The organism is Alkaliphilus transvaalensis ATCC 700919 (assembly GCF_000621485.1).
Lineage (GTDB): Bacteria > Bacillota > Clostridia > Peptostreptococcales > Natronincolaceae > Alkaliphilus > Alkaliphilus transvaalensis.
In genome coordinates, this window is record NZ_KK211287.1 from 149,769 (window position 1) to 265,111 (window position 115,343).

The 115,343-nt window shown below is 33.8% G+C and carries 128 protein-coding genes, 2 pseudogenes, 2 riboswitches and 1 other annotated feature (2 of these 133 cut by a window edge); of the genes and pseudogenes, 17 read left to right on the top strand and 113 right to left on the bottom strand.

Annotation, left to right across the window (positions count from 1 at the left end; genetic code table 11):
- Nucleotides 1-686, bottom strand: the 5' portion of a protein-coding gene (locus tag T335_RS0117535) for a sigma 54-interacting transcriptional regulator (protein WP_026478690.1). The gene continues 2,026 nt to the left of window position 1, outside the view; the window shows 686 of its 2,712 coding nt (coding positions 1-686); the start codon lies at nucleotides 684-686; the stop codon falls past the left edge of the window.
- Between the two features lie 456 nt (nucleotides 687-1,142).
- Nucleotides 1,143-1,283 carry a hypothetical protein gene (locus T335_RS22380; protein WP_156943718.1) on the bottom strand — a complete coding sequence of 47 codons (141 nt, stop codon included), beginning with the start codon at nucleotides 1,281-1,283 and terminating at the stop codon, nucleotides 1,143-1,145.
- A 255-nt stretch (nucleotides 1,284-1,538) separates the two neighbouring features.
- Between T335_RS22380 and T335_RS22385 the strand changes: the two genes are divergently transcribed.
- From T335_RS22385 to T335_RS0117555, 3 genes are all read left to right on the top strand, one after another.
- Nucleotides 1,539-1,745, top strand: coding sequence for a hypothetical protein (locus T335_RS22385; RefSeq protein ID WP_156943719.1), 207 nt, complete (start codon nucleotides 1,539-1,541; stop codon nucleotides 1,743-1,745).
- A 29-nt stretch (nucleotides 1,746-1,774) separates the two neighbouring features.
- A complete protein-coding gene (locus tag T335_RS21225) occupies nucleotides 1,775-2,050 on the top strand; it encodes a metal-dependent transcriptional regulator (RefSeq protein ID WP_084281463.1) in 276 nt (91 codons plus the stop codon).
- A 180-nt stretch (nucleotides 2,051-2,230) separates the two neighbouring features.
- Nucleotides 2,231-4,186: an FAD-dependent oxidoreductase gene (locus T335_RS0117555; RefSeq protein WP_026478692.1), complete on the top strand. Its 1,956-nt coding sequence runs from the start codon at nucleotides 2,231-2,233 to the stop codon at nucleotides 4,184-4,186.
- A 43-nt stretch (nucleotides 4,187-4,229) separates the two neighbouring features.
- Here the strand turns inward: T335_RS0117555 and T335_RS0117560 are convergent, their stop codons facing one another.
- The 48 genes and pseudogenes from T335_RS0117560 to T335_RS23040 all read right to left on the bottom strand — a co-directional run bounded on the left by T335_RS0117560 (nucleotide 4,230) and on the right by T335_RS23040 (nucleotide 44,424).
- A complete protein-coding gene (locus T335_RS0117560) occupies nucleotides 4,230-5,015 on the bottom strand; it encodes a MerR family transcriptional regulator (RefSeq protein WP_026478693.1) in 786 nt (261 codons plus the stop codon).
- A gap of 494 nt (nucleotides 5,016-5,509) precedes the next feature.
- A complete protein-coding gene (locus tag T335_RS0117565) occupies nucleotides 5,510-5,950 on the bottom strand; it encodes a DUF3788 domain-containing protein (RefSeq protein ID WP_026478694.1) in 441 nt (146 codons plus the stop codon).
- A gap of 145 nt (nucleotides 5,951-6,095) precedes the next feature.
- Nucleotides 6,096-6,656 (bottom strand): GyrI-like domain-containing protein, encoded by a 561-nt coding sequence (locus T335_RS21230; protein ID WP_084281464.1) that lies wholly within the window; start codon nucleotides 6,654-6,656, stop codon nucleotides 6,096-6,098.
- Between the two features lie 225 nt (nucleotides 6,657-6,881).
- Nucleotides 6,882-7,001: a DUF3788 family protein gene (locus T335_RS22960; RefSeq protein WP_334291177.1), complete on the bottom strand. Its 120-nt coding sequence runs from the start codon at nucleotides 6,999-7,001 to the stop codon at nucleotides 6,882-6,884.
- A 284-nt stretch (nucleotides 7,002-7,285) separates the two neighbouring features.
- Nucleotides 7,286-7,999 carry a MerR family transcriptional regulator gene (locus T335_RS0117575; protein ID WP_026478695.1) on the bottom strand — a complete coding sequence of 238 codons (714 nt, stop codon included), beginning with the start codon at nucleotides 7,997-7,999 and terminating at the stop codon, nucleotides 7,286-7,288.
- A 1-nt stretch (nucleotide 8,000) separates the two neighbouring features.
- Complete coding sequence (locus tag T335_RS0117580; protein WP_026478696.1) at nucleotides 8,001-8,834, bottom strand: Hsp33 family molecular chaperone HslO; 834 nt, start codon at nucleotides 8,832-8,834, stop codon at nucleotides 8,001-8,003.
- A 281-nt stretch (nucleotides 8,835-9,115) separates the two neighbouring features.
- Nucleotides 9,116-9,823, bottom strand: coding sequence for an FAD-dependent oxidoreductase (locus T335_RS0117585; protein WP_026478697.1), 708 nt, complete (start codon nucleotides 9,821-9,823; stop codon nucleotides 9,116-9,118).
- Nucleotides 9,824-9,864: 41 nt separating this feature from the next.
- Entirely contained in the window at nucleotides 9,865-10,290 is a 426-nt protein-coding gene (locus tag T335_RS0117590; protein WP_026478698.1) for a MarR family winged helix-turn-helix transcriptional regulator, read from the bottom strand.
- A 177-nt stretch (nucleotides 10,291-10,467) separates the two neighbouring features.
- Nucleotides 10,468-10,752: a TetR-like C-terminal domain-containing protein gene (locus tag T335_RS21235; protein ID WP_051569393.1), complete on the bottom strand. Its 285-nt coding sequence runs from the start codon at nucleotides 10,750-10,752 to the stop codon at nucleotides 10,468-10,470.
- Between the two features lie 121 nt (nucleotides 10,753-10,873).
- Nucleotides 10,874-11,854, bottom strand: coding sequence for a chymotrypsin family serine protease (locus T335_RS0117605; protein ID WP_026478699.1), 981 nt, complete (start codon nucleotides 11,852-11,854; stop codon nucleotides 10,874-10,876).
- 191 nt (nucleotides 11,855-12,045) lie between these two features.
- Nucleotides 12,046-13,395 (bottom strand): radical SAM/SPASM domain-containing protein, encoded by a 1,350-nt coding sequence (locus tag T335_RS0117610; RefSeq protein ID WP_026478700.1) that lies wholly within the window; start codon nucleotides 13,393-13,395, stop codon nucleotides 12,046-12,048.
- A 676-nt stretch (nucleotides 13,396-14,071) separates the two neighbouring features.
- Nucleotides 14,072-14,767, bottom strand: a complete 696-nt coding sequence (locus T335_RS0117620; RefSeq protein ID WP_156943721.1) for a hypothetical protein — start codon at nucleotides 14,765-14,767, stop codon at nucleotides 14,072-14,074.
- Between the two features lie 208 nt (nucleotides 14,768-14,975).
- Nucleotides 14,976-15,563, bottom strand: a complete 588-nt coding sequence (locus T335_RS0117625) for a helix-turn-helix domain-containing protein (protein ID WP_026478702.1) — start codon at nucleotides 15,561-15,563, stop codon at nucleotides 14,976-14,978.
- 164 nt (nucleotides 15,564-15,727) lie between these two features.
- Nucleotides 15,728-16,072: a GIY-YIG nuclease family protein gene (locus T335_RS0117630; RefSeq protein WP_026478703.1), complete on the bottom strand. Its 345-nt coding sequence runs from the start codon at nucleotides 16,070-16,072 to the stop codon at nucleotides 15,728-15,730.
- Nucleotides 16,073-16,322: 250 nt separating this feature from the next.
- Complete coding sequence (locus T335_RS22880) at nucleotides 16,323-17,153, bottom strand: methyl-accepting chemotaxis protein (protein WP_026478704.1); 831 nt, start codon at nucleotides 17,151-17,153, stop codon at nucleotides 16,323-16,325.
- A gap of 625 nt (nucleotides 17,154-17,778) precedes the next feature.
- Nucleotides 17,779-18,468, bottom strand: a complete 690-nt coding sequence (locus tag T335_RS21805) for a zf-HC2 domain-containing protein (protein ID WP_051569394.1) — start codon at nucleotides 18,466-18,468, stop codon at nucleotides 17,779-17,781.
- The gene (locus T335_RS0117650; protein WP_026478705.1) at nucleotides 18,465-18,935 is read right to left on the bottom strand and encodes an RNA polymerase sigma factor; all 471 of its coding nucleotides are present in this window, start codon (nucleotides 18,933-18,935) and stop codon (nucleotides 18,465-18,467) included. The genes T335_RS21805 and T335_RS0117650 overlap by 4 nt, the downstream gene beginning before the upstream one ends.
- A gap of 455 nt (nucleotides 18,936-19,390) precedes the next feature.
- A complete protein-coding gene (locus T335_RS0117660; protein WP_026478706.1) occupies nucleotides 19,391-19,906 on the bottom strand; it encodes a ClbS/DfsB family four-helix bundle protein in 516 nt (171 codons plus the stop codon).
- Between the two features lie 476 nt (nucleotides 19,907-20,382).
- The gene (locus T335_RS0117665; protein WP_026478707.1) at nucleotides 20,383-20,832 is read right to left on the bottom strand and encodes a DUF5946 family protein; all 450 of its coding nucleotides are present in this window, start codon (nucleotides 20,830-20,832) and stop codon (nucleotides 20,383-20,385) included.
- 6 nt (nucleotides 20,833-20,838) lie between these two features.
- Nucleotides 20,839-21,090 carry a hypothetical protein gene (locus T335_RS0117670; protein WP_026478708.1) on the bottom strand — a complete coding sequence of 84 codons (252 nt, stop codon included), beginning with the start codon at nucleotides 21,088-21,090 and terminating at the stop codon, nucleotides 20,839-20,841.
- A gap of 81 nt (nucleotides 21,091-21,171) precedes the next feature.
- Nucleotides 21,172-21,324, bottom strand: coding sequence for a MerR family transcriptional regulator (locus T335_RS22400; protein WP_156943722.1), 153 nt, complete (start codon nucleotides 21,322-21,324; stop codon nucleotides 21,172-21,174).
- Between the two features lie 160 nt (nucleotides 21,325-21,484).
- Nucleotides 21,485-21,808 (bottom strand): MBL fold metallo-hydrolase, encoded by a 324-nt coding sequence (locus T335_RS0117680; protein ID WP_026478709.1) that lies wholly within the window; start codon nucleotides 21,806-21,808, stop codon nucleotides 21,485-21,487.
- Nucleotides 21,809-21,823: 15 nt separating this feature from the next.
- Nucleotides 21,824-22,267 carry a methyltransferase family protein gene (locus tag T335_RS0117685; RefSeq protein ID WP_026478710.1) on the bottom strand — a complete coding sequence of 148 codons (444 nt, stop codon included), beginning with the start codon at nucleotides 22,265-22,267 and terminating at the stop codon, nucleotides 21,824-21,826.
- Between the two features lie 34 nt (nucleotides 22,268-22,301).
- Complete coding sequence (locus T335_RS0117690) at nucleotides 22,302-23,300, bottom strand: NAD-dependent epimerase/dehydratase family protein (protein ID WP_026478711.1); 999 nt, start codon at nucleotides 23,298-23,300, stop codon at nucleotides 22,302-22,304.
- 116 nt (nucleotides 23,301-23,416) lie between these two features.
- Nucleotides 23,417-24,028, bottom strand: a complete 612-nt coding sequence (locus T335_RS0117695) for a TetR/AcrR family transcriptional regulator (RefSeq protein WP_026478712.1) — start codon at nucleotides 24,026-24,028, stop codon at nucleotides 23,417-23,419.
- Nucleotides 24,029-24,523: 495 nt separating this feature from the next.
- Nucleotides 24,524-24,961: a hypothetical protein gene (locus T335_RS0117700; RefSeq protein ID WP_026478713.1), complete on the bottom strand. Its 438-nt coding sequence runs from the start codon at nucleotides 24,959-24,961 to the stop codon at nucleotides 24,524-24,526.
- A 530-nt stretch (nucleotides 24,962-25,491) separates the two neighbouring features.
- Nucleotides 25,492-26,157, bottom strand: a complete 666-nt coding sequence (locus T335_RS0117705; protein ID WP_026478714.1) for an ABC transporter ATP-binding protein — start codon at nucleotides 26,155-26,157, stop codon at nucleotides 25,492-25,494.
- 10 nt (nucleotides 26,158-26,167) lie between these two features.
- Nucleotides 26,168-27,580: an ABC transporter permease gene (locus tag T335_RS0117710; protein WP_026478715.1), complete on the bottom strand. Its 1,413-nt coding sequence runs from the start codon at nucleotides 27,578-27,580 to the stop codon at nucleotides 26,168-26,170.
- Between the two features lie 188 nt (nucleotides 27,581-27,768).
- Nucleotides 27,769-28,656, bottom strand: coding sequence for a 4Fe-4S binding protein (locus T335_RS0117715; RefSeq protein ID WP_034328857.1), 888 nt, complete (start codon nucleotides 28,654-28,656; stop codon nucleotides 27,769-27,771).
- Between the two features lie 4 nt (nucleotides 28,657-28,660).
- Nucleotides 28,661-28,807 carry a CD1871A family CXXC motif-containing protein gene (locus T335_RS22540; protein ID WP_169735942.1) on the bottom strand — a complete coding sequence of 49 codons (147 nt, stop codon included), beginning with the start codon at nucleotides 28,805-28,807 and terminating at the stop codon, nucleotides 28,661-28,663.
- Nucleotides 28,804-29,898 (bottom strand): TlpA family protein disulfide reductase, encoded by a 1,095-nt coding sequence (locus tag T335_RS21810; protein WP_051569395.1) that lies wholly within the window; start codon nucleotides 29,896-29,898, stop codon nucleotides 28,804-28,806. The genes T335_RS22540 and T335_RS21810 overlap by 4 nt, the downstream gene beginning before the upstream one ends.
- 263 nt (nucleotides 29,899-30,161) lie before the next feature.
- Nucleotides 30,162-31,310, bottom strand: coding sequence for a sensor histidine kinase (locus tag T335_RS21250; protein WP_051569396.1), 1,149 nt, complete (start codon nucleotides 31,308-31,310; stop codon nucleotides 30,162-30,164).
- On the bottom strand, nucleotides 31,307-31,984 hold the full coding sequence (locus T335_RS0117735; RefSeq protein ID WP_026478717.1) for a response regulator transcription factor: 678 nt from the start codon (nucleotides 31,982-31,984) through the stop codon (nucleotides 31,307-31,309). Before T335_RS0117735 ends, T335_RS21250 begins: the two co-directional genes overlap by 4 nt.
- 712 nt (nucleotides 31,985-32,696) lie before the next feature.
- On the bottom strand, nucleotides 32,697-33,602 hold the full coding sequence (locus T335_RS0117740) for a zf-HC2 domain-containing protein (RefSeq protein WP_026478718.1): 906 nt from the start codon (nucleotides 33,600-33,602) through the stop codon (nucleotides 32,697-32,699).
- Nucleotides 33,602-34,084: an RNA polymerase sigma factor gene (locus T335_RS0117745; protein WP_026478719.1), complete on the bottom strand. Its 483-nt coding sequence runs from the start codon at nucleotides 34,082-34,084 to the stop codon at nucleotides 33,602-33,604. The genes T335_RS0117740 and T335_RS0117745 overlap by 1 nt, the downstream gene beginning before the upstream one ends.
- Before the next feature lie 181 nt (nucleotides 34,085-34,265).
- Nucleotides 34,266-35,342 carry a TolB family protein gene (locus T335_RS0117750; RefSeq protein WP_026478720.1) on the bottom strand — a complete coding sequence of 359 codons (1,077 nt, stop codon included), beginning with the start codon at nucleotides 35,340-35,342 and terminating at the stop codon, nucleotides 34,266-34,268.
- 42 nt (nucleotides 35,343-35,384) lie between these two features.
- Nucleotides 35,385-35,525: pseudogene (locus T335_RS22405) on the bottom strand (ATP-binding protein); the annotation flags it as partial.
- A gap of 126 nt (nucleotides 35,526-35,651) precedes the next feature.
- Entirely contained in the window at nucleotides 35,652-35,915 is a 264-nt protein-coding gene (locus T335_RS0117760) for a hypothetical protein (protein ID WP_026478721.1), read from the bottom strand.
- Between the two features lie 177 nt (nucleotides 35,916-36,092).
- Entirely contained in the window at nucleotides 36,093-36,989 is an 897-nt protein-coding gene (locus tag T335_RS22090) for a sensor histidine kinase (protein ID WP_084281469.1), read from the bottom strand.
- 7 nt (nucleotides 36,990-36,996) lie between these two features.
- Complete coding sequence (locus tag T335_RS0117770) at nucleotides 36,997-37,746, bottom strand: ABC transporter permease (protein WP_026478723.1); 750 nt, start codon at nucleotides 37,744-37,746, stop codon at nucleotides 36,997-36,999.
- Nucleotides 37,739-38,650, bottom strand: a complete 912-nt coding sequence (locus T335_RS0117775; RefSeq protein WP_026478724.1) for an ATP-binding cassette domain-containing protein — start codon at nucleotides 38,648-38,650, stop codon at nucleotides 37,739-37,741. The genes T335_RS0117770 and T335_RS0117775 overlap by 8 nt, the downstream gene beginning before the upstream one ends.
- Entirely contained in the window at nucleotides 38,650-38,859 is a 210-nt protein-coding gene (locus T335_RS0117780; protein WP_026478725.1) for a hypothetical protein, read from the bottom strand. The genes T335_RS0117775 and T335_RS0117780 overlap by 1 nt, the downstream gene beginning before the upstream one ends.
- A gap of 92 nt (nucleotides 38,860-38,951) precedes the next feature.
- Complete coding sequence (locus T335_RS0117785) at nucleotides 38,952-39,725, bottom strand: response regulator transcription factor (protein ID WP_084281471.1); 774 nt, start codon at nucleotides 39,723-39,725, stop codon at nucleotides 38,952-38,954.
- A 314-nt stretch (nucleotides 39,726-40,039) separates the two neighbouring features.
- Nucleotides 40,040-40,462 carry a TetR family transcriptional regulator gene (locus T335_RS22885; RefSeq protein WP_051569398.1) on the bottom strand — a complete coding sequence of 141 codons (423 nt, stop codon included), beginning with the start codon at nucleotides 40,460-40,462 and terminating at the stop codon, nucleotides 40,040-40,042.
- Between the two features lie 469 nt (nucleotides 40,463-40,931).
- Nucleotides 40,932-41,426 carry an HD domain-containing protein gene (locus T335_RS0117795; protein WP_026478727.1) on the bottom strand — a complete coding sequence of 165 codons (495 nt, stop codon included), beginning with the start codon at nucleotides 41,424-41,426 and terminating at the stop codon, nucleotides 40,932-40,934.
- Nucleotides 41,427-41,438: 12 nt separating this feature from the next.
- Entirely contained in the window at nucleotides 41,439-42,074 is a 636-nt protein-coding gene (locus tag T335_RS0117800) for a Vat family streptogramin A O-acetyltransferase (protein ID WP_026478728.1), read from the bottom strand.
- 86 nt (nucleotides 42,075-42,160) lie between these two features.
- Nucleotides 42,161-43,045 carry a Vgb family protein gene (locus T335_RS0117805; RefSeq protein ID WP_026478729.1) on the bottom strand — a complete coding sequence of 295 codons (885 nt, stop codon included), beginning with the start codon at nucleotides 43,043-43,045 and terminating at the stop codon, nucleotides 42,161-42,163.
- A 1,085-nt stretch (nucleotides 43,046-44,130) separates the two neighbouring features.
- Nucleotides 44,131-44,424 (bottom strand): ABC transporter permease, encoded by a 294-nt coding sequence (locus tag T335_RS23040; protein ID WP_084281475.1) that lies wholly within the window; start codon nucleotides 44,422-44,424, stop codon nucleotides 44,131-44,133.
- Here T335_RS23040 and T335_RS21815 point away from each other — a divergent pair.
- On the top strand, nucleotides 44,415-44,915 hold the full coding sequence (locus tag T335_RS21815) for a TetR/AcrR family transcriptional regulator (RefSeq protein ID WP_026478730.1): 501 nt from the start codon (nucleotides 44,415-44,417) through the stop codon (nucleotides 44,913-44,915). The genes T335_RS23040 and T335_RS21815 overlap by 10 nt on opposite strands.
- Nucleotides 44,916-45,506: 591 nt before the next feature.
- On the opposite strand, the gene T335_RS0117815 is transcribed toward T335_RS21815, so the two are convergent.
- The 7 genes from T335_RS0117815 to pssA form a co-directional block, all read right to left on the bottom strand.
- Nucleotides 45,507-46,505, bottom strand: a complete 999-nt coding sequence (locus T335_RS0117815) for a BtrH N-terminal domain-containing protein (RefSeq protein WP_026478731.1) — start codon at nucleotides 46,503-46,505, stop codon at nucleotides 45,507-45,509.
- Nucleotides 46,495-47,037, bottom strand: coding sequence for a PadR family transcriptional regulator (locus tag T335_RS0117820; protein WP_026478732.1), 543 nt, complete (start codon nucleotides 47,035-47,037; stop codon nucleotides 46,495-46,497). Before T335_RS0117820 ends, T335_RS0117815 begins: the two co-directional genes overlap by 11 nt.
- Before the next feature lie 423 nt (nucleotides 47,038-47,460).
- Complete coding sequence (gene rlmD, locus T335_RS0117825) at nucleotides 47,461-48,816, bottom strand: 23S rRNA (uracil(1939)-C(5))-methyltransferase RlmD (protein ID WP_026478733.1); 1,356 nt, start codon at nucleotides 48,814-48,816, stop codon at nucleotides 47,461-47,463.
- Nucleotides 48,817-48,848: 32 nt separating this feature from the next.
- On the bottom strand, nucleotides 48,849-49,577 hold the full coding sequence (locus tag T335_RS0117830) for a pseudouridine synthase (RefSeq protein ID WP_026478734.1): 729 nt from the start codon (nucleotides 49,575-49,577) through the stop codon (nucleotides 48,849-48,851).
- A 16-nt stretch (nucleotides 49,578-49,593) separates the two neighbouring features.
- Entirely contained in the window at nucleotides 49,594-49,920 is a 327-nt protein-coding gene (locus T335_RS0117835; protein ID WP_026478735.1) for a DUF1904 domain-containing protein, read from the bottom strand.
- 34 nt (nucleotides 49,921-49,954) lie between these two features.
- Nucleotides 49,955-50,506, bottom strand: a complete 552-nt coding sequence (locus tag T335_RS0117840) for a DUF6648 family protein (protein WP_026478736.1) — start codon at nucleotides 50,504-50,506, stop codon at nucleotides 49,955-49,957.
- A 126-nt stretch (nucleotides 50,507-50,632) separates the two neighbouring features.
- Complete coding sequence (gene pssA / locus T335_RS0117845; RefSeq protein WP_026478737.1) at nucleotides 50,633-51,148, bottom strand: CDP-diacylglycerol--serine O-phosphatidyltransferase; 516 nt, start codon at nucleotides 51,146-51,148, stop codon at nucleotides 50,633-50,635.
- 361 nt (nucleotides 51,149-51,509) lie between these two features.
- Between pssA and fba the strand changes: the two genes are divergently transcribed.
- Nucleotides 51,510-52,439, top strand: a complete 930-nt coding sequence (fba, locus tag T335_RS0117850; RefSeq protein ID WP_026478738.1) for a class II fructose-1,6-bisphosphate aldolase — start codon at nucleotides 51,510-51,512, stop codon at nucleotides 52,437-52,439.
- 195 nt (nucleotides 52,440-52,634) lie between these two features.
- Nucleotides 52,635-53,750 (top strand): MFS transporter, encoded by a 1,116-nt coding sequence (locus tag T335_RS0117855; protein WP_026478739.1) that lies wholly within the window; start codon nucleotides 52,635-52,637, stop codon nucleotides 53,748-53,750.
- A gap of 164 nt (nucleotides 53,751-53,914) precedes the next feature.
- Here the strand turns inward: T335_RS0117855 and T335_RS0117860 are convergent, their stop codons facing one another.
- From T335_RS0117860 to gap, 4 genes are all read right to left on the bottom strand, one after another.
- The gene (locus T335_RS0117860) at nucleotides 53,915-55,069 is read right to left on the bottom strand and encodes a class I SAM-dependent methyltransferase (RefSeq protein ID WP_026478740.1); all 1,155 of its coding nucleotides are present in this window, start codon (nucleotides 55,067-55,069) and stop codon (nucleotides 53,915-53,917) included.
- A gap of 120 nt (nucleotides 55,070-55,189) precedes the next feature.
- Nucleotides 55,190-55,879: a metallophosphoesterase gene (locus T335_RS0117865; RefSeq protein ID WP_026478741.1), complete on the bottom strand. Its 690-nt coding sequence runs from the start codon at nucleotides 55,877-55,879 to the stop codon at nucleotides 55,190-55,192.
- Between the two features lie 49 nt (nucleotides 55,880-55,928).
- Nucleotides 55,929-56,732: a GTP pyrophosphokinase gene (locus T335_RS0117870; RefSeq protein WP_026478742.1), complete on the bottom strand. Its 804-nt coding sequence runs from the start codon at nucleotides 56,730-56,732 to the stop codon at nucleotides 55,929-55,931.
- A 276-nt stretch (nucleotides 56,733-57,008) separates the two neighbouring features.
- Nucleotides 57,009-58,016 carry a type I glyceraldehyde-3-phosphate dehydrogenase gene (gap, locus tag T335_RS0117875; protein ID WP_026478743.1) on the bottom strand — a complete coding sequence of 336 codons (1,008 nt, stop codon included), beginning with the start codon at nucleotides 58,014-58,016 and terminating at the stop codon, nucleotides 57,009-57,011.
- Nucleotides 58,017-58,426: 410 nt separating this feature from the next.
- On the opposite strand from gap, the pseudogene T335_RS22100 reads away from it, so the two are divergent.
- A pseudogene (locus T335_RS22100) lies at nucleotides 58,427-58,603 on the top strand (SelT/SelW/SelH family protein); the annotation flags it as partial.
- 105 nt (nucleotides 58,604-58,708) lie between these two features.
- Here the strand turns inward: T335_RS22100 and T335_RS0117880 are convergent.
- From T335_RS0117880 to T335_RS0117925, 10 genes are all read right to left on the bottom strand, one after another.
- Nucleotides 58,709-59,653 (bottom strand): TIGR01212 family radical SAM protein, encoded by a 945-nt coding sequence (locus tag T335_RS0117880; protein WP_207640694.1) that lies wholly within the window; start codon nucleotides 59,651-59,653, stop codon nucleotides 58,709-58,711.
- On the bottom strand, nucleotides 59,631-60,923 hold the full coding sequence (locus tag T335_RS21265; protein ID WP_051569399.1) for an MFS transporter: 1,293 nt from the start codon (nucleotides 60,921-60,923) through the stop codon (nucleotides 59,631-59,633). The genes T335_RS0117880 and T335_RS21265 overlap by 23 nt, the downstream gene beginning before the upstream one ends.
- Before the next feature lie 85 nt (nucleotides 60,924-61,008).
- On the bottom strand, nucleotides 61,009-61,398 hold the full coding sequence (locus T335_RS0117890; RefSeq protein WP_026478745.1) for a universal stress protein: 390 nt from the start codon (nucleotides 61,396-61,398) through the stop codon (nucleotides 61,009-61,011).
- A gap of 144 nt (nucleotides 61,399-61,542) precedes the next feature.
- Nucleotides 61,543-63,168 carry a glycosyl hydrolase family 18 protein gene (locus T335_RS0117895; protein WP_026478746.1) on the bottom strand — a complete coding sequence of 542 codons (1,626 nt, stop codon included), beginning with the start codon at nucleotides 63,166-63,168 and terminating at the stop codon, nucleotides 61,543-61,545.
- 193 nt (nucleotides 63,169-63,361) lie between these two features.
- Nucleotides 63,362-64,153 carry a LysM peptidoglycan-binding domain-containing protein gene (locus T335_RS22105; RefSeq protein ID WP_207640695.1) on the bottom strand — a complete coding sequence of 264 codons (792 nt, stop codon included), beginning with the start codon at nucleotides 64,151-64,153 and terminating at the stop codon, nucleotides 63,362-63,364.
- A gap of 242 nt (nucleotides 64,154-64,395) precedes the next feature.
- Entirely contained in the window at nucleotides 64,396-65,634 is a 1,239-nt protein-coding gene (locus tag T335_RS0117905) for an NAD(P)-dependent oxidoreductase (protein ID WP_026478747.1), read from the bottom strand.
- Nucleotides 65,635-65,934: 300 nt separating this feature from the next.
- Complete coding sequence (locus tag T335_RS0117910; RefSeq protein WP_026478748.1) at nucleotides 65,935-66,171, bottom strand: carboxymuconolactone decarboxylase family protein; 237 nt, start codon at nucleotides 66,169-66,171, stop codon at nucleotides 65,935-65,937.
- A gap of 51 nt (nucleotides 66,172-66,222) precedes the next feature.
- A complete protein-coding gene (locus T335_RS0117915) occupies nucleotides 66,223-66,465 on the bottom strand; it encodes a carboxymuconolactone decarboxylase family protein (RefSeq protein ID WP_026478749.1) in 243 nt (80 codons plus the stop codon).
- Between the two features lie 267 nt (nucleotides 66,466-66,732).
- Complete coding sequence (locus tag T335_RS0117920; protein WP_034328862.1) at nucleotides 66,733-66,918, bottom strand: DUF378 domain-containing protein; 186 nt, start codon at nucleotides 66,916-66,918, stop codon at nucleotides 66,733-66,735.
- An 80-nt stretch (nucleotides 66,919-66,998) separates the two neighbouring features.
- Nucleotides 66,999-67,940, bottom strand: coding sequence for a phosphoglycerate dehydrogenase (locus tag T335_RS0117925; protein ID WP_026478751.1), 942 nt, complete (start codon nucleotides 67,938-67,940; stop codon nucleotides 66,999-67,001).
- A gap of 229 nt (nucleotides 67,941-68,169) precedes the next feature.
- On the opposite strand from T335_RS0117925, the gene T335_RS0117930 reads away from it, so the two are divergent.
- Nucleotides 68,170-68,649 carry an HD domain-containing protein gene (locus T335_RS0117930; RefSeq protein WP_026478752.1) on the top strand — a complete coding sequence of 160 codons (480 nt, stop codon included), beginning with the start codon at nucleotides 68,170-68,172 and terminating at the stop codon, nucleotides 68,647-68,649.
- A gap of 115 nt (nucleotides 68,650-68,764) precedes the next feature.
- Here T335_RS0117930 and T335_RS0117935 read toward each other — a convergent pair whose 3' ends face one another.
- From T335_RS0117935 to T335_RS0117945, 3 genes are all read right to left on the bottom strand, one after another.
- The gene (locus T335_RS0117935) at nucleotides 68,765-70,378 is read right to left on the bottom strand and encodes a peptide chain release factor 3 (protein WP_026478753.1); all 1,614 of its coding nucleotides are present in this window, start codon (nucleotides 70,376-70,378) and stop codon (nucleotides 68,765-68,767) included.
- A gap of 240 nt (nucleotides 70,379-70,618) precedes the next feature.
- The gene (locus T335_RS0117940) at nucleotides 70,619-70,999 is read right to left on the bottom strand and encodes a hypothetical protein (protein WP_026478754.1); all 381 of its coding nucleotides are present in this window, start codon (nucleotides 70,997-70,999) and stop codon (nucleotides 70,619-70,621) included.
- Between the two features lie 165 nt (nucleotides 71,000-71,164).
- On the bottom strand, nucleotides 71,165-73,177 hold the full coding sequence (locus T335_RS0117945) for an alpha/beta hydrolase family protein (protein WP_026478755.1): 2,013 nt from the start codon (nucleotides 73,175-73,177) through the stop codon (nucleotides 71,165-71,167).
- Nucleotides 73,178-73,693: 516 nt separating this feature from the next.
- Here T335_RS0117945 and T335_RS0117950 point away from each other — a divergent pair.
- Nucleotides 73,694-73,891: a CsbD family protein gene (locus T335_RS0117950; protein ID WP_026478756.1), complete on the top strand. Its 198-nt coding sequence runs from the start codon at nucleotides 73,694-73,696 to the stop codon at nucleotides 73,889-73,891.
- A gap of 86 nt (nucleotides 73,892-73,977) precedes the next feature.
- Here T335_RS0117950 and T335_RS0117955 read toward each other — a convergent pair whose 3' ends face one another.
- From T335_RS0117955 to T335_RS0118060, 21 genes are all read right to left on the bottom strand, one after another.
- Nucleotides 73,978-74,439, bottom strand: a complete 462-nt coding sequence (locus tag T335_RS0117955) for a pyridoxamine 5'-phosphate oxidase family protein (RefSeq protein WP_034328864.1) — start codon at nucleotides 74,437-74,439, stop codon at nucleotides 73,978-73,980.
- A gap of 34 nt (nucleotides 74,440-74,473) precedes the next feature.
- Nucleotides 74,474-75,112, bottom strand: coding sequence for a hypothetical protein (locus T335_RS0117960; RefSeq protein WP_026478758.1), 639 nt, complete (start codon nucleotides 75,110-75,112; stop codon nucleotides 74,474-74,476).
- A gap of 73 nt (nucleotides 75,113-75,185) precedes the next feature.
- Entirely contained in the window at nucleotides 75,186-76,430 is a 1,245-nt protein-coding gene (locus T335_RS0117965) for an ABC transporter permease (RefSeq protein ID WP_026478759.1), read from the bottom strand.
- Nucleotides 76,427-77,161 (bottom strand): ABC transporter ATP-binding protein, encoded by a 735-nt coding sequence (locus T335_RS0117970; protein ID WP_026478760.1) that lies wholly within the window; start codon nucleotides 77,159-77,161, stop codon nucleotides 76,427-76,429. The genes T335_RS0117965 and T335_RS0117970 overlap by 4 nt, the downstream gene beginning before the upstream one ends.
- 324 nt (nucleotides 77,162-77,485) lie before the next feature.
- On the bottom strand, nucleotides 77,486-78,331 hold the full coding sequence (locus T335_RS0117975; protein WP_026478761.1) for a PhzF family phenazine biosynthesis protein: 846 nt from the start codon (nucleotides 78,329-78,331) through the stop codon (nucleotides 77,486-77,488).
- A gap of 120 nt (nucleotides 78,332-78,451) precedes the next feature.
- The gene (locus T335_RS0117980; protein ID WP_026478762.1) at nucleotides 78,452-78,979 is read right to left on the bottom strand and encodes a hypothetical protein; all 528 of its coding nucleotides are present in this window, start codon (nucleotides 78,977-78,979) and stop codon (nucleotides 78,452-78,454) included.
- Between the two features lie 219 nt (nucleotides 78,980-79,198).
- Nucleotides 79,199-79,879 carry a YjjG family noncanonical pyrimidine nucleotidase gene (locus T335_RS0117985; RefSeq protein ID WP_026478763.1) on the bottom strand — a complete coding sequence of 227 codons (681 nt, stop codon included), beginning with the start codon at nucleotides 79,877-79,879 and terminating at the stop codon, nucleotides 79,199-79,201.
- 2 nt (nucleotides 79,880-79,881) lie between these two features.
- Nucleotides 79,882-80,328, bottom strand: a complete 447-nt coding sequence (locus T335_RS0117990; RefSeq protein ID WP_026478764.1) for a VOC family protein — start codon at nucleotides 80,326-80,328, stop codon at nucleotides 79,882-79,884.
- Nucleotides 80,329-80,475: 147 nt separating this feature from the next.
- Nucleotides 80,476-81,072 (bottom strand): thiamine phosphate synthase, encoded by a 597-nt coding sequence (locus tag T335_RS0117995; protein ID WP_026478765.1) that lies wholly within the window; start codon nucleotides 81,070-81,072, stop codon nucleotides 80,476-80,478.
- Nucleotides 81,065-82,378 carry a phosphomethylpyrimidine synthase ThiC gene (gene thiC, locus T335_RS0118000; RefSeq protein ID WP_026478766.1) on the bottom strand — a complete coding sequence of 438 codons (1,314 nt, stop codon included), beginning with the start codon at nucleotides 82,376-82,378 and terminating at the stop codon, nucleotides 81,065-81,067. The genes T335_RS0117995 and thiC overlap by 8 nt, the downstream gene beginning before the upstream one ends.
- Before the next feature lie 112 nt (nucleotides 82,379-82,490).
- Complete coding sequence (gene thiE / locus T335_RS22940) at nucleotides 82,491-83,516, bottom strand: thiamine phosphate synthase (RefSeq protein WP_026478767.1); 1,026 nt, start codon at nucleotides 83,514-83,516, stop codon at nucleotides 82,491-82,493.
- A gap of 39 nt (nucleotides 83,517-83,555) precedes the next feature.
- Complete coding sequence (gene thiH, locus T335_RS0118010; RefSeq protein WP_026478768.1) at nucleotides 83,556-84,659, bottom strand: 2-iminoacetate synthase ThiH; 1,104 nt, start codon at nucleotides 84,657-84,659, stop codon at nucleotides 83,556-83,558.
- Nucleotides 84,659-85,435, bottom strand: a complete 777-nt coding sequence (locus T335_RS0118015) for a thiazole synthase (protein WP_026478769.1) — start codon at nucleotides 85,433-85,435, stop codon at nucleotides 84,659-84,661. The genes thiH and T335_RS0118015 overlap by 1 nt, the downstream gene beginning before the upstream one ends.
- Nucleotides 85,436-85,580: 145 nt before the next feature.
- A complete protein-coding gene (gene thiS / locus T335_RS0118025) occupies nucleotides 85,581-85,772 on the bottom strand; it encodes a sulfur carrier protein ThiS (RefSeq protein ID WP_026478770.1) in 192 nt (63 codons plus the stop codon).
- A gap of 167 nt (nucleotides 85,773-85,939) precedes the next feature.
- Nucleotides 85,940-86,040: riboswitch (TPP riboswitch) on the bottom strand.
- A 98-nt stretch (nucleotides 86,041-86,138) separates the two neighbouring features.
- Nucleotides 86,139-86,717 carry a hypothetical protein gene (locus tag T335_RS0118030; RefSeq protein ID WP_026478771.1) on the bottom strand — a complete coding sequence of 193 codons (579 nt, stop codon included), beginning with the start codon at nucleotides 86,715-86,717 and terminating at the stop codon, nucleotides 86,139-86,141.
- A 31-nt stretch (nucleotides 86,718-86,748) separates the two neighbouring features.
- A complete protein-coding gene (locus T335_RS0118035) occupies nucleotides 86,749-87,864 on the bottom strand; it encodes a glycosyltransferase family 4 protein (RefSeq protein WP_026478772.1) in 1,116 nt (371 codons plus the stop codon).
- A 119-nt stretch (nucleotides 87,865-87,983) separates the two neighbouring features.
- The gene (locus T335_RS0118040; protein WP_026478773.1) at nucleotides 87,984-88,445 is read right to left on the bottom strand and encodes a hypothetical protein; all 462 of its coding nucleotides are present in this window, start codon (nucleotides 88,443-88,445) and stop codon (nucleotides 87,984-87,986) included.
- A 75-nt stretch (nucleotides 88,446-88,520) separates the two neighbouring features.
- Complete coding sequence (locus T335_RS0118045) at nucleotides 88,521-89,228, bottom strand: glycosyltransferase (RefSeq protein ID WP_026478774.1); 708 nt, start codon at nucleotides 89,226-89,228, stop codon at nucleotides 88,521-88,523.
- A 19-nt stretch (nucleotides 89,229-89,247) separates the two neighbouring features.
- Nucleotides 89,248-90,345: a glycosyltransferase family 4 protein gene (locus T335_RS0118050; RefSeq protein WP_026478775.1), complete on the bottom strand. Its 1,098-nt coding sequence runs from the start codon at nucleotides 90,343-90,345 to the stop codon at nucleotides 89,248-89,250.
- 14 nt (nucleotides 90,346-90,359) lie between these two features.
- The gene (locus tag T335_RS21275) at nucleotides 90,360-90,968 is read right to left on the bottom strand and encodes a hypothetical protein (protein ID WP_051569400.1); all 609 of its coding nucleotides are present in this window, start codon (nucleotides 90,966-90,968) and stop codon (nucleotides 90,360-90,362) included.
- A 199-nt stretch (nucleotides 90,969-91,167) separates the two neighbouring features.
- On the bottom strand, nucleotides 91,168-92,007 hold the full coding sequence (locus tag T335_RS0118060) for a CvfB family protein (protein WP_026478776.1): 840 nt from the start codon (nucleotides 92,005-92,007) through the stop codon (nucleotides 91,168-91,170).
- 147 nt (nucleotides 92,008-92,154) lie between these two features.
- On the opposite strand from T335_RS0118060, the gene T335_RS0118065 reads away from it, so the two are divergent.
- Nucleotides 92,155-92,787 carry a YgjV family protein gene (locus T335_RS0118065; RefSeq protein ID WP_026478777.1) on the top strand — a complete coding sequence of 211 codons (633 nt, stop codon included), beginning with the start codon at nucleotides 92,155-92,157 and terminating at the stop codon, nucleotides 92,785-92,787.
- Between the two features lie 68 nt (nucleotides 92,788-92,855).
- Here the strand turns inward: T335_RS0118065 and T335_RS22410 are convergent, their stop codons facing one another.
- The 3 genes from T335_RS22410 to T335_RS0118080 all read right to left on the bottom strand — a co-directional run bounded on the left by T335_RS22410 (nucleotide 92,856) and on the right by T335_RS0118080 (nucleotide 93,939).
- On the bottom strand, nucleotides 92,856-93,041 hold the full coding sequence (locus T335_RS22410) for a small, acid-soluble spore protein, alpha/beta type (protein ID WP_034328866.1): 186 nt from the start codon (nucleotides 93,039-93,041) through the stop codon (nucleotides 92,856-92,858).
- A gap of 103 nt (nucleotides 93,042-93,144) precedes the next feature.
- Nucleotides 93,145-93,393 carry a helix-turn-helix domain-containing protein gene (locus T335_RS0118075; RefSeq protein ID WP_026478779.1) on the bottom strand — a complete coding sequence of 83 codons (249 nt, stop codon included), beginning with the start codon at nucleotides 93,391-93,393 and terminating at the stop codon, nucleotides 93,145-93,147.
- A 15-nt stretch (nucleotides 93,394-93,408) separates the two neighbouring features.
- A complete protein-coding gene (locus T335_RS0118080; protein WP_026478780.1) occupies nucleotides 93,409-93,939 on the bottom strand; it encodes a sigma factor-like helix-turn-helix DNA-binding protein in 531 nt (176 codons plus the stop codon).
- Nucleotides 93,940-94,367: 428 nt separating this feature from the next.
- Here T335_RS0118080 and T335_RS0118085 point away from each other — a divergent pair, with 428 nt between their 5' ends.
- From T335_RS0118085 to T335_RS0118105, 5 genes are all read left to right on the top strand, one after another.
- Nucleotides 94,368-94,607 (top strand): BhlA/UviB family holin-like peptide, encoded by a 240-nt coding sequence (locus tag T335_RS0118085; RefSeq protein ID WP_026478781.1) that lies wholly within the window; start codon nucleotides 94,368-94,370, stop codon nucleotides 94,605-94,607.
- An 88-nt stretch (nucleotides 94,608-94,695) separates the two neighbouring features.
- Nucleotides 94,696-94,812, top strand: a riboswitch (molybdenum cofactor riboswitch).
- 115 nt (nucleotides 94,813-94,927) lie between these two features.
- Nucleotides 94,928-95,809, top strand: coding sequence for a substrate-binding domain-containing protein (locus T335_RS0118090; RefSeq protein WP_242837323.1), 882 nt, complete (start codon nucleotides 94,928-94,930; stop codon nucleotides 95,807-95,809).
- Nucleotides 95,810-95,834: 25 nt separating this feature from the next.
- Nucleotides 95,835-96,524, top strand: coding sequence for an ABC transporter permease (locus T335_RS0118095; protein ID WP_156943725.1), 690 nt, complete (start codon nucleotides 95,835-95,837; stop codon nucleotides 96,522-96,524).
- Nucleotides 96,525-96,539: 15 nt separating this feature from the next.
- The gene (locus tag T335_RS0118100) at nucleotides 96,540-97,250 is read left to right on the top strand and encodes an ATP-binding cassette domain-containing protein (RefSeq protein WP_026478784.1); all 711 of its coding nucleotides are present in this window, start codon (nucleotides 96,540-96,542) and stop codon (nucleotides 97,248-97,250) included.
- Between the two features lie 176 nt (nucleotides 97,251-97,426).
- Nucleotides 97,427-97,693, top strand: a binding site (T-box leader).
- A gap of 98 nt (nucleotides 97,694-97,791) precedes the next feature.
- Complete coding sequence (locus tag T335_RS0118105) at nucleotides 97,792-99,507, top strand: carbon starvation CstA family protein (protein WP_026478785.1); 1,716 nt, start codon at nucleotides 97,792-97,794, stop codon at nucleotides 99,505-99,507.
- Nucleotides 99,508-99,576: 69 nt separating this feature from the next.
- Here T335_RS0118105 and T335_RS0118110 read toward each other — a convergent pair whose 3' ends face one another.
- Nucleotides 99,577-100,926 carry a B12-binding domain-containing radical SAM protein gene (locus T335_RS0118110; protein WP_026478786.1) on the bottom strand — a complete coding sequence of 450 codons (1,350 nt, stop codon included), beginning with the start codon at nucleotides 100,924-100,926 and terminating at the stop codon, nucleotides 99,577-99,579.
- Nucleotides 100,927-101,191: 265 nt separating this feature from the next.
- On the opposite strand from T335_RS0118110, the gene T335_RS0118115 reads away from it, so the two are divergent.
- The gene (locus T335_RS0118115; protein WP_026478787.1) at nucleotides 101,192-102,325 is read left to right on the top strand and encodes a hypothetical protein; all 1,134 of its coding nucleotides are present in this window, start codon (nucleotides 101,192-101,194) and stop codon (nucleotides 102,323-102,325) included.
- A 178-nt stretch (nucleotides 102,326-102,503) separates the two neighbouring features.
- Here the strand turns inward: T335_RS0118115 and T335_RS0118120 are convergent, their stop codons facing one another.
- The 9 genes from T335_RS0118120 to T335_RS0118160 all read right to left on the bottom strand — a co-directional run bounded on the left by T335_RS0118120 (nucleotide 102,504) and on the right by T335_RS0118160 (nucleotide 111,738).
- The gene (locus T335_RS0118120) at nucleotides 102,504-103,700 is read right to left on the bottom strand and encodes an oxygen-binding di-iron domain-containing protein (RefSeq protein WP_026478788.1); all 1,197 of its coding nucleotides are present in this window, start codon (nucleotides 103,698-103,700) and stop codon (nucleotides 102,504-102,506) included.
- Nucleotides 103,701-104,016: 316 nt separating this feature from the next.
- Nucleotides 104,017-104,649 (bottom strand): hypothetical protein, encoded by a 633-nt coding sequence (locus T335_RS0118125; protein WP_026478789.1) that lies wholly within the window; start codon nucleotides 104,647-104,649, stop codon nucleotides 104,017-104,019.
- A gap of 76 nt (nucleotides 104,650-104,725) precedes the next feature.
- On the bottom strand, nucleotides 104,726-105,199 hold the full coding sequence (locus tag T335_RS0118130; RefSeq protein WP_026478790.1) for a VOC family protein: 474 nt from the start codon (nucleotides 105,197-105,199) through the stop codon (nucleotides 104,726-104,728).
- A 310-nt stretch (nucleotides 105,200-105,509) separates the two neighbouring features.
- On the bottom strand, nucleotides 105,510-106,121 hold the full coding sequence (locus T335_RS0118135) for a superoxide dismutase (protein WP_026478791.1): 612 nt from the start codon (nucleotides 106,119-106,121) through the stop codon (nucleotides 105,510-105,512).
- Between the two features lie 182 nt (nucleotides 106,122-106,303).
- Nucleotides 106,304-106,483, bottom strand: a complete 180-nt coding sequence (locus T335_RS0118140; protein WP_026478792.1) for a helix-turn-helix domain-containing protein — start codon at nucleotides 106,481-106,483, stop codon at nucleotides 106,304-106,306.
- Nucleotides 106,484-106,567: 84 nt separating this feature from the next.
- Nucleotides 106,568-107,956 (bottom strand): SpoVR family protein, encoded by a 1,389-nt coding sequence (locus T335_RS0118145; protein WP_330371288.1) that lies wholly within the window; start codon nucleotides 107,954-107,956, stop codon nucleotides 106,568-106,570.
- Entirely contained in the window at nucleotides 107,953-109,152 is a 1,200-nt protein-coding gene (gene yhbH, locus T335_RS0118150) for a sporulation protein YhbH (protein ID WP_026478794.1), read from the bottom strand. Before yhbH ends, T335_RS0118145 begins: the two co-directional genes overlap by 4 nt.
- A 13-nt stretch (nucleotides 109,153-109,165) precedes the next feature.
- Complete coding sequence (locus T335_RS0118155; RefSeq protein ID WP_034328867.1) at nucleotides 109,166-111,088, bottom strand: PrkA family serine protein kinase; 1,923 nt, start codon at nucleotides 111,086-111,088, stop codon at nucleotides 109,166-109,168.
- 428 nt (nucleotides 111,089-111,516) lie between these two features.
- Complete coding sequence (locus T335_RS0118160) at nucleotides 111,517-111,738, bottom strand: DUF3006 domain-containing protein (RefSeq protein ID WP_026478796.1); 222 nt, start codon at nucleotides 111,736-111,738, stop codon at nucleotides 111,517-111,519.
- Nucleotides 111,739-111,955: 217 nt separating this feature from the next.
- Between T335_RS0118160 and T335_RS21280 the strand changes: the two genes are divergently transcribed.
- Entirely contained in the window at nucleotides 111,956-112,861 is a 906-nt protein-coding gene (locus T335_RS21280) for a ComEC/Rec2 family competence protein (protein ID WP_051569401.1), read from the top strand.
- A 39-nt stretch (nucleotides 112,862-112,900) separates the two neighbouring features.
- Here the strand turns inward: T335_RS21280 and T335_RS0118170 are convergent, their stop codons facing one another.
- The 5 genes from T335_RS0118170 to T335_RS0118190 form a co-directional block, all read right to left on the bottom strand.
- Nucleotides 112,901-113,209 (bottom strand): AzlD domain-containing protein, encoded by a 309-nt coding sequence (locus T335_RS0118170; protein WP_026478797.1) that lies wholly within the window; start codon nucleotides 113,207-113,209, stop codon nucleotides 112,901-112,903.
- Entirely contained in the window at nucleotides 113,202-113,915 is a 714-nt protein-coding gene (locus tag T335_RS0118175; protein WP_026478798.1) for an AzlC family ABC transporter permease, read from the bottom strand. The genes T335_RS0118170 and T335_RS0118175 overlap by 8 nt, the downstream gene beginning before the upstream one ends.
- A 141-nt stretch (nucleotides 113,916-114,056) precedes the next feature.
- Nucleotides 114,057-114,725: a B3/B4 domain-containing protein gene (locus tag T335_RS0118180; protein WP_026478799.1), complete on the bottom strand. Its 669-nt coding sequence runs from the start codon at nucleotides 114,723-114,725 to the stop codon at nucleotides 114,057-114,059.
- Nucleotides 114,726-114,743: 18 nt separating this feature from the next.
- Nucleotides 114,744-115,280 (bottom strand): nitroreductase family protein, encoded by a 537-nt coding sequence (locus T335_RS0118185; protein WP_026478800.1) that lies wholly within the window; start codon nucleotides 115,278-115,280, stop codon nucleotides 114,744-114,746.
- Between the two features lie 13 nt (nucleotides 115,281-115,293).
- Nucleotides 115,294-115,343: the 3' portion of a hypothetical protein gene (locus T335_RS0118190; RefSeq protein WP_034328869.1), read on the bottom strand. 565 nt of this gene lie beyond the right edge of the window; only the last 50 of its 615 coding nucleotides appear in the window; the start codon falls outside the window, past its right edge; the stop codon is at nucleotides 115,294-115,296.

The window sequence follows — 115,343 nt, forward strand, 5'->3', positions numbered from 1 at the left end:
GATATAGCCTTTTCTGTCTCCCCTAAAGGTCTGAAGGCTCCTGTATCAATATAAGTGAACAGCATTTCTTGCCCTTGGGGTGATAATCTGTGGATTTCATCAAGAAAAAGAATTCCTCCATCTGCCCTTTTTAAAAGACCATCTTTATCTTTGTCTGCTCCTGTATAGGCTCCCTTTTTCACGCCAAAAATTTGTGCCATCACAAGCTGAGGATTATCTGCGTAATCAGCACAATTAAACCTGATAAAAGGTGCTTCTATCTCTATTACTTTTGATTCAATTGCTAATTGATACATCAGCTCTGCAAAGAGGGACTTACCCACACCTGTTTCACCTAATATCAAAGTATGGAGACCTCTAGGCGGGTATAATATTGCAGCCTTTGCCTGCTGAATTGGGACTTGTAGACTTTGTTGTTGAAGGGTAATTTTATTGATACTGCTCTCAAGGGTTTGGGTTAATGGGGTGATATTCTCAATCTTCTGCTGATCATCCTTAGTGTTAAATAGAACTGGTCTTCCTTCAATTTTATTAATCCTACCCTCTACATAAAGGTGATTTAAGTATCTACTTACATTGGCTCGATTAATATTCAATAACTGACTTATTTCGTAGGCAGAGATTCCTCTATTAAACTTTTTCTCCAGCTTTTCTAAAGCTTCATATACTTGATCAATTTTTTTCATATTGACTTTTCCTTTTCAATTATGATTTTTCTACCCAAAACACATAAATTATTGACTTTTCTTTAAGGCATGATCAATCTACATTACCATTATATGCCTTAATTATAGCATAATTATATTTTGAGTCCAATTGAAATCAAGTATCAGGATGAAGGTTAGTATTAGAATGGTCTTGAGGCTTTCTGACCTACTTCTTAGATCGAAAATTAAAACCCCGCTGTTTAGTGTTCAATTAGTAATATAAGTGATGCTAGAAACTTTCATACTCATGGTAGTAACAACTTCATCAATCTTAAGAGGTTATCTGCTAAAAAAATCCCACTAATCATATATCAGAATTAGTGGGATTTTTAAGTTTAAATATTTAATTTTACCTATAAATCTGTACTTACGGCATTTTCACTAGAAAGCATGTGTGCAGCTGCCTTAAAACAAACAAATTTTCATTTCTTGTATTTATAAGTCCCCCTTTATTTGACAAGTGGCATATAAGAATCGCCCATATCCTATCTCCGCTGTATTTTTCATTAATTCTCCATTTAACCAAAGGGCAATATCGGCAAAGTTTCCATCTGCTAATGGCCTATAACCTTCCACTTATTTTCGGTAACCTATCATTGGCCCTTATTATTTGGTGATTTTTGTTGTATTTGCTTTTGTTTAAATAAAAATACTTTTAGCCAAACTGGTTCATTTTTATTTATAATTAATTCATTTATTCTAACATTACTTTGTTTAAGCATAAGCTTTTTCGTTTCTACCTTTGCAACAAAAAATTTCAGTGATCCTATAGAAAACTGTCTATCCCTTGGGTTATCCTTTTTAGGTGGTTCCTTTGTACCACAAGCTCTTTTGATTGATACACTGCAAACTGTGGGAACCTTCAATCCAATATTTGGGTATATCAAGGTCAATGATGCCATAGGAGAAATTACTAATCTTACTCAATCGACACTTCAGCCAATCATCTATGGTATACTCGTTCTGTTGGCCTTTACTATTGCCTTTATTGCCATCGCCTTAGTGGTAACTAGCCAAAACCGATATGCCCAACAGTAAATATGTTATCTCTACATTAAGGTGCACGGGTGTCGGACATTGCCGAGAGATTAGGTGTCTCAAAGGCAAGTACCAATAGTGCTATGTCGTCTCTTTCTGATAAGGGACTTATGGAAACTGAAAAATATAAAGAGGTATTTTTAACCCCGGCTGGACTTAATCTGGCTAAGTTTATTTCAATTAAGCATCAAGTTATTCAAAAGTTCTTTACAGAGGTTTTAAAGATTGAACGCCGTCAGTTATTCAACTCATTTCATAATCACTTTCCTTCCTCTCAAGGAAGAGCATCGGGGTTTTGGATATGAGCTAAAGGATATAGAAAATATCGTGGATTAAGAATATATTATATGACCCGTCAAGCTAAACGCCTACAACAACCCTGACTATTGAAGATAATATTAATGTGAAAAAATAATCAAATTTCCTTGACTTTGTGGCTGCTACAAAGTTTATAGTAGAACTATACTATTAGGAGGTGTTGAAAAATGCGAAATAAACTTTTATTATTTATGTTGGCACTATTGTTAGTTTTTTCACTACTAGGCTGTTCTAAAACAACTGTTTCTCAGGATGCTGGCAATTCATTTGTTGCTGGTACTTATACTGCCGAGGCTGAAGGGATGAATGGCCCAATCAAGATAGAGGTTGTATTAAGTGATACTTCTATTGGGAATATCAAGGTGTTAGAATCTTCCGAAACTGTCAATCTTGGCGATCTCGCAATGGAAAGTTTAACATCGGATATTATTAAAAATCAATCTATTGGTATTGATTCTGTAAGTGGAGCTACCATTACTTCTAAGGCGTTTCTATTAGCTGTGGAAGATGCTTTAGCACAAGCAGGAGGAAATATTGATCTCTTTAAAGTACCTGTAGAAAAAGAAAATGAAGGTAAAATAGTTGAATTAGAAGCAGATGTAGTAGTGATTGGTGCTGGCGGTTCTGGAACAGCAGCCGCTGTTACTGCTGCAGAAAATGGTGCCAAGGTTATCGTTTTAGAAAAAACTGCGATTGCTGGTGGTACCACAGCTATGGGTGGTGGCTTTTTTGCAGCTGATAGTGCTCAAGCAAGATCATTAGGCCATGAACCTCTAGATACAGATTTTATATTTAAAAAATGGATGGATGAAATGGATTGGTTAGCTGATGCTACACTAGTGAAACAGTTTCTTGAACTTTCCCATACAACTGCGGATTGGATGGAAGAACATGGAATAGAATTTCAAAAGACCAAAGCGGCTGTTCAACAATCTCATGCAGAAGGAACCAATGGATATCATAAGTATAATGATCATACAAAAACTTCCTCTCAACTAACCACAATGTTGAATAAAATTGTGGCAGATTATGGCGCATCTGTTTATTACGAAACCCCAGCCAATAGTTTAATAGTAGAAAATAATAAAGTAACTGGTGTTACTGCCAGTGCCAAAGATGGGTCTACATTGCACATATCTGCAGGCTCAGTTATTATCGCTACTGGTGGATTTGTTGGTGATTCCGATATGGTAGCAGAAGCTTTAAATGGTGTTAGTGTAAATGCATCAGGATATAACTCTAACGTTGGGGATGGAATTAATATGGCAGTAGAAGCAGGTGCTGCAAAACGTGGACTATCTGCTATGATAACCCATACCTTTGCTGTAGATGGTGGCAATTCTGTTGAAGGTGATTATGAATTTATGGAATTATATCAAGCAACCAATTCTGTTGCATACATGCCCATAATCCCTTGGTTAAATGCAAGCGGCCTTCGCTTTGCTAATGAAGATATTGTATATGACCGAGCATTATCAGGTAATGCTGTTATGACCCAAGGTAACTATGCATATTTTCTATACAATGAAGAATTATTAAACCTATTAGAAACGAAAGGTGCACGAGCCGCAGGAATGATAGATAAGATTGCTATGGGACCTATGCCAGAAATCACTCCTATGGACTTTGGATGGAGTAAACTTACTGAAATTATAGGAAAAATGGTTAATGCAGGGCATGTTGTAAAAGCAGATACAATTGAAGGGCTGGCTGAAAAGCTCAACATGCATCCAGAGACCTTATCAGAAACTATGAGTAAATATAATGCTGATGCAGCTAATGGTATCGATACCCTTTATGGAAAAAATGGCAGTCATATGTATGCAATGCCTGAAGGTCCTTATTATGCATTTAAAATAACTGTGAACAACTTAGGCACCGTTGGTGGAGTTCGCATTAATTCTAAGTTTGAAGTTGTTATGGATGAGCCAGAAAAGGGATATACTACAGTGATTTCCAACTTATATGCTGCTGGATCTGATGCTGCTGGACTTTATTCAGATCATTATGCACATACTATAGAAGGTGCTGCCCAAGGCTGGGCATATAACTCTGGACGTTTAGCAGGGGCAAGAGCTACTGAAAATGCTTTAAATATTAAGATTAACTTATTAGAAAAATAAAATTAAGAAGGCTGTCGTTTTTCCCCCACGACAGCCTTCTTAATTATTCTATAGGAATATAAATATCAAATAATCGTCTTGGCCTACTATTTTCTATAATTTCATGAAGCATATTTCCATAGGCCCTTCCCTCCATGGTATAGCCTTTCTTATTACAAAGTTCCTCTGCTTCTTTCATAATAATGCTGACCTTTTCTTCTAAATTACTTTCTATCTCAAGTAATTTGTACAAGCATTTTACAGGTGGCATATGTATAAAAGCTTCTGATGGATGCTTTTCATTGGTATAGGAAACATATCCATAACCAAAGCTAAAAGGCGCTTCTTTACAATCAAGATTATAACTAAAGGCAGGCCACAAATCTGGCATACGGTCTAAAACTTTATAGGTATTGTTAAAGACTTCTTCCGACTCTATAAAATATTTTTCTGTTTGATTGTAGTGGTAATAAGAATTGTTAGAAGTAACAATCTCAAATTCATCCTTTGATTCTTTCCATTTCTCGAGCTTTTCTGTTAACATTTCTATGTGTTTTTTCACTCTATTTAAATAATCCTGTTCTGATTCTATAAACGCCACTTGATTTTTAAGCATTGCCATTTGTGTTTCTACGGAATGACCACTAACTAATTTTTCTGCATCCTTCATATTAAATAGTAATGAACGATACATTTTATAGGCAAATATTTTATTAATGTCCTCAGACTTAAAGTATCTATAATTATTTTCATCCCTCATAGAAGAAATTAAACGTTTATTATCAAAATATCTTAGGGTATCTCTGCTTATGTTTAATATACGTTTTACATCATTTACTTTATAATGCACAAGTTCACCCCCTTATTTAAAGTTGATAATAGGTGCTGGGTCACCTCTACTCATAAAGATGTCAGCACATCACATTGTTTTGCTTATCAACTCAACACACTATCTTAATTAATACTTGAATCTACTAATACTTTTTTGCATATTTTCAGCTACTTTTGATATTTTAATACCTTATGGTTTTCATCATACACATATGGTTCAAACCACACTCCAGAGCCCAAAGTTTTTTCATTGGTCATACGTTAATTTTATCATAAAACATAAAGCATCTTGTTATTTAATGTATGAATTGGCGCTTTTTATTGAAGATCATTAATATTAATTCGACAATTTTCATTATTATAATATTCTATTTCTTATAAGTAAACCCTTCTTCTGTAAAGTTTATTTTCACTATAAAACCTAAAATTTTCTTCATTGACGGCAACAGTAAACTAAAGCCTTACTCAAAAAAATAGTAAACTACATGATGAATCTTCGAAATTTATGTTGAGTTACTTTTTCGACCCGACCCTGATTGACATTAAATGCTTTATATCATTTAGGACAGCTTTATCTTTGACTTCTATCATCAACCATCGTCCCAAAGCTGAATAAGCTGTTTTGTCATAGAGTTCTTTTATATAAGTGTTAAACAGGCCTGAATCCATACCTATTTTTACTTCTTCTTCTTCTTTTGGTCCGACAACCACCAAAGCAATAAAATAACCCGCCATTGGATAAAGGGTACAAAGGGACTTGTTGCTTTTCTTGTACTTCACATTCCATCCCGGTTGTGCAGCGCATTCTCTATAGGCGACTTGAGGTTCGACTTGGTATGCTTTTTCAATATAAGCAGTCAATTCATCCCATATTGATCTTATATCACCAAGATACTCTCTTATATCTTCATCAGAAGGAATATGCTCTGCATTAAAGATTTCATTCCACTTCATAACTCCCCTCCATTCTTTTAAACATTAAAGTTCCAATAAACAATATAAATTACCACTATCCACAAGAAGCCATGCAAACATCTATGACCCTCATAATTAGTTCTTTTTCCATAGTTTGATGGTGGAGAAGAACTCCCTTGTCTCATCATAATGGCTCTGTGTCTTTCATCGGAACGGGAATAACCCATATCTCCATATAAGCTGCACCCGGCGTAGTCTTATAATATCTCTCTACTGAAAAAGGCTGTGTCGTCAGTCCTCGTTTTGCCAGCCACGTGCCAAAAAGATAGCTAATGGCTTTACCCAGTGCAGAAGTGGTAAGTTCTTGAAAATTTTCCGCTTCAAAACAGCATACCACATACTCCTCTGCAGGTAGTTCCCATATAGTAAATTCTCCATTGGTAGATGTGTTTGGTTTCATTGCACCACCAGCAAAATAATTAAAAGATCCATCCTCTGTTTCGCCCATCATCGACACACCTATTTCTATACCGCCTGGTTGTAAATTTGGAATATCCTCTTTATGACTATGAAATAAATTCCATAGCTGGCCGGGTACATCAATCCCAGTCGTTTCACCTACTGGAACATGGAATATGGGCACCTGAGCGGAAAAACCAATATAGAATTCAGCTACATCTACTTTCTTGCTCGTGATTTCTAAAACAATACTGTCAGTAATCAATGGTACATCTTCATCAATCATCGTATAATTGAGCACCAGCTCTGGCTTAGAAAATAAAATCGACTGTTTTTTGTATTTGTTCCCATGCGTGCATTATAAGCACCTCCTTAACACTAGAATAACATGAGACTTATTTATCCGCTTGACCGTCAATGCTCTTTTTTCCACATTCCAATACTTTAATGGTAATATTATACATTGTTTCGTTTGATGTTCTATAAATTCTTATATAGTACAGAATAGAAGTCACTGGGACTTGACACTTTTCTTATATTTCACATTCCATCCCGGCAGTGCAGAACATTTACTGTACTCCACTTGGGGTTTGACCTTATATGTATCTTCAATATGTGAAACTAACTTCAATTGAAAGTATAAAATGTCCTATTCTTATAATCTCGGGAGAAAAAGATGTTACTTGGCCTTCTTCTTTAATTATTTGTTTTTGAACTCAACTGGAATTCTTTTTTGTTTTGATCTTATTTTGACAACCTTCTATTAATTCCGTTCTAAACTACTATTTTCAACTTACTACTTCTCTATCAACACAACGGCCTCCACATGGATTTTGATAGAATGATGATAATATTTCGCGTCAATAATGAAGTATCTCCCATCCTCATCGAGTTTAGGAAGTCAAATCCGAAAGTCTAGCTCATTAAAGTCATCAGGTACTCATACAGTTCATCTGTAAGCCCATATCTTAACTGTGTATTTTCCTGAGAAGCATGAAATGCTGTTATGGAATCTTTCATTTGTTCATCATTCCCTATTAACTTTCTAGTAATTTTGCTCCAATACTCCACGCACTCCCTTGCAGCTGTATCCGTCTTCAAGGCCTGATTTTTATAACAGGCTTTCAACTTAGAAATAAATTTAATCCATTCATTAGCCAAATCTGTTTCTGGGTTGAAGCTATCTAATTTACCCTTCAATTTATTCAATTGTTCTTTTGTAAAAAACTTATCTGCAGATGAGTTGATAAATTGAGCCATTTCTCTGAGGTCTTCAGATGACAAGGTAACATTTTCTCTAAGCCGTTGATTAATTTTGAGCAACTTCCTCAAAAGTAGCTGTTTTTGACATATTTCTTCTTGTACATTATTAATGTGAATTTCTACCAATTCTCTAACATCAATGTTTTTGGTTCTAATTAAATCATTTATTTCCTCAAGATTAAAACCCATATCCTTTAAGGCCATTATTCGATATAGTTCTGTAATACTCTGCATATTATATAACCTATGATTTGCTTCAGTAATCTTTACTGGTTGTAGTAAACCAATTTCATCATAATAGTGTAGTGTTCTGATGGTTATCCCTGTTATACTTGCTAGTTCACCAATCTTAATATAATCATTCATTCTATCCATCCTCTTTTATCTTTACTATTGATTTTAAGTCATTTGTATTAAATAAATATTTTTTTCCACATATTCCACATTCCAATTCTTCGCCTTTATTCATCAGAATTGATTGTTTAAGTTCCACCGTATCTATTGACATTAGCATACCAAAAAACATTTCCTTTGAACAGTTGCATTCTGTTTGAATGCTATACTCTTCTATTACAGTTGCATATGAAAAAATTTCATTTGTTAGTCTTGCCCACTCTACTTTACTTATAAATTTTTCATTTTTATTAATATTATCTATCACATTTATTAAATTATTAATATTTGCAAAGGGTAAAGCTTGCACCATACAACCTCGAACTTTTCCGTTGCACACCCATGTCCTAAATATCGTGTCTAACTGCTCACTCTTAGAATAAAAATCTGCCAAGCATGATTCAATAGATTCAGAGTTTAATTCTACAGTTCCAGTAAACATTCCTCCCATCCAACTTCCCCTTGTAACGGAAAGTGTTGCCCCATCACTTATTAAATCTAAAAACTCTCCCTCATACGCCATCAGTCTAGCAGAAAATATACAATGAATATTTCCGCAGCCATCTATTTCACAGTTTATAGAATATCCTTTCAAATTAAATCTCACATTTACACTTAAGCGTTGGTCTTCTGAAGTTAAAAATCCTCTTAGTAAACTACAGCTTGTAAATACCTTCGCATAAAGTTCCTTCGAAAAATCTGTTTTCATCTCCTTTAAGTTACTCTGTTTTAAAGCTTCTGTTGTGTCCACAATAAAAAATCTGACTTCCTTATCATTGGTTAATAGTTTTATTAAGTTATTCTTCATACTATTCCCTCCTTAAAAAAATCATATATCATAACGTAACGTGAGGTTCAAGTATTTTTTTCATTTAGTTTCCCTAAACGTTTGTCTAGGGAACCATAAATCGGCCACATAAAAAAGACTAGATTTCTCTAGCCCCTAATCCCAACCTATTCCTTTTCTATCAACACCACACACTCTACATGGGAGTTCCCCCCCTATCTCCTCCTTTTAAATTTAGACGAGAACTATGAAAAAACTTTTTGGGAAAAGCTGACCCACAGTATTTTCTTATTTTTTAGATTTTAATAGCCAACAAACGTATCTTTTTTTATATTTTTTTGCTTAATTCCTTTACTTTTCAATAAAGCTTCTATAGCATTAATCATGGATTTTGACCCAACAATAAAGTATTCAGCTTCATTATTATACTTAGTTATAAACTTTTCTATTTCTTCATTTAAATTTTCACGTTTAATTAAATAATTAATTTGGATAGAGAATATTTTACTAACTTTGTCTAGTTCCTCTGTATATATAAACTCTTCTCCACTATCAATGTAAAGCAATCGAATATCATTAGAAATTTCTCCAGAGTTTAATAAAAGGTCTTTTATTAAAGCTCTATAAGGAGTTATTCCTATGCCTCCTGCGATAAACAGTAGGGGCCTTTTATTTTTAGGATAAAAGGATCCAATTGGTCCTCTCATAGATATTTTCATCCCTGGCTGAAGATTTAATAAAGCTTGTTTAAATTCACTTGGTTTTTCACTAATTTTCATCGAAATCCTTATGTGACCTTCGGATGGTATTGAAGCTATACTAAAAGCCCTTGTAGGTTTATTAACCTTTGTATGATTTATTGTAAATATCCCATGCTGTCCAGCCTTCCAATTAATTTCTTCTTTCGTTTCAAAGATAAATGTATAAATGTCACCCACTTCACTATACTTTTCTTTAAGAGAAATTTCATGTTTTTTTAATATTGATAGAATATCATTTAATAAGCCCATTCTCTAATCCCTCCCCTATTTAATAGATTTATATAATAACATTATTTTCTCTCTTCACTTAGTATTATATTTGCCTTTTGAATAAGCGCAATCAGTGAATTGAAGTCCTTAGCTCCCATTTTATCTTCTAGTACTGCTATAGTTTTAAAGTATTCCTCATGTGCTGATGCAACTAATTCCTGTCCTTTCTCAGTTATAGAAACAATATAACTTCTTCCATCAGTAGCGGAAGGAACCTTAACCAAATAACCTTTCTTAACCAACTCATTAATCATAGCAGTAACTGAAGGCTTTGCAATTTGAAAAAAATTACTAATCATTAATGGAGTAATAGCTTCATCATGTTTCTGTATATAAATAAGCACCCCCATCTCACTAGAGCTAATGGGTAACCCTTTTTTTACATTCATTTGCAACCTACAAAACATAGCCATTTCATCTGCTGCAATAATAAACTTTTCTTGCATAATATTCCCTCCTATACACTTAGTTAGTTTAACTAACTAAATTGTACTATTTAAAATTTCAATCGTCAACCTTTTTATGCATTTTATGGATAATATTTAGATTTTCATTATTTATATTATATAAGATGACAAAAGCTGACTCAGAATACATTACGCACCCCTAATCAAAAACTCCCCCTAGGGAATTAGACGTTTCATAACACCATTCTCCATCAGATCACTCATTAAAGCAATCAATTCATCTGCAGTTAAGACTTTACTCTGCCTAAACCAGTAACTCATAATGCCAATCATAGCTGAAAGAACATACTCTAAAATAAAATCAACTTCTTTAGGATCTAGATTATGGTTTTCAGAAAATGCCTGTATTAATATAGGCTTTGTTGAATTTTTAAGTTTGCTTACAAAAGCAGGATTACCGTTATTCCCAAGCAAAGCAGAGATTGGAATGAAAACATACACCAAAGGAACTATTGATTTGTAGAAGAGTCTTCCCAGTATACTCCTAGTGATGAGCTTAGTTGGCCCAAAACCCATTCCTAAGAAGGAATTATCTTCAGTTAGACTTGTAATGCAATCAAGGTTAAAATCCTACATTAAATGTCTTTAAGACATATTTAATGGGGTTAAAAAAGCTTTGGTTCTCACTAGCAGCAAAAATCAATCCCACTGCCCTTCCAAAACTGTCTAGTACAAGAGAACCACTGTCACCGGGACGGCTAATCCTTTCGGAGATAATCTGATCATCAAACAAAGCAGTTATAGTTTCGTCGAGACGGGATCTTACTACTACAAAAGCGTGTACCTGCCTTATATAGCCATCAGTAACTCCGGTTGACGCCCCACTTTTAAAAACATGCATTCCTATAACAGCATCAGTTACACCCAGAACTGGACCCAAGCCTAATATTAAATCTGTAACGAGAAAGGGCTTTAATGGAATGGCTAAAGCTGCATCTATCAAGTTTATAGGAACTCCAGGTCCATATTTTTCTGAAGGAATCCATAAAATTGGTGAAAAGGCTGCCAGCCTAGCAATTACTTCATTATCTCTACCGCCATAAAGCCATCCTGGTTGTAAAATAATATCACCAATAGCAGCGCGGGTATCCAACCCATTGGTGTTATTGGCAATCACATGATTGTTGCTTAAAATGGCTATGCCACCAGGAAAAGATCCCTTCACAACAGCTCCAAATGTTCCAGAACTCACTCGGAAGTGACTAATACTTACCCCGGGAGGGGCTGGTCGGACTTTTGATTTACGAATATCGGTTACTTCCATGTCAGTAGACTGATCCTCGATGGCCCTCTTATTTGAGTCTCCCAATATTATTTTACCTATCTCAACCACATCAGTAGGAATACCATCCAGGTATTCAGGAATCATTCCCTGCTGATCAACTTCAGTCCTTGTTAACTTTTTTTCAACGCCCACCACTATAGCCAGTTGCTTAGTATCTTTTTTATTCACAGACTTGTAACCTATCCCTACAGAAACCACGCCTGGAATGCTAATCAATTGAAATTTATATTTTTCCTTAACAGATAATAATGGGTACATAGTTATTAACTCCTTTTGGTTACTCATAGATATGAAGCCATTTGGTGTTAAATATATACTATTCATCTATTATCAGTAAGTGACTAAATTTTTTCAGGGAAAACTCTGAGATTAATGGATAAAGGTATGGCTATATATTTTGAGTTTCAATCCCTTTATCAAGCTTTTCTCAGAGTCAATTTCCCCTTCTTTTATACGGCATTATTCACTGTTTCCTCAACTTTTTTCATAGCTTCTTCCCTTTCTTTATAAAATATGGGAAGCTCATTATGCAAAAGAGTTTTAACAGAATAACACACAGGCTTGAAAAAATCATCACTATCGGCTAATTTTAAAGGACAACCTCCTCCGCAAAGAAGAGAATATGTACAATCCCTGCATTCGGAAATTTTTTCAATATTACGGTTATGTATTGAGTTTTCCTTAAGTTCAATAAAAGGATGATACTTTCCGATAGAAAAGTGCTCCTTGCCAACACATCCCAAACATGGATAAATAACGCCATAGGGGTCAAATACCATACCATCTACATGGGCGTAGCAATAGGAGTACAAAGGATTCACCTTTCTACCATATACTAAGTGGTCCAGTAATGAATTCTTTTTAGTTATAAAATCGTTTATTTTCTCCCTATCCTCGTAGGAATACGTTATGTCCGAATGATATATTTCCGTCAATATATCAATTCGCTCCTTCTGAGAGTCTCCAATTAATGTAGTCAATTCAAAGGATAAATTGTCCTTATATCCTGAAAACCTCTCAAGTAGTTCTTCCCTTAAGTTAATTCCTCCCTCGTAATTACTTTTATCAAGATTCATTCTAATTCGGATATTTATACCACTTTCTAAACACTTCTCTACACCATCTATAATTTTTTTAAAGGTAGGCTTTCCATTAGCTAAGACCCTCCTGCTATTGTGGGTCTCTTCACTACCATCCAAAGTGATCAAAACTTGAGAAATATTTATAGTCAAGAGCAAATCAAGAAATTCTGTCAGATAATACCCATTGGTAAATATTTGATATGTTTTATCGGGGGCTTTATTAAAAAGATATTCCAAAACAGGTCTAGTTTTTGGAAGCAATGGCTCTCCTCCAAAAACACATATTTCCTTCACTCCCTCACCTGCAAGCTTAAGGGCGGCATCAATTTGTTCTGGAGTTATGATCTCTTTTTTTATATAGGCTTCACCCTCAAAGCAATAGGGACATCGGAAGTTGCAGTTATATGTCATCACAAAGGTGATTGCCCTTTGGTCTTTTTGCCTTTGAAGGTGCTGGTTGCGCAATACCTTCAAAATTTCATTCTTTATGCCTACTTCCTCTTCGTGGCTATTTACCAAATATCCTCTAGATTGGAGATTACTTAATAACTCAGCCTCCAAATCATTCTCTGTTACAATCTCTTCACAAGCCTGCCACTTTGATAAGGTTTCGTAAATAGGGGCATCAATTTCATCCATAGTACCTGTTAAAGAGTTTATCAACAGTTTTTTATCATCGTGTATATCTACAAATATCATGTGTTTTATTAATTTCATTCCTCTACCTCCCTAAACCTGATTGTTATCTTAAAGAAGTCTCACCCTTGCCGGCAATGCCTCATATATACTCTAAATACCCAGTAGCTTTGCTAATTTTATGACGCCATATAGTTTCTCAGCAAATTCCATGGCCATACCATAGTAATCAAAATGTTTGACAGAATGGTATCTGTGGAAAAACCCTTCTATCACTAAACATTTTAGGTTGTTGTGATAGAAGGGTTTCATAATTTAGCTTCTTTGGAAACAAATATTAAGTAAGTCATTAAGCTAAACTACTTTAATAAGCTTAGCAAGCACAGCAGTAGTGTGAACCAATAGCTACCATTTGTCCTAAATGTGCTCTTTCTTGATTCTCAGCTAAGTCTTGTAAATTCCAACCAGCTTCAATAATAGGCTTCATTTTCATAGTTTTCACCTCCTTGGTATGGCACAAAGTGCCATCGTAATTCGCTATACCATGGTATATGTGAATTATATAAAAGTAATCATTAAAAGTCAAGATATATATTGAAAATTTAGAATTTTTTTCTATTTTTTACATTTACTTTATATACTGTCGAAATGTTATCTTTTTAAACTGTTTAGAGTTCTAGTTTACCTAAAAAAATAACCTTCCCCACTAATGGGGAAAGCCATCTATTTTCTTTATAACTTGACCACCTTCGGTGAGTCAATCATAAAGTATAAAAAACATGTTCAAAACTGATAGTAATATCAAATGTATACTTAGTTCATTTACTGCTGAATAAGCAATAACAACCACAAGGCTTATAATGTAACCGGGAATAAACAGCATTTTGCATTGTATATTAAGTACTTTCCTATCTTCTAATGGCATAACCTTAAGAAGCCAATAACGTTTTTTCCAAAGATTTTTATCCTTAGTTGTTTCAGCCGGTATAAAGAGTATTGAGACAGTGATAATATTAAATATTGTTGCCACCGTTACTAATAAAGAAACGCCTATCAAGGGACTGTTGGAAAATAAGCCACCATATATAAAAGTAAATATCGTGAACAAATAAAACAAAAGCATAAAAGCTGAACCCATAAGCATTTCATGATTTCTAATTGCCATCTTCCACTCACTTTTTATCCATTCGATTATTTCATTACTATTTCGATCTTTGTAGTTATCAGATGCCACTTCTCTCTTTTTACTAACTTGGGATTCAATAAGCTGGTTTTTTGCCCACCCTTCAAAAAATAGTTTTTTTGATATTATAAATGCAATGGATATGAATAATAAGGATGTTATCAATAAAAATAATATAGCATATGAAGCCCCCTCTCCAATCACTGCAGAGTAAAAAAGTCTTATACCCGCTGTCACCGGAATTATTTCAGAGATCCATGGTTTTTCCAAAAATTCTATTATTTTTTAATATAACTAGTAGGTATATCTATACTTACATTGTTGTAATCTTAGAGTTTCCTATTTTTAACAGGTTGCATATAAAAAGCGCTCATAACCTATTTCCGCTACATTTTTCATTAATTCTCCATTTACCAAAGGGCAATATTAGCAATAACTATCTGTTAATGGCCATTTAGCCTACTGCTTTTTAAAAATATCATAAGTTTTCATATACCACTAAACCATGATTAATACAATAAGCATATAGTTTGCCACCAATAGTTATTGGAAACCTACAAGTAGGACTCTGCTCTGGATACAAACGATTTAGAAATACCCTATCACTTTTTACACAAGCAACAAAAGAAATATAATGTTCTTTAGTCATAGGATGGTCAAAGGTAACATAGTAATCCATGTCCATTTCTTCTACTGTAATTTTTGGTGCGGTAAGTTGATCCATAGGCATGATACGCTCCAATTTTCTTCCACAGCAAAAGATAGAGGCGCTTCCCGTGCTAACCAGAATATTTCCACAGGAAGGACAAACATAAAAGCGAGCTCTGTCAATATTTCCGTTGTCTGGCTTGTTAGGTGTAATTTCACCCTCCATCATTGATTTCATATCAACTCCTAAAATAGCAGATAGTTCTGGCCACAGGGATAGATCAGGGCAGCCTAAGCCACATTCCCACTTGGAAACCGTCTTATTTTGAATACCTAACGCATCTGCAATATTTTTCTGGGTAAGTTTTTTTTCTTTTCGTAGCTTGGCAATCAACTTGCCTATTTTCACACAATCCATATCTTCTACCTCCATTTCTGCTTAGTATAACATACTTACAGAAACCTTGCGTTTATTTGTACCAATATTACTGTAAGCTGCTTCAAATCAACTATATCCAATAGTTATCTCCATTTCTGCCGTCTATACGATCATAATTCTTTGACACCACAACTGTTTTTAATTCATTTCCATATCCTTCCTGCATTGGGATTAGCAACTAAACACTGCGTCTTTAAACTTTCTAGTTCTGCTGTATGATCTTCCTTTGGGTCATCATACTTTAACACTTTGATAACTGATAGTTCAAAGTTTTCTCTACCATATTCATTCCAGAGTTCCTGTAATCGTTTATTGGGATGCCATTTGGCTGCTAATTTTACATTAATACTGTTGAAGTCCGCTTTCGTATCTTTAGAAATCCCTAAAAATACATCACCAGTTTCTTTGCAGCAGTAAGATATTACACCCATTTCGGGCTGTCTGTTTTTATAGGCTTCCAAAAGTTCTTTTTTTCTTTTAATATCCATTGTCATCACCTCGACTTTATTATATACTCATATGTTTAAAAACATAATCCACGCTCTGTAGACCATATATAGCATCCATTATTCAAAAGCATTATTGCAAAAGTATTTTTATGTTATATCTTTGATTAATATGTACATCTATTCTGTCAACTCAGTCCTATTAAGTTTAGGCTCATTTTTCACCTAAAAAAACCCTCGATATGTTTCCATGAAGGTATATCGAGGGCTAAAGTCGAGAGGACAGAAAAAGCTATAGTTTTTTAGATAACTCCAAAAGTTCAAATGAAAGATTTCTTAATTCTTGCCCATTCCTAGCAACTAGCTCTGTCTGAGCAGCTTGTTCTTCGCTAATAGCTGCAAAATTTAATATTATATCATAAATTTTGTTTATATCTACTGATATCTTTTTTAATGTGCTATTAATTTCATCTGATGATTTTTTACTGTTTTGAGCAAGTTTTCTAATCTCATTAGCTACAACTGCAAATCCCTTCCCCTGTTCACCAGCTCTTGCTGATTCGATAGCAGCATTTAATCCCAATAGATTTGTAGTATCTGCTACTGACTTTACATATTCTATAACTTCGTCTAACTTAGCAATTTCTTCACGAATAGCTGTAATTTCACTATTCATAACTTGTGCATCAGAAGCTACTTCCTGCATACTCTCTGCTAACTCCTCTGAAGAGAGCATTAATTCATCTGAAAAATTTTTAAGTCGGTTAGACATACACATTACATTATCTTCATTTTCTCTAGAATTACAAATAGTAAGGGCTCCCACAACATTCCCAGTTGCTTCATTGATTAAAGGGAAACTCTCAATCATCACAGCAACTCCATATTTTTCTTTAGGATATGCAACAATTTGTTTTTTTCTTTGTTTCATTGCTTCTCTTACTGCGCCACCTTCAGGTGGAGCCGTACCTTCCATAATGTTCAATTGAAATCTTGTAGAATTTTTAACTATAACATGTTTTTCTGTATCATCCAATATTACTGTTGCATTAGGAAAAGCTGTAACATAAGCACCAAAGCTATTTCTAATTAAATCAAAAAATTGTGTATCTACTGAAGACATAACAACACTCCTCTTTCTAAACTTAATATCATAAGATAAACTAAATATATTAGACTATACAACATCATAAAGTGGTAAATATCCCTTCTAGTAAAACGCAGAAAGTTTATAATTAGTTATTTTAATTGATTACTTTCAAAATGGTGTAACTACTGAAATAATTAAATTAGTAATGATACATCTAACTGGATAAGTGCTGATGATACAATAAAATATTCTTCATTTATTTTTTTACTATTTAACTTGTAAGTAAGCAATTTTTATGCCAAAAGTTAAAATTTACTATTTGTAACCTTATGTAATAACATTTAATATTTGCTACCATCTTCTTCCCCCTCATCCTTGAGAAGTAAAACAACTTTTTGTGTATAGTTTAAAATTTATCAATATAAATTTAATTGCTTCAAATACTACATTTTAAAATAATATTTTGCTAGTAGGATTTCTAATTTTCTAGAATTTTTTTTTACATATAGCATAAAAAAAAGGGGTATTCTCCCCCTATTTTGTATATCCATTGGTTTATATAACGTTTCTAAAATATTAGAAATCAAACCTCTTGATTTCTAATATTTTAGAACTTTTTTACACATCAATCAATCCCATAGTCCATTTATAATAAAGTCTACTCTTCCCAAATGAGAATAGCATTTTGAGCAACCTTTATAAATTCTTCGTCTGCCATTTTTACAAGATCTCGATAATTATCAACTAAATAATATACTGCTGTTATATCTTCTTTAGATATTATAGGCTCTCCTTGCACACTATAATCAACCATGATAGTATTCCCTATTGAAAATTGATATTCATCTTTCTTGAAAAAATCTGAAAAATACCTAGTTAAAATAGTATCGGTGTAGTACATGTAAACAACAGTTTGATTTATTCCATCTTTTTCTATTGTTTTAGTAAGAGCATATAAAGAATAATAATTATCACCATTAAATTTAATGTCAATTACTCCATCGTATGCTTTATCTACATTTAACAGACCATCTTCATAAGAAATTGGTATTTGATAATTTATAATACCTAAAATTAGAATAATTACTGCTACTATTGAAACGATTGATACCATTACATTTTTTCTAAATAACTTCTTCTTTATTCTTTTTAATGCATCAGATTTTTCTAATTCTGTTGATTTCACGGTATCATCTTGAATAAAATCATCTTTCATACTATCAAGATATCTTTTACAAGTATCACATTCTAGTAGATGTTCCTCTACTATACGACGACTTTCATTGCTACAAACATCATCATAGTAAAGAGGTAGTAAATCTTTAACTACTTCACATGAATTTTTCATTCTAAATCCTCCCTAATTTTAAGTCTTGCACGATGAAATGTGACTCTAGCCCAGCTTTCTGTTTTTCCAAAAAGCTCAGATATTTGTAAAAATGATAGTTCTCCGAATACCCTTAAAGAGAAAACTTCTTTATAAGGTTCGCCTAAATAATGAAGTTTCTTGTGTATTTCCCATGCTACTTCTTTATTTATCAACTTTCTCTCTATATGCTCACTCTCTTTTTCTTCATAAGGATTATCTATAAATTGTTTATTCTTTTGACATAATGAAAAGTAAGTGTTTTTTGCTATTTGACACAACCAAACCCGCATTTTACAGTTACCTTTAAATTTATCTATATTTTTTAAAGCTTTAAAAAACACCTCTTGAGTTATTTCATCAGCCAAATTTCTATCACGACATAATGACAAAGTGTATTTATAGACATCATCAAAATATTGACAGTATATTTCTTCAAATTCAGCCACAACTTCACCTCACTTTCATATATAAGACTCTTGAAACTTAACTTCGTTACAACTTTTTTAAAATTTAATTATACTATTTTGTACGCTTGATGAATTATTCCATACGGAACTTTATCTCCATCCTGCCAGCTACCCTCTTTTAATTACCCCTACTTTTGTCTTACAGTAGGTAAATTAGCACTGACTTCGGGTAATGTTTTAATGTTGACTTTTCCAATTTTCACAAAAGGCAGTGTAACTATCAAAAAAGAAAAAACCGACCTCCAATTATTAGATTTTTAAGTCTAACTTTTGGAGGTCACATCATAAACTTGAAACTACCGCTGTTTTTTATCCTTCCATTTCAACACCTAATTTGATTTCATCCTTTACTTTATCATCAAAAACAGTAACCTTCTTAATAGAATAGTGAGACATTCTTATCCTTCAATTGAATCGACTTTGTATTATTCATTTTACTGACTGTTAAGCTTTTTCCATTTTCTTATTTTTGTTCGGAATGTTTTGAATGGAGCAACAGTATTAATGTGTACCCATTTCCAAATAGGCCATTTTGATGGGGTAGAAGATGCCCATTTTCTAATGTCTTGGGTGAATAACTCATCATTGGAAAAATTATTTATCCAAATAATCATTTGCTCCGTGCAGTTGCTAAATAGCTCCTTTAGCTCAAATAAAGAGTATTCTTCGTACTCTTTATAAAATTTTTCATATAAACCACCAAGCTTGTTCCACTTATAATTATAAGCTGGGGTAATTACTTCTTTTCCTTCCAGTTCATCTTTGTCCCAGCTCATAACTAAGTTCATCCAACCTAATTGGTAGGCTATCATTTGACCTGGTGTACGATCAACACCTTCAATATGCTTATTTTTGTCATTTTCATTAACAGCATCAAATTCGCTGATAAATAGTTTTGCTGTTTTTTCTATTTCTACAATAAGGTCTTCTTTGTTTTTATAAGTAGGCATATTAAACCCTCCAAAACTCATATAATTAATTTTTGTTTCACATTTTCCAACAACCGTCATTAATACATTTTCTAAATTACTCAGCTATATCCGTAAAAGTTAGCCCCATTACATAGTAATAACAAAGTCTTCCTTCGGAAGATTTATAGGATGACTTTAGGTGAAAAAACTAAGCGACTTACACAATTTAATCCATTAAATTGGTTATCTGCTTATCTTAAAACTCATTACGTAAAGTTCTCTTATTTTAATAATAATTAAAGTCGAACTTTCCTATTCGTTAAAAAAACAGTCTTTTCTGTTTCCTAGAACTTAAGAGATTCATAACTCTAACATCTAAAACCTGATGAAACCTTTAATTTTACCAGCTAATTTTTCTTAAGAAGACAAACAGTTTCCCCATGGGCTATCACATTAATCTTATGCTGTAAACAGGTGAGTTTCATCTTTCTATGAAAATGTGATGGGGACGTTGATTAATCCCTGAGATCATTTCTTATTTGTTCTTTCCATTTTTTAATATTTTCGATTGCATTTTCTTCTCCACCTAAATATATATCTTCAATCGTCATAGACCAAAGTCTTAGTTCTCGCTTTCTTTCTTCGTTTGGAATGGGGTTTGTTATTTTACCTATTGATTTTACTATCTCTCGATTTTTCATTCTAACATATGATGTATCCCAATTATTATCATAAGCATCAATAAATAGATTCACTAAATGCTTATATCCTTCTTCTGTATAGTTTGAAGGATGTTGTATCATATAACATGAAACAAGCCAAAAATGCAATTCATATAGTTTGGGATCATTATGTTCCCAAACAAGAGGGAAGCCGAATAGCTCATAACATGAAAATCCGTCTGTCTCTCTGGTTCCACATTCTGTACACCTACCAGATTTCATAACTGTATTATTATCAACCATTTATTATCAACCTTTCATTTGCTCATCATTCTCTATTAACTTTATAGTAATTTTATTCCAATATTCCACCCACTCCTTTGCAGCTGTATCTGTCTTTAAGGTTTGATTTCTATAACAGTCTTTCAGCTTATCAATAAAATTAAGCCATTCATTAGCCAAATCTGTTTCTGGGTTGAAGCTATCTAGTTTACCCTTCAAATTATTCAACTGTTCTTTTGTAAAAAACTTGTCTGCCGATGAATTGATAAAAGGAGCCATCTCTAAAATCTTCACATGACAAAGTAATGTTCTCTTTAAACCGTTGCTTTATTTTGAGCACCTGCTCAAAAATAGCTGTTTTTATAATATTTCTTCTTTTATATTATTAACGTGAATTTCTACCAATTCTCTAACATCAATGTTTTTAGTTCTAATTAAATCAGTTATTTCCTCAAGATTAAACCCCATATCCTTTAAGGCTATTATTCGATATAGTTCTGTAATACTCTGCATATTATATAATCATAATTTGCTTTTGTAATCTTTAGAGTTTTCACCTCTTCCCATTTCAATTTAATGAGTTTGTCAATATAGAGCAAAAAAGCTAATTAAAAATTATCTAAAGATGATATATAAAGATACATATCGCTTCTCCAAAGCCCAGTATCCAAAACTAATTTCTGGATAATAGATATTTCAATATAGCTCCCTCTAAATCCTTTTCATGATCGTCTATATTTTGCTCTGGATGCTCTTTAAAGGTAGCATAATGCATTCCAAGGCTTAGCTTAGATGCTAAAAGTTTATGGACCTTCACTGCATCCTCAGGATTCATATGTTGCTTTTCCATATACCATCTCTTCTCATAGTTTCCTATTGGTAAAATTGTTAATCTAAAGCTATGGATTTCTCCCTTAGGCTCTACAATGCCGTCATCATATCCAGTATCCCCTGTAAAATTATAGTAAAATTTAAAAGCTATTAGTAAATATTCCACTATCACCCCACTAACTTAAATCCATCTTCTAACATTAGCTTTATATTCAAGGTATGTCTCTCCAAATTTTGCCTCAAGTATTCTTTCTTCGAATCTTATATACCATAGGCTTGTGATAGTGAAAAATCCAATAACTACAAAGAAAGGAGAGATGCTACCTAATACTGCTGCAAGACCTAAAAGCATCAGAGAAAAACCTAAATACATTGGGTTTCTAGTAATTTTATATATGCCTTCAGTAACCAGAAAATTAGGCTCACTAAAAGTCATTTCTGTTGTACCTTTCCTCCTAAAAATTTTAGCACCAGAAGCGGTTATCCATCCTCCTAATAAAATCATCCCAACACCATGCAGTTTAAATGAACCCGGTATAAAAACTCTTATTGGAAACAGTAAATCCAGCAATATCATAGAAACTATACAGAAAATAAATAATACTGGCGGTAATAAATTTTTCATAAAAATCCCTCCTATAGGTTAAAGAACTGTTTTTTTATTTAAGGTATTCATTCTCTTCAAACCATCGAACTGTATCAAATATTGTCTCGGTAAGAGGTCTAAAGGTTAATCCTAACTCTTTCTTTGCCCTAATATAAGAGTAACCCTTCTGATTTTTCAATTTGCGAAGTTCATCTCTTCTTGGTATTGGCGAAGGCTTTCCTGTTATTTTCGATCTTATGGACATCAGCCCAGACATAATCATCATCATTTCGAAGCTGGGCTTACGTTTAGGAAAAGGTCTTCCTGATTCCTCAGATAGAATTTGAATTATTTCCTTAACTTCATAGACATTTCCTCCTACTATGTATCTTTCACCATTTTTTCCCTTATTAATAGCGGCTACAATTGCCTTTGCAACGTCTCTAGCATCTACAACCACTGCTTTCACTGGTAAAACTGCAGGCATACTTCCTTTTAGAAAACTTAATACAAACTCCGCCATCCTTGTAAGACTATAATCCCCAGGTCCCATCATGATTGCAGGAAGTATTGTTATAACCCTAGTATCTGGATAATTTTTCTTAAATTTTAAAACAAATTTCTCAGCATCAATTTTACTTTTGAAATATGGGTTATCGGTGCTGTCGTCGTAAGGAGCATTTTCATCGGATACTTCTCCACTAGAAGTATCCAATACACCCGTGGAGCTTACATAGATTATGTTTCTAATTCCCCTTTCATAGGCTTCCTTAAATAATAGCTCGGTTCCTTTAACATTAATTTCGTATAAAAAGTTATCCATATTGCCCTTCTTAAAAAATTCTGTAAAGTAAGCTCCAGCATGGATCAAAGTATCACATTTTTCTAGTTCTGAAGCAAAGCTAGTTATATCTTTCAAATCCCCTTGAACAATCTCCACTCCATCAGATAGTAATTTTTGTGCTTTTTGATAAGATCTTGCTAGAAGTTTTACACTATGATTGTTTTCCAATAGCTCCTTTACAACATTACTGCCTAATAATCCTGTACCACCAGTTAAGAAAATTTTCATTTAATCTCCTCCTTTATCTTGTTTTAACCAAACATTCGGTTAATTATTTTGCAAAAAAAAAACTTTATGTTCTAGAAGTTCAGGTGGAGTAAAACTCCATCTGAACTAATGTTTCTTTATTTATGTGAATTCAAATGTGTCTTTTTAAATGCCTCCATAAAATAATCCATCAGCTTATCTTCATCAATATTAAAATATTTGCACCATTTATCCTTTAAAGTGATAAAAGAAATAATAGGGATTATTCCTGTAAAAAATTCGTAGACAAAGAAACTCTCCAGCTCTTCTTTTGTAAAGTCTTTATTATCTGTAAATTGCATAATACTAGACCCTTCATGGTTAATGATGACTTCCGCACACTTAAAAAGGGCATCAGATGAGTTCCCACTTTTAAGAGCCTCCATAAAAAGAATGGATAGTATCCTTTCCTTACAGCTCAGATAGTCTATTTCAGCTATTATTTTATCCTCAAACTTCAATTGGTTGTCAATTGCATCCTGTTGATTAATCTTGTTAATATGCTCCTCAACTTCTTGGATGATATTTTGAAATAATGATTCGACAATGTCGTTTTTATCTCTAAAATGATAATAAATAGAGCCTTTATTAATACCTGTTTCTTTAGCAATTTTCTCTACACCAGTACCATCAAAGCCATTTTCAGAAAACAGCTTTTCTGCAACCTGTAAAATACGTTCTTTTGTTAACTCCCCATCTGTTTTTGGCATGATATCACTCCTTTATTTTTTACCAAACATTTGGTTAAATAAAATATATATTATTTATAATCTTATGTCAAGGCTTTTTCATCAAAAATCTGTTTTTCCCTGCTACTTCAATTAGTTTAATTACTCTTCCCTAATTAAAGTTATATGCTAAGCATGAAAATACTATAGGAATATACTAACAACAACTAATTAATGTTTCATTTCTTTAAACATTTTCTCAAAATTTCATACTTATTCGTAAAATAGCTTTATTCTGCCAAATTTCTTTCCCCCTCTAAAGAAAAATCCCCCAAATTCTTGGTCTGAGGGGGAACATATATTCATTATAAATTTTTATATAAACCTTCTACTCCACTGATTTCAACCTACTTCTTCTCTATCAACACGACAGCTTCAACATGGCTGGAGAGGACAGAATGAATGTAGTCCACTCTACCATATGTCCCGTACATTTCTCTATTTGTTTCTTAAATGTATTTGTGTTTTCCAATTTCTTCAGCTAGCGTTTATAATATGCTTAAACTTACCACTTTGAGGATACTGCTTTGGTTCCTCCTTAGATAGAGAAATCTGTACATGGTGAATACCGTGGGAGGCAAGGAACTTTCTTAATGCAATGCATGATGATTCAAATGCTTCTTCTTTGTTATGACCGTTTTTCGGATTAATTCTTAATTCCAATTTATTATCCTTATGAGCCACAACTTGGAATCTTTGGATTTCATGGACCTCTTTCAGTACAGCATAGATGGCAAGGGGAGGGATTTTTATTTCTTTTCCATCTTCTACAAATGTGACAATATCATCAACACGTCCCTCGAGGGTTACCCAAGGAGAAGGATTTCCACACTCACAAGGTCCATGATGCATTACCACACGATTGGTAATCTCATAACGAATGAATGGCTGTGTATAATTAAATAAATTCGTCAATAGAATTCACCACACCATATAAAATAAAATCCATATACTCTTTTATCTCTGATTTTATTTCTTCGAATTGTTCAAAAAACTGATCAGGCATCTCTTTATAGGTTTCTAAATATCTGTTAATAATTGCTCTAGTATAGAGGGTAAGAGCAGAAATGACTTTCTCTGTATCTGATTTTATCTGTCAAGTACTTTCAAACTATTATCCACATATCTAGTAAAGTTATACTTCCTATTAAAAATAAGGATTTTCGAGATTAAAAGAATCTGTTGGACGACAGACAGAAACTTTTTATCTAGAAAACCCTCTATTATGAGTGTTTTGAGTATATTTCTCTATCCCTAAAACATCGTATTCACCTTTCGTCTGGGATGTCAACTCTATTATTCACTTAGTATCATTGTCATCCATAGCTCCTATTAGACCATATTTTTCATACCTCTTATAATTTGCATTCTAAACTTATTAATAGATTACCCAAACTTTAAATCTAGATGCTAAAAGCACTAGGTATACTTTTTTTCTACAGTCTTTATTTTACGAACGTCAGGTACCCGTCTTTCATACCCCATACTTCATCCGCAACAGAAGATACCTTCTTGGAATGGGTAACGATTATTACGCATTTATCCTCATTATGGGCCAGTGATGTTAATATAGATAAAATGTTATCTTCCGTATCAGTATCTAAGTTACCAGTGGGTTCATCTGCAATAATAATGTCAGGGTTATGAGATAAAGCTCTTGCTATACCAACTCTCTGTTGTTCGCCCCCGGAAAGCTTTAGGACTTTACGGTCAGCGGTTTCCTTATTAATTCCGACTTTTTCAAGCAGCATATATGCCACTTTTTTCTTATTTTTTTCCTTTGTTTTGCTAATGCACATCGACAACACAATATTTTCAACAGCTGTAACGTTTGTTAAAAGATTATAGCCCTGAAATATAACGCCAATACTTTCAGCTCTGTATTTATCACGGTCAATCTTAGCAAGTGGATTGCCGTCAAAATTTATTGCGCCGTCGGTACAATTATCAAGCCCTGAAATCAGAGACAAGAGGGTAGTCTTTCCTGAACCTGACTTACCCATAATCACATGGAGCTTACCACTTTTAAACTCTGCCGAAACCTTTTTTAATACGTTTTTTGTTGTGCTGCTATATTTATAAGATACATTTTCAATTGTTAATAGACTCATGATGTTCACCTTAGTTCCTTTCTGACAGTATTTTTATCGGTTCATATTTTGTGATATACATTATACCTGCAACACTTGATATACCTGCCAAGACAAGAGAGATAAAAATAATCTGTATAATAGCGTCCCCACTTAAACTTACCTGAAGCTCTGAAAGTGGTTTGGCGTCTGATGAAAATGTTGGAGCGCCAACTCCTGTTCTGCCCGTATTTGCTAAACCGCCATTCGAATTATTGTTTTCAGCAGCAAGTTCAATTTGATTTGAAAGCAAATTGTCCGCCACAGGTTGAGATGCTGCTAAGCCTACGCCTAAACCAAGTATCAAACATAGCACTGTGATAACAAGCATTTCTGTAAGCAGTCCAAAAGCAACCTTACCATTTTTCATACCCATTGCACGAAGGACTCCGATTTCATATTTACGTTCTCGAATCGCAAGAGTTGATAAAAGAATAAGAACCATTGAACCGAGTATCAATACAACAATCAAGAAGGTATTTGTTACCTTGGCAAGTCCTTCAACAGGCCCTACAACTTTTTTATATCCCGCTTCGTCGGTGACAACATTGTAATAATCAGCCAACCCCATTTCCCTAAGTTCTTTTTCATAAGCAGAAAGCAGTGTAGGGTCTTTCAAGAAATATTGCGCTGAAACACGGCCATCAGCAGTAAACATTTCCATATTAATGGCCGTATCAAAACTGGTAAGAATCTCGTTATTTCTATTTTCCATAGAAGATATTACTTCAAGATTTGAGCCAAGCATAGTATTGTCCATATAAATACCTGTAATAGTCAATCTATGAGTCATTGGGTCATTTTTGTAATAACTGTCTACCTCAATGGTATCACCAACAGATAAGTTGTTAAGGTCTGCATACTGTTGGCTGACAATACATTCGTTGAGATTTTTGTACATTTCACCGCTGATAATTCTACGTGTTCCATTTTTGAAGTCGTTGTCTACTTCTAAGTTGTCCATCGCAACTATTTTACCTTTTATTGGAACTATTTCAGGGTTTTTTGTACCATCCGCCCTTGTCGCACCACTTAGAAAATTTGAAATAAAATTATCCATTTCGCTTTCACTGAGGGAAGATAGATTTCTTGGTGAAATATCAATTGTTGCCAAAAGATTTACGCTCTGCAACAATTCAGACTTTCCAAAATCTATTTGCTGTTGTGGTGTTAGTTTTTTGTAGCCCTCAGCCACCTTTTTGCTTTGAAGCATTTCGAAATTTGTTTCAATAGAAACCTCAGCACCAAATCTTGACTTATAATCTGTAATGATAGCAGATGTTGTTGTATTAATAATAATAGACACAGCTGTCGTGAGAATAATGGCAAAAATGATGATGGCCATTAAAATGTTTCTGCCCTTATTTCTGCCGATGTTCTTAACGGCATTTGTAATAATGTACATTGTTTGGTCTCTCCTTTAATCAGTATTTGTTTATTAACATAACATAGTATAGCAAATGTATTGTTAGGTTTTCGTTAGGTATTCATGATTACTTGCTGAAAGGGTCTTGATATTATCTATCTGACAGATCGTGGTTGGGTCATTTATTATTTGAGTGTTTTCTTTATTTCGCCAAGTTCGTACTGTATTTACATTTGACCTTGAAATTCGCTGTCAGGCTTTCTTGATTTTAGGCAAAAACCTGATGTAATTGCACCTTTTTTACACGCTTTTTTACATTCACCGCAACGAATACATTCTGGCGAGTTAATGTTTTTTGTGATTTCTACGTTCATGTTACACTTTCTTTCACAAATCTTACAGCCATTGCATATTTCTTTAGCAACATTCATTTGGTAAAAACTTAACCCGTTAAAAAACGAGTAGATTGCCCCTAATGGACAGATATATTTGCAAAATGGACGATAAGTAAAAACTGAAGTAAGCATGATAAAAATCAACACTCCCATCTTCCAATTAAAGAGAAACCCTAACATGCTCCTTAAACCTTCATTTTTCATTATCAAGGGGATACCACCTTCCAAGGTTCCCGCTGGGCATATCCATTGGCAGAAATATGGCGGTGCAATGCCAAACTGATTGACCAAGAATTTCGGTAGCACAATTACAGCCACCAACAATACGATGTATTTCAACCACCGCATAGGAACGTCAACTTTTGGAGGGATTTTTAATTTGGGTACCTTAATCTTATATAACAAGTCTTGAATAAACCCGAACATACATAGAAAACCGCAAATAAGACGCCCCAGGGTAACTCCAAAGAAAATTATTATTCCGATGACATAGAATGAAAAATTATGCTTATTTCCTCCAATTACTGCTTGCAATGCCCCTATGGGGCAAGAACCTATGGCGCCGGGGCAGGAGTAACAGTTAAGCCCCGGAACGCACACAAGTTTACTTTTTCCTCTCCAAATCTTTCCTGTAAAAAAACCTTTAATATTGGCGTTGGCAATAATTGCAGCTAATGCTTGAATAAAGGGACGGCTCTTTATCAAATTTATAATTTCCATCGAGTCACCCCAATCCAATACACTCAAAGCAAATGTTTATAGCTTTCTTCAGTACAACCGAATGCTCCTCCCGCAAAACGCCAAATGTAATAAATAGTATTGAAGTGATAAATAATCCATATTTGCTATAAAGATTTATACGCTCTATCATTTTCCTGTCCCTCCCTTTTCGTCACCTGCGTCTCCCAATCGTTCTTCGATCATTTTCAAATAATTTTCAGCAGGGTTTCTGCCGGGAACCCCAAGCTCTGGGTCACCTACAATATTTCCGTTTCGATCAAAAAATATGGTTGTAGGGTATCCGGTAACTTCTTTGAGCAGCGATTGCTCTAACTGTTCGTTTGGGTAGAGCGTTTGGAATGTGCAACCTAATTCGTCCATAATTTCCATTGCAAGTTCCGATTCTTCATTGGCATCGGCGCAAATTGTAATCATATTTACATTAGCGGGCAGCATCTCATAAAGCTTTTGTAGATCTGGCATTTCATTTACACAAGGTCCACACCATGTTGTCCAAACATTAACCATAGTAAGGTCATATTCAGCAAGGTTATCTTGTGTAAAATCATCGCCGCTAAGTGTCTTTGTACTGAAACTATTCATGTTTACATCTGAAGACAGCTTTTCTATTTCAGCAGGGAACAGACAGATGCTGTTTTTAAGAGATTCACTTGCAGATAGCAGTTTCTCAATATTGGATTTATCAGCATCTGTCGGTGAACTTTTGGAATAATCATCATTGTATGCGAAATAATATGTATCTTCACCGAATGTGGTAATAGGGTCTACATGTGGAAACAAACTATTAATCCGTTCCAATTCCATCTCAGCATCTTCATCCTTGGCAGGAATCCGCAAAATAGCAAAACATTGAAAAATACCGTTTCTTAGAGCTTCCATTTCTTCTTCCTCACTGGCGTTGGAATTCTCCGTTTCTGAAATCCTCTCAGAAAGATACATAAAAAAAATGGAATACTGTGAACCTACATAACTAAAATTTCCGCTGTCACTTAAGTCCTTCATAGCTTGCGGCAGAGTGAATCCAAAACCTAACTTGTTAAACACTATACCATTGGCGTGATCAAAATTGCTATTGCTGATAGTCTTCATTCCAGAATCACCATATTGCTTGTTGGTAAAAACTGCATCCTTGCTATCCTTACATGAGGTAAGAAAAGTCAGCATTACTAAAGACACAATCATCAGAGCTATGCACTTTTTAAACATTCTTTTTTGTTTCATTTTCTCTTCTCCTTTATCATTTTATTTGTGAGTCTGTACTCAGTATAAAGGAGTGATTGTTAGATTAACGTTAGGGAATAGAATAAGGCACAAAAAAACGGACAACTTCATTCGTTGACCGTCTTATCATTACGTAGAAATGCTGTGAATTATTATAAAAGTTATTTTACAGAATCAAGTATTAAAGAGAAAAGAATTTTTGTTATAAGTTTTTATCGCCATTATAAAATGTCTTGACTCGACTTTTATAAAGCCAATTTTTTTTATTGGGGAAGCTGTATTGAGATTTTTGTACCTTTCACATTTTCACTGGAAACGCTGATTGTTCCGCCATGCCTTTCTATGATGGTTTTTACAATAGATAAGCCTAGTCCTGAGCCAGCAATTTTTCGAGAACGTGAGCCATCTACCCGATAGAAAGCATCAAATATAAAGGGTAAATACTCAGCTGGAATTCCTATCCCGGTATCTTCAACTTCAATTCTAACACACTTATTTGTTTTGCTTCCATGAACTGTAATACTTCCTTTTTCATGATTATATTTATATGAATTTTCCATCAGGTTAAAAAAAGCTCTGTAGAGAAGCGCCGCGTTTCCATAGAATGATATAGCGTCACATTCAATATTATAAGTGATTCTGCGATGTTCATATATCGGAGACAACTCATCAAATATTGTTTCAAACATGGCATCTAAATACACTTCTTCCTTTAATTCATCAGCCTCTTCATTTGGAGAAGCTAGAATTAATAAATCATTTACTACTTGCGTCAGCCTATCAACACTTGCTTCCATCATATGGGCGTTTTCCTTATATTCGTCCAATGTGGTGAATTTGTCTATTTTAAGCACCTGTATCCCCGCTTTCATTGTTGCAAGGGGTGTTTTTAGCTCATGTGCGGCACTTGCCGAGAAGCGTTTTTGCCTGTTAAATGCTTCTTCTAATCGCTCAAGAGCTTGATTGAAACTCTTTGTCAGGCTACTCACTTCGTCATGCGATAAACTTTCAGTTAATCTAAGAGATAAGTCACGTTCATCAATTTCAGACACCTGTTTGCTCAAATTTTTCACAGGCCGCAAGGCTTCCCCAGAAACAAAATATACAAGCCCCGTTCCGATAGTAGTTAGCGCAAGAAAAAACATTATGCTTTTCAAATCAAAATCTCTCTTGGCTGTTCTTAAAGCCGTGCCGCTGTTTTCTATTTTGTTATTGTCTATACCTTGAATCACCATATCAACCGAATTATCATCTGTTTTGGTTATGCTGATTGAATCGTATATTAAAGGCATAAGGGTTTTTTGCGCGTTTAATATGGAAAAGACGGTCAATGCTGAGGAACATATTACCAGCACTATGGCTGTGAGTATTGTAATTCGCCATTGTAAAGTTAATTTCATAAATAACTTCATTCTTGTGCCTCCTCTATGATATAGCCTTGACCGCGGATTGTTTTTATTACTTCTTCATTGCTAAAATTATACAGTTTCTTTTTTAGTGTATGAATATGGTACCGCAAGGTATTTGAAAAAGGATCAAATTCACTATCCCATATATGTTCCACTAACTTTTCGGCGCTGATAATTTTATTCTTGTTCATAATCAGGTATTCAAAAATGTTGTATTCTTTGCGTGTCAAATTCAATACATCGTTATTACAGATTACCTTTTTAGCATTTGTGTCAATTATAAAATTATTCAACATAATTGTTGTCGGAGTCCCTGAAAAGTTTCGGCGTAGTAAATTTCTGATTCTTGCTTCTAATTCTCCAAAATCAAAAGGCTTAATAAGATAATCATTTGCACCTTCATCCAGTCCAAGAATCCTCTCGTTAACTTTCGTTCTTGCAGATAATATTAAAATTTTTTGATCTGAATCTTTTTTACGAATTGTCCTCAATACGTCTAAGCCATCTATTTTCGGGATATTCAAGTCTAAAATGATAATATCGTACTCGTGGATTTCGTAATGATCTAAGGCTTCTTCGCCATCAAATACTGTATCAACGGCATAGCCTACCTTACGCAGTCCCTTCGCTATAATAGCTGAAAGCATTTCTTCATCTTCAACAAGCAATATTTTCATAAGAACACCTCTTCATACTAATCATTTTTTATATTATATCAAAAGCAATGTTAGGTTTTCGTTTGTTTTCTTTTAGTCCAGTACCTGATAGATTTACCTTATCGTACCAGTACCTTTTCTATATTATCCATCAGTGCCTTTGTGAAGTCTTCTTTCTTTTATAGTTTGTATAATGCTGGAAGGATACTATTGCCATGATAATCATTAATATCAAAATTGAAGAAATGTATATTTATTATAACAAGTCATGATCAAAATAAAATAAACCTAGCAAATTGATTAATTCAAATTATTAGGTTACACTAAGTAACATTTAAACTAAGTCTAACCTAATTATATTATTTAACATGTTTTTTAAATTTTGATTTTATAGCCATTATACTTTCTTGATGATCAAACATCGGATGATAGTTTTTATCAATTTTAATAAAGTATCTAAATTGGTTAAAGCTGATTTTTCTTTATTACCAATAACTAATGTGCAACAACCTCAGTAATACTTATTACGGCTTCAACATGGCCCGAGTTGATTGCATTAATGTCTGAAGTTGGTTTTTGCCCCCGACGTATGGGAGAACATATCTACTACTTTTTTGCACTATCGGTAGGAGGAAACATATCCACAGTCAATATCGCCATAAAAACCTATCTGTCCGTACAAATGATATCTTTTATTTGAACCTATTAGTAGAATCTATCTCAAAAGGGCAACTTAGCGCCCTTCATATTTTTTGTTTTTATACTGGCTGATTAAGTCTACCGCCATAAGACAAGCAATGTATATCGGAACCATAACTAACAATATTCCATAAAAATCCCGTGTCGCAGTATATGATGTAGTTGTAAATCCTTTAATTATAAACTGACCTAATAGGTAGGATACCGGTAAAAAGAAGATTTTAATTGTAAAATTTAGCACTTTTTTATTACGATAAAATATAAACATAATTAATCCACAAGTTGTAGCAAATATTTTGGCAATAAGTGCGTAATAAGATAAGAATAGTCTTGGTAATGTAATAATCCCGCCTCCTGGATTTATATCTCTACCATACATCAATATATCTTCACTTCCATCTGTCTGGTAATAATATACAGAAACAACATTTTCACCATTTGGATTTAAAATAGTATTATTTGTATTAGACTTTTTTATATTTCTATTCCATATGCTATTCCATGTAGTAATGTGATAGACATAACCAGTGCTGTCATCTGTCGGATATCTATCAATGTCATATCCATATACGGTATCCTCAAATTGAGCGAGTACCGACCCATTTCCAATCTCATTTATTGTTACACTTCTTTCGCTATATGGAATATACTCTGGAGCGGTTAAGAAAGCAATAGTTATAACAAAAAGGATAATTGAGAGCATCATTGAGAATATTACCGTCTGTATTTTCTTCTTACGTAATGTCGATTTTATCTTTAGTAAAGGAGAGGTATTCCTATCTACTGGCATTTCATTAAAAGTACGCATCTCATTAAGATAATTCTTGCATTCCTGACACTGCTCAATATGTTCTTCAACCATAGTACATGAGTCATCACTAAGCATATTTTCTAAATATAGAGGTAACACATCTTTAATAACATTGCATGTTGCTTTCATTAATAATCCCTCATTTCTTCTCTAATCTTATTTCTAGCTCTATGAAAAGTGACACAAGCCCAATTATCTGTTTTTCCAAACAAATTGCCAATCTGCTTAAAGCTCAGCTCTCCAAAAACTCGTAGAGAAAACACTTCCTTATATGGCTCAGATAAGTTATGGAGAATTTCATGAATTTTCATCGACTCTTCAGATGAAAACACTGATTTTTCTATATCAAAATCATCTTTCTTTTCAGGCACTGAGTCTAGCTCTATCAAATTCTTATGTTTTCTTATGTATGAATAATATGAGTTTTTGGCTATTTGAAATAGCCACACCTTGATATCACAATCTCCTTTAAAGCTTTTAATGTACTTTATCGCTTTTATAAATGTTTCAGATGTCAAATCTTCTGCTATATGTTTATCTTTTGATAGACTATATATGAAGAAATAAACATCCTTAAAATAGTTATTGTAAATCTCCTCAAGTTCTGTCACTTTTTCACCTCCTATCTATAAGACGCACGGGATTTAATAATCTTACAATAAATTTAAAAAAATCTCAAAGTTTAGTAACCTTGAGATTTAAAAATAACCGGATAATGTTTTTATTATGTTGGGGTCAATTAATATTTTAATGTCGGTGGATGATACCAAAGAATTAATGATTTTTATTTTATTAACGAATCTCCAAATAGACGATACTGCTATTATATTTTGTTCCATCCCATTCTGTATAAACCAATTCTTCACCTGAAGGGCTCCAGCTGATACTCATATATTGTATATCCTCCACGATTTGTGTAGCTTTACCGGTTAGCATATCGTAGATATAAAAACCCTCTACAATTTTATTGTTGACATCATCCTTTAGATTGTAGGTTATCATTCTCTGATCTGGAGACCATGAAACTCCACCCAACTCTGCACCCTCAGCAATAATTTTTTTAATTTCTCCACCGTTGTCAGAAAGAGTTAAGATTTTTTTCGCTCCAATATTTTGTAAAACCAGCATTTGATTTCCATCTGGGGAAGGTAATACTCCATAAACATGACTCAAATCAAGGCTTACCTTCTCCTTTGTGGACATATCCAACCTCCATAAGGTTTCATCGGAATTTGTATTATAATAAAAATTATTATTTATTTTTTCAACAATAAATAATGATTCTTCCTTTATTTCATCTACTACAGTAATTTCCCCTGTCAGATTTGCTAAATAGGCACCTCCACTATAGGCTGCACCAACTACACTTTCATTATCCCCCCACTTAGCACTCATGGCCCCTGCTATATTAGTCCCCCTTATACCAAAAGTATCTAGAGTATCCATGTTCATCACATAGTAGGCAGGATCTCCTAAAGTATACTCATAGTATAGTAGGTTCTTCTTATCAGGGGATAGGGTTGCACCTCCTAAATGCACATTATTTGCTTCTTTTAACAATTGATACTCCCTGTTATTAATATTATAGAGATATAAGCTTCTTGGATGAGAATCTGAAAGCTCTAAAAGACTCATTTTGTCCAACGATGTATTTTCCTTTGAAACAATTAATGTATTTTTATTCAACCAGTCTGTCATTGCAACATTATCATACCGGTCAATTTTTACCACCGTTATATCCATCTCACCTGCCCCATTACCTTCGTCATCAACGACACTTATAGTTTTCCCTGTTTCCTTACTACATGCAGTGAGAACTAAAAGTAACCCAATCATTAATATCAATTTTAGAAATTTAATATTTTTCATTTTACTCGCCTCCTGGAACTATATATATTTTTTTTATCTAACTTATCCCTTTTCAAAAGATGATGGAATCACTACCGTAAATATAGTATGCGCTAGATTACTTTCCGCTGTTATCCTTCCATTATGGGCCGTAATAATCTCTTTAGCAATAGCCAGACCCAATCCAGCCCCACCAGTGTTTGTAATACCATACATCTCAGCATCCTCTTCCTAATTGAAAAAGATTTCTGAAGTTCTTATATCAATATAAAATACCCATAAAAAGCAAGTTTAAAAACCCTTTAAGATTTCCATAGGAAACTTATCTACTTAGATAGTTATACACCATAAAAGCGTCCATGATATGAATACATCAAGGTTTATCTCTTCCTGTTCTTCATCTAACGGTAAGGTGTTTCGCTCCTCAATATCTGATAATGGAATCCTAATCTTCTCATGTGACCTGTCCATACCAAATGGTAAAAGGCGACTGATGCTTGTATAAGCTCCAGTCATCAAAAGCCCTATAATAATAATTGAAACACATATTCTAAAGTAATTAATTTTTTTCTTTTTTCTTCTTTTTCTACACATAAAAAATCAACTCCCTTTCATGTTTAATATAACCACAAAAGAAGGAATTGATTTTTAATTTATGCTTATCAAAATCTTAAAATTTTCTTAGGACAGGAAGGCTAATGATAAAATGTTATAAGTAAGCATGAAGAAGGTAAAGAAGCAATGAAAATTACGGAAAATCAATTGAGGAACTCAATAAATAATTGTTATAACCATGTTTCCATGTTCTATTTTTGCATTGATATTAAAGTCCATTTTGTCTATAATTGTTTTAACAATATATAATCCTTGTCCAGTACTATTAGTTCTTGAAAAGTCTGAAGTATAAAATCTTTCAAAGAGTCTATGAACTTCAATATCCTTTTCATTGGATATTGAATTGGTAAACTTTGTTATAATCTGTCCATCTTGTTCAAAATGTTCTATTTTACCCGTTCCCGTACTATATTTAAGAATATTTTCTATTAGATTATTATATATCCTAGACAACCCTTTTGTATCTCCTATAATTTTGGGGGTATGCTGAATATCTACTTGTACTTTTATTTCTTTTCTTTCAAACTCGTGATAAAAAGAAAGTAAGATATTTTTCAATACAGGTTGCACAGATACACTATACTTTCTAAAACCACTATCTTCTATGACTGATAATATATAAAATTCATTTAACATACTTTCTACATACCTTAATCTTTCTTGTATAATTTCTATATTTGACCCTACTTCAATTGAACTATAATTATCCATAATAATCTCCAAATATCCCTGGACGGACGTTAGGGGCGTACGTAAATCATGTGAAAGACTTGAAATTTGTCTTTTTAAATTGACCTCCATTTTTTCAGTATTCACAATTTCTGACCGATATTTTTTAACCAATGAATTTAATGAAAGAATCAATTCATTTGTATACTTTGTATTCGTATGACTACGAATACAAAAGTTATTATTTACGTCTTTTTCTAATAGCGTAAGTTGTATAAGAATTTCTTTTATTTCTAAATTTTGTTTCACATACTTTATGTAATATATGCTTAGAAGCATCAGGAAAAGAAATAGAAGAATACATAATATAATATTTATTAACATTCTTCAATCACACTTCTTTTCTTTTATAAATTAAGAAAGTTGTCGTTAGGATAATTATAATATTTGCAACAATTATACATATAGACAACAGCGGATTATTCTCTTGACGAAAAGCTAGAAAAATTTGTGTTAACGGAAAGATTTCTGCAACCCATTGAAGTACTTTTGAAACAAACCGGAATTGAACAATAATCAACGGTACAATATAAGAAAATAAAAAAAAGATTCCCATTGCAATACCTTTATTGTCAAGAATATAATTCACCCCAACTGCTAGAGCATTCCATGCTAATATCGCCAAAAACAAATGTAAAATAGTGATAATGAACCCATTTGTAGTAATCCAACTGGTGTCAACTTGCGTATTATCTATCTCAAACAAAAACATTGCAATAAAAAGGCTAATAAAGGATAGGATAAAGAGGTAAACTCCACTAATCAAACCTGCTAAAATATAATCGTTAAAAAAAATTGTTTTTCTTTTTATACCCGATGATAATATCTCTTGTTGTAAGGTCACAGACTTAGTTGTAAATGCAACAACTAAAGCTGGAAAAATCATGATTATACCACTTACTAGCACAACAAGAAGTGCATAAAGAAAATGATTTCCTGTAAAAGCAAATGATTGATATGGTGTTATAAACTTCATAAACATTCCAAGTGCAATTAAAGCAACTAAGCATACAGCAAAAAAAATATAGTAAGCTTTTGTATGCAATGCTCTATATATTTCTGATTTAAGATAATTACTCATTTTCTTCCTCCTTAATAAACTCTAAAAAATAATCTTCTAGAGTTACTGATTGCTTTGTAAATGAGTTTAGTTTAATATCATGTTGAATTAATATTTTTTCAAGGATATTTTTTGAAACATCAAACTCTTTAAGCACTATTTTATGATTAGGTTGAATTTCTATATTATTAAAATCCATGTATTTTTCCAAGGAAACAACAGCAGCTTTTGGTTCTTCCACTTGGATTATAATTCGATTACCTGTCATTTCTTGTAGTTGAGTTGCCGTTACTTCTTTTATCAAAGCCCCTTTGTGCATAAAACAGAATTTGGTTCCTATATTAGCTAATTCGGCCAGGATATGACTGCTAATTAATATTGTGATATGTTTTTCTTGATTAATTTTTACTAACAAATTACGTATTTCTACAATCCCTTCAGCATCTATACCATTAGTTGGTTCGTCAAGAATTAACAAGTCTGGAGAACCTAACAAGGCCAATGCTAACCCCAATCTCTGCTTCATTCCTAATGAATAGGAGCCGATTTTTTTATGTCTCTCATCATAAAGATCAACCATTTTTAATGATTCTTCAACCACTCCTTTTTCAAGAATGCCACGTTGAATTCTAAAATATTCTAAGTTTTCTAATCCACTAAGATAAGGATAAAATCCTGGAGTTTCAATAATACTACCGATTCTTAAGCGATTGTATTTCAAATACTCTTGATCCCCAAAAAGGGTAATTGCTCCACTTTGGCAATTGGTTAATCCAATAATTGCTTTCATTAGTGTTGTTTTGCCTGCACCATTTTTTCCAATTAATGCACAAATCTCACCTTTATGGACTGTTAAATTAATATCTTTTAGGACATGACTTTTTTTAAAATATTTATTTAATTGTTTCGTTTTTATAACTTCCATTAGAGACCTCCTAAAAGATTAGATACTATAAACCAAATAGCAAATGTTGCTCCATATAAAACAAAACAGCCAACCATTAATTTTCTTAGATATTGTTTTACCGGTTTTTTCTCATGAAACTGACTAATAATTTGATAAATCCCTAATAATAAAAAGCAGCTTAAAGAAGCCATAGAAATTACCCACACAAATCTTATTAGTGTTGTCATTGTATCACCACTCCTTTTCTATATTTAGTATAGAATAGAAAGTGAAAATAATATTGTTAAAACAATAAAAAAATAATAAAGAAAGTATAAATTTAATTTAGCTTATAGCCAATACCCCAGACATTCTCAATAAAATTAATTCCTGATCTGTCTTCTAATTTTCTTCTTAAATGACTCATGTGTACATTTATGGTGTTATCATCCTTCGTATACTCTTCACTCCAAATTTGCTCGTATAACTCATCTCTACTAAAAAGTTTATTGGGATTTTTCAGAAGTAAGAGTAAAATTTCATATTCCGTTTTTGTTAAGTTGATTAATTGATCCTTGTATTGAACCGTTCTATTTTCTTGATTTAATGTAATTTCTTTATAGGACAAAGTACGACTATCTTGACTCATACTTTCATAGCGAATAGATCTCTGAATAGCTACTTGAATTCGAGCTAAAACTTCTTCTTTATGAAAAGGTTTTGTAATATAGTCATCTACCCCCATACCCAACAGGCGAACCTTATCTTCAACCTCAACTTTTCCTGATATAACAATAATTGGTAAATAAGAATCTCTACGAATGTCTTCTACTATTTTTTCTCCATCTTTACCTGGTAACATAAGATCTAAAAGTACTAATGCAATACTTTCATTATGCTTTAGATGCAGTTCTCCTTCTGTTCCTGAAAAAGCTTGCACGGCTTCGTATCCTTTTGAAGTTAATATATCACGTAACATATTATTTATCTGTGTATTGTCTTCTATAATTAGAATTTTGTTCATCTCTACTTGTATGATATAGCTATAGAATATATCATACGTCCTCCTTATTCTAATAATGTGAAAGTATTTATTTAAAACTTGCTGACACATTCTTTTATAACATTTCTATATCATCAGTATTAGACTTGTTAGCCTCACTGATGACAAAGTATTGTCTATTGATTAGATTTCTGGAATAAAAAATACTCCTCTTATTTTAGACTTTTTATTATTACATCTATAGAAGGGGAGATTATCCAATTTAATTACTACTGACGTTTTTTTATTTTTCTATCATTGGAATATTGTATATATGTTGAACTTTTTTTAAAACTTCATCTTGGTCCATACTTTTAGCGAATTTCATGATTTTTTTATTATTTTTTAAAAACTTTAATATTATTTAAATATTATTATTTTACACCTTATAAATGAAAATCCCCTGCTTCTCTGCCTTGTTCCAACAACAAATGGATTCGTTGCCATATAGGTATGAGTCGTTCTTTGACAGCTTCTGTTCTAGTACTGTGCACCACAATTTCCTGTTGTAAAATAGTTACCAATTCTGGGTCTTCGAAACGAAGGCCGATGATCCTTGTTAAAAGTTTTTTCAACTCCAATACCGGATTGCCAACAAAAACAGAAGCCTCATCCTCCAGAAATAAAAAGTCATTAAAGAGGGATAAAAACAAACCTTCCTTGCTGCCAAAATGATATGTAATAGCTGAAATATTGACACCTGCTTCCCTGACAATATCACGTGTGGAAGTTGCTTTGTAGCTATTTAAGGCAAAGAGTCTCTTGGCCGATTTTTGAATGTTTTTCTTCACATCAAGACTTTGATTCAATTCTTCACCTCTTTCAATCAATCGTTTGATTTAATTGTAATCATTTAATGTTTTTTGTCAAGACATGCTTCTGTAATGGTCAAGCTTTTTTGCATCACTTAGTTCAGATATTTCAACTTATGTTTCGTGCTTCAAAAAATACATTTAATAAACCGAGGTTTAATTGGCTTGCTTAGTGTAAGCATATGTAACCAGCTGTAAAATTCATTCTGCGTAAAAGTCAGACCCCCAGGGGGTAAAAAGCCCCCCCTTACACCCATATCCTTATTTATATTTTATTATTTCCAGAACATACATTCGCCTAATTAAGTAAAAATATTTTGTTTTTTAAAAGAAAGTTAAATGAAAAACTAAATTCTATATTGCAGCAGTAAATTCTATATAACTAGAATTTAAATATGCATACCAATTCCTGTATAATTAAAGAGCAGTTGATTGCCTGCTCATAATGCTAATATATATGAAAAATTTAACCTAAAATAAACCGTTCGCAAGCTATCTTTTTTCCTATAACTGTTTTAAAATTATCATCTATGCATTTTTTTATCTTTTCCTGTTCTTTTTCTATATCCATAATTGTCAAATTTTCAAGTAAATCTGCTTCCCATTGTATTTGGAAATCAAGACCATCAATTTTTGATGGAGTATGATGATTACCTATTATAAAGCATATTCTATCAATACTTTTGTCATAACCTACCTTTTGTAGTATCCCTCGTGCTACTGCTGGTCCTTCTTTTTCTTGATAAGCACCATCTATTGAAGCATACTTTTTTTGTGCTTCAACAGCACCAATATCATGTAGTATAGCTACAATACTGATAAGTTCTTTTTCTTCTGCTCCAATATTTTCACCTTTCATTATCTCTTCTGCATTTTGTAAAACCTTGAAAGTATGGTCAATTCCAAAAGGAATTTCTTTGAAGATTTCTTTCATCTCTTTAATAACCTTCTCTATATACATTGATTGCCCCTCCTATTTTTTCATTAATTCCTCTAATCCTGCTTCAGATGTTAACATTTCAAGATAATTAAATATCTTCTCTTCATCCCAGTTCCACCACTCTAGCTTTAACAAGAATTCAACCTTTTCATCACTAAAACGTTTCTTGATAAATATAGCTGGATTCCCACCATATATTGCATATGGCTCGACATCTTTTACTACCGTTGAGTTAGCAGCAATTATCCCACCATCACCTATTTTAACTCCTGGCATAATGGTTGCATTTTGACCTATCCATACATCATTACCAATCACCGTGTCTCCCTTGAAAGGCAGCTGTTTTATTGTTGGAGTAACCTTTTCCCAACCACCTCCAAAGATATTAAATGGATAGGTTGTTATGCCATCCATCCTATGATTTGCTCCATTCATAATGAATTTTACACCCTCTGCTATTGCGCAAAATTTACCTATGATTAGCTTATCTCCAAGAAATTCATAATGATGCTCTATATTATCATAAAATTTCTCAGGAGACTTTTTATTATCACTATAATAAGTGTATTCTCCAATCTCAACGTTGGGTCTCTTCGGTAAATTACTTATATAACAAACTGTTTTGATGTTTTTATTTGGGTATAGTTTTTTCTTATCTGGTCCTTTCATATAATCTTGCCCCTTTCAAGCTTTTTTTCCAACCCTAAATTCTGTTTCCTATTTTTATTTGAAAAGATTTGAAAAGAATATTGTATCTAATAAATTAACTGAGCTATTTTATTAGATTCCTCAGCAAACCAAATCCCTCCGTCTTGTGCAAGTACAATACCATGGGGTTCTGAATTAGGCGTAGGGATCTTATATTCAGTAATTTGTCCACAAAGTGTGATACGTCCAACTTGATTTGCCCCCCACTCTGTAAACCAAAGATCTCCATCTTTGCCAGGTGTAATTGCATGTGGCTTAGCATTTTCTGTAGGTATTGGATATTCCGTAATTTCTCCTGCTGGTGTAATTCTGCCAATCTTATTTCCGTTAATCTCTACAAACCAGAGGGCACCATCTGACCCTTTTGTAATTCCTACTGGTCCAGAGGCTGGGGTTGGTATAGGGTATTCAGCTATTTTTCCTGAAGTAGAAATCCTTCCTATTTTATTTCCTTGGTTTTCTGTAAACCAAAGAGCTCCATCTGGACCTGCTACAATCATTGAAGGAAAGGATGCTTTGTCAGGCAAATCATATTCGATTATCTTCCCATTAGCATCTATTCTACCTATTTTATTACCTGTAATCTCTGTAAACCAAACTGCCCCATCAGAACCTAAAGCAATCCCAAAGGGACCTGAATTTGAAGTTGGAAGATTATATTCAGTAATTTTACCTTCTATTGTAATCTTGCCTATTTTGTTAGCCTTGTATTCTGTAAACCATAGTTCTTTTCCGACACCAGCTGCTATTATTGAAACTCCTGCATCTAGAGTTGGTATTGCGTACTCAGTTATTACTCCACCCTCTGTAATTTTTCCTATCCTATTCCCTTGATTTTCTGTAAACCATACCTCTTGATCAGGGCCTAAAGTCATTCCATAAGGTCCTGATTTAGCTGATATCAAACTGTATTCTTTAATTTTTACATTCATCATATATTAATCACTCCTTTAAAGTATTTATACAAAAACAAAAAAACTTCCTAGCAAAAGCTTTGGAAGGTTTATAAGTATCACAATATAAATTAGGTTATCACAAAGAAAGGTGTTTCAAACAAAAACAACTAATAATTTCTTTATGAGTATAACTAAAACGACACTATCATAACCCTATCCAAAAACTTTTAGCAGTTTTCGGTAACTCAAGAAGCCATCTTGTATATAAATAAAGATGTTCTAACTTTACCAAAAATACTTTAATTGTTTTATAATGGATAAGATTATTTGATCATTTTAGCTAATCACCTCCGAGTAATTTTAACTAGATTATAGCATTGCAAATATTTCATGTCAATGGCTCACTTTTGAATTGTTTTAACCATTATTTTAACGAACTGTAATCTATATCTATATGTACTTTGTTGAAATCCTAGTATAGATCCTATCCTTATGGAGTTTACATTCCTTCTTGCAAAGGTCCTGCTTTTAAATTACAGATAATTCTTTCGACACCAACTACTAACTTTTCCAGGATACTTATTCTGCGAAATTTCTTCCCCCCTTAAATCATAATTCCTTAAACCAAGTCTGAGGGAACATATAAAATGCTCTAAGTCCGCTCTATCAACACTACTGCTTGGAACATGGATTGAGAGGATAGAATGAATGTCATTAGAACTATCAGTAAAAGGGAATATATCCACGGTATATTTTACAATATCGGTAGGAGGGAACATATCTATTCAAGCATCAATTAATAAAATTCGTTATTAATGGGATATGTGTGAAAATGTACTATCAGCTATTATTTACTCTTATTTAAAAAAAGAAATCTGTCACCATAAACTGCTCGAATAGAATGCACCATAATGGTTGTGTAAGTTAAGGAAAAATTATATATGTTCACTTAAGGTTACTATTTCGTTTCCTCAATTTTAAGCAAAATGCTTTTAGCGATCGCTACCCCAAAAAGAATTTTATAATTTTTAAAGAAAATAGCGGCGGCCTTTCACAGACCGCCGTTAAAATAATCTGCATAGGACAATACCGCACTATAAATGGTCTTCAACAGAGAAGGGTTACGCCACTACTTTTTTATAAACCCGCGTCGACCACCAAAGCACAATAACTGTCAGCGGAATTATCACGCCGAAGGCGATAATAGTTTCCGTGCTGTTAATCAACCCATCAGCTAGAACCCTTGACGCTTCTACTGTATAATATAGCGGATTGACGTGCGCAATGGTTTGAAGCCATTTCGGTCCGAGGGACAAGGGTAGAAGCACACCAGAAAGCAGTGTAAGTGGTAACTGCAAACTTGTAACAATTGCTGCCAGACTGCCAATATCTTGATGGATTGACGATGCGCGCAATAGCGGATAAGCTTGGCATAAAAGCCGCTTCCCTCTATAATCATTTTAAAGATAAACAATCACTCTATGACGCGATTGCCGAAAGGATATGTAACAATACAAAGCCATCATGTGGTTTAGTAGATCCAAAACGGTATCTTATTGAGCAAGCCGAACTATTCAGGCGAGAATTGTTAAAAGTGCAGGATTCTGTGAAGATAATTACAGCCTCTCCACCTCTTACTCCTACTCGCATCGAGCTTGTTAAAAACGATTTATTGTGTTTTATAAACTTAGGCGTAAAAAAAGAAAATTGCATCATTGCCGCACGACTGTTTTATAATTATATTTTATCTTTTGTGTCGGATGAGACTACAATGGTCAGCGAAAGATGGGATGACGCCAACCCTTTTATCACTGTATTTGGAGAGGATTATAAGCCGTTGAGCAATGACGAACAGTTTATGCGGGGTCTTGAAACACTTTTTGCGGGTTATAAAATTTTGGAATAATTTTTTATCCTCAATAGCTGGACAACTATTTAAGTGGATAACCAAAATATATATAATATTATTTGGTTGAAATTAGTATGAAACTATAAAAAAAATCAGCTTACAAATAGTCGTAGGTAAGAATACTCTTCATATCAATTTGTTCATAAATTTGTATAAATAAAATTGCAACCAAGGTATGGTTCCCTCGGTTGGCAATCAACTCAACATCTTATATTTCAACGTCAAGCTCAACTCCTGACTTGAACGCAACAATCACTTTATCATCAAAGACCGTAACCTTCTATGAGTCCGGTGCCTGGCAATAAGTTAATAAGTTATTGACTTTTATGACAATAACTTATGTGGAGTATAAACTGTAAAAAAATCAAACCTCTAGGCATTCATTTTTGCCTAGAGGTCTTTTACTACCTAAAACATCGTATTTATTTTAACCCTAGTTAGCAACGCTATCGACTCAACATGGCCCGAGTTGATGGCCTTGATATCTTAGGCCGATTTTTCACCCGACGTATGTGGAAACATATCAATAGAATTTTCGCTGTTTTATGCAAAATCGAGGTAAGAAGAAACATATCTACTCTCTATTATTTACTTGTGAAAAATAGATGTTTTCTCAAAAAGTATCTTCATTGCTTCTTCTTCCAAAGAAGCAATCTCAAGCAATATTAGGGAAGCTTCTTTAAGATATTGCTCGTTTGAATTTTCTCCAGCTTTACAAATTAAGTTAGACACCTCTGTCCACATATCAGCAATTGTACAAAATTTCTCATTTGGATTTTTAAGATTTAGGTCAGGATATAGGTCATTGCATTCACCTAGGAAATCTCTGTACATATTTCTAAATAAGCCCCCTCCAGTACCAGCCCTCTCCATTAGTGTACCTGCTTGAATAATTAACTCTGGTGTCATACCTGGTCTTTCAAACCAATTTCCAATAACCTTAGCTGTTTTCCTTATTCCTTTGAAAGATATATTTTGAATCGGAGGATTTAAGTATTCATATGCATTATGATTTATCGCCGATATAATTACATCTTTTAAATTTGGTGGATCATTTCTCCTTATTATAGTAAATGATCTGTTTTTGGAAGACATTGGACCCTTTTCACTTCTTGCATCTGCTAAACTCACTAGACTTGTTTTAACATCTGATCCTTGCTGATCAGTATCTATTAAATATGCAAAATCATTATCATACCCATAAATAGTTACATAATGTCCAGCAAAATGTATTTTTTGTGTAAAATATTCAAGATGGTAACAATCCAATTTCAAACCTACTGGAATGTTATTGTCAATTTTTGATTTCACATTATCCCAAGCCTTAGATCTTGATGATGTTTGATACAACTCAATACTTAAATTTAGATTTTTCACTATATTTTCTGTTAAAATATCTGGCTTACATCTTCCTCCTAAGAATGGGAATTCCATTTGCTTGCTATCCCAATAAATGAAACTAAGCCCTTCTCCAACTCCAAATATCAATGGCTCAGAAAGCTCTAGTCCACAGTTTCGTAGCAGATTACCAACCGTCGTTGTTTCACAATGTTTTCCGTAAAAGGGATTAAAATTTTCAATAATCATTTTTTTCCTCCTTTATTTCCTCTAGTAAATCATTTATCCATTCAACCTCAGCCTCAAGCAGTCTAAGAGGATGGGTAAATAATGCCTTTACATGAATGATATTATGTACCATCGATTGTTCTGCATAACTTTTCATGATAGCCTGTCTCCTATTTTCAAGGTTAGCTCGGTATTCAATAAGGCATTCATATACCTCTTCCTTAGTTAAAAAATGTGAAAAAGCTAACCCTATGGAAAACTCACTGTACACACGTTGGGGAGTTTGGAGAACCTTCTTAATGGTTTCTCGTACAGTATCCCGAAAAATATCATTTACAAAATACACTTTTCGGGCTGGAGAACCATACTCCTCTTCATATCTCGAACCAATCCATCCCTTTTTTTCAAGGTTATTTAAAGAATTATATATAGAAGAAAAGCCGATTTTAGTCCAGTTTCTCATCTTGCGTTCTTCAATAACCGCTTCAATTTCATACCCGTAACGATCTTCTTCGTACAACAATCCCAATAGAACCATTTCGATTTGAGTCACTACGCATTCCTCCTAACATACACATGTAGCCGTCTTAAATATTTAACCCAGTCACTATATCCCATAGCCAATCCGTTGAGTCTACTTTGAGTACTGATTTCCACAGAATCATTATTTGTTCCTCCGAAATACTATTCTATGAATAGAATAGCAATAATAAGTACAATTGTCAACGTAAATCTATTTTCATCATTTCTTAATCTCACCACAGCATAAAAATTAACATCTATCTTATCACCTTAACCTTAGTAACAAACAACAAAGTGACATCTAACCTGTCAACTCAACCCTACTTAATTTAGGTCCAATTTGCATAGAAAATACCCTCGATATGTTCTCACAGACACACATCAAGGGCTAAGTCGCGTAGACAGATTTACTTTCATTTTATGAAACTCAGTATTTTCATGACCTTCTCAGGCTTCACTTTTTTGTTATCAAGACAACACACTCCACATGAGGCGTATGAGGAAACATATCCATACACTTGGCCTTCTCAATTTGATAGCCAGCCTTTTTTAACTCTACTAGGTCTACAGCTAAAGACTTAGGATTACAAGAAACATAAACGATCTTCTTAGCGCCAAAACCGATAACATCCTGTAGGGCTTGAGGGTGGATTCCTGCCCTTGGTGGGTCCAAAATAATGATATCAGGGTCTTCCTTTAGTTCCTTAACCTTCAGCCTTACATCCCCCGCTATAAATTTACAGTTATCTAATCCATTTAACTTAGCATTTTCCTTAGCTGCTTCAACGGCATCTTCAATAATCTCAATTCCAATTACCTTATCAGCCCTTTGAGCCACTACTTGACCAATTGTACCAGTTCCACAATATAGATCAAATACCACTTGATCTTTTGCTTCTCCAACAAAATCCCTTACAATTTCATAAAGTCTTTCTGCTGCTACTGTGTTGGTTTGGAAAAAAGAAAAGGCTGAAATCTTAAATTGAAGCCCCAGAAGGTTTTCAATAACATAGTCCCTTCCAAATAAGATATCTGTTTTGTCACTTTGTACTGTATCTGCAAGGTTATCATTAAAGGTATGTAAAAACCCGACTAAGGTTCCTTTAAAGTTTGCCGACTTCAGTTCCTCCACCAAATCACTTATATCTAATTGGTGTTGAGTTGTGGTAACGAGGTTAATTAAAATCTCACCTGTATAAAAGGCTTTTCTAACAACAAGATGTCTCAGGTATCCAACATGTCTCATACTGTGATAAAGGGGTACACCCTTTTCCTTAAAGTATTCTAAAATTGTTTTTAATACCAATCTAAAGTCTTCGTCCATAATCATACATTCATCCACTGTTACAATATCATGATGTCTACCACGTTTATGCATCCCTAGGGCCATTTTGCCGCCCTTTTCTTCATCACCAAAGGAAAACTCCATCTTATTACGATAATTAAAGATATTAGGACTACCTTCGATAGGTAACCATGCTACATTTGAAAGATTTACTTCATCAAATAAAGCCTTCACTTGCTCTTCTTTTTCCTTTAGTTGATCTTCATAGGATAAGGATTGTTGAAAGCAACCACCACAGGCACCAAAATGACGGCAGGTGTCTTCCTTTTCTAAAGGAGATCGCTCCAAAACCTCCATTATTTTACCCTCTGCTTGTTTCTTTTTAATTTTTTTGATATATGCCTTAACTTTTTGTCCTTTAATTCCATGCTTTACCTTTATCCTTATACCATCAACAGTTCCAGAAGCTTTACCTCCAAACTCTGTATGATCTATTGTAAATTCAACAATATCTTTTTTCTTCACTAGTTATTTCACTCCCAAGTCTAAGCTATTTTCTATGAATCTAATTTTGTCAATTCTTCTAATTCTTCTGGGGTCATTTCACGATATTCCCCTAATTCTAAGTCTTCATCTAACTTTAAGCTCCCCATAGCAATTCGCTTTAAGTAGATTACCTTCTTCCCAACAGCTTCAAACATTCGCTTTACCTGATGAAACTTTCCCTCATAAATGGTGAGTTCAATTTCCGATATGGCATCAGATTTTAGTATTGTCAACTCACCTGGCTTTGTTTGATAGCCATCATCAAGGGTAACTCCCCCTTTAAAGGCAATAACATCTTCTTCTGTAACATTCCCCTCTACATGGGCATAGTAGGTTTTTGGCACATGTTTTTTTGGGGCTAATAACCTATGGGCCAGTTGCCCATCATTTGTTAATAGTAGAAAACCTTCTGTATCAATATCTAATCTACCTACAGGGAAAACATCAAAACTTCTATATTCTACATCTAAAAGATCCACCACTGTCTGATGTCTGCTATCTTCTGTGGCAGAGATTACCCCGGCTGGTTTATTCATCAATATATAGACAAACTCCCTATAATTAACTTCTTCTTCTCCCACTTTAATTATAGAAGCTACTGGGTCTATATGTTGACTACTACTTTTAACAACTTTCCCATCTACAGTTATGATGCCTGCCTTACACAACCTTGTAATTTCTTTACGACTTCCATACCCCATATGGGACAATATTTTATCTAATCTTAACGTTTTAGCCATCTATTTCCCTCGATTCCTAAAAATGTATACCATTTTCATAGTAATTTCTTTTTTCAAAGGTAGTAAAGGCAAGATCAAGGGATGTAATTCCAATGGACTGAACATGTTTTGTTATAATTTTTGCCACTTCATCCTGTACTTCTTGTCCACGATCAAACCATGCTACTTCAATAAAGGGATAAGCTGGTTCTATGTTCCCTTCACGAATGGCTATGGACTGTATGTATTCTAGCTCAAAATAGTCCCTTGGACATTTTACTACTTCAACTAGTTCATCAATTAACCCCTTACTTAATTCACAAAGCTTTTCTGGTGAAATCCCTCTTACTTTAACTTGAGGCATTTTAAACTCCTCCTTTTTTTCTAAACTTATTTTATTAGTATTTCTCATTTACATAATTTGCGATTAAAGATTTCCTTACACCCTCCTTAAAAAGTCCTTCCCTTTGAAGTCTTTCTAATAACCACTGACTGGTGGAATGGAGGATTACATCTTTATGATCTAAGAATATAATCTCAAATAACTTCTTTTTTAGATAAGTTGAAGAAACCTGAATATAATAGGCTTCTACTCCATAAAAATCTAGCAATTCAATAGCCTTCATGGTAGAACGATCTTTTTTATAATAAAAATCATCTACCTTTTGTAGATATTCTTTATACTTTTCCATATGCTTACCATATTTTTTAATCTGATTAGACTGTAGATAGTAGTATTTAGCCATTGTGTTGTAGTACTGATAATTAAATATGGCCTTTTCAAAACTGTCTACAATTTTAAATGGCTTAATTTCTAGCCTCTGGATATCATAAAAGCCTTCTTCGATATATTCTTTTTTTGAAAGATCTCCCTTCTGAAATTGTTCTATTAGGCTTTCTCTTGCCTTAAAAAACTTTTGGAAGATATTTTCCCTTGGTACGTATCTCAATTTAAACACCCTTTACTGTTCCAACTTTATCTTTATTATTATACAATGTAGAAGATTTTACTTCAAATAATAAAACAAAAGAAAATAAGGCCCCATTAGGAGCCTCTGTATTATTGGTTTTATTTATTAACGCTTCTTAAGTTTAATTCTTTTACTAATCATAGAGTAGGAAAGGAATAACATCATAATCACAATAAAGTATATGTTGGTGGGATATTTTGTTGAGTATAGTGTCATTAGTGCAACAATTCCACCACTTAATGTAATTGGTATCCCCATATAAACCCCTTCAAACTCAACTATGTTGAATTTTGCCAATCGGTATGCTCCACAAAGAGCAAAAAGAATTATGATAACCATTCCAAAAACACCAACATGTGCCAATTGAAAACTCCAAATTAAAATAGCTGGTGCTACACCAAAAGAAATAAGATCACATAATGAGTCTAGTTCTTTTCCAAATTCGCTTTCAACATCTAATTTTCTAGCTAATTTTCCGTCAAAACGATCCATAAAGGCTGCTAGTAATATTAATGAGGCGGAAAGTGAGTATGCCTCCCCTAGTATACTTATAATTGCTAAGATGCCAAGTGTTAAATTAAAGTAAGTAAACATATTGGGTATGTGTGCTTTTACTTTCATCTTCCATCACCCCTATTCCCCTATAAATTCTTTAATAATATTGATATACTAAATTGTGAGTAGTTTGTGCAATTAAAATTATAATATTTATGGAAACCTTCTCTCTATTATTCTACTTCATTTTTAATAAAATTCATAGTCTTAGTTTGATAAAAGTATAATTATTTCAGGAAATTTTTTAGTTTAAAATGATGATACTTGTTGAAAACTAAACTAGATAGTGGTAAAATCTATATGATATAAATAAATACATAAAGTGTCATACTTAATATTAATTATCAAGGGAGTAGGATATCACAAAACCCCTATTCTAGTATTTTGCTATGTGTCATATATAAAATTAATTTTAGGAGGAATTACAATGCCATTGGTTACCAGTAAAGAAATATTTCAAAAAGCCTATGAAGGTAAATATGCTATTGGAGCTTTTAATGTAAACAATATGGAAATTATTCAAGGGATTGTTGACGCTGCTAAGGAAGAGTCTTCTCCATTAATTCTGCAAGTATCTGCAGGAGCTCGTAAATATGCTAACCCAAATTACCTAAAAAAGCTTGTTGAAGCCGCCATAATTGACTCTAATTTACCAATTGTACTACACCTTGATCATGGCGACAGCTTTGAACTTTGTAAACAATGTATTGATGATGGATTTACTTCTGTTATGATTGATGCGTCCCACCATCCTTTTGAAGAAAACATTGCAATTACTAAAAAAGTTGTTGAGTATGCCCACAGCAAGGGAGTCGTTGTTGAAGCTGAATTAGGAAGATTAGCTGGTATTGAAGACGCCGTTAATGTAAGTGAAAAGGATGCAACTTTTACTAATCCAGAAGAAGCTGCTGAATTTGTTGAAAAAACAGGTGTAGATTCATTAGCTATAGCTATTGGTACTAGCCATGGTGCCTATAAGTTTAAAGGAGAGCCTAACTTAGATTTCGAGAGACTAGAGACTATCACTAAACTATTACCTAATTTCCCATTAGTATTGCACGGTGCTTCAACTGTTATGCCAGATTTCGTTAAGCTTTGTAATGAATATGGCGGAAATATCCCTGGAGCTCAAGGTGTGCCAGAAGAGATGTTAAGAAGAGCTGCTTTGTTAGGGGTTTGTAAAATTAATATTGATACAGACCTAAGACTTGCTATGACAGCTGCCATTAGAAAGTCCCTTGCAGAAGATCCTAAGAACTTTGATCCTAGATCATATCTTGGTGTAGGAAGAAAAGCTATTAAAGAAATGGTACAACATAAAATTGCAAATGTGTTAGGAAGTAGTAATACGTTATAAAGAAGTAGAAATACATTATCATATAGATATCATTTAATGATAAAATATTATAAGCCTCCGAAAATTCGGGGGTTTTTTCTTTGCTTTTTCTTTGCTTTTTCTTTGCATTTTTCTCAATTATCTTCATAAAATAGAATTATTTACGAAAATTAGGCAATCCTTACTAATAAATCCTATGTACTTGGAGGTAATTTTATGAGAACATTGCAGAAAACTTTATTAGTAATCATTCTGGCAATAGGATCAGTTGATTTCTTGTCTCAACTAGCAGATTATCAACATATAAGTTTCTGGCTATATATATTTGCCTTTATTATTGGAAGTATGGTGACTGGTTTTCTAATGCACTATTACTCCCATATCTCTATTATTGCTTTAGCATTGTGTTTAATAGGCGTCATCCAAGGAGGTTATTTACTTAACCCTTCCCCCAAAATTTACTTATACTTTAGGGCTATTCATGGCCTTCTACTTTCAACTATTTTGACTACAGTGGTCAGCTGGCTTTGTAATTTAGTAGAGAAGGAAAACTTTTTAAGTCTTTGTAAGTTTTTTGTTCCTGTACCACTGTTTGCCCTGTTTGTATTACCCCTTCATCAAGCTATTACCCCCATGGCAGCCTTCCACTGGGTATTATTTGTTTTGATGTTTTCCTACTTTTTTATTGGGGTCCTCTGTCTACTTTTAATGGATTATTTATCAGAGTTAAATAAACGGGTATCGACAATTACCTATAACAAAGTTACAGAAATCTTATCAACCCCAACGCTGTATTATTATTATATAGCTGTGCTAGTCTGTGGTTATACTTTTGCAACTCTATCTCTACTAATACTTAAGACAGAGATTTATTCTATTGAATCTTCTCAGTTGAATCTCTTAGGAGTTCTATTAATTAGTTTAACCTTAACTTTTTTAACCAAATTAGGTGGTATTGGTCAACATTTAGGTGATATGAAAAGTATCTTAATGGGGCTACTCCTTATGGCCTTTGGTCTAGGCTTACTACCCCTCATTAAAGAATCTACCCTACTCTTTGTTCCCATGATCTTATGGGGACTCTCACTGGGGATATTATTACCTAGTATCCTTGGGGGACTTTCATTACATGTTACTCCTTCAAAACAAGGTTTTATTATAGGTATATTACATTTTCTGCTATTAATAGGATATTCTGTTGGGGTCGCTATTACTCTTCAGCTCAATAGCCACCTATACTATCCTCATTTTATTAATAGTTTATTAATAATCAGTACTAGCATCTTTTTTATAAGAAAAATCCACCAACAAGCAGAATCTTATAAAATGTAATACAAAGCCCTTTAGAAGGTCCTTCTGTTAAGAAAGTCTTCTAAAGGGCTTTAATATAATTGTGTCATTTTTGATCTTTTCTCTATTAATAATATTACTTTTCTCTATTAATATTACTTTTCTCTATTAATATTACTTTTCTCTATTAATATTACTTTTCTCTATTAATAGATTAACTTTTCAAAGGTAGGGTTAACCTTTAGTACCTTTTTTAATTCTTGGTATTGCTCCATTGCCTGCTTATTACCATAACTTACCTTTTCTGCCCGCAATAGTAGGTTTTTAGGCGTTTCTAAAGGTGAAATATATTCAACAACTGATACCTTATATCCCTTCGCCTCTAATAATAATGCCCTTAACCCATCTGTTAAAACATCAGCCATTCTAGCCTTTAAAATACCGTGCTTTAATATTGGTTGTAGTGGCTCATACTGATATTGGCTTAAAACTTCTTTTTGGCAACAAGGTACAGAAACAATTGCTCGTGCGTTACATCTTACACCTAAGGCCAATGCCATATCTGTAGCAGTGTCGCAGGCATGAAGACTGATCACTAAGTGAATATCTCTGTCTGGAATATAATTTTTAATATCTTCTTTAAAGAAGGACATATTTCGATATTTTAAATTCTCTGCCATCTTCTTTGAAGATTCGATTACTCCCTCTGAGTAGTCTAACCCAATAAAATGACACTTTTTCTTTAAAACTTCCGTTAAATAATAGTTTAGGACAAAGCTTAAATATGACTTTCCACAACCACAATCTAATATATTAATTTCTTCAACATCTTCTAACCCCTTTAATAGGTCCTCGATTAGCTCGACAAAATGATCAATTTGGTTGTACTTACGAATCATATCATTTTTAACTTTACCTTCTTTACTTAAAATACCAATTTCCTTAAGTAAAGGATTTGCTCTGCCTACTTTGATTAAGTAGTCCCTGTTACCAATTTGAGAAGTTGTTACCTTCTCTAGGGGCTCTTTAATCTCTTTGTCCTCATATTTTATTTTTACATTTTTATGATCACCTTCAATAACAATGGTTGTTCCCCGCTCTACATATCTAATTTCCACTGCATCATATTGCTCTGCAATATCACACAGCTGGTCAGTAATTTCTTGAGGTTTTAGTATCTTTGTAACACCATTAAAATTAAAGTTTATCCCTTCATCCTTAGGAGACCCTTTTCCTTTAAACTTTTTCGTCCCAGAGGTACAAGTAATATCAAGGTTTTCAAAAAGTAGATAATTTTCCTTTAACCTTTCTTCTAAGCCTGTTAAGAAAAGCTTTAACTTCATTATGTTTTGTTTTTTCATCTTCTATTCCATTCCTTTGTTTTGTTAATTGAGGAAAGATCGTTTTTAATTTTGCACAAATTTTAATATAAATTCACGTTATGGTCTTATGCCATTTCCTCAATTATGTTTATTTTATTATTATATTAATTTCATTAAGTCAAAATCTAAATAATCGCAGGAAACCAAATGATATTCAACATTATTATGAAGACCAGTTATCCCTGCCTTATAGGAGTCTTCCCCATGTAAGTGACCATATACTACCTTTTCCACTCGAAACTCCTCTAAAATTTCTGTAAAAAGGGAGGGTTCAAAGTGATCATTTGTTGGTGGGTAATGGAGCATAACAATTAATTTGCTATAACCAGCCTTTTGAGCCATATCTAAAGAAGCCCTTAGCCGTTGTCCTTCCCTTAGGTAGAGTTTATTGTCTTGTTCTGTAAATTTAAAGGGATTAGGACAAGTCCAACCTCTCGTACCGCATATGGCATAATCTTCATAGGTATAATAGTTATTTTGCATAAAGTCTAGGTTATCAAATAGCTGGTTTAACTTTTTAATGGATGCCCACCAATAGTCGTGGTTTCCTCTAATGAGGATCTTTCTGCCAGGTAATCGATGAATCCATTCTAAATCAACCATGGCCTCCTCCATTTTCATTGCCCAAGAAATATCTCCAGCAATGAGAACAGTATCTTCTTCTGTAACCTGTTCTAGCCAATTCTTTTGTATTTTTTCATAGTGAAAAAGCCAATGTTCACCGAACACATCCATTGGCTTATCTACACTACCACTCAAATGTAAATCTGCTATTGCATATAACGCCATCTTTCTTTTCTCCTATGTTTCCAATGTTCGAGATCTAGAATACTAATAGCTATTCGTACATTTCATATTTTTCGCTATAGTAGTTTATTTCCTGAGAAAGTTTTTTTAAAGAGCGAATATCCCCTTTATCCCAAAGCTGGTTAAATCGCTCTTGAAATTCTGAGGCTTCTTTAGCTTTCCCTAATAGATACAACACCTGTATATTTCTTAATATGTTGGAAACTGTATTAGATTTAACCTCAAACATTTTTTGTGCCTGTCTAATCTCATGCCTAATTTCAGACATCTCTTGATCTAGTTGAAAAGCTGCATCTGCTGCCTTCTTCAACCGATCATTAATATGTTCAGGTATGTTATGCTTATATTTATATTTTAATGAGTGTTCAATCGTTCCCCAAAAGTTCATAGCTAGAGTTCTAATTTGAATCTCTACTAATATTTTTCTTGGCCCCATTGCCGTTTGGATGGGATATCTAATGACAACATGATAGCTTCTATATCCACTTTCCTTATAGTTGGTTATGTAGTCCTTTTCTGAATGAATTTCTAAGTCGTGTCCATCCCGCTCTCTTATGTAGTCTACAACGGTATAGATATCTTCTACAAACTGACACATAATTCTAATACCTGCAATATCCTCAATTTTATCTTCAAATTCATTCATATCGATTTCTAATTTCTTAGCTTTTTCTAAAATACTCGATATCTTCTTGACTCTCCCTGTTACAAATTCGATGGGTGAATATTCTCCAAGTTTTGTAAGTTCATTTCTAATACTCTTAAATTTAACCTTTAGTTCTTCAACTGCATGTTCGTATGGTATAAGTACTTTTTTCCATTCTATGTACTGCATTCAATCACCCCGCTACCCAATTAAAACTTAGTTTTTACATGTTATTTTACTTCATACATTTTTATTATACCACTAAATCGTCCTACAGGGTAATGGATTATCGTCCTCATTATTAATATCTATTAAATTTCTCCCTTTTATACTAACAAAGGTAGAAAGAACAAATTACTACATCTTTTTTTTATAAAAAAACTGCTGGCAAGGTTATCTTAACAGCAGTTTTTGGGAATTAATTTATATTGTTTTATATTATTTTTATTATTTTTATTATTTTTATTATTTTTTAGCTATGTAATCTGCTAAATCTAAGATACGGTTTGAGTATCCCCACTCATTGTCATACCATGCAACTACTTTAACCATTTTTTCTCCAACCATCATTGTTGATAGTGCATCTACAATTGATGATCTAGAATCTTTCTTAAAGTCAATTGATACTAAAGGCTCTTCAGTGTATCCTAAGATTCCCTTCATTGGACCTTCAGCAGCTTCTTTTAATTTTTGGTTGATTTCTTCTACAGTTGCATCCTTCTTTAATTCTACAACTAAGTCAACTACTGAAACTACAGGAATTGGAACTCTCATAGCCATTCCATTTAACTTTCCTTTAAGGGATGGAATAACCTTAGCAACTGCCTTGGCAGCTCCTGTGGTAGTTGGTATAATTGATTCTGCAGCAGCTCTAGCTCTTCTTAAATCTTTATGAGGTAAATCAAGAATTCTTTGGTCGTTTGTATAGGCATGAACTGTTGTCATTAAACCAGTTTCAATTCCAAAGTTGTCTTCTAATACTTTCGCTACAGGTGCTAAACAATTTGTTGTACAAGAAGCATTTGATAAAATGTGGTGTTCTGCTGGGTTATATTCTCCTTCATTAACCCCCATAACAACTGTTAGGTCTTCTCCAGACTTAGCTGGAGCAGAGATAATTACCTTCTTAGCTCCTCCTACAAGATGTTTAGATGCATCTTCCTTAGTTAAGAATACACCCGTTGATTCAATTACAACTTCTACTCCCATTTCCCCCCAAGGAATTTGAGCTGGGTCTCTGTGGGCTGTAAATTGAATTGTTTTGTCTCCGATGATTAGGGCATCCTTTGTTCCCTTTACTTCTTGTGTCATTGTTCCATAAAGAGAATCATATTTGAAAATGTGAGCGTGATTTTCAGGACCACTTGTACTATTAATTGCAACGATTTCTATCCCTAAATCCCTTTCAAGAGATGCCTTTAGTACGGCCTTACCAATTCTTCCAAAACCATTAATACCTACCTTAGTTTTCATTAGTATCCTCCTCTGTATTTATATTCAAATTTTATTATATAACACAAATTAAACTTATAAAATAGTTATTTTAAAATTTAAAAAATATTTTTTAATCTTTTTTAATGTTTTTTTATCTTTTTTTATTATTAAAATTTAATGAACTATGGCAACCCCATCTTTATTCTCTCCTACAGCCTAGTATTTATCCATGTTTATCGAATACATTCGATTTGTTTTTTAGAAATACTAATTTATTTCCCCTTACTTTAATACCCTTAATTTCCTTAGATGAAACTTATATTTCTTCCTTTTAAAGACCCTTAATATGGGTATAATAGATATAAAATATTTGAATTTTTATAAAACAGGAGGGAAAATTTATGAAAACGATTACAATAAAATACTGCACAAGCTGAGGTTATTTACCAAAGGCCTTGGACTTGGCTGAAAACATCCTCAAAACCTTTAAAAATGAGGTTGCTAACCTAATGCTTATTCCATCTACCGGTGGTGTCTTTGAGGTAACTTCCAATAACAAGTTACTTTTCTCTAAAAAGGATGCAGGTCGTTTCCCATCCTTTAATGAGTTAGAAGAACACCTTTAAATAAAGTAATTCACGTTTTAAGGAGATAGATCTAACTAAGATCATTATCATTAGTTGTCTATCTCCTTCTTACTGGGAAAAATCTATAAATTCATTTATATCCTTTTATTTAAAGGCTTTTCCATGTAAATAGTGATATTTTTTCCCTTGAAATGTTCCTCGTTCCCACATCTTTTCATGAATCTCGTCTCTAATTTTCCACCAGCTCATATTCCAATTAACAAAGAGGGCATTTTCCTCTGGTGCTCTTCCGATTAACCTTTGTACCACCATTTTAGGGTCTAAATATTCTAAAAAGGTAATTACCCGTTCTTGATATTCCTCTACAGGTATTAACTGAAATTCTTTATTTTGATACATTTTACCCATAGCGGTGTCCTCCATTAGATATAAGGCATGGAGCTTTACCTGGTCTACTTGAAGGGCTGATAGAATTTTGGCATTTTCTATAACATCATCTTGATTATCGTAGGGTAGATTTAAAATTAAATGGGTGCATACTTCAAACCCATATTTCTTAATCTCTAAAACTGCGCTAATAAATTCTGCTAAAGTATGGCCTCTGTTGATTTTCTTTAATGAATGATAGTTGACGGTTTGTAGCCCCAACTCTATACTTATTTCTACATTAAACTCTTTTTTAATTTGATCTAGTACCGTTAAATGTTCTTTGGAGATACAGTCGGGTCTAGTAGAAATACATAGTTCCACAATGTCTTCAATGATAGATTCCCGTAAATATGCCTCAAACTCCTCCACCCTTAGGTAGGTATTGCTATAATTTTGAAAATAGGCAATAAATTTATTTGCTTTATATCTTCTCCTGATATATTCCATATTCTTTTCTAACTGTTCTTTTGGTGAAATTTCATTTGATAGGGTTTCAAAGCCAGTACCCACCTCACCACAAAAGGTACAGCCCCCTCGCCCCACCTTTCCATCACGATTAGGACAAGTAACGGGTAGGTTAACAGGTAGCTTATAAACCTTTTCATTATATTTTTCCTTTAGGTATTCTGAATATGCCCTATAGGGCAACTTGTTCTCCATTTAAATCATTCCTTCTAGTGGTTTTTCCCTTCATGGCTAAGGTAGCTAAAAAGCTAACCAGAGCCATTACAGCCATAATGATAAATACCATTTGATATTGATTTGCAGAATAAACTGAAGCTCCATCTACCGTAGTCCCTTGCCATCCTAAATCTAAGATTACGCCCATTCCTAGACTTAATAATGAACCGCCAACAAATTCACCGACATTAATAATGGCAGCCGCACTACCTGCAAAGTTCTCATCATTTACCTCTTTAACATTGGTAAAGGCTAGTATGTGACAGATGGTACTGAATCCAATTAATAAAAATATAAAGGGAATCTGGTGTAAAGGGGGTTGTCCTCCCATAAAGGCCATATATCCCCAAATTGACAGATAAATAATCGTTGCAAAGCTTAGAATTCGTTTAATTTCTCCCCTCAGATAATCAGAAACCTTCCCTACGATTGGTGCACCTATAATAAAGCCTATTGATACAAAGGATAAATACCCCGCAGCTTGGGTTTTACTGATGTGATATACATGCATTAAATAGGGCATACCCCATAGTCCAATTATCGCAGTTGTTGACCCCACCATAAAGAACATAATAGCAAAGGGCGGCCAAGTATAGGGGTTAGTAATAACTTCCTTTAATCCCTTCCAAATATTTTTATTCCCCTTAGGTTTAATCAAGACATCATAGCCCAATTCACTAGGATGGTCCCTAACGATAAACCAAATGGCAATTGATATGATTACAGAAGTGATTCCCATTAGAAGAAAACTATTTCTCCATCCTATATTTAACACAACATAGGCTAAGGGGACGGTAGCTAAAAAAGCGCCAAAATTCCCAAAGAAGGATGTATATCCACTTAGTGTAGAATATTTTTCTGGTTTAAACCATATACTTTGGACCTTTAAAATGGAAATGATAATAACCGATGTACCGATCCCCACCAAAAACCTTGCAATATAAGCTACTAAGAGGCTATTGGCAAGGCCAAACATAATGCTACCTATTCCTGTAAGTAGTGTACCCCAACTACATATTTTTCTTACCCCAATGGTATCAACCATAATCCCTACAGGTATCTGCATTAATGCATAGGCATAAAAGTTCATGGAGGTTAGGTTACCTAAGGTCTTACCTGTTAAACTTAAATCTCTAATGAGGTCATCTGCTACCACACCCATTGCCAGTCGATGAAAAAATACTGCCACAAAGGCAAGCACCAAGATTCCCCATATACTCCATTTCCTACGATGATAACTTTTGTCCATTCAGATCCTCCTACCTTTTACTTATACTTTTTTCATAAAGATAGAGACTTCTATTTAGAAAATAGAAATCTCTTTATCCATCATCTTATTCTGTTGGTATCACAGTAATGGTTATATTCTCCTTTAGTTTCTTGCTTAAACGTAATGTCATACTATTTTCTGGAAGTACCTCTTGAGATTCTCCCATCACAATTCTTTCTATATCGGCCTTTTTACAGTAATTAACAATGGTCTTTTCTACGTTTGATGATCTTAATACCGTCATTTCAGCATCAACTGACTTTGAAATATCAAATAAATATTCTAACGCTTCTCCTTCGTGGGAATTTCCGAGAATGTTAAAACCCTCTGGAGCAACGTGTACAACAATTAATTCTCCCCCAAACTTTTCCCTTAACTCTACTCCAATTTTAATTAATCTTTCACATGTTTTTTGCTGTGTTACACATACCATTGTATTCCCTTTTGTTTGCATTTTTAGGTGCCCCCTTCTATTCGCCTATACTTCTACCAAGTCCAAGCATGTAATTTGTGCTAAAAAAATTACTCCATTAATTCCATTATACTATACTTTTAATAGTATACTCAATTTACATATACTACTTCTATAGCTATTTTATTACTGTAATATCTCTATAATCTCTGCTGGTATCTCCCCAATACGCCAAACCGATACACCTTTAATACCATAGAATTTTCCTAGCCTCAACTTAGCTTCAATACTGGCTTTGTTTTCAAATCGTATCCAGTTCTCATGTCTATTTTCTACATCTAAATAATAGAATTGGGGTGTCATCGTTCTATAGTCAAATTCATAAATGCCTTGTCGCTCTGAGATAGAACGGTATATAGCGCTAAAGGCTGGAGTGTAGAAAGTTCTATTTCCGTCTTCTGTTCTTCTTATTTGCGTTCCCCCTGCCATTTGTAACCCCAAAATTATCTTGTTGGCTTCAACACCTTCGTCTAATAAGTCTTTTAAAGCTTCATGAACTTTATTGAAGGGAGCTTGATCTGTTAAGGAACTAGTTGTTCTAGAATCGTGGTAATCATGGGCCATAAGAATAATCTCATCTGCTATTTCGCCGATACCCTTAAAGTCATAGCCATCATAGTAACCGATTACATTTCTTGGTTGAACTGCCACTGCCAGTGATAAGTTATAGGGTCTGAGGGCTATTTTTAGATTTCTTAAAAAATCTGTATAAGCATCTCGATATCCCCCATCTCCATTACGGATATTCTCTAAGTCCATAACAATACCGCTAAACTCATATTCCAACAGACTTATTATGATTGATTCTATTAGCTTCTTCTGATTATCCTGATCATCCAGAAGTGAATAAATTAGTTGAGTCCTTGTATCTGTTAGCATCAATTTCCTATCAACTTGGTTTCCTTCAACAAACTGAAGGGCTTCTTGGTAAGCTGAAGGAAGTCTATGTAAGCTATCTTTACTATGTAATGTAAAACTAATCTCCCCTGTATCATTTTGATCTAGGGCACTCCATCCGAAGACCACTTCATCAAAATGTTTTGTAACTTCCAGTTGCTTAAATGAATCTATAGCATAAAAACCTGTCTTTTTTAGTTCTGTTTTTTGGTCTAAGAATCTCACCAACATTAATGCTGCCTCTGCTCTTGTGGCTGTTTGGTTCGGTCTAAAGGCCATCCCCGTTGCTGTTTGATACCCGTTTATGATCCCCTTTTCACTAGCCAGATGTATAAATATTTTGAAGTTCTCTGGAATATCTTCCTCGTCTATAAAAACCCCTTGTTTAATAGCTCCCGTTTCTAATGCTTCAAGGGGGATATTTAAGGCTCTAATAATCATCGTTGCCATTTCTTGTCTTGTAATAGGTGTATTAGGTTTAAGAATAAATTGATACTCCTCTGGCAACAATATTCCCTTTTCTACTGCCTTCTCAACATAATGATAGGACCAATTGGAGGGCTTAACATCTTGAAAACTATTACTTCCAACATAAACTTCTATTTCTTCTCCTAGGGCTGCAATTAAGATTTTTGTAAATTCTTCTCTTGTGATGGGATTAGCTGGTTTAAAAGTGCCATCGGTATAGCCTTGAAATATGCCTAAATGCTGTAATAAATACAAGTCCTGCTTGTAATCTTTAATCCAATGGTTATCTATATCTGACAGGCTTACCATTTGTCCTATAGCACCTACAATACTGGTATTTGCCACCATCATTAACAATATCAAAAGAATGCTTACTTTTTTTCTCATAATATCCCCCTTCATAATATCCTTCATTTACTAACTTTCTTTGTAATGCCATCCTCTTCATTATAACATATTACTTAGGTTCATTTAAATTCTTCTCTCTAATTTTTACATTTCTCAATCGTCTCTAAGTCGTCTAACCCACCTTTTCTCCATGAAAAAACCCTGTGGATATACCACTGGGCTTTTCATTTAACTAACATGGAATTATTGTACCCCTTAATAAAACTGGTCCGCTTGGTCGGGTAGGAACTGGATAAGGTTCAGCTGTAACAATAATAGAGTCATATCCTTCGAAACTCATATTGGCAGCTGAATAACCTGCCTCTATCCCTGGTGCATCTGTTACCTTTAAAGTAAAGGAATAATACAGTTCTTGATTTTCGTCAACCACCCAAGCTCGATAAGTACTTAGACCAGGATCTAGATCATTAGGGGCTGGCAACCCAAATGTCGCAACCCAAACATCCCCTTCTGAAATGTTAATAAAGGAAGTGCCACCAAATACACCTTCCCGTTGGGGTATTAAATTTACTCTGCAAATTCCTGTAGGTACTGGTATATCGTCTGGAGGTGGAATGCATATTCTTTGACCAACTTCAACAACGTTAGGATCTGGTATTTGTGGGTTTGCTTGTATCATTCGTTGTAATGTTATACCAAAACGTCTGGCTATGGAGAAAAGTGAATCTCCCCTTCTTGCTGTGTAGATTGTTCCATCTGGACAGAAGGGACCTGGTGGTGGCGGTGGTTCTACTTCAATAGGTATACAAATTCTTTGACCAGGGTAAACAATATTTGGATTAGCTACCTGAGGATTTGCTACAATTAAAGCTTGTAACGTAATTCCAAATTCATTTGCAATGCGAAACATTGTATCTCCTGGTCTAACTGTGTAAATTGTTCCACCTACACATGGGGGTGGTTCGGGAACCTGCAATGACTGTACAGCTGGCATATGATAAGGCGTTCCATAATAATAGTACACGTAAACCCTCCTTTCAAGGCTTCTATTTACATTATATGTTTTAGTTTGAAATTGGTTAAAAACTTTCCACTTAAATAATAATTGAAATAACTTTTTAGTAGAGAAATTTGGCGTTTCGCAATGTTGATTTACTATTCAACCTTAGACTTCTTCCAGTTATACGTAAAAAAGGAATGTCTCCATGCATGATAATTGCATAACAGTCATTCCTTTTTTTACATGCTATTTATAAATTTTTCTAATCATCCTCGTTTTTCCTCAACATACTGATGAATGATTTCACTTACTTCTTTTGAAACCTTAACTGCTTCTACAACTGTCTTAGCTCCTGTAACAACATCGCCTGAAGCAAACACACCTTCTCTTGTTGTTCTACCGTACTCATCGGTAATAATTAAGCCATATTGATTTAATTCAATTCCCTTTGTTGTAGAGACTATATTACTTCTAGGGCCCTGACTAACTGAAACAATAATAGCGTCACATTGAAATAATTGTTTTACTTCATTATCTTTATTCTGACTTTCATCATTTTCATGGTTGTTATCCTTCGTCTCTACATAGATCACTCCATCACTAGTAAATTCAATGGGTTCTTTATATAATTCAAACTTAACTCCGTCAATTTTTGCATATTCAACTTCATCTTTTCTGGCAGACATTTCTTCAAAGCCTTTTCGGTACATAATATAAACCTCTTTTACTCCTTTTCTTAAGGCTGTACGGGCAACATCCATAGCAACATTTCCAGCCCCAACTATACATACCTTTTCCCCTAGTTCATATACCTCTGGATTTTTCAAGTAATCTATCGCATAATGCACATGTCCTAAGCTTTCTCCTTTTATATTCATTTTTTTAGGTTTCCATACACCTGTCCCTATAAATAAAGCGTCATATCCGTCCCGAAAAAGTTCTTCTATCGTTAAAACTGGTCCAATTACTGTGTTTGGTCTTATTTTCACCCCAAGCTTTAACAATTGATCTTTAAGCCTTTCAAGAATCCTTTTTGGTAATCTAAATTCTGGAATGCCATATCTTAGTACCCCACCAATTTTATCATGGGCTTCAAAAATGGTAATATTATAACCTTTTAATGCTAACATAAAAGCTATTGTGATACCCGCTGGTCCCGAACCAATGATGGCAATATTTCTATTTAGTCGCTTTATCGGTTTTAAGTTCATAATATCTAAATTATAATCTGATATATAGTTCTCAATAGAACTGATTTGAACTGGAGTAGATTTTTTATTTAATATACAGTGACCTTCACATTGCTTTTCGTGGGGACATACCAAAGAACAAATAACAGAAAGGGGATTATTTTTAAAGAGCATCTCTCCAGCCATCTGAATATTCCCATCTAGTAATAGTTTGATCATCTCAGGAATAGCAGTATTTATTGGACAACCTGCTTTACAGGCTGGCTTTTTACATTGAAGACACTTTTTCCCCTCTTCTAATATGTGTTTTCCCATTTCATCATCTCCTAATTATTTTATCACTTACTAATATTGGATGTTAAATTTATATTTTCATAGATGGAATATAATTTAAAGTTACTTAAGAAAATTACATCATTTTTATTAGATCTCCCTAGTTAGTAGATTATCCAGTAATAATTTTTATTAATAGTATACTGTATACTGAATTTTTTGACAAGTATTTTTATACATCTTAAAAATCACTATCAGCACAAAAAAGTCGTCTCAAAATAGAAAATGTAAAATCTACTTCGAGACGTTTCTTTGCTTTTATTTAACTGTTTAATTATTTAGTTATTTCGTTATTTCTACACCTAGAGCGTTGTTAAATCGATTAAAATAGTTAAATGTCCCTACAACACATGCTATTTCCACTATCTCACCTTCATCAAAATGACTACTTAAACGCTTCCATAGGTCGTCATCCACCGACAAGGAATCTAAAGACATAACTCTAGCAAATTCTAGAGCAACCATTTCCCTTTCAGTAAAAACTGATGGGTCTTGTTGTCCCTTTAACAGTTTATCCATAGATTCTTCAGAGACACCGAACCGTTTTGCCAAAACGGTATGGGATGCAAGTCAGTAGCTACATTCATTAAGCTGAGACACCGTAACAGCCAACATTTCCTTTAATTTAATATCAACTGTTCCGCCAAAAAGGACATTATTAAAATGAGCATGGGCCGTCTCTAATAGTTCTTCTCGATAAGCAAGGGTTCTAAACATATTAGGGATATTTCCCCTTTGCTTTTGAAAATCATCAAATATTTCTTGAGCTTTACCGTTTACTTCATCTCTTTCAAGTGGTCTTATTCTTGCCATAAAGACCCCTCCCTTTCTTTGGTTTTTATGTATATAGATTCAAGGATCAAAATCAGACAGCGACCGTAGCGTATATAAAAATACGTGAGGGTGCTGGTTGATTACAGTGACACAGAAGATAGCGGCTTTTCAACAGCCAGTTTTAAGCCAGATCAAAAGTCGTTAGATTCAAGGATCAAAATCAGACAGCGACTGTAGCGTATATAAAAATACGTAAAGGTGCTGGTTGATTGCAGTGACACAGAAGATGGCGGCTTTTCATCTGGCTTATCTTAGGAATAGCATTAGTAACGTATACAACGCCGCCACCCCAATTAAAATATACACCAGCCGCGCTACAGGATTTCTAGATCCACCGAAAATACTTGCTACTACATCTACATTAAACAACCCAACTAAACCCCAATTTAAACCTCCAATAATGATTAATATAACTGCGATCCATGCTAACAAAGTATTCCCCCCCCTATACAATTTTTGATTATGCTAGTACATATATATGAGGAGAATCTTTATGATATGCTCTTTTACGGCTAGTATCCTCTTTCTAGGTCAACCTTATTCAGAAGCTCATTGTTGTTGATGTAACGCTTCATGTTCTCTAATATCATTTCAGACCTTCTTTGGTTTCTCATTTCCGATATCCATGAATTATGGGGTGAAATTAGCACTCGATCAATGTCCCATAGGGGACTTTCTGTAGAAAGGGGTTCTTCTTCAAATACATCTAGGGCTACCCCTTTTAAATGATTATCTGAAAGCACTTCAACAAGCTCTTTTTCATGAATAATATTCCCTCGACTGACATTAATTAAAACAGCATTCTTCTTCATTTTTAATAGTGCTTCTTTATTTATAAGATGATGGGTTTTAGGTGTGTAGGGAATTGTTAATACGACAACATCACTCATTTCTAATACTTCATCCATTTTACTTATTGGGTAACACTTATGAAAAAATTCTGTGTCCCTTCCAGTCGTATTGACCCCTATTATCTCTACCCCAAAACCCTGCAGTCTTTTAGCTGATTCTTTAGCAATACTACCTGTTCCGATAAATGCTACTTTCTTTCCATATAGCTCTAATAGGGAGGTATCCATCTTCCATAGCTTCTCTTTTTGTTGTTGATACATTTTAGCAGTATTTTTATAGATCTCAAGCATCTTTAAAACTACCCATTCCCCCATAGGAATACTGTATCCACCTCTATTATTAGTAAGCGTTATATTATTTTTCAAAAGGATCTCCTTTGGTGCTTGATCTACACCAATACTAGATAGCTGTATCCATTTTAAATTAGTCATTTTACTAATATCCAATGTTGAAAAAGGATTATAGCATACAAGTACCTCTACATCCTCCATAGAGTCATCGTACACAACTTCATTTTCCTTAACAATTATAATTTGGTATCCTAAATCTTTAATTGCATTCATATATTCTTTTCCATAATCATATGTAAACAGCGCCTTCATTCCATCACTCCCTTATTATTTAGAATATTTTTTCATAGTTTCTAGCTCTTTCTTTATTATATATCTCAATTTTTTTAAAATAAACCCTATGGTAGCAAATTTAACTAACTTTCAAATTACTAGGATATATTTATAAAATATCATTTTTAATGTATAATAACTTTATCGAGAGCAGAATATTACAAGATCATTTTCGTTTTTTATTCTAAAAGAATTGAGGTATAGATTTATGTTATATCGAGTAAAACAATTTATTAATGGACTTACTGCAAAGGTTACAGACAAAGACCTTGAATTTATTAATCAACAGTTAACCCCTCAAGAAAAGAATTTATTTCTTAAATTAAGGGTTAGTGAACAATATCATAGCCTTAATGTTGCCTATGGCTGTCAGTCAGAAGCTCCAACAAACAATAAATTAATAAAGGCTGCCCTCCTTCATGATGTGGGAAAGGTTGATACAAACCTAACCATTATAAACAAATCATTTGTCGTGTTGGCTAAGAAGCTTAAAATAAAAAAAAGCCTTCTACCCAGCTTCCTTCAAAAGTCTTTAGAATATCAATTAACCCATCCACAAAGGGGTTATGAGTTATTAAAACCCCTAAAAACTGAAGAAGATATTTTATACTTTGTCCTAAATCATCATGACTACTCCATTGAGAACCTTGAAATGAAAATTCTTCAAAAGTATGATAATCTAAATTAAGTCTATTTTTCTATATTTATAAAAGACAGGATCAATTTCGCCCCTGTCTTTTATCCTTTTTTTAAAAAAACTGCCTTTAACAATTAAATCATCAAAGACAGTTCTCTATTATCTATTATACTTTTACTTTTCTTAAAGAGATATCCCTTAAGATAGCATCTTTATTTCTTTCTTTAACCCGCTCTATTGACCATTCATTTTGGAATAGTAGTACAGGGTTTTCATCTTCGTCTTGAACAATTAAGGTATCCATCGTAATACCAAAGGTGTCTGGGTCAAATTTCTCAGTCTCTACCCATCTGATATATCTATAGGGTAGATTTTCCATTATAATATCCACACCATATTCATTCTTAAGACGATATTCTAATACTTCAAACTGTAACGCCCCAACAACACCAACAATTAGTTCCTCTACACCGATATGGGGACGTTTGAAGACTTGAATCGTGCCTTCTTCTGATAGCTGGGTAATTCCCTTTAAAAATTGCTTTCTTTTTAAAGAATTCTTAGCATAGATTTTTGTAAAATGTTCTGGTGCGAAAACTGGGATTCCTTCATATTGGATTTTTGACCCATCTTCACAAAGGGTATCACCGATTCTAAAAATACCTGGATCGTGGACCCCGATAATGTCTCCCGGATAAGCAGTTTCTACCACGATACGGTCTTGGGCTAAGAATTGTTGTGGTTGAGATAATCTAATCTTTTTGTTCTCTTGTACATGATTAACCTGCATACCCTTTTCAAATTTACCTGAGCAAATTCTAATAAAGGCAATTCTATCCCTGTGGGTAGGGTTCATATTAGCTTGAATTTTAAAGATGAATCCTGTAAAGTTCTCCGTTTTAGGATCAATTATACCTTGATTACTTTCACGAGGGGTTGGTGGTGTTGTTAGCTTTAAGAAACCCTCTAAAAATGGTTGTACCCCAAAGTTTGTCATGGCACTACCAAAGAAAACTGGTGTCAGCTCTCCCTTAAGGATTTTATCAATATCAAATTCATCTCCAGCCATATCTAAAAGCTCAATTTCTTCTATCAGTTGGTTGTGAAGACTTTCTCCTAAAAGCCCCTTTAGGTTTTCGTCCGTAACATCACCAGAAACCACCTTCGCCACCGATTGTCCGTGGTTACCTTCTCCAAACACTTCAATTTGCTTTTTCTGACGGTTATAAACCCCCTTAAAGTTACCATCAGTACCGATAGGCCAGTTCATTGGGTAAGACTGAATTCCTAATACCTTTTCAATCTCCTCCATCAGTTCAAAGGGGTCTTTTCCAGCTCTATCTAGCTTGTTTACGAAGGTGAAGATCGGTATCCCCCTCATTTTACAGACATGGAAAAGCTTCTTTGTTTGATCCTCTACCCCTTTAGCACAGTCAATTACCATTACTGCACTATCGGCCGCCATTAATGTACGATAAGTATCTTCACTGAAGTCTTGATGCCCAGGGGTATCAAGAATGTTTATACAATGATTATCATAATTAAATTGAAGCACACTGGAGGTTACAGAGATCCCCCTTTGTTTTTCTATTTCCATCCAGTCGGAAACTGCATGTTTTTGTGCTCTTCTAGACTTTACCGAACCTGCTAAACGAATTGCACCCCCATACAGTAAAAGTTTCTCTGTTAAGGTGGTTTTTCCCGCATCTGGATGGGAAATGATTGCAAAGGTTCTTCTTCTTTCTACTTCTTCATTAAAACTAAAGACTTGTTCTGACATTTTTCCTCTTCCTTTATATAAAATATTATAGTAAAATATTTAATTTCGACCTTTTGATTTTATCTTTTTATTGCTATTCTGTCAATTCTATAACTAAATTAATCATAAAATCTAAAAAATAAAACCCTATCAGTTCTACTACAGGGTTAAAGGGATAAAGTTGTCTGTTCAGTTATATTTTGATTATTTTCATCATTTGAATGTAGATATTTTTTATATTTAAGGGGGCACTTAAGACATTCAATAACCATGGAATTCAAGAAGATTATATTTCCTAAATATATTCCATGGAAATTTATTTTCCTTAAATACAATATAATAATCTTGATCTTCTTCAATTAAAGCCCAAACTTCACTAATATATACATGCTCTCTATTCCGTGGTCCTTCTTCATATATAAAGCTATCAGTATCTTTTAACTCAAACTGTATTTCTTTTAATTCAGGAACAATACCATAGTAGCCAGTAATGTAATATTTCCCTAAAAGGGTTTCTTTATTTTGAATTGTAAATTGGTGAATAACATGTATGTCACCTGAAAAGTAGTTGTTCAATGAGAATAATATAAATAATACAAAAGCGATTAGGACTACAATTAACATTTTTTTATTTATCTTCATATAATTCCCCCACTAAGCAAATTAGCCAATTTTTGATGGGTTAGATGGGCTAGATGGGTTAGATCTACCTAAGTATCCCATTAAAATACGCCTACAAATTAAAGTAGCTGATAATACCCTTTCATGAAAATGTTACCAACAGGAGTACTATCAGCTAAAACTTAACTATTCACCCTTTAAATACTGATTAAACCAATTAGTGATCTCCTCTAAACGTTTAATTCTATTTTTAGGCTTTCCACTTCTACTTAATTCATGGTTTTCTCCCCTAAACATGCACATTCTTGAAGGGACTCCATGATATTTTAAAGCAGTAAACATTTGCATCCCCTCAACTAACCAGCATCTATAATCCTCTTCTGAATGGATAAATAGAGTTGGAGTCTTCACTTGATCTGCATATTTTAAAGGAGAATGCCACCATAATTTATCATGATTAGCCCAAGGAGTTGCTGCAATTTGGTCATCAGCAAAATAGTAACCAATGTCAGTAGTACCAAAGAAGGAGATCCAATTACTTATACTTCTTTGGGAGGCAGCTGCTTTAAAACGATGGTTGTGTCCAATAATCCAATTGGTCATAAAACCACCATAGGAGCCACCTGTTACCCCTACTCTTTCATGGTCTATAGCAGTATATTTCTCTAATACTGCATCAGTAAATTTCATAATATCCTCATAGTCTATTGTACCATACTTCCCTCTAATATCGGCAAAGTCATTACCCTTTCCATCACTTCCCCTTGGGTTACAGAAGAAAACAAAATAGCCTTCGTTAGCCCAATATTGCATTTCGTGATAATAAACATCACTATAGACAGTTTTAGGCCCCCCATGAATATTTAAAATAGCTGGATATTTCTTGTTTTCATCATAATCTGCTGGTTTCATAACCCATCCATCAATATTGACCCCTGCATCTGTCTCAATTGTTAGTTTTTCTGGTTTGATGATTTTCTTACCTTCTATAAAATCCTTATTAAATTGTGTAATTTCATTGACGCCACCATTTTCTAACCGATATATTTCTTGTAGCTTTTGTTCCTGTAGACCGATAAAAAGTATGGCTTCATTCTTTACTGTAAAGGTGTCTACTGTACCACCTTTTCCACTTAGTTTTTCTATATTCCCATTGGCATCGATCCTATTTAAAAATGCATATTCTTCCTCTGTAGTAACAAAGTATAAATGGTTACCATCTTTTTTTATTGTTTCTCCATAGGAGATTCCATATCGACAATCAGAACCCACCGAATTAACAATACTACAATCAAATTCTGGGGTAAGGCATTTAGTCTCTCTTTTAGATAGGTTTATTAAATAGAACTTTGGATTTTCATTCATTCCAAAATCTTCTCTGGTTTTACCTATGTAAATTATCTGGTTTTCACCTATAAAATGGGCTGTCATGTGGCTTTTTGATGGTATGTAATCTAGCTTCTCTAACTGCTTAGCTACGAGGTCATACAGATAGATATCATTATCCATTTCTGCTTTATTTTCATAAGTGTTTCCAATGAAAACTACCTTAGTTTTATCTTCATTCAACTGATACCCATGAATAGTCGTTAAAACCTCTGTTAGCACCTCAAGTCGCTGATCTTTAACGTGGTATAAACAAAGTCGATTTCTCTTTTTATTAGTAAACCCTCCACCATTGCTCCAGAAGGGAATTTCATCTAATATTTCATAGTCCTTTGCATCTTTTCGTCTTTTTAGTTCTTTTTGCTTTTCTCCCTCTTCTAAGGTATCTAGATCAGTCATGCTAGGATCATGAACAACAGTAATTAAAAATGTTTCTTCATCTATTTCTTTAATTGAAGTAACCCTTTCTCCAATTCTAAAGGCTTTTTGAGCTTCTCCCCCGTTAATATTAATTTGATAAAACTGAGTAAAGATTTCTCCCTTTTTAGCCTTTTCTTTATCCTTTTCATCCCTCATACTAGGAAACAAAATGTGTTCTCCATCCTGTCGCCAGATAAAGTTTCTTTCTTCTTGAAGGGTTGTTAGTGGTGTAGCGCTTTGATCTTCCTTTAGCAACCAAATGTTTGAAAGATATTTATTGTTTTCTACATCCGATTCATGGACAACAAAGGCAGCGACATTTCCCTTTGGTCCATATTCTAAACCTGACAAAAACTTAAATTGTGTAAAATCCTTTAATGCTATTTTTTCCATATCCTTTCCTCCCCAACACAATTCATATATTTCGATGGTCTAATAAATCCTTCTTCTATTATCCCTCAATAGATTAAAAATTTCAAGTTTTCTGTTATATTAATGTGTTTTTTTATTAATACACTTCTTCACTAATGCCCTAACTATTCATTGCATAATCAGTACTTAAGGGGATTGTGTAATCTAAAGTAAGAATTTAAATTTTAATTATTTAAATATGAAAGTTGAAGCTCACCATAGGCAATGTCATTTCCCATTTCCTTAATATAAAATATATTACTCAAACCAAAACGATTTCTTGCATTTATATCCTTTCCTACTAATTACAGAAATCAATATATCAATATTATTGAATTGTTTATCCAAAATTTTCTTGGGTATTTCATAAATATACTCATTATTGAGGAATTTGCATAAAACCAATATAAATTCAGATTTATGGTTATGGTATTATGAATTTCCTCTATTATGAAACTATCAATAAGCAAAGTAATTACTTAATTAAGGAGGTGCCCTATGAATCGTGAAGAATTTAAAATTAAGTGGGATAATATTAAGTCAAAACTTAAATCCAAATGGTCTAAATTAACTGATCATGAGGTAGAAGAGATTGATGGTAATGTAGATATCCTCATTAGCAAACTTCATAAATACTATGGGATATCACCAGAAGAGGCTGAAATGGAAGTAGATCAATGGTTTAGAATTTCATAAACTTTAATAAGGCACCCAATGGGTGCCTTTTCAATAGTTAGGTTTCAATTTGATTAATTATAATATCATAGAACATAATAAGGGGTTTATTGATTTCTTCGCTTCCCAGTCATATGCTCAATATTTATTTTTACAACAGCTGTTTTATTTTCTGCTCTACTTATATAGGCTAAACCTTCCTTAATAAAATCGGGGCTAAATCTTTCGATAATTAGTCTTAAGACCTCTGTTTTTTCTTCTTGATCTACAACTTCAGCCTTTCCAAAAGTAACGACACTTTCATAATTAGTGCTAAAATCCTTTGATATAACTTCGTGATCACCATATACAGTAAAACTAACACGATTATTTTTTTTGATGTTGTTCAGTTTATGACCTTCTAAAGCACAATGAAAATAAATGGCTTTATTCGCATAAACGTAGTTTACGGGTACACCATAGGGCTGCCCCATTTCATCTACTGTTGATAAAATACCTACTCCTTCTTTAACCAAAATCGCCTCTGCTTCTTCATGGGAGATTTGTCTGTCTTTTCTTCTCATTTCCATCAATTTCTCCTCCTATCCTATAAGTAAAGGATCATTAACCCTGTAGTATAGTATGGCAATATTGACATTCCGTTGCTATCCCCTTAATGATTTTACTTGTGGCGCCACAGCTATCACACTTTACATTAATTCTTTCAATAGTAACAGCTTCCTCTGAATTTCTTTTTATCGCATTCTTATTAACAATTAGTCCATGGTCATCATCGATAAAGTGATTCCATAAAAAACCAAGATTAATCATACTTCTCAAATCATCCTTAACATTTTCAGTGGTTTTGTTTACTGTATTGCCAATGTTTTTGATGGAATTCACCCCAACATCATCTATCAGACGTATATATTCTCGATAAAGTTTATTACGGCTGGACAACTTATTACCTGCAAAAAATAAATAGAGTCCTGGAATTAAAGCAATAAAAGTAAAAAAGATTATATCTTTAAAACCATCATAGGTAAAGATACTACCCATAGAGGTTAATACCGTTAAACCATAAAAAATAAGAAAACCGATTCCTACGTTCTTTGCAGATTTACCTGAGGTAAGGCTTGCTTCCTCTGCCTTCATCCTTTTCCACCCTAAAAACATTCCCAATGGCAATAAGAATATAATTGCTATTATAATAATAGGCCAAATTAATAACTTACTTTTTTTTTGCTGATTTGTGTTAATCAATCCAATCCCCCACCTTACTTTTATATTTTGTAATATCCTATTTCTATGAAAACTTTAATATTCCTGCAAAAGATTATCCTTTTATTTTCGTCATAACCATGGTTGTTCTAAAGGATATCACAATATAAACCCATACAAAAAGAACAATCGAATCTATTACAGGATGAATTAAAACTTTGTTAGTAATAAAATAAATTAAAGATATTAATAGTAACAAAGGCATTAACCCAATAAAGGGCCCTAATTGAAAAGCCCTAGACTTTTCTTTTAAAGAAAAGGGATATATTTTAATCCATACATCTTCTATCAGTTGGTTCCAGATTGACACCATATAATAGCTCAACAAAAATGTAATGAAAAATATACCGATTGTAATAAACCACATTTCGGTTTCTAAAAGGAAAATAATAAAAATTACAGTGGAAATCTGGAAAATATATTGAATATTTCCCTTACCTCTAAATAACAACCTAAAATAAAGGAGTAGCAGCCCGCCTACCTTACTAAATGGTTCAAACTTTCTACCACTAAATGTTTTGGGAGTCCTTCTTTTAGAGCTTAGCTTTTCCCTTGGAGGTTCCCCTAAAAGAGTGGCTAAAATTCTAGCCCGCTCATTAGCTTCATCAGTAATCCAAGGAATCCATTTAATCACCGTTTTATTTTTTATATAGTAAAAAGCTAAAAGTAGTATTATTAAAGAAAATATAATAGCTAAATTACTTATACCCCACGAAGTTCCTTCAAACCATCTAGAAACAAAAACATAGGATAACACCCAATAAGTTCCTTTGATGGGATATTTCATTATTCTTTTGAAGCCCGTTTTATATCTTTGATATAATATAAATTTTATAACCATATATAACACTTTAATCTGTAGACCTAAAATATAAAAATAACCAAAATCAACCCTCTCTCCTACCTTAATAACAGGATTTAATAGATAAAGTAGTCCGACAAATAGACTCCACCCTACAATAGCCAAGGTTAAATTTAACTTTTCAGAGTAACTTACAAATTCCTTGCCCGAAACATTCATCGGGGAAAGATATACTTCATCTGCCCCCTTTAAATAGCCTTTAATTTCACCACTTAATAAGACAATTAAGGTGATAATTTGAAGTATCTTAAAGTAAGGATTTACACTTAAAAGGTTAATATATTCATCAATATAAGGAAAATAAGCTAACCCAAGTAATGCAATTAATGCTACTGTATAAAGGGTAATAACTGCATCAAATTGAAAGGCAATAAACTTATAATAAAGTTTAGTAAAATAAATCATCCTCTTTTTCCACAATCCGAATATGGGATTCATACTACTTCCTCCACAAAATAATCAAATAGATCCATCAAATCTGCCTCATACATTTTACTATCTCGTCTCATTTCTTCTAATGTCCCTTGGTATAATACCCGTCCCCCCGAAAGCACAATGAACCTATCACAGATTCTTTCGGCAGCATCTAAGACATGGGTACTCATTAGAATCCCTAACCCCTGTGTTCTTTTTTCCTTCAAAATATTCACTAATGCCTTAATCGATTTAGGATCAAGACCGATAAAGGGTTCATCTACTACAAAAAGGGTGGGGTCATATAATAGACCACACATGACCATTACTTTTTGCCTCATCCCCTTTGAAAAGGAATTAGGAAAGTGATGTAATTTATCCCTCATATTAAAGGTATCCAATAACCTTGATATTCTTTTTTCAAAAACATTTTTATCTACACCATTTGCCATAGCCGTAAATTCTAAGTGCTCTAATAGCGTTAACTCCTCATAGAGCAAGGGCATTTCTGGTATATAAGCTATTTTCCCTTTAGCTTGGTTCCAATCCTGATCTATTTCTACTCCCTCCACAATCAGTTTTCCTTCTGTAGGAGGGATAATCCCTAAAATCGTTTTTAGCAAAGTTGTTTTACCGGCTCCATTTGAACCAATTAATCCTACAATCTCGCCAGAATTAATTTCTATAGAGACATCCTTTAAAACCTCTACCTTTTCGTAGCCACTATATAATCCATTAACCTCTAACCTTTTCATTTAATCAACTCCCAACGATAGACAACAAACTACCTTTACTGGTAATTATATCCTCATTTTAGTATAAAGCCTTCCCTAAGGACTGTCAATTTATTGAAACTCCTATTAATTTTGTCGAAGATTCTATTTCCAGGGAAATATATGAAGAATCTCCCCCTTTTCAAAAGAAAATAATAAAGCCTAGAGGGGCAATTAAATTGATTTACTAGGCTTTAGTTTTATTATATTTTTATTTGAAGAGATAGTATCAATCCTATATAAATATATAAATTTGTCGTTATGGTATTATGCAAATAGGTCATTATTATAGATTACCTTAGATTACTAAAAACCATTAATCATAATTGCATTACCGCCTACATATAGGGCAACTAACTCTTCAGCAACGAATTTTATTTTAACCTTTATTTCTGAAGGTCTCAACATATGATACCCCTGCTCAAAAACAAATTGATCTTGTAAATGAGCTTTATATTTACTAATGTAGCAGGCTAAGGCCCCATTAGCTGTCCCCGTAGCAGATTCTTCATTAATCCCATAAAAAGGGGCAAAGTTTCTGCAATGGCCACTAACCTTTTGTAGACTCTCAAAACTAAAGGCATGGATTCCTATAGCATTATATTTTTTACTTATTTCAATTATTTTTTCATGATTGGGTTTGAGCCCATTAAGGAGTTTCAGATGTTTAATAGGTAAAATTATATCCCTTAAACCTGTAGATACAATTTGAATTGGCAGGTTATCTAAGCAGTCCTCTTCTAAACTTTTAAAACATTCTTTAATTTCCTCAAAAGAGAGTATCTGATCAAATATAGGTAATGTTTGTTCCATAAAGACTTCATCGTCAGATATCTGTAAGCGAAGGACACCAGCCTTTGTTTCTTGGCTATAATTCCCTGGCGTAATTCGACCTAAATCCCTTAATAAATTGAAGGTTGCTATCGTTGCATGTCCACAGAGATCTACCTCTTCTACTGGAGTAAAAAATCTTACACGAAAATCTGCTATATTAGATTTCATTACAAAGGCCGTTTCTGAATAACCTACATCTTTTGCAATTTGCTTCATCTCACTTTCAGATAATTGGTCGGCCTCTAACACGACTCCCGCTGGATTCCCTCCGTCCTTTGTCTTAGCAAAGGAGCTTAGTCTGTAAATATTACTTTTCATCGATTTTTCCCCTCAATAGGCTTATTGAATTTGTTTGATTCTTTACCTTAATTTCTTTATCTTAGTTTCTTTATCCAGTTTCTTTAGCTGAATTTTTTATTGGTATTACTTCTTAAAGTTTTAAGCTTTCCTTAATGACCTTACTACATTAACAATTCCTTTTGCTTTTAATAACAAAATTATTCCAATTAGTAGCTGAGCTAAATTACCTATCATTTCAGAGAAGTAATTCATAAAAATAGGGTCTTGTGATAATTTCCTACCTAAATGGGAATAGGTATTACGTAATCCTAATAGCTGTATTGAAGAAGTTGTTAATTTAGGAATAACAATTGCTACCATTAAAATCCCAATAATAGAAAAGGCTATTACTTCTAAAGAATGATAATCTACTTCGTTTTCACTACCCTCTCCTATCCCAATCTCTTTAGTCATAAATACCCCAATAGGTTTAGAGAATATCCAAAATAAGATCCCTAACCCCAAGTGAAGAATCGGAGGTGATAAATACAACCATCCTATCTGCAATTCATAGGAATAATCCCCTAAAAATAGGGAAACTACCAGAGGTATTTGCGCAACAAATCGGTAAAAAAGATACAGTGAAAAACATTTGTTAAATAATATTGCTATCTTAGTAAACTTCATTTCCCACACCCCTTTCAAACAAGAATATACAAAAAATCAAATTTCTATTTAACTATGTATTCTCCCTTCAGTTTACTAATCCTTCTAAATTTTAAATTTTTTGTCAGTTTATTCAACAATAATGTCTCTACAATTAATTTAACGATATTATTAACTATTAATTTAAAAAACCATATCTGTTTTGATATTGTATTCTCCTTTAAATAAAATCATCATTTTTTATAATAGCTCCATAAGTTCTTTTAAATCCTTGATCTCGTAGGTTGGTTTTAATCCAGTTTTATTTTCATCACCTAGAGGATTATACCAGCAAGTATCAATTTGATAATTTACTCCCCCCTGTATGTCTGAGCTCAGGGAATCTCCAATAATTAGTGTCCTACCCTTATCCTTGTGGGCAATTGCATGAAAGGTATAATCAAATATTCCGATGTCCGGTTTTTTAAATCCTGTTTCTTCTGAGGTAATGATTTTATGGATATATTTATGTAATGGTGATCTATTAATTCTAGAATACTGCACATCAGTTATCCCATTGGTCAAGATGATAATTTGATACTTTTTGTAAAGGTATTTACAAACCGCCTCTGCTCCATCAATTAGATAATCACCTTCACCTAGGTGGGTCAAATACCGTTTACTAAAGCCCTCTATATCCACCGCTTCTTTAGAGTCTTTAAATAATCTCTTGAACCTTTCTGTTCTTAAACTTTTAGAATCGATTCTTCCTTCCTCAAAATCCCTCCAAATTTGGCTATTTATTATTCTATATTGATTTAGCTCTTGATTATCGTAGTTAAGATTAAAATATTGGTAAGTTTTTTCTAGGGCATTGGCTTCTGCCAGATCATAATCAAATAAAGTGCCATCTGCATCAAGTAAAATCACATCATATTTCATTGCTAGTCCTCCTTATAAAAACCTTCTTTAATTTCATCCTTTGTGTCCCATAGGGACCAAGCAGCTTCTAATAGATTTCCTTCTTGGTCTCTAAAATAAAAATACTTTGCCTCTCCATTTCCAAGACTATGTAGATCTCCTACTTCAACTCCATTTGCCCTTAAGGTCTTATGGGTATAATCAATATCAGGACAGTTAAAGGCCATTATTGGAAAAGCTTCACCATTTCTTGAGATTTGCAAAGATTGTTTGTCTTTTGTTTCAATTAATAATAACCCAATGGCGTGTTTATGGGGGTGATGAAGCACTGCTAAGAATGAACCCCGATCTTCAAACTTGTCCATCAGTTTAAACTCTAGGTGTTTTGTATACCAGTCAATAGATCTCTCTAGATTTGATGTTGGAATATAAGCATAGCCAATTCTCGTAAATTTGAACTTTTTTTCCATAGTATCACTCCTAACGGTTAAAGTTAAAACTTATTATTATTCTACCAGTTCTTATAAAAGAATACCAGATAAACCCAGAGTCAATAACCCAAAGAATAAGCCCCCAACATATAACCCTATGATGGAGGCTTTATTACTACTTATAAACTACTTCATTTTTTCTTTAAATGCTTGAGTTATTCTATAGGGGTCCTCCGCCTCCATAATCCCTGACATGATGGCTATTCCTTCAACCCCAAGGGATACGACACTCCTTACGTTTTCTAAATTAATTCCCCCAAGGGCAATAACAGGAATCTTTACCCTTGAAAGAATTGATTCAATAAAAGCTAACCCCTTTGGTTCTAAACCAGCTTTACAGTTGGTTACGAAAACATGACTGGCAAGCAGATAATTCGCCCCCTGCTTCTCGGCTTCTATTGCTTCTTCTAAGCTATGGACAGATACACCAATCAAACCATCAAAACTAGGCTTATTCTTCATAAAGGTTTCATAACCTATATGGTAACCTTCAGCACTAATAGCTTCTGCTACTTCTAGGTTGGCGTTTACGATAAGTTGCGTCCCTTCTTTTTTTACGCTATCCTTAATCTCTTTAGCAATAGGTAAGAGTTCTTCATAGGATAAGTCCTTTTCCCTTAAGATGATTGAGTCGATCCCCCCTGCTACCGCCCTTTCTATCCTACTGAAAAAACTTCCTTCCTTTACAAGTCTTCTGTTGGTTATTAAAAATAGTTTAGTCATCTTCTCTTAGAATGTTTATATTTTTACCGGCCATAACCTTGTTCATATTCCGCATAGAACACATTTTTCCGCACATTGTACAGCTATCCTCATGCTCTGGCATAGACTCTTTTCTGTACCTTCTAGCTTTTTCTGGATCGATGGCAAGTTCAAACATTCTCTCCCAATTTAATTGTTGTCTTGCTTGACTCATTTGATAATCCCATTCTTTAGCACCTTTAATTCCCTTTGCAATATCTCCTGCATGGGCAGCAATTCTTGAAGCAATAATACCTTCCTTCATATCTTCTAAATTTGGAAGTCTTAGATGCTCTGCTGGAGTTACATAGCAAAGGAAATCTGCACCATTGCTTGCTGCAATTGCTCCACCGATGGCACTGGTGATATGATCATAACCAGGGGCTACATCAGTTACGATTGGTCCCAATACATAAAATGGTGCTCCATGGCAAAGTTTCTTTTCGATTAGCATATTAGCAGCAATTTCATTAATCGCCATATGGCCTGGTCCTTCAATCATTACCTGTACATTTCTTTCCCAAGCTCTTAAAGTTAATTCTCCCAATACAATAAGTTCATTAATTTGACTTGCATCGGTGGCATCATTAATACTTCCAGGTCGACAAGCATCTCCTAAACTTAAGGTTAAGTCATAGGCTTCACAGATCTCTAATAACTTATCATAGTATTCATAGAAAGGGTTCTCTTGGTTATTTAATTCCATCCACGCATATAATAAAGACCCTCCTCTAGAAACAATATTGGTTAAACGCTTATTACGTTTAAATACATCGGCTGTAGCTCGGTTAATCCCTGCATGGATCGTTACAAAGTCAACACCATCTTTTGCATGCTTTTCAACAACATCTAAAAATTCTTCAGCTGTAATGTCTTGAAGCTCTTTGTCATAGAAGCCAACAGCATCATACATTGGTACAGTACCAATCATGGCAGGAGACATTTCAACTAACCTTTGTCTAAACTCTTCTGTTTTACCAAAGGAGCTTAAATCCATAATCGCCTCTGCCTTCATATCAAGGGCAGTCTGCACCTTTTCCATTTCTGCATCAATATTGGGGCAATCTTTTGAAATACCTAAGTTTACATTAATTTTAGTTCTTAAACCTTCTCCAATTCCTTCTGGATCTAAAGACTTATGATTTTTATTCGCTGGAATAACTACCTTACCATTTGCAATTAAGTCCCTTAGTTTTTCTACATCCATTTGCTCCTTTTGGGCTACAACTTCCATTTCCTTTGTAATAATCCCTTTTCTAGCTGCATCCATTTGAGTAGTATAATTCATTTTTATCGTCTCCCTTTAGATATAATTTCTTTTAATCCTTTTTACTTGCTTCTTTTTACTATTCATTACATTGTTGCTAAAATATCTTGTGTATAATATTAGCGTTATGGTATTATCCAGTTTCCTCAAGTAAATTTCTTAATTCCTTTACTTTTTCTTTAATAGAAGGGGCTCCTACAATTTCTGAGATCATTGCAATACATCTACCGCCCTTTTCTTTAACAGAAGTAATGTTAGCAGCATTGATTCCCCCAATGGCTACATAGGGAATATTAATATTTTCTGCTACCCAGCTTAAATACGCTAACCCTTGAGATTTAACAACATCTTTTTTCGTTTGTGTGGGAAAAACAGGCCCTACCCCAATATAATCGGCTCCCTTTTCTACAGCCTCCATTGCCTGTTGAGGATTATGGGTAGATAGACCAACCATCAAGTTCCCCGAATACTTTCTAATTTCTTCAATTGGTACATCCTCTTGTCCAATATGTATTCCATCGGCTTTTACTGATAATGCTAAATCAAGATCATCATTAACAATAAAAAGAGCCCCTGCTTCTCTAGTCAACCTTCTTATTTCAAGACATTGTAAATACTTTTCTCTTTTAGATTTATCCTTTTCTCGATACTGAATCACTTTAATATCTGCCTTGAGCATTTCAGTTACCACTTGAATATTATCTCGTCCCTTTGAAAATTCCTCACCAGTTATGCCGTAAAGGTCTGTATCTAAAATAGGTTTCTTTAAAACAGGATACCTTCTCTCTATTTCGTAGGAATGAAACCTTAAAGCTTCATAGATTTTAGATTCTTCGTAATGTCCTAACACCTTTAATGTTTCTTCTATACTCCTAATCCCCTCTTGTACCCTTTTAAAATTAGCTTCCACCAAATTAGATATACTTTCCTTCTTGTCTAGGCTACTATTAACGGATATTTCGAAGCCAATATCCTTTGCCGCATCTCGATAATTTGTTAATGGAATCCTATTCATCGTTTTTCGGACTTGATGTCTTAACTTCCTTAAATCATCTGTAATTGTAGGCACCTCATAAACAAACCTTGCGAGATCTTCTAAAACCCGAATCCCCTCCGACACTCGATTAACATTAACATCCACAATTCGATACAGATTCATGTCTTCCACCTCCTTTAAGTTTAAAAGTTTAGGTTTATACTATATTTGCATCCAATTTTTAAAAATTGGTTGATAACCTTTGGCTAATATTGCTTCCTTAATTTCCTCTACAGAACGGGTATCCCCAATTTCAAATTGATTGATCCCTTCATCTTTACCACTATGGCCACCCACAGCTGTGGTAACCCCTGCAGACATTTTAGTGACCCCTAAGGGGATGAGATGGTCACGATAAGATTGTCTTTCACGGGTTGAGATGGTGATCCCGACATAGGGTAGAAAAATCCTTAAGGCCAGCATCACTTGGACCAGACTTCGGTCATCAACAAAATCAAGATCCTTAAACACCCCTATATGGGGTCGCATTCTAGGAAGAGAAACACTAACTTCCACATCCATAAATTTATTTTGAAGATAAGAAACATGAAGTCCCGTCATAAAGGCCTCTTCTCTCCAGCTATTTAATCCTAACAAGGCACCAATATTAACACTTCTCATTTTTGCTTCACAGGCCCTTTCTGGGGCATCTAATCTAAAATGATAATTCTTCTTTGGGCCAGCTAAATGTACTTTTTTGTAGACTTCTTCATCATAAACCTCTTGATAAATAGTTAGCCCATCTACTCCAGCTTCCATTAATGCTTTATATTCTTCTGTTTCTAATGGGTAGATTTCTATTGAAATAGAATCAAAGTATTTTGTTAACACCTTCGTTGCTTCTAAAATATATGAAACTGGTGTTTCCTTCCTCGACTCCCCCGTTAAGATTAAAATATGTTTTAAGCCAGTTGCAGCGATTGCTTTAGCCTCTTCTTCTATTTCTGCTAAAGAAAGCTTTTCCCGTTTAATATCATGGTCTACATTAAAGCTACAATAGGCACACCGATTCACACAGTGATTGGACAAATACATCGGAGTATAAAGTAGAATACTCTTTCCAAAGTGTTGTACAGAAAGCTGATGGGCCCTTTGGGCCATTTCCTCTAGATAACTGGAAGCCTTAGGGGATAATAAGGCTAAATAATCTAAAGGACTTAATTTATTCTGTTGAAGTATTCTTAAGATATCCTTCTCTTCTATCTTTTTAAAAAATCCTTCATAGTCTATTTCTTTAAAGGTAAGCAGCTCATTATAAAAACCCATTATTCCCCAACTCCACTTAAAAAGCCAGTAAGGGGTGATGATGCATTTGCAAGCTTTCTTTCTGGCCCCACCTTTGACAAATAGGCTAATCGACCAGCTTCCACCGCTAAACCAAAAGCCTTTGCCATATCGATAGGGTTATCGGAAGATGCAATGGCGGTATTGACTAACACCGCAGCCGCCCCCATTTCCATTGCTTCTACCGCTTGAGAAGGCTTACCGATCCCAGCATCTACAATAATTGGTACTTTAATTTCATCGATTAATATTTGAACCATCTCTTTTGTTCTTAATCCTCTATTGGTGCCTATTGGTGCCCCTAATGGCATTACAGCCGCTGCTCCTGCTGCTTCCATTGCTTTAGCGGCCATGAGGTCTGGGTTCATGTAAGGTAGGACGATAAAGCCTTCCTTTGCCAAAACCTCTGTAGCTTTAATGGTTTCAAAGTTATCTGGAAGAAGGTATTTATTATCAGAAATGACTTCAATTTTAATCCAGTTACCACAGCCCATAGCCCTAGCTAATCTTGCAATTCTAATAGCTTCATCAGCATTTCTAGCACCAGATGTATTTGGTAGCAGAATAATATCTTTAGGTATGTACTCTAAAATATTTTCCTCTTTACCCTCCAAATCCACCCTTCTTACAGCCATCGTTACTACTTGGGTACCACAACTTTCAATTACTTTAGGCATCATCTTATTACTGGCATATTTTCCAGTACCAATTAACAGACGACTTTTTAATGATGTACCACCTATTATCAACTCATCCATTTTTCTCATCTCCTTACTTCTACTCTTATTCCACAACTAGAAATTATGTGGCGACTAAAAGGACATTCAAAGTGAAACCTAACGTCCCCCATTATGAAATGACTTTGACCTTGATCAATTTTAGTGAAAGTCAATGAACCCTCCATCACCCTCCACCTATAAAGCTTACAATTTCTACCTTGTCTCCTTCGTTTAAGATCCAAGTTTGATAATCTTCCTTTGCTACAATTTCATAATTTACTTCCACCACAACCAATTCTGGAGATAACTTTAATTCTTCTAAAACTTCTAGTACTGTTATATCTTTAAACGACATTTCTTTACCATTAATTAGCATCCATTCTCCTCCTTTCATTAGATTCAACGAAATATTAATCAGTAACATTACAACAAGAAATAGATATAGATCATCATTTCATTAGCATTAAAAGCATTAAAAAAAGCTCACCCAAAGGTAAGCTTATGTAGACTTGTATTGATTGTACAAAACAATTGTACAACATATATCAAGTTAATCTGCTTCCCTACGGTAGTACTAACTACATCAGGTTCACAGGGTTAGGAATAATTTCCCTCTCAGCCAAAAGGCACCCCCAGCACATATTATTCATTTACTAAAATTATAATCTACTTGAAGTTTATTGTAAAGAGATATAACTTATTACTTTTTTTATGATAGAGAAAATGTTTATATTAAGCTATTTTATAGATGAAAAGATTTCTTTCTAATCGTTTGATGTAGCACAGTTGAATTGCGACATACTTTTGAGTAGAGGCAGTCTACCTTAGCTTTTATATCAAGATAAGCAGTTTTATCTTTTTCATGGCTCCACTGTACACAAGACTGCACCTTATAGATGATTGAGATAACTTTTCCAAAAGCATCTATATATTTAATAAGAATCCCATAACTAAGCATTCCTAAAGCAAAGCTATATTTTCTGTCTTTACAAGGTGTGGACTCGACATTAACCTTTACATCAATTATACTGCATGTAAGAATTCTTTTCGGCTCTCTATTAACCTTAATCTTTATTTTATACTCATGTTCTTTTAAGCAGGTGTCTATTACTCTTTTCACATTAATACATTCTATACTTGTGGGAATTAATTCTGGGGTCACTAAATGATGGCCATCGCTATAAGTCGGAACTAACATTGATACCTGCTGAAGAAGGCTAAAATTTATCAATTCCTTTACATATACGATCAGATGATATTTTGCCCCCACTATATGAAAGGTATTATTCTTATTGGCAACACTTGGAGATGTGAAGGCCATCATATCACCCTCTTCACTAAAACAATCTCTTCTAACGGAAAACTTCAGACATGGCCTTTGCCCAACGTTCTTCCCATATCTTTTTACTAAAGCTCATTGCCACTTCTCTACCTCTATTTCCCATAAGTTTTGACTTTACTTTATCGAGGGCTAACTCTTCAATAGCATTAACTAAATTTTCCACTGATGGCTTGATTAAATAACCATTATATCCCTGTAAAATAATATCCGATAACCCCCCTGCAAGACCCGCAATAACAGGTTTACCACAGGCCATTGCTTCTAGGGCTGCTAAGCTAGTTCCCTCGGTTGAACGGGATGGAATTAAAACGATATCTGCTTGCTGATAGATTTCGGGCATCATTTCAAAGGGTTTCCAATAATAAAAGCATCGCTCCTGTGTATTGATCCATTGAGTCATCAGCCTTTCTACCTTATCATCATGCCCTCTTCCACAAAAATGAAACTCTATCCAAGGGTATCGACGTGTAAGTATTTCAGCAGCCCTCATGGTTTCATTCACTCCCCTTACAGGGACCATGCGCCGTGGAAAAAGCACTTTGACCTTTTCACCCTCGGGTTCTTTCCTTTCTTTTGGGCAAAAAAGATCTGTATCTACATAGTTTGGAATATACTCCCACTTATTATAATTTCCTGGTAACGTCCCATTAAAAAAGTTAATGGTATTGGTGTCTACCGATACGAGTTTTTGTGGTCCAGTAAGGGCTACCCCCATTCTTCTGATCCATTCCTGATGGGCCTCTTGTCGACCTGTTGAAATATGAAAACCTGGCCAATCCCAATATACACCATGACTAATGGCAATACTTTTTTCGTGTACTATCGGAAAAGCTAAAGCAAGGATAAAATAAATTGCGTAATCGAAGGACATGGCATTTTCATAAAAGGCCATATTAAGTTCAGGAAAAGTATTAAATTCTGACTTTGTGGCTGGTATACTTCTAATTTTTACACCATCAAATTCCTTAGTCCAACCATCCCCAATTTGCCAAACTTCAACATCCATTCCCAACTTTTTAATCAGTCTGCAAAGGTCTACTTGATATCGCTCTGCCCCTCCCATAATGATTCTGTCTCCTGCTGGATTAAAAAAATTAGTTGTCAGTAAAGCTAATTTCTTTGGCATAGTACAAATTCAACTCCTTATTTCAAAGGATTTCGTTTCATTTTTTAAAGAATTTTAGTTTCATTAAATAGGTTAATAGCCCATTTTTATAGGGCTATTAACCCTTTCTTTAAAGTTAATTAACTTACAGGTGATGCTTGAGACACAAACACTAAATCTACATTTATTTCAAGACCTTGCACAATATTGCTTACATCTTCTGGTAAACTAACAACAAATGTTAATAATTCATCATCTGTAGTATCCAATAATCTTCCTGCAGCAGGTTGCTCCACTAATCCAGAAACTGGTCCATTGTAGACCTCTGCACTTGTTTCATCTTCAATAGCTATATTTAATCGATCAGCTAGAATTTGAGCTTGAACCGGTGTAGTCGTTCCCTCCGCACTCCAATCGGCAAAAATATAATAGTATGCATCTACATCCCCAGCATTAGCAACCTGAAGTTGAGGAGAACCAACAGATTCTCCTGGCACAAGGTTCGTTGGCGAAAAGAGGGCATCTTCTGGGCTGACAGTTATCGAAACACTGGCGGTGCCTGCCGAACTACCACTATTGGTACTTGAAATCGTAAAAGGCATTTATATTCACTCCTTCCTTAATATAATTTTAGAAATTTTTTGTGTTTTATTTTGTTATATTATATTAATTCTTTATCAAAGAAGTTCTACCCATTTCTCCAGTTTAATTTTTTCCGGAGGGTAGATAATACTTTCATAATGTTCCTTACTCATGTATTCAAAATTAGGGTCTTGACGCAGACATCTTTCGTACTTCGCCTTGTTTAAATTTGAATCTATCCACCCCAAATGTTTAATTCTTAAGGTTGTTTCATAACTTAACAATTTTCTGTAGGCCAAAGGAAAACGTCCACAGTGAAATTTTAACGATGGCCAATGATCAGCTAACTGAGGCTGATATTTAACCCCATAGATGGAAAACCCCCGTAACCATGGATTCCATATCCCATCAGTCCGGTAATATTCTTCACTTTCCCAACAGTCAAACAGACGAAAACTAATAGCGTTAAAATCCTTTTGTTTTATTAAATATGGAAACTCTTTTATTCCACTTTCTTCCATAAGTTCGTCGGCATCTATAGCCAGTATCCATTCGGGCTTGTTCTCAATTGTATAGTGCCATAACTTCTCCCGTAGTTTTGACTCATCGACTAAGAACATTGAAGATTCATTACGATACAACTTTACTAAGGGAAATTTAAGACATATTTCAGGTGTTTCATCTGTAGAGGCATCATCTAACACAACAATTTCATCTACATATTTCTCTAGTGCTTCTAAACATCTCTTTAAGTAGCGATTTCCTTCATTTTTAACGGTCATCATGGCGGTTAGTTTAGGCATGAAATCACCTACCTTATACTTATATTGGGTAAATCTGTTTTATGCATTGGCTCCACCTTTTCATCCATATTTCTTTACTAAAGGCGCTAGAGGTGGACGTTGCATTTTGTCCTAACCTAGCACCCTCTGCAGGGTTTTCTATTAAATAACATAGTGCATGAAAAATACTTTCTTTAGAAGGATGTATTAACAATCCATTATAACCATTAATAATTAAGTTAGTAAGGCCTCCCACGTTTGTGGCTAAAATGGCTTTGCCCATCGCCATAGCTTCTAGGCAAGAAAAACTCGTGCCCTCCGAATAAATACTAGGGATCACTACAATATCTCCATCAGCATAGATTTCTGGCATATCTTCATAACTAGGATGATGATACAATATCCGATCTTTATGGACCTCTGCTTCCCTCCATTGATGGAACAGCTTTAGATTTTCTGGGTTATTTTTATCGACTGCAAAACAAACTTCAAGATTTGGATACTGATTAAGCAGGCGGGGTACAACATCAATAAAAACACCAAAACCTCTTTCTGCAGAAATTCGACGGGGAAACACAATGCGAGTTCGATTACCTTTTTCCTTTTTACGAGGATAAAATTCCTTTAGGTCAACAAAATTAGGAATAACTCTTACTTTTTCATCTGCTAGATTTGGATAAATGGCTCTAGTTACGTTTAAAAAATTATAGTCGCAGGATATGATTAACTTTGCTTGTTTTAAAGCCCCTTCAACAAAATTTCCATAGAATTTTTTTGCCATTTCTGGACTTGATCCTGGTCTCTCCCACCATACACCATGGGATATACAAATTGAATTAGGTCTATAATAAACTTGTTGAAGAATTGATGAGTATAAAACCCTCCCTTCTACATTTTTTTCTATCCCCTCTATCACATCCCTAAGATTTCTTGGATCTGCTTTATATCCATACACAGGCCAATTTAAGTAGTTCGTCTCAAAATCTTCATAACCATTTTGATGAAATGTGATTTGATATCCCATATCTGTTAATAGCTTTCCTAAAGTAATCATATACCTTTCCAACCCGCCAATAATAGGGCGTTTGCCGTCCCAAGTTAATAGATTAGGAATAAATATAGCAAGATTCTTCTCCATTTCCTCTTCTCCCTTCAAATTTGGTTGTTATGGGCCTCAACTTCCGCTTCTCCTAACAGATCATCTTCCTGATCAAGATCAATAGATTGAATGCGATCATTAGTTATTTCTTGACATGGTGTGGGTTCACATATTCCGTAACTTGGTACAAGCAATTGAACTTCTGATATACTTTTAACTTCTAAGGCTACTTTGATCCTACAGTTTATTGTAATTTCACCATTAACAATATTTATTTCAGTAACTAGGGCATTACAGAATAATAATCTGCTAGCCTTACAGTTTAGAGTTGTTTCATCAGATGTCCTTAATTTAATCTGCTTAACATAGTTAAAAATTAAATCTGCCTGTTGTGACAGATTATTAGGGTTAGATATAACCATTGGTACTAACACCATAATCTGAAAGGAAAAAAAGCCATCACCAAGAAAACTTCGGCTAAGTTCTGTACAGCTTACTCCTTTTTGATCCAGTTGACAAATGACTAAGTCGCCAACTTTTAAACCCGATATACTCCAATTATTAATAACAAGTTTGCTAGATTTTTCATCTATAGCTAAACAACTATCATGAACCTTCTCAGTTAGTATACATTCAATTTTACAATTATGATGGTATTCCACAATTCTAGTTACCTCCTATTTTTATGAAGTAAAAAAACAGCTTACTATATAGTCTATTAAAAGTTTTATTTGAAGTTTACAACAAGTTCCTTAAAACACATGGAAATTGAATAATTAATGAATTGTGAATAGAAAAAAGCCTATATAGCTGGTTAAACTTAAACCAACGATATAGGCTTTTTTAAATTTCTTTATTATGTTATTTTAATAACCTAATCCCCTTACTGTCTTGTACTACTTTTTTCTCTTTTAACAACTTTCCTAATGCTCGTTTGAAGGCATTTTTGCTGGTAGGTATGTATTTGTTAATTTCTTTAGGATCACTTTTATCGTTAATCGGTAAAAATCCTTCATATTGTTTTAGCAGATAAAGAAGTTTTTCAGCATCATCATCCATTTGCTGATAGGCTAGTTTCTTAGTGGAAAGATCAACCTTTCCATCCTCCCTAACTTTAATAATTCTAAAGGTATCTTGGTCTCCAACCTGATAAGTTTTAAATACTTCAGACGTATGGGCTAATCCATAATATTGATTATCTATTGCTACAAATAATCCTAGTCTAGGGTTAATACTATAAACTGTACCCTTCACTAAATCTCCAGTCTTATAAGGAGCCGATACTTTCAGTTCTTCATCAATGTTCATGGTACAGCAAAGACGATTACTTTTATCAATATAAATCTTTACTAAATAAGAGCTTCCTTTTCTAACACGGGTTGTCTGTTCACTTATGGGTAGTAATATATCTTTTTCTAACCCCCAATCTAAAAACGCTCCTATTCCAGTTAAATCTACTACCTTTAAATAGGCTAAGCTACCTACTTCACCATAGGGCTTTTTGAAGGTTGCTGTAACCCGATCCATAGAGTCTCTATAGACAAAAACCTTTACTAAGTCCCCAACTGCTAATTCGTCGGTAACTTCCTTTTGGGGTAATAAAACATCTTCTTTATGATTACCTGTTGTTTCTAAAAATGCACCATATTTAGTTTTTCTTGCAACTTTAAGTTCATTAATCTTTCCTATGTTTAATGACAAAACCTTACACCTCTTTTATCAATTTTTTATTTATCATTCTCATTTTAACATAATTTATGTTTTAATAGACAAAACTTATATTTTAAAATATAATATATTTTTGGTGCAAAATGTTTTTAAAATAAAATTTATTATGGAGGACTTAAGATGAACCAAGAACTTTTAGAATGGCTGGGTTATGCAGCTTCAATATTAGTGGCAATTTCTTTACTTATGAGTTCTATTGTAAAGCTTAGAATTTATAATCTAGTTGGCTCCGCTTTATTTGCTGTCTATGGTTTTGCTATAGGAGCTTTTCCTGTAGGTTTAATTAATACATTTATCATCTTTATTAATATCTATTATCTTTTTAAAATACTTTCCGAAAAAGAATATTTTAAAATTATTGAAGTAGGTAAGGATGATCAATACTTAAAAGCTTTTTTAGAATTTTATCGTGAGGATATAAAAAGTTTTTCCTCCCCTAAAGACCCCTTCCTCTTTACTGAAGACACCTTTGGTTTTTATATTCTAAGAAACCTTGTACCAGCAGGAATATTTATTGCAACCAAGGAAGATTCTGAAACCCTTGTTATCAACGTTGATTTTGCCGTACCTGCCTATAGGGACTTTAAAATTGGCAAGTATATCTTTAACGATTATCAAAACTATTTTATTAATTTAGGATTTAAAAAATTTCATTCCTATTCCTCAAACCCGAAACACATTAACTACTTAAAGCGAATGGGTTTTCAGGAAGAGATCCTTAATGGAGAAAAAGTTATGACTAAAATAATATAGTAGATACGGAAAAAAAGCTTTTGACAACTAAAAAATGGAGTCAAAAGCTTTTTTCTTTATCCTAAACTTTATTTATTCTTTCTAGAAAATCTTCCTTCGCCTGCTTTTACCATTCTTTTAGTCATGCTCATATTACCTCTACTATCGATTACTGATGTTGGAGCTGTTGGATTATTTATTCCTAATTCATTAGCAATTTCCATTTTATAATTGTTTAATGCCATTTTTGCATTTGGATCTACCTGTCTAGCCATCTTAATTCCCTCCTTAATATGATTTTTCCACAACATTATTTTTTGTACTATTAATCTAGAAATACAAGGGAATTTAATGAATGCTGTCCATTTTTTATATATCTTAACGGCTAATGATAGAATAAATCTCTTCCCTACATTTTTGTATTTCTTCATTTGGCTCAAATTTAAAAGATTGAATACATTTAATTAGCTTAATATTTAATTCTTGAAAACAATCTTCATTAAATACGCCATTTTCAATACTATGTTTGTAGATTAGAGGTTCAAATAACTTTAAAATTCTCTCTATCGCTTCTTGATCCCCCTCTTGTGCCTTTTCAAAAATAATTCTTAAGTCTCTATTTCCCATTTTTCCCCCTCCTTGTTAAATCACCTTTTCCCCTTCACCCAATATTAATCTTAATTTCTTAAGGGCCGTTTTCTTTATTTTATTAACCCCTTGTTTTGAGATTCCAAGCTTATATCCAACTAAAGTGTCACTTTCACCCTTTATGATACACCTATATAATATTTCTTTTTGTCTATCAGTTAAAGTGTCCATCGCTTTAATCATTTCTTCATTATGGGATATTTCATTATACACGGGAGCATCATCTATCAGTTGAAATATCTCTTCAATAAAGTCAACTTCACCATAACTAATAAGATTTAACCTTTCCTCTTGAAAATCTGGATCTACAACATTTAGAGTCAACTCTTCTCGTTTTCTAATTTGATTAGTTTTTTTCTTAATTTGAATCGCTGAAAAAATAATCGTTTTTTTTACATAACCATACAAATAAACCTTGAAAATATAATCTGTAAAATCTTCCTCTATTGATGTTGAGCTTTCCTCTTCTAGCAATGGTTCCTTTAGCTTTTGTTCATCTACAAAACCCTTCACTAATTGATTCAATACACTCCCCCCCTTTATTTATATTAGAATAAGACTATTTTACCTCTTATATAATAAGAGTATTTTTTTGAATTTTCTGTAAACCATTCCCGTAAATTTTCTGTAAAATAGTCCTCTATCCCTAATTTTATTTTATCTAATTGTTAACTCTTTGTCTTTATTTTTCAAGACAAAATACAATTAAAGTAACCAAAAATCAAGGGATAAATTCCGTAATATCAAGACCTATAGTCTTTTTAAAATAGATTTTATTGCTTTCATTATTTTATTAACAAAAATGTATATATATTAAAATAGTCAACCATATTAACATTTTTTCATCATATTTTACATATAAATTACATTCTGGTATTGGGGTTTACTTTTTAAGGGGAATTAGCTTATTTAATAGTAAGACAGATAAAATTTAGGTAGAGGAGGTTAATCTTATGGAAAACGAATTATTAAAACTTGCATCATCTCAAGGAGTGTGGGCTGTTTTATCTGTGGTGCTGATTTTATACATATTAAAAAATCAAGAAAAAAGGGATGTTAAACAAGATCAGAGGGAACTTAACTATCAGTCAATCATTCAAACCCTAACAGACAAATTAAATGTTATTGAAGCTGTAAAAAAAGATGTCGAAGATGTTAAAAATTTTATACTTAATCGAGATCAGCAACCATAACTAATCCTGTATTTCTAATAACTACATTTCGATTAAAGAGATGTAGTTATTTATTGACAATTTTCAGATAATAAATTAGACTATAAGTACAAGTTCATATCTCCGAGTTTATGTTCCTAAAAATTTTCATGGAGTATAAACCTTTAGGGTATTACTGGAAACGGTAATGCCTCCCATAGTGGAAAGGAGTCATACATAGCAACTTTCAAGTTCTTTTTGCTGATGCCCCTTAGGGTATTTTTTTATGCATTTTCTCCCTCTACTATGGAAGGCGCTATTATCTTCTAAATTTAAAAATAAAATCAAAAGGGGGAATTTTTATGTTTAAAATTATGAAAAAAAGTTCGTTACTGCTTCTACTTAGTTTAGTTTTGATTACATCTATACTGTCGGCCTGTTCAAAACCAGTTGACTCTTCATCTGAAAATGGCCCACAACAACCTACAGGTCTTCAACAAAGCATCATTCTTTCCACCACCACCAGTACAGAAAATAGTGGTTTATTGGATGCGATCCTACCTATTTTTACGGAAGATACAGGAATTTCAGTAAAAGTCGTAGCTGTTGGAACTGGCCAGGCTATCAAAATGGGAGAAGATGGCGATGCTGATGTTCTATTGGCCCATGCAAAGGCTTCAGAAGAAAAGTTCGTGGAAGAAGGACATGGTATTGAAAGATTTGACGTAATGTATAATGATTTTATTCTTGTTGGTCCTGCTGATGATCCTATGAATTTATCTACAGATGCTCCATCCGACATATTAAAGGCTTTTTCCCTAATTCATGAAAATAACGGTACCTTTATTTCTAGAGGCGATGATTCTGGTACCCACAAAATGGAGCTTGCCCTCTGGCAGGAATTAAATATAGAAACAACAGGAAAAGAATATGTCTCTGCTGGACAAGGAATGGGTGCAGTTCTTCAAATGGCAGATGAATTGATGGGCTATACCTTAACTGATAGAGCTACTTATTTGTCAATGATGGACAAACTAGATTTAGATATTATTGTTGAAGGAGATGTAAAACTCTTTAATCAGTATGGAATTATTGCCGTAAACCCAAACAAAAATGATAAAATAAATAAAGAAGGTGCCGAGGTATTTATTAACTGGATGTTATCGGAAAAAGGACAAAACTTAATTGGAGAATTTGGTAAAGATCTATATGGTCAATCTTTATTTATTCCAAATGCAAAATAATAACTAGACGTTAGGGGGAAACAATTTGAGAGAGATATTGACTGGAATCATCAATGCTATGAGGCTACTATTTTCACTGGATAAAGAAGTTTACGAGGTCATTATTCTCTCCCTTTATGTTTCCCTAACTTCTACCCTTTTATCTGGGCTTGTTGCTGTCCCTTGTGGGATTATTATCGGCACTAAGCAATTTCCTTTCAAAAAACCACTGGTACGTTTTATTTATACTATGATGAGTTTACCCCCTGTTATAGTGGGGCTGATCGTTTACCTCTTTATTTCTAGACGGGGTCCCTTGGGACACCTTGGTTTAATCTTTACCCCTACTGCTATGATTATTGCTCAATTTCTTTTGGTTACACCTATTATTACTGGTATCCTTTATAACGGTGCTAAAGAAAAGGGAGAAGAAATTAAAAGGGTGGCTAAAACCTTAGGTGCTAACCCCTCCCAAACACTTATTCTTTTAATAAAAGAACTTCGCTTTAGTATCTTCACCGGTTTAGTTTCTGGTTTTGGTAGGGCAATTTCAGAGGTTGGAGCTGTAATGATTGTTGGGGGAAATATTAAAGGACATACAAGGGTAATGACCACAACTATTGCTATGCTTAGAAATATGGGGGAATATGAAAACGCCATTGCTATTGGAATTGTCCTTTTACTAATTTCTTTTGTCGTTAATTCATTCTTGTATCATTTACAACAGGACAGTTAGAAGAGGAGGGCTGATATGGATTTAAGAATTAAGGCGTTGAAGAAACACTATGAAAGTAAAAGTGTCTTAGATATTAATCAATTACATATTTCTAAAGGTACTTTCTTGGGGATTATTGGACCTAATGGAGCAGGAAAAAGTACCTTAGTCAAAATATTATCTAATGTTGAAGATGCCACCTCGGGTGAAATTTTATACAATGGAGGAGGTTTTTCCAATGAACTTTCAAAGGACATGACCTTAGTTTTCCAAAAACCCTATTTATTACGAACCACTGTATATAATAATATAGCCTATCCTCTACAGTTAAGGAAATTAGATCAGGCTGAAATTGATAATAGAGTCATTTCTATGATGAAGACAATGGAAATTATGGAATTGAAGGACCAAAAAGCCTGGACCTTATCAGGCGGAGAAGCTCAAAAAGTTGCCCTTGCCAGAGCATTGATTTTTCGTCCATCGCTACTCATTCTTGACGAATTTACCGCTAATATTGACCCTTCCTCTATGGTTTTATTAGAAAACACCATTAAACAGTTCCATGAAGGGTATAGGCCTACAATTATCATGGTAACCCATAATATTCAACAAGCAAAACGCTTATGTAGTCATGTGGCCTTTATGATTAATGGAAAAATAGTCGAATACGGAGAAATGAATGAAGTTATTTTTAACAGTCAAAATACAGATACACAAAAATTTATCTCTGGTGAGATTCTAATATAATTACCTGCAAACCCTAACAACATTGGTAAGTAACAACCTATGTTGTTTTTCTATTTATAAAATTAAATTAGCAATTATATTTATTGTAAATTTATACAATTCAAAATAATTTAAAAATATTCTTGACAAGGGTCCTATCGGGTGCTACAATTATTTTCAACAGAAGAACAGAAAACAGAAATGCTATGAACAGGAAACGTGATTTTGACCAATTCATTTCAGAGAGTCGTCGGGTGGTGGAAGACGATATGAATCTCAAAATTTATATCACCTGTGAGCAGTCAGCTGAAAGGCTTAGCCAATTAAGTTTGACCGGGTTTCTACCGTTAAAAAGAAGCGTATTCAACAAACTTTATTATACGATAAAGCTTGTTCGATATGTTAAAGGGGTTGCATCTGCAACAACAAGAGTGGTAACGCGGAGTATAATCTTCGTCTCTTATATTATTTATAGGGGGCGAGGATTTTTTTATGTTTGAACTCTTTTCTTTGAAATGGGTAGTCTTCTGCCAAACAATAACAAATATTAGGAGGTAATAGGATGAATGGAGTAGTTATGATGTTAATTTCAATTGTTGTTTTAGGCGGAGCGTATCTAAGCTATGGTAAATGGTTAGCAAAAAGCTGGGGGATTGACCCAAAAGCAAAAACACCAGCCTATGAAATGGAAGATGGTGTTGATTACGTGCCTGCAAAATCAAGTGTTGTATTTGGCCATCAGTTTGCATCGATAGCTGGGGCAGGGCCAATTAATGGACCCATCATCGCAGCTATGTTTGGTTGGGTTCCTGTATTATTATGGATTTTATTTGGAGGTATTTTCTTTGGGGCAGTACAAGACTTTGCTGCTATGTATGCATCGGTTAAAAACAAAGGAAAGAGTGTTGGTTACATTATAGAACTCTATATTGGTAAAACAGGTAAAAGACTTTTCCTTCTTTTCGTGTGGTTATTTTCTATTTTGGTTGTAGCTGCCTTTGCCGATATCGTTGCAGGTACCTTTAATGGCTTTACAGCTGATGGCGGAATAAATACAGCCAATGGTTCTACTGCTACAACTTCGCTGTTATTTATTGTCGCTGCTGTTGGTTTTGGCTTATTTCTTTACAAGAAAAACCCTTCATCACTGGTTTCAAATATTGTTGGTATTACCCTTTTAGTGGCCTCCATTGTTTTAGGTCTTGCCTTCCCGATCTTTATTAATAAGGCTACTTGGCTCTATTTTGTATTTGCTTATGTATTTGTTGCATCTGTTACTCCTGTATGGGCATTGCTACAACCAAGGGATTATCTAAATTCTTTCCTATTAGTAGCTATGATGGTTTCAGCAGTTGTGGGGGTTTTTGTTGCTAACCCAACGATTCATCTCCCAGCTTTTTCTGGATTTGTTGTAAATGGTCAAATGATGTTTCCAGTTTTGTTTGTCACCATTGCCTGTGGTGCAGTATCAGGTTTCCACGCATTAGTTTCATCGGGTACTAGTTCGAAGCAAATTCAAAATGAAAAGGATATATTGCCAATTTCCTTTGGCTCAATGCTTTTAGAATGTCTTCTTGCTGTTATAGCACTTATTACCGTAGGCGCTCTATCGGTGGGAGGGGCCCTACCTGTAGGAACACCCCCTACCGTATTCGCCCAAGGAATTGCTGGTTTTTTAAGTGTGTTAGGTTTATCTGAAGTGGCAATCTTTACAGTAATTACCCTTGCAGTTTCTGCCTTTGCCTTAACTTCCCTCGACTCTGTAGCACGAATCGGGAGACTTTCTTTTCAAGAACTATTTATGGAGGATGATGGTAAAGTTGAAAATATGACCCCCATTAGAAAACTACTAACTAGTAAATTTTTCTCTACTGGAGTTACCCTAGCGTTTGCCTACATGCTTTCTGTCGTAGGATACCAAAACATTTGGCCTTTATTTGGTTCAGCAAATCAACTATTATCAGCCCTAGCTCTGATCGCTTTAGCTGTATTTCTAAAAAAGACCAATCGTAAAGGATTCATGCTGTGGGGACCAATGGTAATTATGTTGGCAGTTACCTTCACTGCGCTTACACAAGTAATATACAGAATTTTCAATAAAATATTTGTTGCTAATGATTTTGTCCTTCATGTAGATGGACTACAATTAGTATTTGCAATTCTTCTTGTTGCCCTAGGTTTAATGGTTGCTATATCTGGTTTTAAAAAGATCTTTGAAAGTAAAAAACCTGCCAAACAGGCTCCCCTTCTTCCTAGCTATAGTAGGTTAAGAGGATAAACCCATACTTCCCAGACAGTAACTAAATAGCTAAGACACTACTTAGGAGGTCTTAGCTATTTAGTTTCCTTATTTCAATGCCCCCACAAGGGCAATTCTTGTTTTAGATAGTTGATCTGTCTTGATAATAAAGTTCCATACAGGCTCAAACTTTTTCCATGCTCCTGCATAGGTAAAATGCTTCAACTTCATTTTAAAAGTCTGGTGTTCATTAGATGACTTAGCGATGTTTCCCCACCTATAAAAATCTTTATAGGCCCTTTGGTATCCTGCTTCCATTTCTTCTTTTGAAATGTTAGGATGTTTAAATACAAGATGTCTTGTATCATAGAGTTTCCATTCTTCAGTTAGCAGGCGCCCCTCCTGTTTCATTTTTTCAAATAATGCTGTACCAGGATAGGGTGTTAAAATATGATTTGTAGCGGTGGAAATTCCATTATTTATTGCCCAATCTGTTGTTCTATCAAATACATCTAAATCATCATGATCTAAACCAAAAATAAAACTACCATTTATCATGATCCCCAATTGGTCTAGTCGCTTAATGGCCTTTTTATATTGGTCTACTAGGTTGGTTCGTTTATTGGATAGGCAAATATTATCTTGGTTTATGCTTTCAAACCCAATAAAAGCACTTCTAAAGCCAGCTTCATAAGCTAATTCAATTGTATCATCTGCTAAAACTGAATCTACTGTTATAGCCCCTTGAAAAAACTTATTCATCCCTCTCATCTCTCTAAAGACTTCCCTTACTAACTTCTTATCAGCAAACAAGTTATCATCTAAAAAATATAAATGCCTACCTTGCAAACTATCAATTTCTTCAAGTATTCTGTCTATCTTATAAGTATAAAAGGATTTTCCATCTTTATAAAAGGAACTGATATAACAAAAAGAACACCTATTAGGGCACCCTCTGGAGAAAACCATCGAATTAGGCACTAGGTATTTTTCTCTTTTAATTAATTCTCTCCTTGGTAAAGGTAAGGAGTCTAGGAAAACTTCCCCCTCCTGATAAAATTCTAATACTTTACCTTGTTTTACATCTTCTAAGAACTTTGGAAAATTCCCTTCACCTAGTCCTAAAAGGACCGTATCTGCATGAACCTTAGCCTCTTCTGGAAGGGTGGTGGCGTGTAATCCACCTAGGGCTACCTTAATCCCTCTAGATCTATATAAGTCTGCTATTTCATATGCTCGATGGGCATTAGTGATATAGGTTTCTATACACACTAAATCTGGTTGATCATCTAATTTAATCTCTTCTACATGTTCATCTACGATTTCAACTTCGTCGGTCTCGCTACAAAATGAAGCAAGGGTTGCTAGTCCCAACGGTGGAAAAAGCGAATACTTTATTGGCCTCCAAAAAGGACTTTTTGCCTCTTCTAGTGCCGGCAGTATAAATTTAATTTTCATATGGTCCCCCTTATATCTACGTCCTCATTTAATTATTTGAACATTAGATTTATCCCCCTCTGTCTTCTTAATTTTAGCATATATCAAAATTTTATTATAGTTTTACAATATAATAATTATCATTTAATCTCTAATCAACATTGACATTAACATTTATCTTCAATATAATGTTATTAGATTCATTTTCCAATTTTAAAATATTTGAGGAGGTGACACAGATTTTACTCGTTTTTTTTTATTAATAATATACAAAGGAGTGTAAATGATGAAGTATTTTAAAAAACCTTTATTTTTATTCACGTTACTATCAATTGTTATGTTATTAAGCGTCCATGTGACAGCAATGCATCGAGTGCATGGTGCTAGTACTAGCTGGATCTCTGTTAGTAGTGACGGTTGGCATGCTAGTATGAATAGTTCTATGTCAAATCAGCATACTTCCTGGTCTACAACAAACATAGATGCAGATGCAATAGTCTTTAGAGATGGAATACTTATAGGTTCAGGTACTAATTATGATTCCACAGGAAGAAACTACATAGTAGCTAATTATTATCCATCTTCTATAGCTGGAGTATATACAGTAGAAGGCCAGGGTTCTTATACCCTCACTAACTCAGTTAGTTACTATGACCTTAGTTCTACATCTCAATATTGGTACCCAGGCTTATCAATATATTCATTAGAAGAAGGTAAAATTTCAGAACCTGAAAGAGCGCTAGATAAGTATTTTCAGGTTTTAGAAAGTCATATAGCAAGCACTTTAAATATTCCATTAACGGATTATATAAGAACAGATCTTCAAGAACTAGCAAAAAATGAAAAATTCTACGGATTATCTAAGCTTTATTTTGATTTACCCCTTAAAGTTGGCGACCAAAAGCCTTCCATATATTTAAAAAATGATGAAGCATTATTTTTACGTCAGACAGCAGAAGGAATCAATATGGCTTACTTATTAGCCTATGATGAAGAAGAAGACTGGAGTATTATGGAAGTAAAGGACATACAGGGTCAACCAATGAAATTCAAAAAACAGTATACAGAAATTGACGGCAAAGTTTCTTTAGCAAGTGATACACATGTTACCAAAACTCCATCTATTTCTGACGAAGAAGTTGCATCATTATTTAATATTTCTTTAGAAAACTATGAAAAATCAAATATATATGAAATTGGCGAAGGTGAAATGGACGACAACAGCCTATATTCTTTAGTTTTGATCAATCAATACGGTACAAATATTGAAATTGGCGATGTAAGACCCTCCATTTACCTTAATGACTACCAAGAAGGATTAATACTATTACAAAAATTTGATGGAGGTAAAGAGGTATACCATTTATTACATCATGAAACAAATGGTTGGTATATCAATTTTATTGAATCTACTCCCTAAAAATGAGTACAACATTTAAAAGATTAGGATTGCTATTACTCTTTCTTAATTTTTTTAGTACAATTAGCTTATACTAATAAAACTGTCTGACTAAGCTTTACAAGTCAGACAGTTTTATTTTCTACATTTGAGACCCATTAAGAAGAATACTGTCCTTTCCATAAGAATAAAAGATAATCTATTTTTCAGACTCTGATAATATTTTATTCCCAAAGGCTTTACCAAACTCAATGCATTCTACTAGTTCTGCTTCATTAGGGATATATTTAAATTTGATATTGTCTTGAATTATTTCAACTTTAGCCTTTTTAAGAAAATCTTCTAATACTTTGGGTGACTCACCACTCCAACCATAGCTCCCAAAGGATGCGCCTACCTTATCAATAAATTTAAGTCCCTGCATTTCTTCTAAGACAGGTGCTAAAGAGCCAAGGATTCCATTATTTACAGTAGAAGAGCCACAAATAATTCCTTTAGACTTAAATATCTCAGTTAATACGTCATTTTTATCTGCAGTAGCAACATTATAAATCTTATAACTTACTCCCACTTTATCTAACCCATCCCCTATATGTTCTGCCATTTTTTTTGTGGCTCCCCACATAGAATTATAGAATATTACAACGCTATTATCAGATTTTCCACTTGCCCATTCATAGTATTTTTCAACTATTCTCATGGGATTTTCTCTCCATATGACCCCATGGCTTGGTGCGATCATGTCCACTGGTAGGTTTAAGCTTTTTAACTCCTCTATTTTTTTAGTAACTAATTTACTGAAGGGGGTTAGGATATTTGCATAATATTTTAATGCTTCCTGATAAACTTCTGTTTCATCAACTTCATCATTAAAGATGCCAGAAGAAGCAAAGTGTTGTCCAAAGGCATCATTAGAAAACAATATGTTCTCACCTGTTAGGTAAGCAAACATGCTATCAGGCCAATGAAGCATAGGAGCTTCAACAAAAATCAAATCATTTTTACCTATATTAAGTTTATCTCCTGTTTTAACAACTTTAATATTCCATTCCTTATGATAATGCCGTTTTATACTTTCTTCTCCATTTTTTGATGCTACAATTATAGCATTGGGGCAATACTCCATAATTACTGGTAGGGCACCCGAGTGATCGGGTTCTGCATGGTTGATTACAACATAGTCTATTTCTTTTATATCTATCACTTCTTTTAACCGCTCTAAAAAATTTTCAGTAAGGGGCTCCCACACTGTATCGATTAAAACATTTTTCTCGTCCTTAATTAAATATGCATTATATGTAGTCCCCCTATGGGTTGATAATTCATAGCCATGAAAATATCTTACTTCCCAGTCATTTGCACCAACCCAATAAATACGATCCTTTAACTTTTTCATATATACTCCTCCAACCTTTGAAATTTAACGCAAAATTATTATTTCTCCAATTACCATTAATATACTTAATAGCAACTTTCTTCTTATATCTATAAGGTTAGAAATCGGGCATCCGATTTAATTCTCTACTATATTATAAATTAGCCATATAACCACATAAAAAAGACTAGATTTTTTTCTAGTCTATGTTTTTATACAATATATAGAGGAAATTGCATTATGATGCAAATTAAACTTAATATAGTCTTCATCTGTAATTTCAAACTTAATCTCTATCCTAATCTCCTCCTATAAATTTTCTAACCTCTTTACCTATTTAGTTGTAGTAAACTGGTAATTTTGTTGTCTGTATGGTTCCGTAATTCTCCAAGGTTACCTCTGTGTATAGTATGAAATAGGGTTCATAGGAGATACTTCCACTTGAGGCCTTAATATGTCTATCTATCACTTCACTGATTCTATCATTTGTATAAATCCAACCATCACTCGGATCATTATCAACAAATATTAAAAGCTCTTCTTGATCTGATTCCATCCTAGTCAAAAAAAATTCTACCTTTTTGGCAGTTTCATATCCTATTACTTCTAACTGAAAAAATTCTTCTTCTAATATGTACCAATCATCTTTAATTTTATATTTAGAATTTATCTTATAAACATTTGGTAAGTTTTCAAAAGCCATGTTTTTATCATTTAACCTTGAATACGAAGAAAACTTTGACATGATCAGACTATCTTCAAGTTCTTTTTTCTCTTTTGTTATTCGGGAATTTAACTCCTTTAAATCGATTATCTCATCTTTTTTTTGAGATAACTCTTCTTCTAATTGAAAAATTTTGTTAGCCAAGTAATATCTTTCTTCTTTAAAAGACTCTATAGATTTATTAGCGCACCCTAAAATCAGCATAGACATCACTATACATATGATCACAATTAAGTACCTTTTCATTTTTTCCCTCCTCAGTAAGAGTAAGATTTGTATTTCCATTACTGAAATTAGAATTGTAGTCTGTTTTTTTGTTTAATCATAAAATCACGTTATCCTCAACCATCCTAACAAATTCAACCGGATGCTGAATAATTTCGGCTGTTTCTTCAACAGAATAACCTTCACCAAGATACCTTCTTACTATAACTTTCATTGATTCACCAATTTCTATAATATGATAATCAGGGTCATAAATACGAACAACTCGTTGCTGCCAATCATATTTCTTAGGTGGATGAAGATATTCAATATCCGAATAACTCTTTATTTTACTAATAAAATCATCAAAATTTTCCACTTCGAAATATAATTCCATATTATTTGATTTTTTTATAATGCTTTCTTCCGAAAGACCAGTGAGCCAGCCAAAATTCTGCTGTATTCCAAACCCCCCACTAAAAGTAACATTCCATCCGAGATCCAGTATAACATCTTGGTCAAATAATTCGGTATAGAATTTTTTTGACACTTTAACATCTTTGACAGCCAATAAAGCAAGCTTAAATTCCATTATAACACCACCCTTTTGATTTCTAACATTTCTTCACTTTTCCTACCATCATCATCAAAGCAACTAGCAGGTACAATATTTATCCTATGGTATTATCTATAAAATAGGCTCTCATATATTTCTATTTCCATTTACTAATATCCTCTTTTTTTACATATAATTGTAATTAGTATTCATGGTTTCTATACTTGAGGAAATTGCATAACTATGAATTTATATAGGGTTTACACTGACTTGAAATTTTCTCACTAAAAAAAGAGACCCCTTAGATGAAGAAGAGATCTCTTTTTGTAATTCATTTACAACAATACTATTTTAAGTTGTTATATAGCTTACTTACATAATCCCAATTTACTAAATTCCACCAAGCCTGAACATAATCGGGTCTCTTGTTTTGATATTTTAGATAATAAGCATGCTCCCAAACATCAAGACCTAATAGAATTCTATTGCCCTCCATCAAAGGATTATCCTGATTAGGAGTTGACGTTACCTCTAATTGATTATCTTTATTGATAATTAGCCATGCCCAACCACTTCCAAATCGTGTTGCAGCTGCCTTATTAAAAGTCTCTTTAAAGGCTTCAAAGTTACCAAAAGTATCATTAATTGCATCTAAAAGCTCTCCCGTCGGTTCTCCTCCACCATTGGGTGATAGAAGTTTCCAGAATAAACTATGATTATAATGTCCACCACCGTTATTTCTTACTGCCCAGTAAATTTCCTGAGGTAGTGCTTCTAATTCACTTAAAAGTACTTCAAGACTCTTCTCTTGCAAAGCCCCATAACCTTCAAGGGCTAAGTTTAAATTATTAACATAGGCTTGATGATGTTTTGTATGATGAATTTCCATCGTCCCTTGATCAAAATAAGGTTCTAATCCATCATATGGGTATTCTAAGTTTGGTAATGTATATTTCATTTCCTCAACCTCCTAAAATTTCTTCCAGAATATTTATTACTTATCATATACCCTTAGTCATTAATGATAATCATTATTAATTATTTTTTTTATCTTTATTTATTTATTTAAGGAAATTGACTAAATAGTGTGGATAGGTATCGAAAAAAAACACCTGCCATTTGACAGGTGTTTTAATCATGCTATTCATTTACTGAATAAAAGCATCTTTTTGGTGATATAATTTTTTCATCCTTCTTTAAAGCCTTAATTGCTTTATCAACATCTTTTTTATCTAAGCCTGTTGCCTCTGCTATATCGCCAGCCTTTAATGGCTCCTTTGAATTTTTTAAAGCTTCTAAAACAGTTTCATTTACGCTCATAATCAAACCTCCTACTTTTCTTATGTATACTTTTTAAATAATCTTTATTTATTATACCTCCAGTTATCGCTTTAAAACATCTTTTTATCCTTGAATGGTAATTTTTTTATTCTCATCACAAATAATATTTTTACTTACCTGCCCTATTTTAGTCTTGATAGATACTTTATTACCCCAAAGTTCCCTTACATATTTTAAAGTCTCATAGGCATAGGCTAATTCTAATTCCCTTCCATCAAATTCATGCTCTAACATAAGGGAACCATCTTTTTGATTAAATTCAACTACCTTAATATAAGGGATTCCCCCCATCCCCACTTGATTTGCTATCGTATTTCTAATTTCCTTCCAGCCAACCTCGTCGGAAACTTCAACAATTTGATAATCTCTGCCCTTTTTATCAAACTTAAATAGATTCATTTCTTCACATAGTTCCTTTGTTAAATATTTTCTAATAAAGGATTGATCCCTTTCTATTTCTCTAACTTCAAATATTTTATCCCTTCCATAACGGGCTTCAATATCATTAAAAATCAGAAATCCCATATAATATGGATTAATACTACCTAAGAAAGGTCTCACTACTTGATTGTGCCTGCCTAAAAATTCTAGTTGATGCCCTTGAGGAAGATCCAGCTGGTTTAATATTTTGTAATGCCAATAGCTGGCCCAGCCTTCATTCATAACCTTTGTTTCTATTTGAGGAATAAAATACTTTGTTTCCTCCATTACAATCCTCATAATGTCTTTTTCCCACTCTTTTAAGTCTCCATAGTCTATTATAAATTCCATGAGATCATCCATAGGCTCTAACGGAATTCTGTTGAGATTTGGAAAAAGTACTTCCTTTTTTTCATCTAATATACTTGTTACTTTAGATTCTTGATAATATTTTTCCAATAACCGATTCCTTTTTTCTTCTTCTGATAGCTTTTTAACTTCAACTTCTCTAGTTGTCTGAAACTTAATGGCATGGGCGGCGTCTAAAATTCTTTCCACCTTCTCATAGCCAATACTGGGGTCTTTAATATAATTTCTAATACGATTTGCATGGTTTTTAAACATCTCAAAGGTGTAATCTGCTTGAGTTCCCTTAGCAAAAAGTCGATTGTTTTTAAAGAAGTCGTTATGTCCATAAACATGGGCAATAGTTAGAATTTGTAATAGTAGGGTGTTATCCTTCATCAGGTAGGCAAGACATGGATCTGAATTAATAACCATTTCATAGGCTAAACCCTTTAAATTATAGGTATAAAGGGTTTTACTTCTTTCATAGGCCTTTCCATAGCTCCAATGGGGATAATGGGAGGGCATTCCCACATAAGCTTCGTAACAAAGCATATCCTCATAACTACAAATTTCAAATTCTTGAGGGTAGCAATTTAATCCTTCCCTTCTAACAATCTCTTCTATTTTATTGTTCCACATTTCCAATTGTTTCATAGTGTAGTCTACCATAGGCAAAGTCATCATTCCCTATACCCGTTTTCTTTGTCTAACAATTTTTTGAGAGCAGGAATAATATCCTCCTTTCTTGTCATTGTTACGATGGAAAAATTCTTATCTTCTATTTTACTGATAAATTCAGACTTAATCTTGCTAGTTGGTCGATAATATCCCATCTGAATCTCTCCATATCCAAAAAGGTTGCAGGCTTTACATAATTCAGCTGCTAGTTTTACTGCCTTGTCATTGTCTTCTGCCCAATTATCTCCGTCACTACAATGGAAGGCATAGACATTCCATACAGATGGGTTATATCTCTTCTCTATCACCTCTAAAGCCTTTTCATAACCACTACTGATATAGGTCCCACCCGATTCTACCTTATGGAAGAACTCTTCTTCACTTACCTCCTTTGCAATGGTAGAGTGGGCAATAAATACAACTTCAACATTAAGATATTTTCCTCGAACAAACTGATATAGGAGAAAATAAAAACTTCGAGCAAGATACTTTTTATTTATATTCATCGATCCAGAGGTGTCCATAATACAGATTACAACAGCATTAGTCTCCTTTTTAATATCCTGTCTTAGTCGGAAATACCTTAAGTCATCTTCTTTAAAGGGGAATCGTTCCTTTTCCTTCTCATCTTCTTCATTTAACTGTATATTTGAAGTTTGTTTTCCCCTTTGATGGGCTTTTTGTCGCTTAATTTTTTCTACTACAGATCTTTTTTTAGCAAGTCTTGGTTTAATCCCTTTTTGCTGGTAGCCCAACTTTTTATAGTTCTTCTCAGATAAAATTTCGTTAAATTTCTTTCTTTCTAAAAAGGGCAAATCTAAATCATCAAATAGATACTTGATCAACTCTTCTAAGGTAATTTCAGTTTCATAAATGTCCTCACCCTCTGCATTACCCGGTTGGTCAGTCCCCTGTCCCTGTTCTCCCTGCATTTCTTCTTGCCCAATCTTATCTCCTCTTTTTTCATTACCATTTCCAGAACCTACCCCTGGTTTGTTTTTTCCATAAAGAAACTGATATTCCTTAATCCCTTTAATCGGAATCTTAATTTTTTTATTTCTATCTTCTCCAATAATACTTTCTTCTGCAATGATATCTGCTATATTTCTCTTAATAGAGTCCTCTACCAATTCCTTATGTCTTCTTCGATCTTCTGCAGCACGGTCTCTACCCCTTCCATCAAATTCACGAAATATGGCCACAGCTTCACCCCCACTAATCCTTCCATAAATTGTTGGCGGCATATTTTAGAATGACATTACAACAATGGTCACAATAACCATTACGTTTCATTTCCTCCACCATGGCATTATATTTTTCCTTCTGTTCATTATCTCTTACCTTAGTCCTAGTGATCACACGGCTTAGTTCTTTAACTGAAGAAGTTAACTTCTTCTCTATCGCCTCTTTTAATGGCTCATAGGAAGAATAATCTATTTTACTACCCTTCCGCATGATATAGAACATATAGGTGGTTACATCTTGACGGAAGCCCTTTGCCCCACTAACGGGGATTCCAATCTGCTCTTCAATTGATCTCATAAATTTTTCATCTGGCTCCAGTTCTTCCCCTGTACTGCTATCTTTAATCTTTGTCTTATTAACATAGGCCTCGGCATGGTCTAGGTAGTTGTTAAATAAATCTTCTGCCTGTTCTCTATAACCATAGATAAAGGCTTTAGTAACTTCTTTCTCTAGTAGACTATGATATTCTTTTTTAATACCATCCTGTAGAAAACTTAAATACTTTTTCTTGTCTTCATCCCCTATTGCCAGTTCTTTTACTGACTTAATCAAGGTTTCTAATACTCCTATAGGATTAATACAATTATGCTCCGATTCGGCCATAGCTGTATCAAGGGCCTTCATAATAAATCTAGTCGATATTCCAGTCATCCCTTCATTTACTGCCTCTTCCTTCAACTCTAAGATATCTACCTTCTTGATATTTCCCTTCTCAACAATTTCCTCGCCATTATAAATCTTAAGCTTAGTCATTGGATCTACTTTATTTGATGGAACTAATCTTGTTAAAATGGCAAACATTGAGGCAACGTCTATCGTATATGGGGCGATATGGGGAGTAAATTTACTCTTTTTTAAGATTTTATTATAAATTTTTACTTCTTCCTTTAACTCTGTACAATAGGGGACTTCTATTTTAACGATTCTATCTAATATCGCTTCGTTTGTATGGTCTGCTTTAAACTTATTCCATTCTGCTTCATTGGAATGGGCTAAAATAATACCATCAAAATAGATCATAGATCCCTTTCCAGGGGATGGTATGCTTTTCTCTTGGGTAGCAGTAATCATTGTATGAAGATATTCTACTTCATTTTTAAATACTTCAATAAACTCAACAAGACCTCTATTTCCAACATTAAAAGCACCATTTAAGGACATAACCCTTGGGTCATCCTCTGGATAGAGGTCTAACTTTGAAATATCAACAGAACCAATTAAAACTGAGGTATCTTGATTATTTGGGTCAACTGGAGGAACTACACCAATTCCTTTTCTAGAACGGATACTAAAGTCTACAGTCCTAACGGGGAATTTTTCAAACGCACCACCGAATTCATTAATAAGACGGTACCTGCAAACAGGACATAAATCGCCTTCGATCCTTACCCCTAGAAGCTCCTCAAATTCCCCACGAAGATGCTTTGGTACTAAGTGAAGGGGTTCTTCTCTAATAGGGCAACCCTTTAGAGCATATATAGGTGGGCTAGTTTCTAATGCTTTTTTTAGAGCCTCCATTATTGATGATTTTCCTGCGCCTACAGGCCCAACTAGATATAAAACTTGGCGAGACTCTTCCCCTTGCATGGCAGCAGTATGGAAATAGCGGACAATTTGCATGAGGGTTTTATCAATTCCGAAAAAATCCTTCTTGAAAAATTCATATTTTTTGATCATGTCATTGCCGTATATTCTTCTTAAACGAGGGTTTTCTTCAGTATTAATTACTTCTACTCCTTTACTTACAATAGCTTCATACATTCTCTGATGGGCTAACATACATAAATTTGGATCTTCTTTAAGTATCTCAAGATAATCTAGAAAATTCCCATCAAAGTGTTGTTTTCTACTCTCCTCTCGATCCTTTTTAATTAAATCTGAGAATTTGGTCATTTTTATTACCTCCTTCGACAGTCCTCATTGCTAGCTTTTGATTTCGAATCCATAAGGTAAAAGTAGCAACCTTAAATTATATGAAAGGAAATTCATTATTCAAAACAATTTCCCCATGTATTAATATGTATGTTTTTCTTTAAGATTTTAAAACTTTTCTATTCATTCCATTTTAATAGGAATAATATGGATATTTATGCCATAAAAAAAGACCCAAAGTAATTCCTTTGGGATGTTATTGGTTGGTAGGTTGATTTATTTAATAGCAAAATACTCTTATTGATTAAGAACTTTAAAAAACTATAACAAAAAGTCATTCTAGTAAAGACATTGAAATTACATCATACCATTACAATAGATTCATCTTCAAATTGTTTAATATGAAAGCTATCACCAAGTATTTAAAAGTAGAAGCCAAAATCTTATTCTTAATCTCTAAATAAGCTTTTTGTTAAAGCTTCAATTGATTTCCTTCTTTTTTGGGTTTCTTCCTCATCGATGGATAGTTCTATTAAAACAACATCTCCTTCTTTAACATTACTAGGAAGTAAACTTTTAGGTAAATCAAAAGTCCTTCTATCTCCATATTCTACAACGGCATAATCCCCCTCAAAACGATCTACTATCCCTTGATTCACTGATTTTTTCATGCTAATGCCTCCTTAGTTTTTAGTCTTTTTAATTATATCTAATCCTTTACCTAAATAATCACTTAAATACACAGTTTTAACATAACTAACCTAAGTTTAACCTAACTTAATTTGGATACCTGATATTCTTAAATTATAAACCCGTTTCCCCTCTATTTAACCTTCCTCTTAAAAAACAAAGAGGAGGACTTTTATTAAAAGGAAAGGAGAATTGAGTATGAAAAAACTAAAGAATTACTTGAAAAACAAGATATTTTTAAGCTTTATTTTTATTCTTGCTCTTACACTAATACTAAGTTTTACAACATCATCTAACTTTTTTACTGGAGTATCAGCTTCTAGTAACCTCCAAGTCCACTTTATTGATGTAGGTCAAGGGGATGCTATTTTAGTTAACCTTCCCAATGGACAAAATATGATGATTGATGCAGGAGATAATCAATATGGGTCAACTGTAGTCAATTATTTAAACAGTAGAGGGGTTACACGATTAGATTATGTGGTCGGAACCCACCCCCATGCTGATCATATTGGAGGTTTAGATGATGTAATCTTAAATTTAAATATTGGTAAAGTCTACCTTCCCAATGTAACTGCCAATACTAAAACCTATCAAGATCTTATTAATGCCATCAACAGTAAAGGTCTAACCATCAATAGAGCTAGGCAAGGGGTAACCCTATTAAATACAACTGTAGATGGAAAAACCCTTAGGGTCCATATGGTGGCACCTGTAAAGGATAGCTATAGTAATACCAATGATTACTCTGCTGTAATTCGTGTGATCTATGGTAGTACTAGCTTCCTTTTTACAGGTGATGCAGAATTAACATCCGAAACAGATATGCTTAATTCTGGTGAAGTTCTAACGGCTAACATTCTTAAAGTAGGGCATCATGGTTCTAGTACATCCACCAGTCAAGCCTTTTTAAACCGCGTCAATCCCTCCGTTGCTGTTATCTCTGTAGGATCAAATAGTTATGGGCATCCTTCAACTACAGTCATTAATCGACTTAAAAACAGAGGCACAAGTATTTACCGAACTGACCTAAATGGTAATGTTATCTTTACCACCACAGGTAGTGGCTGGGTAGTTAATAAACAGCCTTGGTGGAAACCTTAGTAACACTTTTATCATTGACCTTGGGAAACGGGTCATTTTTTATGAAAACAATGTTAAATATCCATATACAACAATAATAGCCCCTAGTACAGGAATGATCATTTCCCCCTTAACCCATGCGAAAAATGCTGCAAATGCTACTGCCAAAAGGACCGCTATTGGTTGATCTGGTATCGCAGTAAAGACACCTGGTATAATTAAAGCCCCTAATGCTGTATAGGGAATAAACAATAAAAATCTTTTTAACTTAGGCGGAAGCTCTCCTTTACCAAGAACATTAAAGGGAATAAGCCTTGGTATATAGGTAACGACCATCATTCCAATGATTAATATAATTGTGTTATTCATCTTTTTTAACATCCTCTTCTGGTAAAATATATACTCCTGCCAGGGAAACAATTAATATTGTTACGATTAAATTCCATCCAGATGGTAGCAGGTTTGTATAGTTTAGTAATAAGTTTACAGCAGCAGCTCCAAAAGCTAGCAAAGTGGCTGTTTTAGAGTTTTTCATTGCTGGAACCAAAATCGCTACAAACATGGCGTATAGGGCAACCCCCATACTATTTCTAAGGATAATGGGAATAATCTCTCCCATTAAGTAACCTAATACAGTTCCTGCAACCCATGCTAAATAGGAAACGATCTGTAGGGGAAGGGCGAAGGATAATTCGACCTCTTCCTTTTTTAGCGTGATAACAGAAAAAGTTTCATCTGTTACGCCAAAGGCCATTAAAGGAAGTAAGGCTTTAACAGAATTTTTTAGTTTAGCAGCTAAAGAACCACTCATTAACATATGTCTTAAATTCATAAGTAGGGTTGCTAGTATAATCTCTCCAATTCCTGCACCTATTGCAATTAAATTAATAGCCATAAATTGGCTGGCACCTGCAAATACCAGTGCAGAAAAAAGAAAAGCTTCTAGCAGTGTTACCCCAGTAGTACGGGCTAACATACCAAAGGCCATAGCAGCAGGGATATATCCTACCACTATCGGTAAACCAGAGATCGCTCCTTCTTTTATGTTAGCTATATAATTTGTCTTTTGTTTCATTTATTGCCCCCCTACTGTTTTTTGCACATCAAATACTTAAATTTAACACTTCTTGAGTTTCTAGATATTTGATGAAATTGCATAATTAATATTAGATTTATATTTATGCAATTTCTTCAATCACTTAAATTTTTAAATATATTATTTTTTAATAATATGATAGGTCAACGCTTCGCCATCAGCATATTTTTTTAATAGTTCAACGGATTCTTTAACATAGGCTTCTAGGGCTTCATCACCATTAAAAGAAACGAGAATCATTAAAATTTCCTGAGTTTCCTTTGTAATCATGGTTTTTTCAGAATCAGAGGTAGTACTACCAAATTTCCCATTATTATTGTCGGCAAACACCGGAAAATTTTCTACATTAAATGCCCCTCTACCGATGCCTTCATAGGTGTCTCCCGCTTCTCCAACGGTAAAATAAATTGTATCATCTATTTTATCAGCATCATAAAGACAAATCGGATACATTGATTTAATTGATATTAAATTATTGATATCAACTACATTATTCACCTGATAAAGATCCTTACCTTTTATGGCCCTCCTTAAAAGAGATTCTGAGGAAAGTCTATACCTAGTAGGGTCTACCCCTAAACTACGATAGACACTTCGGCCATCCTTAATATTTTTACTTTTTGCAATGTCTGCTACCTCCATAGCTTCTGAAATTTCTCCACAGGTTTTTAAGATTGTCTGCCATAACCCTTCATTGATGTCTTCAACCTTAACGCTTCCCTGTATACAGCCTAATGCTATAGAAGGACATACTTCATTAATCTTCTCTGATATTTCAATTTTGATCATATGTATTGCTCCTTTAAATTATCTTTTAAATGCTACCCCATAAGAATTTTGATGTACCTTTTCATATTGTAGACTTTCTTGGTCTATCGGCTTTTTGACCTCATTAGGATAACCAATTGATATAATTGCCTCCACCCTTTTACTTTGTGGGATCTTCATTAGATTTTGAACATAGACTTCAGCTGACATGGCTTCGTTGTGTTGTCTTTCTCGGATTTGAACCCAACAAGAACCTAACCCCATTGCCTCTGCCGCCATCTGTACCAGAATTGTAGCAATTGATGTATCTTCTACCCACACATCACTTTTTTCTGGGTCAGCTAAAACGACTATTGCCAATGGTGCACTTTTTAAAAAGGAAGACCCATTAGCTTTGCTTTCTGCTAGCTTTTCCAACTGTTCTTTATCCTCTACAACGATAAACTCCCAAGGTCTTCTATTTTTCGATGTGGGGGACAATAGTGCTGCCATCACTAAACCATCAATTTTATCCTTTTCAACTTTCTTGTCTTCATAAAAACGTATACTTCTTCTGCGTTTCAGTAGTTCTAACATCCCTACTCCTCCTTTAATATTTTAAGGTTATTTTAGGGTCATCATCTAAAGCCGACCCAATTT

Excerpts from the sequence above, each read along its gene's own strand:
- T335_RS0117555 (WP_026478692.1), top strand. The coding sequence starts at position 2,231 with ATGCGAAATAAACTTTTATTATTTATGTTGGCACTATTGTTAGTTTTT.
- T335_RS0117565 (WP_026478694.1), bottom strand. The coding sequence starts at position 5,950 with ATGAAGTGGAATGAAATCTTTAATGCAGAGCATATTCCTTCTGATGAA.
- T335_RS21230 (WP_084281464.1), bottom strand. The coding sequence starts at position 6,656 with ATGATTGATGAAGATGTACCATTGATTACTGACAGTATTGTTTTAGAA.
- T335_RS0117575 (WP_026478695.1), bottom strand. The coding sequence starts at position 7,999 with ATGAATGATTATATTAAGATTGGTGAACTAGCAAGTATAACAGGGATA.
- T335_RS0117580 (WP_026478696.1), bottom strand. The coding sequence starts at position 8,834 with ATGAAGAATAACTTAATAAAACTATTAACCAATGATAAGGAAGTCAGA.
- T335_RS0117585 (WP_026478697.1), bottom strand. The coding sequence starts at position 9,823 with ATGGGCTTATTAAATGATATTCTATCAATATTAAAAAAACATGAAATT.
- T335_RS0117590 (WP_026478698.1), bottom strand. The coding sequence starts at position 10,290 with ATGCAAGAAAAGTTTATTATTGCAGCAGATGAAATGGCTATGTTTTGT.
- T335_RS0117605 (WP_026478699.1), bottom strand. The coding sequence starts at position 11,854 with ATGTACCCATTATTATCTGTTAAGGAAAAATATAAATTTCAATTGATT.
- T335_RS0117610 (WP_026478700.1), bottom strand. The coding sequence starts at position 13,395 with ATGAAATTAATAAAACACATGATATTTGTAGATATACACGATGATAAA.
- T335_RS0117625 (WP_026478702.1), bottom strand. The coding sequence starts at position 15,563 with ATGGATTGTGTGAAAATAGGCAAGTTGATTGCCAAGCTACGAAAAGAA.
- T335_RS0117630 (WP_026478703.1), bottom strand. The coding sequence starts at position 16,072 with ATGGATATTAAAAGAAAAAAAGAACTTTTGGAAGCCTATAAAAACAGA.
- T335_RS22880 (WP_026478704.1), bottom strand. The coding sequence starts at position 17,153 with ATGTCTTCAGTAGATACACAATTTTTTGATTTAATTAGAAATAGCTTT.
- T335_RS21805 (WP_051569394.1), bottom strand. The coding sequence starts at position 18,468 with ATGAAAAATTCATGTGAAGTAGTTAAAGATTTACTACCTCTTTACTAT.
- T335_RS0117660 (WP_026478706.1), bottom strand. The coding sequence starts at position 19,906 with ATGCCTACTTATAAAAACAAAGAAGACCTTATTGTAGAAATAGAAAAA.
- T335_RS0117665 (WP_026478707.1), bottom strand. The coding sequence starts at position 20,832 with ATGGTTGATAATAATACAGTTATGAAATCTGGTAGGTGTACAGAATGT.
- T335_RS0117670 (WP_026478708.1), bottom strand. The coding sequence starts at position 21,090 with ATGGCTCCTTTTATCAATTCATCGGCAGACAAGTTTTTTACAAAAGAA.
- T335_RS22400 (WP_156943722.1), bottom strand. The coding sequence starts at position 21,324 with ATGCAGAGTATTACAGAACTATATCGAATAATAGCCTTAAAGGATATG.
- T335_RS0117685 (WP_026478710.1), bottom strand. The coding sequence starts at position 22,267 with ATGAAAAATTTATTACCGCCAGTATTATTTATTTTCTGTATAGTTTCT.
- T335_RS0117690 (WP_026478711.1), bottom strand. The coding sequence starts at position 23,300 with ATGAAAATTTTCTTAACTGGTGGTACAGGATTATTAGGCAGTAATGTT.
- T335_RS0117695 (WP_026478712.1), bottom strand. The coding sequence starts at position 24,028 with ATGCCAAAAACAGATGGGGAGTTAACAAAAGAACGTATTTTACAGGTT.
- T335_RS0117705 (WP_026478714.1), bottom strand. The coding sequence starts at position 26,157 with ATGAGTCTATTAACAATTGAAAATGTATCTTATAAATATAGCAGCACA.
- T335_RS0117710 (WP_026478715.1), bottom strand. The coding sequence starts at position 27,580 with ATGTACATTATTACAAATGCCGTTAAGAACATCGGCAGAAATAAGGGC.
- T335_RS0117715 (WP_034328857.1), bottom strand. The coding sequence starts at position 28,656 with ATGGAAATTATAAATTTGATAAAGAGCCGTCCCTTTATTCAAGCATTA.
- T335_RS22540 (WP_169735942.1), bottom strand. The coding sequence starts at position 28,807 with ATGATAGAGCGTATAAATCTTTATAGCAAATATGGATTATTTATCACT.
- T335_RS21810 (WP_051569395.1), bottom strand. The coding sequence starts at position 29,898 with ATGAAACAAAAAAGAATGTTTAAAAAGTGCATAGCTCTGATGATTGTG.
- T335_RS21250 (WP_051569396.1), bottom strand. The coding sequence starts at position 31,310 with ATGAAGTTATTTATGAAATTAACTTTACAATGGCGAATTACAATACTC.
- T335_RS0117735 (WP_026478717.1), bottom strand. The coding sequence starts at position 31,984 with ATGAAAATATTGCTTGTTGAAGATGAAGAAATGCTTTCAGCTATTATA.
- T335_RS0117740 (WP_026478718.1), bottom strand. The coding sequence starts at position 33,602 with ATGAAAGCAACATGCAATGTTATTAAAGATGTGTTACCTCTATATTTA.
- T335_RS0117750 (WP_026478720.1), bottom strand. The coding sequence starts at position 35,342 with ATGAAAAATATTAAATTTCTAAAATTGATATTAATGATTGGGTTACTT.
- T335_RS0117760 (WP_026478721.1), bottom strand. The coding sequence starts at position 35,915 with ATGTGTAGAAAAAGAAGAAAAAAGAAAAAAATTAATTACTTTAGAATA.
- T335_RS22090 (WP_084281469.1), bottom strand. The coding sequence starts at position 36,989 with ATGTTAATAAATATTATATTATGTATTCTTCTATTTCTTTTCCTGATG.
- T335_RS0117770 (WP_026478723.1), bottom strand. The coding sequence starts at position 37,746 with ATGAGTAATTATCTTAAATCAGAAATATATAGAGCATTGCATACAAAA.
- T335_RS0117775 (WP_026478724.1), bottom strand. The coding sequence starts at position 38,650 with ATGGAAGTTATAAAAACGAAACAATTAAATAAATATTTTAAAAAAAGT.
- T335_RS0117780 (WP_026478725.1), bottom strand. The coding sequence starts at position 38,859 with ATGACAACACTAATAAGATTTGTGTGGGTAATTTCTATGGCTTCTTTA.
- T335_RS0117785 (WP_084281471.1), bottom strand. The coding sequence starts at position 39,725 with ATGTGTCAGCAAGTTTTAAATAAATACTTTCACATTATTAGAATAAGG.
- T335_RS0117795 (WP_026478727.1), bottom strand. The coding sequence starts at position 41,426 with ATGTATATAGAGAAGGTTATTAAAGAGATGAAAGAAATCTTCAAAGAA.
- T335_RS0117800 (WP_026478728.1), bottom strand. The coding sequence starts at position 42,074 with ATGAAAGGACCAGATAAGAAAAAACTATACCCAAATAAAAACATCAAA.
- T335_RS0117805 (WP_026478729.1), bottom strand. The coding sequence starts at position 43,045 with ATGAATGTAAAAATTAAAGAATACAGTTTGATATCAGCTAAATCAGGA.
- T335_RS21815 (WP_026478730.1), top strand. The coding sequence starts at position 44,415 with ATGCGCGCAATAGCGGATAAGCTTGGCATAAAAGCCGCTTCCCTCTAT.
- T335_RS0117815 (WP_026478731.1), bottom strand. The coding sequence starts at position 46,505 with ATGATTATTGAAAATTTTAATCCCTTTTACGGAAAACATTGTGAAACA.
- T335_RS0117830 (WP_026478734.1), bottom strand. The coding sequence starts at position 49,577 with ATGGCTAAAACGTTAAGATTAGATAAAATATTGTCCCATATGGGGTAT.
- T335_RS0117835 (WP_026478735.1), bottom strand. The coding sequence starts at position 49,920 with ATGCCTCAAGTTAAAGTAAGAGGGATTTCACCAGAAAAGCTTTGTGAA.
- pssA (WP_026478737.1), bottom strand. The coding sequence starts at position 51,148 with ATGAAAGTAAAAGCACACATACCCAATATGTTTACTTACTTTAATTTA.
- fba (WP_026478738.1), top strand. The coding sequence starts at position 51,510 with ATGCCATTGGTTACCAGTAAAGAAATATTTCAAAAAGCCTATGAAGGT.
- T335_RS0117855 (WP_026478739.1), top strand. The coding sequence starts at position 52,635 with ATGAGAACATTGCAGAAAACTTTATTAGTAATCATTCTGGCAATAGGA.
- T335_RS0117860 (WP_026478740.1), bottom strand. The coding sequence starts at position 55,069 with ATGAAAAAACAAAACATAATGAAGTTAAAGCTTTTCTTAACAGGCTTA.
- T335_RS0117865 (WP_026478741.1), bottom strand. The coding sequence starts at position 55,879 with ATGGCGTTATATGCAATAGCAGATTTACATTTGAGTGGTAGTGTAGAT.
- T335_RS0117870 (WP_026478742.1), bottom strand. The coding sequence starts at position 56,732 with ATGCAGTACATAGAATGGAAAAAAGTACTTATACCATACGAACATGCA.
- gap (WP_026478743.1), bottom strand. The coding sequence starts at position 58,016 with ATGAAAACTAAGGTAGGTATTAATGGTTTTGGAAGAATTGGTAAGGCC.
- T335_RS0117880 (WP_207640694.1), bottom strand. The coding sequence starts at position 59,653 with ATGGAGAACAAGTTGCCCTATAGGGCATATTCAGAATACCTAAAGGAA.
- T335_RS21265 (WP_051569399.1), bottom strand. The coding sequence starts at position 60,923 with ATGGACAAAAGTTATCATCGTAGGAAATGGAGTATATGGGGAATCTTG.
- T335_RS0117890 (WP_026478745.1), bottom strand. The coding sequence starts at position 61,398 with ATGCAAACAAAAGGGAATACAATGGTATGTGTAACACAGCAAAAAACA.
- T335_RS0117895 (WP_026478746.1), bottom strand. The coding sequence starts at position 63,168 with ATGAGAAAAAAAGTAAGCATTCTTTTGATATTGTTAATGATGGTGGCA.
- T335_RS0117905 (WP_026478747.1), bottom strand. The coding sequence starts at position 65,634 with ATGGGAAAACACATATTAGAAGAGGGGAAAAAGTGTCTTCAATGTAAA.
- T335_RS0117910 (WP_026478748.1), bottom strand. The coding sequence starts at position 66,171 with ATGGATAAACTGTTAAAGGGACAACAAGACCCATCAGTTTTTACTGAA.
- T335_RS0117915 (WP_026478749.1), bottom strand. The coding sequence starts at position 66,465 with ATGGCAAGAATAAGACCACTTGAAAGAGATGAAGTAAACGGTAAAGCT.
- T335_RS0117925 (WP_026478751.1), bottom strand. The coding sequence starts at position 67,940 with ATGAAGGCGCTGTTTACATATGATTATGGAAAAGAATATATGAATGCA.
- T335_RS0117930 (WP_026478752.1), top strand. The coding sequence starts at position 68,170 with ATGTTATATCGAGTAAAACAATTTATTAATGGACTTACTGCAAAGGTT.
- T335_RS0117935 (WP_026478753.1), bottom strand. The coding sequence starts at position 70,378 with ATGTCAGAACAAGTCTTTAGTTTTAATGAAGAAGTAGAAAGAAGAAGA.
- T335_RS0117940 (WP_026478754.1), bottom strand. The coding sequence starts at position 70,999 with ATGAAGATAAATAAAAAAATGTTAATTGTAGTCCTAATCGCTTTTGTA.
- T335_RS0117945 (WP_026478755.1), bottom strand. The coding sequence starts at position 73,177 with ATGGAAAAAATAGCATTAAAGGATTTTACACAATTTAAGTTTTTGTCA.
- T335_RS0117950 (WP_026478756.1), top strand. The coding sequence starts at position 73,694 with ATGAATCGTGAAGAATTTAAAATTAAGTGGGATAATATTAAGTCAAAA.
- T335_RS0117955 (WP_034328864.1), bottom strand. The coding sequence starts at position 74,439 with ATGGAAATGAGAAGAAAAGACAGACAAATCTCCCATGAAGAAGCAGAG.
- T335_RS0117965 (WP_026478759.1), bottom strand. The coding sequence starts at position 76,430 with ATGAATCCCATATTCGGATTGTGGAAAAAGAGGATGATTTATTTTACT.
- T335_RS0117970 (WP_026478760.1), bottom strand. The coding sequence starts at position 77,161 with ATGAAAAGGTTAGAGGTTAATGGATTATATAGTGGCTACGAAAAGGTA.
- T335_RS0117975 (WP_026478761.1), bottom strand. The coding sequence starts at position 78,331 with ATGAAAAGTAATATTTACAGACTAAGCTCCTTTGCTAAGACAAAGGAC.
- T335_RS0117980 (WP_026478762.1), bottom strand. The coding sequence starts at position 78,979 with ATGAAGTTTACTAAGATAGCAATATTATTTAACAAATGTTTTTCACTG.
- T335_RS0117985 (WP_026478763.1), bottom strand. The coding sequence starts at position 79,879 with ATGAAATATGATGTGATTTTACTTGATGCAGATGGCACTTTATTTGAT.
- T335_RS0117990 (WP_026478764.1), bottom strand. The coding sequence starts at position 80,328 with ATGGAAAAAAAGTTCAAATTTACGAGAATTGGCTATGCTTATATTCCA.
- T335_RS0117995 (WP_026478765.1), bottom strand. The coding sequence starts at position 81,072 with ATGACTAAACTATTTTTAATAACCAACAGAAGACTTGTAAAGGAAGGA.
- thiC (WP_026478766.1), bottom strand. The coding sequence starts at position 82,378 with ATGAATTATACTACTCAAATGGATGCAGCTAGAAAAGGGATTATTACA.
- thiE (WP_026478767.1), bottom strand. The coding sequence starts at position 83,516 with ATGAATCTGTATCGAATTGTGGATGTTAATGTTAATCGAGTGTCGGAG.
- thiH (WP_026478768.1), bottom strand. The coding sequence starts at position 84,659 with ATGGGTTTTTATAATGAGCTGCTTACCTTTAAAGAAATAGACTATGAA.
- T335_RS0118015 (WP_026478769.1), bottom strand. The coding sequence starts at position 85,435 with ATGGATGAGTTGATAATAGGTGGTACATCATTAAAAAGTCGTCTGTTA.
- thiS (WP_026478770.1), bottom strand. The coding sequence starts at position 85,772 with ATGCTAATTAATGGTAAAGAAATGTCGTTTAAAGATATAACAGTACTA.
- T335_RS0118030 (WP_026478771.1), bottom strand. The coding sequence starts at position 86,717 with ATGGCCTTCACATCTCCAAGTGTTGCCAATAAGAATAATACCTTTCAT.
- T335_RS0118035 (WP_026478772.1), bottom strand. The coding sequence starts at position 87,864 with ATGCCAAAGAAATTAGCTTTACTGACAACTAATTTTTTTAATCCAGCA.
- T335_RS0118040 (WP_026478773.1), bottom strand. The coding sequence starts at position 88,445 with ATGCCTTTTACGATTTCAAGTACCAATAGTGGTAGTTCGGCAGGCACC.
- T335_RS0118045 (WP_026478774.1), bottom strand. The coding sequence starts at position 89,228 with ATGCCTAAACTAACCGCCATGATGACCGTTAAAAATGAAGGAAATCGC.
- T335_RS0118050 (WP_026478775.1), bottom strand. The coding sequence starts at position 90,345 with ATGGAGAAGAATCTTGCTATATTTATTCCTAATCTATTAACTTGGGAC.
- T335_RS0118065 (WP_026478777.1), top strand. The coding sequence starts at position 92,155 with ATGAACCAAGAACTTTTAGAATGGCTGGGTTATGCAGCTTCAATATTA.
- T335_RS22410 (WP_034328866.1), bottom strand. The coding sequence starts at position 93,041 with ATGGCTAGACAGGTAGATCCAAATGCAAAAATGGCATTAAACAATTAT.
- T335_RS0118075 (WP_026478779.1), bottom strand. The coding sequence starts at position 93,393 with ATGGGAAATAGAGACTTAAGAATTATTTTTGAAAAGGCACAAGAGGGG.
- T335_RS0118085 (WP_026478781.1), top strand. The coding sequence starts at position 94,368 with ATGGAAAACGAATTATTAAAACTTGCATCATCTCAAGGAGTGTGGGCT.
- T335_RS0118090 (WP_242837323.1), top strand. The coding sequence starts at position 94,928 with ATGTTTAAAATTATGAAAAAAAGTTCGTTACTGCTTCTACTTAGTTTA.
- T335_RS0118100 (WP_026478784.1), top strand. The coding sequence starts at position 96,540 with ATGGATTTAAGAATTAAGGCGTTGAAGAAACACTATGAAAGTAAAAGT.
- T335_RS0118105 (WP_026478785.1), top strand. The coding sequence starts at position 97,792 with ATGAATGGAGTAGTTATGATGTTAATTTCAATTGTTGTTTTAGGCGGA.
- T335_RS0118110 (WP_026478786.1), bottom strand. The coding sequence starts at position 100,926 with ATGAAAATTAAATTTATACTGCCGGCACTAGAAGAGGCAAAAAGTCCT.
- T335_RS0118115 (WP_026478787.1), top strand. The coding sequence starts at position 101,192 with ATGAAGTATTTTAAAAAACCTTTATTTTTATTCACGTTACTATCAATT.
- T335_RS0118120 (WP_026478788.1), bottom strand. The coding sequence starts at position 103,700 with ATGAAAAAGTTAAAGGATCGTATTTATTGGGTTGGTGCAAATGACTGG.
- T335_RS0118125 (WP_026478789.1), bottom strand. The coding sequence starts at position 104,649 with ATGAAAAGGTACTTAATTGTGATCATATGTATAGTGATGTCTATGCTG.
- T335_RS0118130 (WP_026478790.1), bottom strand. The coding sequence starts at position 105,199 with ATGGAATTTAAGCTTGCTTTATTGGCTGTCAAAGATGTTAAAGTGTCA.
- T335_RS0118135 (WP_026478791.1), bottom strand. The coding sequence starts at position 106,121 with ATGAAATATACATTACCAAACTTAGAATACCCATATGATGGATTAGAA.
- T335_RS0118140 (WP_026478792.1), bottom strand. The coding sequence starts at position 106,483 with ATGAGCGTAAATGAAACTGTTTTAGAAGCTTTAAAAAATTCAAAGGAG.
- T335_RS0118145 (WP_330371288.1), bottom strand. The coding sequence starts at position 107,956 with ATGATGACTTTGCCTATGGTAGACTACACTATGAAACAATTGGAAATG.
- T335_RS0118155 (WP_034328867.1), bottom strand. The coding sequence starts at position 111,088 with ATGACCAAATTCTCAGATTTAATTAAAAAGGATCGAGAGGAGAGTAGA.
- T335_RS0118160 (WP_026478796.1), bottom strand. The coding sequence starts at position 111,738 with ATGAAAAAATCAGTGAATCAAGGGATAGTAGATCGTTTTGAGGGGGAT.
- T335_RS21280 (WP_051569401.1), top strand. The coding sequence starts at position 111,956 with ATGAAAAAACTAAAGAATTACTTGAAAAACAAGATATTTTTAAGCTTT.
- T335_RS0118170 (WP_026478797.1), bottom strand. The coding sequence starts at position 113,209 with ATGAATAACACAATTATATTAATCATTGGAATGATGGTCGTTACCTAT.
- T335_RS0118175 (WP_026478798.1), bottom strand. The coding sequence starts at position 113,915 with ATGAAACAAAAGACAAATTATATAGCTAACATAAAAGAAGGAGCGATC.
- T335_RS0118180 (WP_026478799.1), bottom strand. The coding sequence starts at position 114,725 with ATGATCAAAATTGAAATATCAGAGAAGATTAATGAAGTATGTCCTTCT.
- T335_RS0118185 (WP_026478800.1), bottom strand. The coding sequence starts at position 115,280 with ATGTTAGAACTACTGAAACGCAGAAGAAGTATACGTTTTTATGAAGAC.